We start from the raw sequence: 115343 nt of genomic DNA on the forward strand, positions 1-115343 counted from the left end.
CAGTAAGTTTATTTCGCTACGGTTTGGACTATGTTCAAATGGCTATTCTACGTTTGATTGGTTTTGGAAAAAAAGAAGAATTTAAGAAAGTGCTCGCAATTTTAAGGAAGAAAAAGCCTGATAGGACAAGGGCCCTATGAAATTTGTCGTGTACAAAGCAATCAGGTAAAGAGTTGGGTCGATCCTCAACAAATAAATGCTCAAGATGTTCCAACCCAAAATATTCAAAGCTTATTTGATGATCAAGATATCGAACAGGTTGCTCAACAAGCACAAGCGCCAAAGCAAGAAATTTACAGTGCGATTGCGTCTGTATTACCTCAAGTGATTGATTCTTTGACTCCGCAAGGAAGTAATACCAATCCCCAAGAAGCAAATCAAGATATTCAACAAGTATTGAATTTGGTGAGTGGTTTTTTAAAAAGATAAGCATATAAAAATAAAAGGGCGAAACGCCCTTTTATTTAACACTTGAAATAAACTTCTGATTAGAAGTTATATTCCATACCTAAACCAATAACAGTTTTCTTGTTATTGTCTTTCTGCCAGTCAATTTTTTGTTGAGCAACAACACCGTAAAAACGAGCTTGTTTATTGATATTGTAATCAGCACCTACACCGTATAAATCATTTTTACGATCTTCAAGACTATCAACTTCTGTTTTTGCAGAGATATATTCTGCTTTTAACTTCACTGGTGTAGAAGGAATGATATATGCAGCAGTTACACCGAAAGCGTTTTCTTTTAAGCCTTTGTATCCTACAAGTGTATCATCTGTAGGTTTCGCAGTTTGCCATAAACCGCCGAATACTAAACCTTCAGCACCTACTTGAGATAAATCAAGTGAGCCAGTTACACGTACTGCATCTGTATATACACCAGATAAGCCATAAGCATTATACTTTGATGCAACTGCAAAGTTACCTGCAACAGCTGCATTTAAACCAATATCTTTATTTTCGTAAGTTAGAGACGTTGAAACACCATCACCAAATCCATTACGACTACCTTTTTGACCACTTGCAGAGTTATCTAGAGGTATTGTTTGACCGTTTTTATCCTTAGTAGTTTCATTCTGTTCACCTTGTTGGAACATAATGTTAAATGCTAAACCAGCCAATAATTTTTTATCAGTTTCAAAACCAATAACATTGTTAAGACGATCTTCACCTGCTAATACAGCTGTCATATCAAGATCATTGTGGTCATTGAAAATATCTTGGTTATTACCAGCAGCTGTTTTAAAGTAAGAATCAAATTTACCAATTTTTAATGTTGCAACACCATCAGATTTAAGGCCAATAAAACGATTACGTTGTGTTAATTCCTTACCATCTTTATCTTCACTGTCAGCATTTAATTGCCATTCTGCTAAGTAAACAGCTGAAAGGGTATTCGTTAACTTTTCTTCGCCTTTCACACCAAGACGAGAAGCATTTGAGTTAATTTTTGTTACGCTTTCATCTTTAAAGCCATTCTTGTCGATTTGATCTAAAGTCACATTGAGCTTACCATACAATGTAGGTGCTGCTTGCGCTGCATTCATGGCTAAAGTTGCTACAGTAGCAGCAAGAAGCAATTTTTTCATTGAGATTTCTCCAAACACTTTTTGTAAATGGCTGATGCCTTAGTTACTGTTATAAGCTTGCTTGTGTACATAAAGTTACACAGCTCACTGACTTGTATGCAGTATCGGTAAACTTTGTGACAGATAAGTGAAAGAAAAATGACAGTTTGATGACGATTCATATTTAGTAATAATTATATTTGTTATTGATTTTTATATATTTAATAAATAAAAATGGGGCGAAAAGCCCCATCGTATAGATACTTTTTTACTTACAGCACTGCTTTAATCTTTTCAGCAAAGGTTTTAATCTTTTCCTGATCACCCATTTGTGCTGCATGACGACCAAGTTCATGAACTGAGCTAGGAATCAAATGGAAGTGCACATGTGGAACTGTTTGCCCAGCAGCAACTCCTGAAAGTTGCATTAGTACGATCCCTTTAGCATCTAAAGCGGTTTCAATTGCTTTAGCTATCTTTTGAACAATTTGAATCGTATAGGCTGCTGCATCAGCAGGTAAATCCATCAAAGTAACAGCAGGTGTTTTAGGAATAACTAAAGCATGACCATCTGCTTGAGGCATAATATCCATAAATGCAAGCACCTGATCATCTTCATAGATTTTGATTGCAGGTAGTTCGCCTCTTAAGATTCTTGCAAAAATATTTTGGTCATCGTACGCCATGATTAGTCCTTTAATATAATAAGATGAGAAGTTTTGCTCTTCAGACAAAAATAGAAAATAAACTGCTAAGACTTAAAAATAACGCTTTTATTTGCAATTTAATTCTTTTTGACGCTCTTTAATTTCATCTAAGCGTTGTTGCTCTCTGTCAGAAAATTTAGGCTTTGTTGTATGGCAGTTTTCATTACCATATTTAGCCTTGGCATCTGCATCTTTAAAACAAAATCCTTTAGATGCATAGATGAGATTATAGTCATCTTGCAACTTTTTACATTCTTGTTCTGGTGTAGCTGCTTGAAGGTTAAAACCTGTAAGGCTTACCAATCCAGCAAAAACTGCAACCGCAAACTTATTCATGAGGTATTCCTCTAGTTAAAAGGCATGAACTCAAATAAATTAAGAAAATATGTCTATTTTCACGATTTGACTTAAGTTCAACTACTAATATACGGTTTATCAATGAAATTTCAATGAAACTGTATTATTGGAGTGTAATTTTTATCCATAAATCATTCACACAACGCATAAATAATTTATATATCAATAGCTTATATTAAAAGTCATTAAAACAACTAATTATAGAGATTTTAATCTTACTTTTTCATAAGTCAGAGAAAATACCTATCGTACAAAGAATCAGTGTTTTAAAATAGAATCTAATAACGGCAAAAATCATCCAAAGAATTTCTAAAATGTCATATAAATTTAAATAGACTATTGTATGCTTATTGCAATTGTCGAGAATGATTCTTCTTTTTTGGGGGTGGCTGTGAGATTGAATGAAAAAGTTGCTGCAATTGCTTTTTATGCAATTCTTGTCGTATCCATCATAATATTCGGTTTTGGGATTACATTTAAAGACAACATGATTATTGTAATTGGTATATCATTGTTTATGTGTGCATTTCTAGTGAAATCAGAATTTAAATTAGAAGTGTTATTTTGGAAAAATCGCTAACTAAAATTAGATTAAGATAGGAGAATAGGGCTACTATAATATAACAACCTGTTCTCCCATTCCAATTCACCTATACCTTGAGCTTTTTACTTTAGTATAATTTTTGTCCACTCTTCATACATTTTGACAGCAGAAGAAAAGTCGCTATTGGGTTCGGCAGTTAAACTTGCAGCCTGAATCAAGCTTTGGGTTAAGGCAAGTATAGGCGCTGGAAGCTTTGCATCATGTACTAAGTCTAGGGCAATCCCTGTATCTTTTGCCAATAAGGGCAAGGCAAAGGTGCATGGAAATTCACGACTCAACACACGTTGAGGGAAGATATTTTCCGTCACGAGACTTTTGCCACTGGAAGCATTAATACAATTGAGTGCCGCATCTAGGTTTACACCATGCGCTTTGAGTGTACTAAATCCCTCGGCAACTGACCATAAATTGACTGCCAGTAACATGTTATTAATTGCTTTAACGGCAAATCCTGCACCCGAATCACCTACGTGTTGAATGATCTTTCCGACTGCTGCCATCGCAGGATAAGCACGTTCAAAAGCATTAATGTTGCCACCCACCATAACCGTAAGTGTTGCATTTTCTGCACCAATGGTTTGTCCGCTGACAGGCGCATCGAGAAAATCAATATTTTTTGTTTTCAATCGTTCTGCTAGACGGCGCGCTGCCTCAGGAACACCACTGGTGCAATCAATCCAGATTGCACCTGATTTAACATTCACACCATCAATTAATGTTTCAACGTCATCACTGGTCGGCAAGCAAGAAAAGATAACATCTGCCTGAACCGCTTCAGCAAGTTCAACCGCCAAAGTGCCAAATTCTGTTGCATGTTGCTTAGCTTTATCAAAGTTACGATTCCAAACGTAAACTTTTTCGAAATACTTGGGTAAATGCGCAGCCATGCGATAGCCCATAGCACCTAAACCGATGAATGCAACAGATTGAGTCATAGTTTACCTTTTTATTGGAGTTGAACGTTCTGATAACCAAGTTGTCAGTGTTGGCCAGAACTCAATTGAACTGTTTTGACTAGACATTAAACCTAAGTGTCCGCCAGGTATCAGAGTAAACGTGACATCTTGACTATTTGTCAACTGTGTTAAAGGAAAAGCTGCCTCAGAAGTAACAAGTTGATCACTTTTACCTGCACCAACTAACAATGAACATTCAATGTTTTTAAGCTCAATGGTTTTATTCTTTAATGTGATTGCACCATTTTTTAATGGATTTTGCATCCAAACATTAAACAACATGTCTTGGTTGATCCCCCCAGGGTAATCAATCATATTATTTAAGAAATGGCTGAGTGTGGCGTCTTCTTGTACCAGTTTGAGGTTATCAAGATTTTTGAGCAATTGAATATTGCCATCAATCCAACCCTTAGGATCTAACAATTTAAAACCTAATGAGTTTAAAAAACCAGGTGAATGAATCATCAACTTAGGTAAACGGTTATAGATATAATCTTTGATGGTTGGGTTACGCGTCGTAATATATGCGAGTGTTTTATATAATTTTCCGATATAACCCGATGCATAACTATCAATCGGGCTACCTAAAACAATTAAATTTTTAACCGCATTTGGCTTGTGTCGAGCAGTGTAAAGTGTGACAAAAATTCCAGCCATACTCCAACCATGCAAAGAAATTTTTTCAGATTTAGAATGCTTTTGAATCGCCTCAATACAACGTGGAATAAATTTATCGATAAAAGATAAGAAATTCACTTGGTAGTTTTTGTAAGTCAACTTACCCCAGTCAATTAGATAAACATCAAAACCACTTTCTTGAAAATGTTTAATCAAAGAGCGGTATGGATATAGATCATAAATATCCATGTTGATGGCAAGAGGAGCTGTAAATACCAATGGCTCTTTGTAACGTTTGTTCTCAGAAGCATAAAAACGAACACGAGTTTGTTTAAATTTAGCAATCACTTGATAAGCTGTCGATTGTGACAATACAAGCCTATCTGCATCGAAGACACGCATAGCCAGATGTTTAAAATTTATTTTTTGCTGTTCTACAAGTGATTTCATCTTTGAAAGTCTCATCATGAGTCAAGATTGCACGAAGTCTAAGCGATAATTTCATCTTATGCCTTGACCTTAAATACGTTAGGCGCTCAAAATGTTGGCATATTTAAACACCTGATCATAAGGCATACAAAACGATGAATCCAAGCGATGATTTAGAATACCAACTTGAAACACTGGCTATTCGCACAGGGCATGATCGTACCTTTGAAGGGGAACATAGTGAACCTATCTTTTTAACATCTTCGTTTGTTTGCGAAAGTGCCGCAGATGCTGCTGCAAAATTTTCTGGGCAAATCGCAGGAAATACATACTCACGTTATACCAATCCAACAGTGCAAGCTTTTGAAAAACGTTTAGCAATATTAGATGGTGCAGAGCGTGCAGTTGCGACCAGTTCTGGTATGGCTGCTGTACATGCGATGTGTATGGCATATTTAAAAGCTGGCGATCATGTGATTTGTTCTCGCGCAGTATTTGGTTCAATCATTGCTTTATTTGAAAAATATGTTGCTAAATTTGCTGTAGAAGTGACTTTTGTCGATTTGGATGATCTTGAAGGCTGGAAACAAGCGATTCGTCCAAATACACGTATTCTCTTTATTGAAACACCCTCGAATCCTTTGGCACAGGTTGGTGATATGCAAGCAATTGCAGATATTGCCCATGCCAATGGCGCATTATTTGCTGTAGATAACTGTTTTTGTACACCAGTATTGCAACAACCGATTAAGTTTGGTGCCGATTTGGTTCTTTATTCAGCAACAAAATATATTGATGGTCAGGGACGGGCTTTGGGTGGTGCTGTAGTCGGTAAGAACGATTTGGTTGAAGAAATTAATGGCGTTGTGCGTACCCTTGGTAATTCAATGAGTCCATTCAATGCATGGATTTTCCTCAAGGGCTTGGAAACGCTCAGTATCCGTATGAAAGCGCACTGTGAAAATGCACAAATACTTGCGGAGTGGTTACACCAACATGAAAAGGTTGAAAAAGTGTATTACGCAGGTTTGCCTGACCATCCTGGGCATGAATTAGCCAAAAAACAGCAAAAAGGTTTTGGCGGTGTTGTATCTTTTGTCGTAAGAGGCGAACGTGAAGGTGCGTGGACGGTTATTGATAATACGCGCTTCTTATCGATTACCAGTAATTTAGGCGATATTAAGTCAACAATTACCCATCCAGCAACCACCTCACATGGTAGAATGTCGCCTGAAGCCAAACAGGCTGCAGGAATTGAAGAAGGCTTAATTCGTGTTTCTGTTGGTTTAGAAGATATTAATGATATTATTCGCGACTTATCACGCGGTTTAGATTTAATTTAACGAGAGAAACTTATGAACATTAATATGCTCATGCAGCAAGCTCAGCGCATGCAAAAGGATATGGAATCCAATATTAAAAAAGCCAAAGAAGAGCTTGCAAAAACAGAAGTTCACGCTGAGGCGGGCGGTGGTTTGGTTAAAGTAACTATGACTTGCCGTAATGTCGTTAAGCGTATCGAAATTAGCCCAGACTTATTACAAGATGAAGCTGATATGATTGAAGATCTGATTGCTGCTGCGATGAATGATGCAGCACGTCAAGCCGAAGCTATTTCTGAAGAAAAACTTCAAGGTGCGAATTCAGGTATGGGCTTACCACCAGGTTTATCTGGTTTATTTTAAGCCAAAAGTCTCTAAGTCTTTTGGTGAGGCTTAGAGAACCTTTTTTATAAATAATAGAGTTGATCTGTGTTTAGTGAACGATTTGAACAGCTAGTTCAAGCATTGCGTATTTTACCAAGCGTTGGTCCAAAATCTGCACAACGGATGGCATTACATTTGTTGATGAAAAATCGTGAAGGTGCTTTTGCATTATCTTATGCATTACATGAGGCTTCGAGCCATATTCACGAATGCCATATTTGTCATTCATTAACTGAAAATGAAATTTGTGATATTTGTGCGTCTGCAGAAAGAGATGAGCAATTGCTTTGTGTGGTTGAGTCACCCGCTGATGTCATGGCAATCGAACAAAGTGGAAGCTTTAGAGGAAAATATCATGTACTTGGTGGTCATTTGTCTCCATTGGATGGAATAGGTCCTGAAGAAATTGGTATTCCATATTTGATTCAACGATTAAGCCAAGGACAGATTGAAGAAGTAATTTTAGCAACTAATGCCACCGTGGAAGGTCAAGCGACAGCACATTACTTAGTTGAAGCAACGAAACATTTGCCAATTCACATGACCAGAATCGCACAAGGCGTGCCACAAGGTGGTGAATTAGAATATGTCGATAGTCATACGTTAAGTCAAGCGGTACATAATCGTATGAAGATGAAATAATTTTATATTTATTGTAAATTCATGCTATTAATTTAAACAAACAATTCACTTTTACATTTTGTCTAACATTATTTTAGGTATATTTGCTTTAATTTATGGCAGTATAAGCAAACGAAAAGGATTTTCGTTTTTGATGAATAGAATAGGAGTAATTTCATGTTTTTCATGTGGAATAGTGATTAAATTTTTCTTTGTAGATTTAATTTAGTTTCGTTTCAGCAAAAACTGTATTTTTACAGTCGTATTGCTATTGTTTTTATTATTTTACTTGAGCAAATATGTTTCAGTTCATTCAACAGCAAAAAGACCTTGCTGTTCTCCTCAGTCAAATGGAACAATGTTCTACCTACGCACTTGATACTGAGTTTATTAAGGTTGATACCTTATATCCAAAACTTGGGGTATGCCAGATTAATTGTAATGGTCAAATTGCTTTACTAGATGGAGTAGCACTTGATTTAGAGCAGTTTTGGCAGAAGGTTTTTACTGCACAGCAGAATATCTTTCATGCTTGTGGCGAAGATATTGATTTAATTTATCATTATGCAGATCAAAAACCATTAAAAAATGTATTTGATACGCAGATCGCAATGGCATTTCTTGGTCATGGGCTTCAGGTAAGCTATCAAAATGCATTAAAAACCTGCCTAAATATTGATATTGATAAGAATCAAACTCGCTCAGATTGGTTGGCACGTCCTTTAAGCCAAGAGCAAATTAATTATGCCGCAAATGATGTCTTATATTTGACAAAGCTCGCTGATACATTAAAACATGATTTACAGCGTAAAGGGCTTTATCAATATGTTTTGGAAGATTGTCAGAATTTAACGAAAGAAATTGCGATAGAAACTCCATTGACAGAGCTATATACCGATATTGGTAATTATCGCCATTCACGTCGTGAGTTAATGCAATTACAGCAGCTCAGTATTTGGCGTGAGCAAATTACCAAAGCCATGAATCAACCACGTAGTTTTGTTCTCAAAAATACAACAATGCTAGATTTAGTGGAAAAAAATCCACGTAATAATTTCCAACTTGCCCAAGTTAAAGATATTCGCCCAAACATTGTACGTGAACATGGCAAAACCATATTAGATTTATTAAAGTTTTTACCACCTGAAGATGAATGGCCATTAAGAATGGCAAGACCAGTGAAGAATAATTCTAAAGAAGTTGCGCCTCAAATTGATGCTTTAATCGATGGAGTCGTGTTTGAAACTGGCATTCCTAAAGAAGTTTTACTACGTAAGAAATGGCTGAATGCAATTTATGAATTTGTTGTATTCCATTTAGAAGAGCAAGAATTGCCGAGTTATTTGTTAGGCTGGCGCTACGATATCTTGACCAAGCCATTGGTGGCATTACTGCGACAAGATATTGAATATTTGGCGGCGCAAATGAAGTTAGCTAGGTAAAATAGTTCAGCTGTGAAAGACGACTGTTGCGTTAACATTCGTTAATGTACCTAGTTTTTTTTTCATGTATGCTGTTTAAAGTCTGTTGGAATAAAAATGACCAATAGTCTCTAAGATTGATACGAGTTGTGAGTAAACATGCACTGCGATATTTATAGATCAAGCAAAAAAGACGAAATGTATATGTATATTGCTCGTCCAAATTATTCTGCAGATCAGGAATCAGAAAATCCATTTGAGTCTGTTCCTGAGAGTGTCTTACAAGCTTTTGGAAAAGCTACTTTTGTCATGCATCTGGAGCTGCACAGTGAGCGCAAACTTGCACGTGTAAATGTATTGCATGTCTTAGACTCATTACAGACCAAAGGCTTTTTTATTCAAATGCCGCCAGAAGGACTTATTAATCCAAATGCGGTAGAACCAGAGGGTTTGCGTGGTGCTTGAAACGATAACTGCAATATGGTCTCACATTCTATCTGTACTGGATCAATTCCCTGAAGAGAATGTTGCGATTATTGTGTATGTTACAGGTGCAATGATTGCATTATGGTGTTGGTATCGTTTGATGTCACGTATGCCGAATCCAATAGGCGGAATTCTTTGGATTATTGTTTTTGCAATCCTTGCTACACCAACAATCTCTGAAGGTCCCAATTCAGAATTAGCACCTGCTATTTTTGGTTTGATTTTTGGTGTGCTCACAAAAGAGCATGTCTTAATCTGGTCAAATTTATCTTTGATTCTATTTGTCATTGGTACAGGATTATTGATCGGCTTCTGCTGGTCAAAATACAGTGCAAATAAACTTGCACGTTCGGTTTAGATATTCACATAAAGTTAAAGAAAAATAAGGTTTTCAAATGTCTGCTGATACACAACACTTCACTGGTACAGATCAATATATTGCAACTGACAGCCTGAAACTTGCGGTAAAAGCCGCGCGTGCTTTACAAAAACCATTATTGGTGAAAGGTGAGCCAGGTACAGGTAAAACATTACTTGCAGAACAAGTTGCAGAAAGTTTAGGTCTAAAACTAATTACTTGGCATATCAAATCAACAACCAAAGCTCAGCAAGGTTTGTATGAATATGACGCAGTTTCTCGCTTGCGTGATAGCCAGTTAGGTGATGACCGAGTCTATGACATTAAAAACTATATTAAACCGGGTAAATTGTGGGAAGCATTTACGAGTGAAGAACGTTGTGTATTGTTAATTGATGAAATTGACAAAGCAGATATCGAGTTCCCGAATGACTTATTGCATGAACTCGACAAAATGTCGTTTTATGTTTACGAGACTGGTGAAACGATTACCGCAACACAACGCCCAATTGTGATTATTACTTCGAATAATGAAAAAGAATTACCAGATGCATTCTTGCGTCGCTGCTTCTTTCATTATATTGAATTTCCTGATGAAGCAACGATGCGTGAAATTATTGCAGTGCATTTTCCAAATATTTCGAATACTTTGGTCGGTGAAGCATTGCAAATATTCTTTAAGTTACGTGAAGTCACGAATTTAAAAAAACCACCATCAACGTCAGAGTTAATTGACTGGTTAAGCTTGCTTATGGCAGATGATATGCCTGAAGACGTATTGCGTAATCATGATAAATCTAAAGCAATTCCACCATTGTATGGTGCGCTGATTAAAAATGAACAAGATGTACAATTACTTGAACGTTTAGCTTTTATGTCACGCCGCTAAGAGTGTAATCACATGTTTGTGCGATTGTTTTACACCTTACGTAAATATGGTGTACCTGTTACAACTCGTGAGTTGATTGATCTCAACCAAGCGGTTGCATCAGGTCTGGTATTTGCAGATCAGGAAGAATTCTATCAGTTGGCTAAAACAGTTTTAGTCAAAGATGAACGTTTCTTTGATAAATTCGATCGTGCCATGAAAGATTATTTTGATGGCATTGAAACTTTTGATTTAGATGAACTACTTAAACAAGTTCACAAGTTACCTAAAGACTGGTTTGACCTAGAACTCTTAGAAAAACATCTGACACCAGAGCAACGTGCTGAGCTACAAAAAGCAGGTTCTTTGGAAGAACTGATGAAAATGTTGGAAGAACGTTTACGTGAACAGCATAAAAAACATCAGGGTGGCAATCGTATGATTGGCACTGGCGGAACTTCACCTTTTGGTGCTTTTGGCGATCATTCTGAAGGTGTCCGAATAGGTGGGCCAGGGCGTAAACGTTCAGCGGTAAAAGTATGGGAGCAGCGTAAATACCAAAATCTTGATGATGATCAAGTTTTGGGAACACGTCAGATGCAAATTGCATTACGCCGATTACGTAAGTTTGCCCGTCAGGGTGCAGCTGAAGAACTCGATGTTGACGGTACCATCCGTGAGACTGCAAAGCAGGGTATTCTGGATGTACAGCTCGTGCCTGAGCGCCGTAACCGTATCAAGGTACTGATGCTGTTTGATGTCGGTGGTTCAATGGATGCCTATATCACTGAGTGTGAAAAATTATTTAGTGCGGCGAAGTCTGAGTTCAAAACCTTAGAATATTTCTATTTCCATAATTGTCTCTATGATTATGTTTGGAAAGACAACCATCGCCGTAGTTCAACTCGTATGAATACATGGGATTTGTTCCATACTTACGGTCGCGACTATCGTGTAATTGTTGTCGGTGATGCCAGTATGGCACCATACGAACTCAAGTCGGCAGGTGGTTCAGTTGAATACATGAATGATGAGTCGGGCGAAGTATGGCTTAGACGTTTACGTCAGCATTTTGACAAAACCGCTTGGTTAAACCCTGAAATGGAAGGTTACTGGCATTACACCCAGACCATTAACTGGATCAAAGAAATTTTTGAAAATCATATGTACCCAATGACACTAAAAGGCATTGAAGATATGACGCGTTATTTGTCACGTTAAAAATTCATATGAATACTTTATAATGACCGCTTCTGTATAGAGGCGGTTTTTTTTCTGTTAAATAGATGCTAATCCCGTTAGAATAAAGCGTTTTTGCAATTAGCACTTTTGGAGACGCCTAAGTGGAGCGACCTACAATCAGCCCTGAACATTTACAAGAAGCGGCTGAAAATTTAGTAACCATTCGAGATTTTATTCGTTTTGGTGTAACCGCACTTCGTCAATATGATGCACACTTAGGTCAAGGTACTGAAGATTATTTTGCGGAAAGCTCTGCACTTGTTTTGCAAACACTTTCCCTAGAATGGAAAGCTGATGCAGAAATATTAGATGCAAAATTACTACCAACTGAAAAAGCTGAATTTTTAAGTCTATTAGAACGTCGCATCAATGATCGTATTCCAACCTCATATTTATTAAATTTGGCATATTTCTGTAATAAACCTTATTATGTAGATGAACGTGTACTGATTCCGCGTTCGCCAATTGCTGAATTGATTGAACAACGATTTGCACCATATTGTTTAAATGAAAATGGTCAAATGCTCGAAGCATTGAATAATTTACCAGAAAACACGAATCCGAAAACGCCACAACGTATTTTAGACATGTGTACGGGTTCTGGCTGTATTGCAATCGCTTTAGCTTATGCATTCCCAGATTCTGAAGTCGATGCAACTGATATTTCCAAAGAAGCTTTAGAAGTTGCATCAATTAATGCTGAACACCATGATAAGCAATATCAAGTCGCATTACTTGAGTCTGATTTGTTTGCAAAAATTCCTGCTGAAAATCAATATGATTTAATCGTAAGTAATCCTCCATATGTAGACGCAGAGGATATGGCAGATTTACCAGAAGAATTCTTACACGAGCCTGAGCTTGCACTTGCTGCTGGTCAAGATGGTTTGGATTTGGTTCGTAAAATGTTAGCGCAAGCTGCTGACTATTTGACAGAAGATGGTTTAATCGTCATTGAAGTCGGTAATTCAGAATGGGCGATGCGTCAAAACTTTAATACTGTTGATTTCCATTGGCTTACATTCCAAAAAGGTGGTTCTGGTATTTTTGCATTAACTGCGGAACAATGCCGCCGTTATAAAGATATATTCCAGCAATCTATTCAAAATTAAGGGGATGAAAATGGCAGGAAATAGTATTGGTCAGTTATTCCGTGTGACCACATGTGGTGAGTCACATGGTGCTGGCTTGATGGCAATTGTAGATGGCGTACCACCGGGACTAGAACTTTGCGAAGCAGACTTGCAAAAAGATTTGGATCGACGCAAGCCGGGTACTTCTAAGTTTGCAACGCAACGTAAAGAGCCTGATCAAGTTGAAATTATTTCTGGTGTTTTTGAAGGCAAAACTACGGGTACATCAATTGGTTTATTGATTCGTAATACAGATCAAAAATCAAAAGACTACGGTAATATTGCCCAAACATTCCGTCCTGGTCATGCTGATTATACCTATACTCAAAAATATGGTTTCCGTGATTATCGTGGTGGTGGTCGCTCAAGTGCACGTGAGACAGCAATGCGTGTGGCGGCAGGTGCGATTGCTAAAAAGTATTTGGCAGAAAAATTTGGTATTGATATCCGCGGGCATGTAACACAGATCGGGAATGAAATTGCAGAAAAGTTAGATTGGGCTGAAGTGCCAAATAATCCATTTTTCTGTGGTGATGTTGATGCAGTTCCTCGCTTCGAGCAATTAGTCACAGCATTGCGTGAGCAAGGCACTAGTTGTGGTGCAAAACTCGAAATTATTGCTGAAAAGGTTCCAGTGGGTTGGGGTGAGCCTGTTTTTGATCGTCTGGATGCGGATATTGCTCACGCTATGATGAGTATCAATGCGGTTAAAGGTGTTGAGATAGGGGATGGTTTTGCAGTTGCTGGACAGTTTGGTCACGAAACTCGTGATGAATTAACCACAGATGGTTTCCTTGCAAATCATGCTGGTGGAATTTTAGGTGGTATTTCAAGTGGTCAAACGATTCGTGTCGCGATTGCTTTAAAACCAACCGCAAGTATTACCACTCCTGGTAAAACCATTACAATTGATCGAGAAAACACGGATGTGTTAACCAAGGGTCGTCATGATCCTTGTGTGGGCGTTCGAGCGACTCCAATTGCTGAAGCAATGTTAGCAATTGTTCTAATGGATCATTTTTTAAGACACCGTGCTCAAAATGCTGATGTTGTAGTTCCATTCCAACCAATTGAGCCATAATTTTAATTTTTCACATACTTGCGACACTTTGCGCGCAAGTATGTTGTTTAATAATAAAAAATTAATCTTATAAAGTCTCAGAAATTACATTTTCACTCGTTGCAACATGATATTGATTTCTACCATTATTTTTTGCTACATACAAAGCATGATCTGCTTGAGAGATAAACTCTGATAGGCTGTCATTAAGATGAGGAGTTGTTGTTGCAACACCCACACTGATCGTTACATATTTAGAGACATTACTTCTAGGATGTGCAATCCCTATATTTTGCATTAATCCCATTAAACGTTGAACTTGTATCAGTGCTTGATCTTTATCCGTCATGGAAAATAAAAGTAAGAACTCTTCACCGCCATAACGTGCCGCAAGATCTCCACTTCGCGATGAGATTGAACCCAGCAAAATGGCAATTCGTCTAAGACATTGATCCCCCTGAATATGGCCTAATGTATCATTGTATAGTTTAAAAAAATCGATATCGATCATCATGATTGTGATAGGAACTTCATGACGGATTGAGCGTTTCCACTCATTTTCAAGCACTTCATCGAGGTATCTACGGTTCGCTAAACCAGTTAAAGCATCTTGTTGAGATAAAATTGAAAGTTGTTGCGCCTGACGCATAAGCTCTAATCGATTTAGTTCGATCATACAGTCTTGTAGATAATTCTCTCTATGTTGCCGATCTATTGCATAAGCTAAAGCCATTCCTAGAAAGCTACTAAAAGTATAAGTTCGATTTAAGTAAGTCCAATCAATTGATCCATTAAGCCAAACACTAATGGCAATACCAATTAAACCACCAGACCAACCAGCAAACATCGCTGTATAAAATCGCATACCAACGAAGCCATATATAATGACCACGGCATACATCATGGCAGCATGAAAAAGAACGTTATTCTGGCCATGTTCAAATACATTAATTAACGTGAAAGTAAGAGCGACGGCACCTATAGAGCCTAAGCAAACATAGTAATCAAACCATCTATTCATTGATGGAATGAAAGCAAGTAACCATGCAAAAAGAATTATCATGCCGACCCAACCGTAGTACGCGACCCATGCAGTGCGTAGCTCTGTAGGTAGAACTTGATAAGTACCAAAACTTAAATATAAATAGAAGAATAGAATGATTGGTGCACGGTAACGGAATTCATGTGCAGCTTCATTTTTATACTGATCTTTATAAATGACTTCTAATTCTTTAGGAAACCAAACTAAATTTAGTCCGCGAGAGATTAACAAGTCAATCTGTTCTTGCCCGAGTAAGTTGGATGCTTTTAACTTCATCTTAATTCTCATCGCCCCCAATGTTCTTATAAATGTAAATAGGGATTGTTAACTACGTTACACTGTATTAAATAAAATGTGTATTGGATTATATAAAATTAATCATTTTTTATGATAATCAGATTTTATTGCCAGTATTCTATATTCTTCGGGTGTAATATGAATGTATTAGCAACGAATATAATGATTAAACTTAATAAAATGCTGAACAGATAAAAAATGTTACAAATTAAATAGCAATCATTGTATATTAATTGTATTACGATTAAATCTAGCTATAAAAATAAGCAGCAATCGTGGAAAATAATTGAAATAAGTCATACGAAATAGGATGGATCGAAATGACTGTTATGAAGCAATATGGAACAAAACTAGAAATAACACCTCACTCAGAATGGGCACAACAATTTTGGGATGAACTTGTTCCTGCAAAAGAACGAGTAAGCAAACACCCTTTATTTTTAGATATGGCAAGCGGTAGCCTAAATTTAGAATGCTTTCGGTCAGCATTATTAAATTTTTACCCTTTGGTTGCTCATTTTCCATCATATATGGCAGGTGCTTTGGCTAAAGCGACGGCTTTTTCTTTAGATGGTGTAACTGAGACTAGAGATTGGTTAATTCAAAATATCAAAGTTGAAGAAAGACATTTACATTGGTATCAAGATTGGGCGAAGGGTTTTGGCATAACGACTGAAATGTTGAATGAAGTTAGACCACCAGTAGCAATGAATGCAATCAATCATTTTTTATGGGATGTAAATTTTAGGGGAAGTTTAGCGGAGAGTATTGCTGCAACAAATTTAGCAATAGAGTGGGCGACAGGCGATTGGACCATTCATGTTTATAAAGGAATACAAGCTTATACAGAAACACCAGAAGTAAATATTAATAAAAGATCATTGGCATGGTTAAGAGCTCATGCACACTATGATGATCTACATCCTTATGAGGCGATGGAGCTGATTAAGAGATTATGCGATAAAGATCCAGTTTCTCAGAGAAAAGCTTTTTTAGCAGCGAAAGAAGGCTTGGCTTATTATGAGCTGGCTTTAGATGAGTGTTACAAGTTACAAAATAATAATTAAAAATACCGAATAAACTGCTATTTAGTTGGGGTACTAAGTAGCAGTTTTTATTTAATTTTTTAAACTGGATTCATTTTATCGTAGAAATTCTTTAATTTAGAGAACTCCAGTGGTGCATTAAGTTGTCTAGATTAACTATGTATTCTTCAAAACGAATAAGAATTTTTTCTCGTTCTTCATCTGTGATATATGGGACATGGTAGGCAATAAAAGTTTGGTGCTGATCAATATCATTTAATATTTAATAAAGAACTTCTAAAGCAGAATTACAGCAATTTTTGTCGTTGAACCAAATCGCTAAGCATCTTGGTTTAACTGATAGAACTTTACAACGTCAACTTGCAAATGAAAAAAAACATTTCAAATCTTACTTAGTGAAAGCCGTCAGGCAAAAGCAAAAGCTCTTTTAAAAGAAAATAAATTTATCCATTCAAGAGATTTCAAATCTTTTAGGCTATGCAGATATTTCTCATTTTCACGTGCTTTTAAAAAGTGGACAAATATGACGCCAAGTAACTATAGAATGCCAAAATAAAGAAAATAGACACTTTAAATGGTTTCTAACATAATAATTGCGTATAATGTATATTATGTTAAATAGAATATCTAAGACTGTGGCCTACACAATACTGTTTGTTGTCATAGCTCAGTAATGTGATGATCTAAGATTATACATCACGTTACTGAGCCATTGATCTCATTCTGATGGTTTCATAATCTTTCTCACAATGTGCTCATGAGTTGGTACAAGTCCTGCTTTCAACCCAAGTGGTTTAAAGACCTTATCTAAAACAGATTGAGTAAGTTTTCCTTTGTCTTGCTCAATATCAGTTAATGTCCTGCGACTTATGCCGACTAAATTTGCATATTGTTCCTGAGACATACTCAGAATGTTTTTTCGTAAATACGTCAATAATTGTCCTAATGTTATTTCATTCAATAAGTACTGCATATATAGATCAATAAGAACTTGCTGACGATCTTGAGTCTGATTTTTTATATTCATAATAGTTCCCATCTTTCTAATTTAGCTTCAACATAGTCGAATGAAAGCGCTGGCATACTCGTAAGCTAATTCACTAGCGCTTGCTGAGCCTAGTTTCGGTTCTAATAGCGTAAGTTCAGCAATATCAAACCAACTTTGATCAAGTAACGCCTGTATTGTTAATTTCTTCATTGATATGAATGAGCAATTATTTTCTCAAAAGTACTCTATTTTTTTATATTTGTGAAGATATTTGCGCAAAATTCTTTTTTATGTAAGTTTTTGAGCATAAATTTGCTCATAACGATCTATGGAAAGTATCATTCTCAGTATCTATTTAAAACACTTTATTTCATTGTTATAAGGTATGAAAAGATAAATGTTTGAAAAATACGATTCAACCTATCGTTGTTAACGTGATCGAACTGTGTATCATTAAACATAATTTCTTTTTGATAAACTTCTTTTTATGAAGAATACATTTTCTGACCACAAGCAAATTAGCATGGTTTCTAGTTTCTCCGAACTTATCGGTTCTAATTTTCAAGGAGATAGAAATGCGATTTGTTGGTATAGAAACCTGAATGGAGATTTTCAAGAAATCGTAAAACAGCTTGAACTAAAGGAAAATATCACTGAAGTTTCTATTGATGACCTATTGGGATTGCAACTTTCCGAACAAGGTCATTTAGCAAGAGAAATCATCTTAAAAGATATGCAGCTATTAAGTGATTTCGGAGCTTCACCTACCCTTAATTTAATTCAATATTACGAGCGTGATGATGAGTTAAATTTTATTTCAACTGATGTGTATTCATTTCATGTTGATCGTTCCCCCATCCCAACTGATACTTTTTTATGTACTTATCACGGTGCGGCAAGTGATATTTTGCCAAACGATCAAGTTGAGCAAAAGATTTTAATTCCCGAAATTAGAAAAAAACTTAAGGAATTGCATAACGGGCCAGAATCAGAATTTGAAAGTTTTCTACAAGATTATTTCTTCGATTTACATTACCAACCGCTCCCTGATGCAAGACCTTTAAATTTAGGTTCAGGACATCTTTGGCGTCTAGCAGTTGATCATCCAAAGCAGCAAGTTTTGCCATGTGTTCACAGAGCACCTGTTGAAAAAGATGGTGAGTATCGTCTACTCTTGATTTGCTAACTATTTATATATCAAATAGTTAAAAACTAAATCTACTAAACTCTAATGTATAAAAGCCCATATTTAATGAGCTTTTATCACAGGAATCAACCTAATATATTTCAACGTATTCCTTTAAAAAGGAAAAAACATCCGACAATAAGTAACAATACAGCAAAGCATTTTTTTAACATTTGAGGTGATAAAGCATGTGCCACTTTGGCACCTAGCTTTGCAGTGAAAAAGCTCATCGCACTGATACCCAGAAATGCATAAATATGAACAAAACCAATGCTATTCGGAACATTTATTTGTTCTTTCATACCAAATAACATAAACCCTAGCGCACCTGCGATTGCGATAGGTAAGCCACATGCAGCAGATGTTCCAACTGCTTTTTGCATGACTACACCGTGATGATTTAAATAAGGTACGGTTAGACTACCTCCACCAATACCAAAAATTGCTGATGCTATGCCTATTCCTGTACCTGCGAACACCTGTTTAGTCGTTGATGGAAGGACTTTATTCTGATCTATTACTTTTTTGGCTCCAATAAACATTTGGTATGCAACCCAAATCACAAAAACACCAATAATCAGTTGCAAGTGTTCCCTTGATAGTAATCCTGCAATACCCGCACCAAAAAATGACCCAATGACTAAACCAGGAGTCAGATTTTTGAATACAGTCCAAATGACTGCACCATTTTTATTATGCGCCATTAATGAGCTGATAGACGTCACAATAATCGTGGCTAATGAAGTACCCAAAGCAAGATGCATCACAACTTCAGGATCATAGCCCATTTGTGTAAAGACAACATATAAAAGCGGTACAATGATCAGCCCACCACCTACACCAAAAAGTCCAGCAGCGAATCCCGCTAATGCACCTATAGCTAAAAAAATGATTAATTCCACGACATACTTACTTGATTGAAGGTTAATATTAGATGAATAGCGAATGTTGGTTTAAGCAACTTCAGTCTCACCTACTTGGTGATAAGCACGATTAAAATACACCAGACTATGTTCATGCTGACTTTTTTGAATAGCAACTGTACGGCAAATAAAAATAGTATGTGTTCCTACTTCCTGAATTTGTTCAATCTGACAATCAAAACTAACAAGAGCGTCCTCTAAAACAGGTGCACCTGTTTTTAATTTAGTCCAAGTTCCATGTTTAAACCGCTCTTCAGACGTCAACTTAGAGGAAAACACATTAGAAATATGCTGATGTTGCGCGCCTAGAACATTCACAGTTAAAGTTTCATTTTCAATAAAATGTGCATGTGACCTAGAGGCTGTATTCATACACACCAATAATGTCGGAGGTGTATCCGTAACGCTACATACAGCAGATGCGGTAAATCCATGACGACCAGATGCTCCCGCTGTAGTCACCACATTCACTGCACTTGTCAGTAAAGACATCGCATTTCTAAAGTCATTTGCTTCAATCATCATCTGATTCCTAAATTGAACTGTAGCTTTTCTTTAGATTAAGACCTAAGACACACTTGCGTCACATTTGCACATCTAAATCATTTCAAACCGAATGGGCTGCTAACTAAATTAATAAGTAGCCCATTCGATATTTCCTAATTGCTAAATACTAAACGGCGAGCTCTTTTCGGATAATTTCTGCACCTGCACTTAAGGCATTCAGCTTACCGCGTGCTACTTGACGAGATAAAGGCGCCATTCCACAGTTAGTAGATGGATAAAGTTTGTCAGCATCAACAAATTGCAAAGCTTTTCTTAAGGTATCGGCAACTTCTTCAGGTGTTTCGATATTATTAGTAGCAACATCGATCGCACCTACCATCACTTTTTTACCGCGAATTAGTTCAATTAGATCCATTGGTACGCGAGAGTTTTGGCATTCTAGCGAAACGATATCAATTTTAGATTGTTGAAGCTTAGGAAAGGCTTCTTCATATTGACGCCACTCTGAACCCAACGTCTTTTTCCAATCTGTATTGGCTTTGATGCCATAGCCATAGCAGATATGGACGGCTGTTTCACATTTAAGACCTTCAAGTGCTCTTTCCAAGGTTGCAACACCCCAATCATTCACTTCATCAAAGAATACATTAAATGCAGGTTCATCAAATTGGATAATGTCGACACCCGCAGCTTCTAATTCAAGTGCTTCCTGATTAAGAATCTTGGCAAATTCCCAAGCCAGTTTTTCACGGCTTTTATAATGACCATCATATAACGTATCAATCATAGTCATTGGACCTGGAAGCGCCCATTTGATTGGTTGTGTTGTTTGGCTACGTAAAAACTTGGCATCTTCCACGAAAACTGGCTTTTGGCGAGAGACTGCACCGACTACAGATGGAACACTTGCATCATAACGATTACGGATACGAACTGTTTCACGCTTCTCAAAATCTACACCATCAAGATGCTCGATAAATGTGGTGACAAAATGTTGGCGAGTTTGCTCACCATCGCTCACAATATCAATTCCCGCATGGATCTGTTCTTGTAGAGATAAACGCAGAGCATCTTGCTTCGCTTCGATTAATGCCTCACCCTCTAATTTCCAAGGTGACCAAAGTTTTTCAGGTTCTGCAAGCCATGAAGGTTTCGGTAAGCTGCCAGCCGTTGATGTTGGTAATAAAATTGCCATTTTAAATCTTCTATCTCTATTTCAGGTAAATTAAGCAGCGTTACTTTGTACGGTGTAGTTAGCAGCCCATTGTTCAAGGATGTTTTTATAAGGTTTGATAAAGTTTTCTTCCGTCCATTTACCTTGTTTTACTGCCAATTGACCACGCTCTACACGGTCGTAAACGATTCGTGTTAATGAGTAATCTGGGTACTCTAAACTTGCTTGATACACTTGTGCTGCTGAAGAATTTGCATTGTAAATTTCAGGACGGTAGATCTTTTGGAAAGTTTCCATCGTGCTAATTGCGCTAATCAGTTCAAAATCGGTGTAATCACGTAATAAATCACCCGCAAAATAGAATGCTAAAGGCGCAACACTTCCTTTCGGCATGAAGAAGCGAACCTGTAAGCCCATTTTATGAAAATATTCATCTGTACGTGAATATTGATCTTGCTTATATTCAACACCTAAAACTGAATGCTCATTAACAGTACGCTGATAAGTCCTCGCTGTTGAAACACTTAAACAAATGACAGGTTGTTGATTAAATTCAGCCTTAAACGTATCTGAATTTACTAAATATTGATAAAGCTTACCGTGTAAATCACCGAAACCTTCGGGTGCATACGAAGTTGAGTTCTCTTTATTATGTTCTTTCAGCACCACGCTAAAATCATAATCACGTACATAAGACGAGAAACTATTGCCAATCATGCCTTCAATACGTTGATTGGTATGGTGATCGGTAATGGTGCTTTTCAGCATTTCAATGATTGGAAAAGTTTTACCATTACCTTCAATATCTAAATCTGCAGAAATAATATCGATTTCAAGTGAATAACGGTCACCATTCGGATTATCAGTTTGTGCTAAAGCATTGAAACGATTATTAATCATTCGAAGTGTATTACGAAGATTCTCCTCTCGACTTTCACCGCGTGCTAAGTTGGCAAAATTAGTCGTTAGACGTGTGCTATCCGCTGGTTGATAGTTTTCATCAAAACGAATGCGTTTAATTGAACATGCAAACTCTTTACTCATGATGATTGGTATCCTAATTTTTGCGATAAACCGTAAACTTCTTTATGTTGTAATTTATACTCGAATCATCACATGAATAAAAATGATTTAATCTAACCAAAAGATGAATAAAATTCATTGTTGTGTGTTTTTATGGGTTTCAGTGCTCTAACCTGAACGAGCTTCATCATGAGCTGAAAAACTATCAGGATATTGATTGAATTATTGCTATAAGGGCGTGTTTGTAATTTGGAATTATTCTTTAGATGATGACATACAATGTTTCGTTTCTATTTTTTGTTTACAACGATATAAAAACTTGAATTTTATTAATCCAATAGCAGAATCTCGTAAAAAAGACGATCTAATTTTAAGTCAGATCGTCTTTATTCATATCAGTGAATTGGATTTAAAAATTCACCGTCCAAGAAAATTGTGCAGTGCGTGGAGCGCCTAGGAACAAATAATCATCCCCAAAGAAGCTTCCCGCATCTCTCCAATATTTTTTATTAAATAGATTATCAACATTGAATCTTAACGTGTTTTCATAGCCATAAGCACGGAAGTTATAAGCTGAACCCAGATTAAATACGGTATAGCTAGGCACTTCCACTGTAGCTGATTTATTTGCATATTTACTGCTACTGTATTGTATGCCAGCGAGTAAACGTAATCCTTCAACTTGGGGAACTTGGTATGAGATATAACTCGCCAAACGTACAGTTGGTACATTTTGAGTTTGATGACCATCATATTCAGATGATTGTATGTCTCTTAAGCGTGAACGGGTCAGTGCTAAAGTCGATGTCATATCTAGGTTTTGACCAATACGCCCTTGTAGACCAAGTTCTAAGCCGAGGTTATGTTGTTCACCATCTTTTACGAAATCATTTGAAATATTGGTATGTTGATTATCTTGTTTTAAATCAAATAATGCAGCTGAAAAAAGTAAATCTTGCCACTGCTGCTTAAATCCCAATTCATATTGCGCTGAATGTTTGGGTGCTAATGTCACAGAAGGATTGTTTGCAAACCACGGCGCTTGTCCGCCGTCACTTAATCCTTTGGCATAAGAAGCATAGATATGAGTCTTTTCCCAAGGCTGATACATCACAGCAAATTGAGGTAAAAAGCGATTAAAGTTAGTGTCACGAATATTATTACCAGATGCATTATAAGCATCTTCATTTAAATGCAGTAGTTTTCCGCCTGCTAGAATTGACCATGCTGTATTAAATTCAACTTGATCAAGTAAATTTAATGCTGTTTGCTGACTGTTTAAAGATTTGTAGTGATTGCCCAAAACCGCGCCAGATGGAGCAAAGTCCACAGTATCAGTGTAAATATTCCCTGTACCGACAGCTTGGTTAATCGCATCGTATTGCGCATGTCGTTTATAAGTTTGTGATAATTCTAAACTCAACTTATGTTGCCATGATCCTGTACTAAATTGACCATTTAAGCCTGCTTTAAATTGATTGGTCAGGTAACTGTCATCAGGACTGCGGAAGTCATAAATATCATAGTTACCATTTTGACCAAAGGTATAGGCAAACGCTGAATAATCATCCACCACAACACGACTTTGAGAAGCACTTAGATTTGCTGACCAATCTTTATTGATTTGGTAATTATATTTTAAGCCTGTGTTTAAACTTTGGTTAATGACAGGTTGGCTCCAACTTTGATAGCCAAGTAAACGATCCCACTCTACGCCAGTAGGTACGGTTTTACCATCAAGCAACTGATAACCAGGTACTGAACGCTGACGTTGACGCTGTGATTCGATATCAAGTTCTAATTTTGAACGATCTGATATATTCCAGTCTAACGCTAAAGAACCAAATAAGCGTTTACCATTGGCATGTTCTACATACGGATGGATTTCCTCATGCGCCAAATTTATTCGATAACCCAATTGCTGCTCATCTAAAAATCCGCCAAAGTCCGCTGCGATACGATTACCGCCATGACTATCTGCATCAACGGTCATTGAACGGATGTCTTTAGGGCGTTTGCTTACATAATTAACCACACCCGCAGGTGTTGACATACCACTTTGAATAGCACTTATACCCTTTAAAATCTCGACTTGTTCTTTGTTTTCAAGTGCGACATTTTGCTCACCGCGAAGTAAGTTACCATTGAGCAAGTAGCTTGAACCAAGGTTCAGTGCGAAACCACGCATCATAAAGTTTGAGTAATAGCCAATTGGGGCGTAACCATCACCTACCGCAGCATCATTTTTCACAACATCCGTTAATGTTTTCGCATGTTGATCAGCAATTCGCTCAGCCGTCACTGCATGAATAGATGCAGGAATCTCAGCAATATTTTGTTGAGTAAAACCAGATAAATTCACCTTTGGTTGAAAATATACGCTTTCTGCTGCTTGGGCGTTTACTGTGATTGTTTCTAATTGGGATACTTTATTTTCATCTTCAGCATGTACCAATACTGAGCTTAGCCCTAGGCATGAAAATGAACCAACTGCCAGTAATGCTTTGTGTAAACGAGAAAATGTAAATGGATATGTTTTCACAGTAATTGCCTAACCCCGAAAGATAATCTTATAGTCTAAATTTTCGGGCATGAGTATTCACAATTTTCTATGATTGAACAAGTACGTTTTCCACCATCTATCTAATATTTTTAAATGTTCTGTATACCGTAGGTAGAGACAGAGCATATGATCAAAATGTTTTTAATCGGCATTATTTAAAAAACCCCACATCACGCCGTGCCCACCCGTGTAATAAATTACATCATAGTCTTCCCAACAGTGGACTAACGATATAAAAGTGCATGATCAACATGCACTTTTTAAAGGTTTAACGTTTAGCTTGTATTTATACAGCTACTCCGACAGCCTTTGCACGCGCTTGATGCAATTTCTTATAGCTATCAATCAAACGTAAATGGCGATCAAGCCCTTCAAGTTTCATACTTGTTGGTGTGAGACCATAGAAACGAACATTCCCTTCAACAGATCCGATGACTGCATCCATACGTTCGTTACCAAACATACGACGGAAATTCGTTTCATAGTCTTCTAATTCCATCTCATCATCGAGCAATACTTCAAGTACTACGTTCATGCATTGATAGAATAGTCCACGTTCAACGGTATTGGTATTGTATTGTAAGAAGGTTTCAACCAGTTCTTTGGCTTCTTCAAACTGTTCTAATGCAATATAGATCAATAGTTTGAGCTCAAGAATAGTCAACTGTCCCCACACGGTATTGTCATCAAACTCAATGCCAATCAAGGTCGCGATTTCAGTATAGTCATCTAATTCACATTCTTCTAAACGTTCGACCAAAGCTTCAAGTTGAGTCTGATCCAAACGATGCAGATTTAAAATGTCTTCACGGAATGCCAACGCTTTATTAGTGTTATCCCAAATTAAATCTTCGACCAAATAAATTTCAGAATAATCTGGAACTAAGATACGACATGCTGTTGCACCTAAATGCTCATAGACAGCCATATATACTTCTTTGCCCATTTCTTCCAAAATGCCAAACAATTCAGCCGCTTCTTCTTCATTTGAGTTTTCACCATCATTGGTGAAATCCCACTCGACAAAGTCATAGTCTGATTTTGCACTAAAGAAACGCCATGAAACTAAGCCACTTGAGTCAATAAAGTGTTCAACAAAATTATTTGGTTCAGTGACTGCTTCACTTTGGAAGGTTGGTTGAGGAAGATCATTTAAACCTTCAAAACTACGCCCTTGTAAGAGTTCGGTTAGGCTACGTTCCAACGCAATTTCAAAGCTTGGATGTGCGCCGAATGAGGCAAATACGCCTCCCGTGCGTGGGTTCATCAGTGTCACACACATCACTGGGAAATCACCGCCCAAAGAAGCATCTTTCACTAAAACAGGAAAACCTTGTTCTTCTAAACCTTGGATGCCCGCCACAATACTTGGATATTTTGCTAATACTTCTTGAGGTACATCAGGTAAAGCAATTTCACCTTCTAAAATTTCACGTTTGACAGCACGCTCAAAAATCTCAGATAAACATTGAACTTGTGCTTCGGCTAAAGTATTACCTGCACTCATTCCATTACTTAGGTACAAGTTTTCAATCAGATTCGATGGGAAATACACAATCTCCTGATCTGACTGACGCACAAATGGTAACGAACAAATACCCCGCTCTGTATTTCCTGAGTTGGTATCATATAAATGTGTACCGAGTAATTCATTATCTGGGTTGTAAATTTCAAGGCAATATTCATCCAAAATTTCTTTTGGTAATTTACCTTTCGGACCCGGTTTGAACCACTTTTCGTCTGGATAATGTACAAATTCTGCATTGGCAATTTCTTCACCCCAGAACTGATCATTATAGAAAAAGTTACAGTTCAAACGTTCAATGAACTCACCTAAAGCTGATGCTAAAGCACTTTCTTTGGTAGAGCCTTTACCATTAGTAAAGCACATTGGTGATTGTGCATCACGGATATGTAAAGACCAGACATTTGGAACAATATTACGCCAAGATGCAATTTCGATCTTCATCCCTAGATTCGCCAAAATACTAGACATGTTGGCAATGGTTTCTTCTAGTGGTAAATCTTTCCCTGCGATATAAGTGCTGCTTTCTGAAGTCAGACTTGGCATCAACAGTGCTTGCGCATCCGCATCAATACTTTCGACTTCTTCAATGATAAATTCAGGACCCGTTTGAATTACTTTTTTAACGGTACAACGATCAATTGAACGTAAGATGCCTTGACGGTCTTTTTCAGAAATATCAGCGGGTAATTCAACTTGAATTTTGAAAATTTGTTTATAACGGTTTTCTGGATCCACAATATTGTTTTGTGACAAACGAATATTATCGGTCGGAATATCACGAGCTGCACAATATACTTTAACGAAGTAAGCTGCACATAATGCTGATGATGCTAAAAAGTAGTCAAATGGACCTGGTGCAGAACCATCACCTTTATAACGAATGGGTTGGTCAGCGATAACTGTAAAATCATCGAACTTGGCTTCTTGTCGAAGATTGTCGAGATAATTAACCTTGATTTCCATGCTGGCACCTAAATATTCTTATGTGTCAGCACTGACACATAAAATTTCAAATATTGATCAATAACCCGAATCGCGGATAAGAAATTGATTTAAAAAGAGTAGCTAGAGTCATTCATTCATCTGAACAAAAAACGGACTCTAGTCATAATGGACGCTATTATAGAAGTATTTTATGTAATTGATAACTTTTGTCTGTTTTTCTAGCCTATTTATGAACAATTAAATCCGTCCTACTTCCAAGTATGGAATCAAATTATTGTCAAAATTTACACGAGGGTCCCCAGCAAAACTAATAAAACCATGCATTCCTGTTAGGCGTTCACCTTTATAAAATGAGTTCAGTTGATAGCGTGGGTCTTTATGAGATAAGGTAAAACTTACAACACCTATACCTATTTTTCTTGATAGTTTGTAGGCATCTTCGAGCATACGATGGTGTAAGGCAAGCGATTGTGGGTGACATAATAACGTGTGTAATACATGATATTTCACTGAGTCACCTAATTTTGGTAGAGGCATACTTTTCGTAACAGATGTACAAAAATTATAAATAGGTCGCAGTGCACGAATTACTGGACTGTAATGCAAAATTTTGGTTTGCTTAATTCCATGTTGATCCCATAAACCAAACATACCAACGAGCTTTTTATCTTGAAAATACAAGATAAAATCTGAAAGTTTAATTCCTGAAAAGTATGAATGACCTTGTGCTAATTCTTCGAAGTTATAAGCAGGAATAAAATTATAATGATTCGATATTTCGGCAATAAAGTTATTCATTGCCGAAATGTGTTCTACATGCGCGACACAAGACTGAATGTTTTGATATGCATCTTGATTTTGAGTGATGCGCTTTAAGAAAGCTTTGATTTTTCTTTTGTTTCCTAAATGTGTCAGCGTTAAAGTTTCGATAAAACCTTCATCATAATAATCAGGCATACCTGTTTTCGCAGTTTGCATTGCTGCTCGAGCTGCATGATTATCATTGAAAATAATCATTTGGCTAAAATTAGGTTCATACATACTGATTTTCACATGAGCGCCTAAAACCTTAACCAAAGATTTTCCTCTATAGTTTTGATCGACACGTAGATCGCTGGCATATCTTAGACTCTGTATTTGTCTATTGATATAACACGGTCGATAACCATTGCTATAACATGCAACTTTTCGCTGCTGTTCTTTATCTTCAATAACGACATGTAATTTATGTCTGTATAGATTGTTGCGATGTTGTACTAAATCCATGTTCATTAATTATTGACCTGTTGATGATGTGGTGTTGACACTAAATCATTCAAACTTCCTATTTGATCTAGTAATTGATATACAAATACAACTTCATCTTGTTGGTTGACCGTTTTTTGAGTCTGGACATCCAATAACTTCTGTTCTGTATTGAGTAAATCAAATGTTGTTTTTGTACCCAGTTCAAATTCTTTACGCGTATAAACAAATGCGATTGAAGCTGCGTCAATTGCATTTTGCAGTGCATCTTTATTTTGACGAATGGTTTGAAGTTGTGCGTAAGTCGTCCGTATACGCTGATTCAAATCTAATTCCAGACTTTTGATTTTCTGATTAGCAAGCTCAATATCGACTTGAGCTTTATTAATATTTGCCCGATTGAGTCCATCATCATATAACGGTACATTTAACTGAACACCAACCATATAATTATTACTTTCAGAACCGATATTGGTTGCTTCATGTTGAGCTCCTAATTTGCTGGTGAGCATCATTATCTTCTGCTAAATCTGGGGTTGGGTTGCGATCATCTGTATTTGTTGTCATCTTCAAATTCCTCGTAGGATATGTTTGATTTACATATTGCTTTTCTGGGTGATCATTCTCAAGCTTGATGTATAAATAGGCATGGAATGAATACAATCAGGCAAAATTACGATTTAATTTCGAGTACCACTTTTCCAATATGTTCACTGTTTTCAAGACATTGGTGTGCTGCTGCAACCTCTTTAAATACAAAAGTTTTATAAATAATTGGTTTACATTGATCTGTTTCGATTAGTGGCCAAACAAACTGTTCCAATTCTTGGGTAATTTTTGCTTTTTCATCATTGGTTCGAGCACGCATCGTTGAGCCAGTCACCACAGCGCGTTTTAGCATGAGTTCTTGAATATCAAAACCATCTACTTTTCGACCGCCCATAAATCCGATAATTACCAGTCGCCCACCTCTTTTTAGCAATCTTAGATTTTGATTAAAGTAAGCAGCGCCAATAATATCCAAGATCACATCAACCCCTTGCTGATCTGTACGTGAAAAAATTTCTTGTTCAAAATCTTGCTTCTTATAATTAATAACTGTCGAAATAGAGCTTAATTTTTCAGCTTTATCGTCACTGCCCACCGTGGAAAAAGTTTGGATCCCCATGGCATGACATAAACTCAACGCTGTAGAGCCAATTCCACTCGCTCCTCCGTGAATCAGAACAGTTTCGTTCTTTTTCAACTGCCCGATCTGAAATAGATTTGCCCATACGGTGAAATAAGTTTCTGGAATAGCTGCTGCTTCAACAAAGCTCAGATCTTTTGGAATCGCTAAAGTTTGATTTGCTGGGACAGCACAGTATTCTGCATATCCTCCACCATTGGTCAGCGCGCAGACTTTATCACCGACTTTAAATTTTTCTACTTTTGAACCAATTTGTGAAATGATCCCAGCAACTTCTAATCCTGGAATCTGAGTTACGCCTTTCGGCATTGGATAAAGCCCCTGTCGTTGCAAAATATCAGGGCGATTGATCCCAGTAGCATAGACTTCAATCAATACTTCATCTTCTTTAATCTCAGGTTTCTTACCTTGTACAACTTTTAGAACTTCAGGACCGCCAGCTTCAGTAATTTCGATATATTTCATTTGTTCGCTACTATTTTGATTCATGATTTACTCATTCCTTATCTATATTTACTTCAGTTTGATTAGGAGAAAAACCAAACTGCTTTTTAAACTCTCGACTAAATTGAGATGAGCTTTGATAACCAACAGCATAAGCTGCTTGAGCAACGCTTTGGTTTTCGTTTTGCAACATCTGTTTTGCCTTATGCAACCGTGTAACTTTGAGATACTGCAAAGGTGAATATAATGTGACTTGTTTGAATGCTTTATGAAATGCCGAAATACTCATATTGGCTTGTTCAGCAAGCATTTCCACTGTTAATTTTTCTGTAAAATGATGTTGAATATATTCACAAATCTTATAAATTGGTCGTAAATTGCCTTGAGCGACTAATCCTTTTAAAGCATCTGCACCCGAATGTTGAATCACTCGATACAACAACTCTCGTTTTATTTGTTCACCTAAAATCAAGCTGTCTTGTTCTGAACCTAAAGTTTTTAAAAGTCGTATTAAAACATTCGAAATTGTTTGATCATATTGAATTACACTCATGCCTGTAGTGAGTGGTTTAAATTGCTCATTTTCAAAATATGTTTTTGCTAACAGCTCATTTACCGTATCCGCCTCTAGTTTCATACTGACTGCAATCATAGGCAATTCAGGACTCGCTACCGTATCACAATCAAATGGCATAGACACGGAGACGATTAGGCATTCGCCTTGCTGAAATGCATAGGTTTCAGTTCCGATGTAACCACGTTTACTGCCTTGTAAAACAAAAACTAAGGTCGGTTCTTGCAGTACGGCTAGTGGTGGCGTGTTGTGATCTACACGCATCAAAGTGATGCCATCTATCGCGGTCGAAAAGAAGCCTTCTTTAGCAACAAGTTTGAAAAACAGTGAGCTAAGTATATGATCATTCATCATGTTTAATCTGATGATTTGAAATGTGATCTTTATTATTAAATAGAAAATTCAGGAAAGATGTTAGTTTTATGCAGGATTAGGCATGAAAAATAGAGCATTTTAATAGAATATTAACTTTCTGTTCTAAACATGAGAAATAAAACCTAATACACCTAATTATCTATTACAGAATTTTCAATATTTTCTTTAACTCATAACCGACTTGATCCTCATCATACATATATTTTCCACCATTAGGAGCATAAGAAGCCAACATTAAAATAGTATTATCTACTAGCTCATGCTCCGAATTTAAACTTTCGAGTAAGAATTCTATCTTATTAGCATTTTTTACAGAAATATCCTTTTTTTCAATAAACTTTTGAATACTGTAAATTAATTGATTTTTAACCATTCATAATCCTCAATTTATTAATCAATAAAACTGACTCGAGTCCAACATCTGTAAAGTAATTTTTTTCACTTCATCACGACTTTGCATAATATGCGCTTCAATCGCCTGAATGGCTTCATCTACTTTACGATTAAAAATATAACCCAGTATTTTTTGATGCTCCTGATAAGTCGCTTCAACGCGATAATCTTTTGAGAAGTCTAAACGACGAATAATACGGATTCGCTCGCTCAAATCACGATGAATTCTCGCCATTTCATTATTTCCAGAGGCGCGAACCAATGCGCAATGGAAATCTTCATCTTGTTGTGACAGTTGTTTAATGTCTTTTAGGTATTGATGAGGTTCAATCAACCATAAATCTTTTAAAAGAGATAATTCAACCGAATTTTGATGATCCATCTGACAAAGTTTACGAATCGAATCTTTTTCTAATACGATCCTCACATCATAAAGTTCTTCATAATATCGAAAATTGAGCGGTCGGATTTGCCAACCGCTACGAAAACTCACATCAACATAACCCTCTTGTTGCAAACGATACAGCGCTTGTCGGATTGGGGTACGACTTACATCATAAGCCTTTGCAACTTCAGATTCAGTGAAACGTTCACCCGGCATCAGTTTGAAATCAAAGATATCATTCTTGATGCGTTGGTAAACCAGCTCAGACAAATTGTCTGAGTTTTTTGTTGTTTTTATTTTGGTTTCTTTCATGCAACCTTGCCTTATTCCATATAAACGAGTGGTTCACCACTATGTACGGTTTGCCCTGCTCTACAAATAATAGCTTTTACAATGCCATCTTCTTCTGCATAAACCGGAAGTTCCATTTTCATTGCTTCAATAATAGCAACAGTTTCACCTTTTTTAACCTCTTGACCATGCTCAACAAAAATTTTCCAGATATTACCTGTCATCGATGCATTTAATGATGCTAAATGACTATAATCAGCATGGTTATTTTCTTGAATCTGTTCTTCAGGTTGAGCTGCAAACTCCTCTTTCCAGCGATCCACCTCAGTCGTAAATGCTTGTTGTTGCTTAGCTTTAAACTCGGCAATACTTTCAGCTTCATTCTCTAAGAATTTTACATAATCCGCATAATCGAATTCTGTTTCTTCAATCTTGATCTCAGCACGACCATTTTCAAAGTCAGCACGCCATCGATTGAGTTCTTCTTCTGTAACCTCAAAATATTTAATTTGATCGAAGAATTGTAAGAACCATTGTTTATCACCAAATTGTTTGTTTTTCTTAAACTTATTCCAAATTGGCAGAGTACGCCCAATCAATTGATAGCCGCCCGGTGAATCCATACCGTAGATACACATGTACATACCACCAATCCCAACCGTTCCTTCTGCGGTAAAGGTACGTGCTGGATTATATTTAGAACTGAGTAAACGATGACGTGGATCTATTGGTACAGCACATGGTGCAGTTAAATACACATCACCCAAGCCAAGAATTAAATAGTTTGCATCAAAAATAATATCTTTAACTTCATTCCGATCTGCCAAACCATTAATGCGTTGGATAAAATCAACATTATTTGGTAACCACGGTGCTTTAGAGCAAACACTTTCTTGATAGCGTTCTACAGCTCCTAAAGTCGCACTGTCTTCAAATGCCATCGGCAAATGTACGATACGAGATGGGATTTTTAATTGGCTCAAATCACCCATCTCTTCTTCGAGTTGAAGTAATTGGGCAATCAATTGTGATTGTGGAATGACTAAGCCGTCGTATTTAATCTGTAGTGAACGAACACCCGGTGAAAGTTCTAATACGCCTGCAATTTTTGCATCACGAATCATTTGAATCAGTTGATGCACTCGTAAACGCAAAGCTAAATCTAAAACATTTTCGCCGTATTCTAAGAGAATATAACTATCACCTGCTTGGCGATACACTGTTTTTGGCGACAATTCCGTTGGTTCACGTTGTGCCAAAATCGTACTGACAACCTCTTGAATTGGCTCAATCGTTTCTACAACTTTGCTTGCTTCCGCAAAGTTTTGGATATTTTCAATTTGCTGACGTTCAAGTTCATTGGCTTGTTCAACGCTAATCGGATAAAAACGAATTTTATCATCGGCTTTAAGTTGTCCAACTTTCCAAAGTTCTGCTTTGGCAATCGTCACAGGACAAACGAAACCACCTAAACTTGGACCATCTTTTGCCAGAATCACAGGGAAATCGCCTGTGAAGTTAATTGCGCCAATCGCATATTCACAGTCATGCACATTGGATGGATGTAAACCTGCTTCACCACCATTTTCTCGTGCCCAGCTTGGTGTTGGTCCTGATAAACGAACACCTAGACGATTTGAGTTAAAGTGAACTGTCCACTCTGATGCAAAAAACTCTTCTACATATTCAGGTTTAAAGAAATCTGGTGCGCCGTGCGGACCATATAACACCGCAATTTCCCATTCATTACTATATTCAGGAATCAATTCAGCCGACAATGCTTGAGGTTCATCGTGAGCAAGTGGCAACTCTGTGCTCGCAAATGCTGGATCAACCATTTTAATCATATCGCCGACACGCAAGGTACGACCTGCATGACCACCAAAATTACCAAGCGCAAAGGTAGAACGACTGCCTAAATATACAGGGACATCCAAACCATTTCGAACCGCTAAATATGTACGGCAACCTGATTCTACTTGACCGATTTTTAGAATTTGTCCTGCTTTAACTTCTACAGGCTTCCAAAAATCAATTTCCTGATCATCTAACAAAGCAGTACAGCTTGCACCTCCCAAAGCAATGGTTGCATCTGCATGGAATTTAAGTGTTGGCCCAACAAGGGTAAACTCAAAACCTGCGGCTTTGGCATCATTGCCGACAATACGATTCGACAACTGGAAAGCATAATCATCCATTGGACCTGATGGCGGTACACCTATATCCCAATAGCCCGTACGACCCGGATAATCTTGAATTGAACTCAACGTTCCTGCTTGAATCACTTCAATTACGTTTGGCGTGTAGTTGAAATCATCCAACATTTTTGTCCAGATTTGCATATCATCAAAACGCTGATCGGAAATAATCGCACGGGCATAATCCAGATTGGTGCTAATACCATTCAAGCGTGTTTCCGCCAGAACGGTTTTTAATTTTTCAATGGCACTAGCACGATCATCAGCATGCACAATAATCTTGGCAATCATTGGGTCGAAGTATTGAGAAATCTCTGTGCCTGTTTTAACCCAAGTATCAACACGTGTTCCCTCTGGAAAGGCGACTTCAGTCAACACACCGGGACTTGGTTGGAAATTTTTTATAGGATCTTCGGCATAAACACGAACCTCAATCGCTGCACCTTTCGGCTGAATATTGCTGAGATATGCCCAATCAAGTTCATCACCAGCAGCAACTTTGAGCATGCATTCAATTAAGTCTAGACCCGTAACCATCTCAGTGACTGGATGCTCAACTTGTAAACGTGTATTCACTTCAAGAAAATAAAACTCATCTCGATTGGCATCGTAGATAAACTCAACCGTTCCTGCACTACGATAATTAACGGATTTCCCGAGTTCTATCGCTGCTTGATGTAGTTTTTTACGTGTCGCTTCAGGTAAATTTGCCGCAGGCGTTTCCTCTACCACTTTTTGGTTACGACGTTGCAAAGAACAATCCCGCTCACCAAAGGCAACGACTTGCCCCTTTCCATCACCAAAAATTTGCACTTCAACATGACGAGCTTTATCAATAAAGCATTCAATAAATACGCCAGCGTCTTTAAAGAATTGTTCTCCCAAGCGTTTGACACTTTCATAAGCATCGGTCAAGGCTTGTGGTGTATCACAACGAGTCAAGCCAATCCCACCACCACCTGCGGTACTTTTCAGCATAATTGGATAGCCAATACGATCTGCGGCAGTCAGTGCCTCTTCTAAGCTATCCAACAATCCAGTTCCCGGAGTCATTGGTACATTTGCCGCAGCCGCTAATTCACGGGCACGATGTTTTAAACCAAATTCTAGAATTTGCTCTGCCGTTGGTCCCATGAAAGCAATATTATTTTCTTCGCAAGCACGAGCAAAATCGGCACTTTCAGAGAGAAAGCCATACCCTGGAAAGATTGCTTCAGCGCCAGTTTGTTTTGCTGCCTGAATCAATTTTTCGATACTCAAATAAGTATCGGCTGGTTTTAAACCATCTAATCCAATCGCAATATCAGCATCTTCGACATGTTGAGCATAACGATCACTATCCGAATACACAGCAACACTGGTTACACCTAATTTTTTAAGTGTGCGAATCGCTCGAACAGCAATTTCACCGCGGTTTGCAATAAGTACAGTTTTAAACATGATGATTTCCCCCAATTAATTCGCTGTATTTGCTGCTTGGCTGTTACGATGCTGGATATAAGCTCTCCATCCACCAAAATGACTAATATTCTCTGCATCATCTATGCCATAAGGCTCACAGATAAAACCTTTCACCCAGCGCCCATCTTCTAATTCGACATTGCCCATCCCTAAAGGTGTTGGAATTTCTGCAACAAATTCACCAAATCGAGCAGTTGGAACATCCCAAAGTTCAACGATAATGCTTTGACCATCTTCTTGACGTGCTAAGCCTGGTTTAGGCGGAATCGTGCCGTTTAAGGCATACAGCGCATAATGTTTTGAGGTTTTAGTGGTTTCGATATGTACGGCATCACGTGTGGTGAGCTGAAAATTCAGCGGCATACCTGTTAGATGAGCACCAACGACTGCAACACGAATATGATGTTGCGAAATAGGTGTAGCAGAACTTAAAGGTAGAGCTTTATCCAATGCCCCTAATTTCAGTGCAAGATAGGTTTGCCAAGCTTTGCCAAAATGAACTAATGCTGCATCATGCCAAGCTGGTGCAATTAGAGTGATCCCAAATGGTAAATGGTCAGCCCTAAATCCTGCTGGTAAAGCTAAAGCACTCAAATCTGCCAAGTTGGTAAAGTTAGTGTAGGTTCCTAAATGAGCGTTATATTCAATCGGATTTTTTTCAAGCTGCTCAATGGTATAAATTGTAGATGCGGTTGGAACAATTAAGGCATCAAAGTCAGCCAGTCTTTGTTGGATTTTTCGAGCTAAATCTTGTTTTAAATATTCTGCATTGTAGACATCCACCGCTGAATATTTTTCGCCGTTTTTAATAATTTCTAATACCGTTGGATCAAATGCATCAGGATTGGTTTTCAGTAAATATTCAACGGCTGCGGTACGCTCTGCCACCCATGAACCTTGATATAGTTGCACCGCCAGTTGCTCAAAATCTGCAAAATCAATTCTAGTAATTTCAGCATTTAATGATTCAAGCAATTGAATTGTTTGCTGAAATGCTTTTTCTGATTGCTCATCCCCAAAGAAATTTAGTTTTTCTGGAATGGCAAATTTTAATTTGCTGGAGAAATGCACTGGAACATTCTTTGGATGCTTACGTGAATAACTATCCAATGGATCATAAGATTCTAAAACATTTGCAACCAAGTCTGCATCTGCAACGGTTAAAGCAAAGATCGAAATACAATCTAGACTTTTACATGCAGGCAATAAACCACGATTTGAAAACCGCCCTTTGGTTGGTTTTAGCCCAACAATATTGTTAAATGCCGCTGGTACACGTCCAGAACCTGCGGTATCTGTGCCTAATGCAAATGGGACAAATCCACGAGCAACCACACTTGCTGAACCAGAACTTGAGCCACCACTGACATATTTAGAGTTAAATGTATTTACAACAGCACCAAAAGATGAACGCGTTCCCACCAAGCCTGTCGCAAACTGATCAAGATTAGTTTTACCAATGACAATCGCTCCCGCTTGCTTTAACAAACGTACTGTTTCAGCATCTTCTGCTGCAACAGTAGTTAAAGCTTTACAAGCTGCGGAAGTTACAAACCCTGCAACATCAATATTGTCTTTGACTGCAAATGGAATACCGTAGAGCGGAAATTGCTTGTGTAGTTTCTCTGCATCTTTGGCCATTTCGTTTAACGACTGAATTTGCTGTTCAATCTGTTCTAACGTCGCAATTGAAATCCATGCATTGTCTTGAGGAACAATTGCTGCAACCAAATCTTTTAAAGTATCAAGCTGAATCTCATTTTTCAAATATGCGGTTTGCCACTCTGAAATTGTCCAGCCTAAAGTTTTTATTTCATGCATTTTATGAATCCCATCTTGTATACAAGTTTGAATTTTAAAATGCAGAATCCATGCCAATTTATTTTAAACATATAAATCAGATGTTTATATTATTTTATAGATATACTATTTTTTCTAATTTTCATCTTGGTGCTTAAAAGGCTTTGTTTTAATGCAAATGCTCCATGATTTAGCAAATAGCATTTTTGTTTATCAAAAGTTGCTCAAATTCATATTTAATCAAACCGCTTATTCCTTTGATACATTTACAGAAAGATTGGGTGAAAATCTTAACCAAAATTCCAAAGCCTGTATTCAAGATCAATGATTTTAGATGGATCAAATATCCAAGAATGATGGAAAATCTAATCTAAACGCATTTCAAACAGGCACAGCCCCTCAATTTCTAAAGGCATCTTGATATTTTCAAAAGCTGCTACTTTTAAAGCGTCGATATGCTCCTGTTTGTTCATATAAAGCTGGTCATTTTGCATGGCAAGAGGTGCACATAGATGATCACAAACCAAGTAACAACCTTGAGGTTCTAATAAGGTTGTTACTTTTTTATGAAAATCGGCAGCATATTTTTATGTCGAAGCTCATGCAATGCCTGATGAATGATAATAAAGTCATATTTTTGATTTACAGCATTTTGCCACTCAGGCTCTTTAAAGTTTCCAATGAAATAATTGACTCTTGCCCGTTCAGAGGAGGTTAACTTCTGTTGAGCAAGCTGATGCATAGCCTCAGAAAAATCGAAAGCGGTATATTGAATATTGGGTAATTGCGACAATAAATGTTGCGCTAAAAATCCTGGCCCTGCTCCCAACTCCAGAATATGATCTTGATCAGAAGCATGAGTTCTAATCAAATTGGCATAATAATCAAAGAAATCCTTTCTCCACGGGCGTTTCACATTCGCCGTGTCTTGCCATTCCACAGCATCCTCATAATTGCGTAAGTCGATTGGACTGGCGACATCGTTCATTCATTTCCCCTCCTTTTATAATTAAACCAAACCAATTTGTTGAAAGAACTGTTTGTAAACATCGGCTTTTTTTTCTAGCGCCAATGGATAGGCCCGTGATGATGAAGGCAAGCGATATAAGTTTAGCTCACGATTGTCATAATTCACCTGTACCGATTGACCGATCATGGGCTTGACTGGCTGATCTGGAAAATACTGCATCAGCGTATCTGTGGCCTTGTCTCCCGTTGTCATAATGGTATGGCACATCGGAATTTGCTCAAGCAAAGCTGACAAATCGGTTGGAGTCACAATTTCCAGGAACTTGTCTGAGGCATTGCCCTGCAAGCGTTTAATTTGATAGGCCGTATCAAATATCCCAATTCCAGCTTGAGACAAAAACTCACGGATTTGACTTTCCTTAAAATTTTTATTAGGTAAATCTAAAAAGTGGTTTTTATCACTGAAAAAAATCAGACCAAATATTCTCCACATATCGTTTTGATAGTTTGGATAGTAGAAGTGCATCTTCCACCGATTCTGAGGTGGTGGAAAACTCCCCAGCATCAGCAGTTTTGCATTGCCAGGCAAAAATGGAGTAAGTGGATGTGTTTCTATTTCTATCATCGTGCCGCTAAAAAATACCTGTTCACTAATAATTTAAGCAGCTCAGGATGCAAATTACCACGATAAACATCACCTTTCTATTCTTAGTGTTGATTATCATATCTGTATCAAATTCGCCCCACTTCAAAATAAGAAATTAAATTCTTGTCAAATTGCTTGAGTTGTCACGATTTCCCCACGAACCACTTACCCACACTTTACCATTGTCTAAACATTAAATCCTGTTTTTAAGTTATTGTTTAAGTAGGGATATTTTTATTAGAGAAAATTATGATAACTTTTTCTGGGATGAATTGTTACAGTAGAACGCTTTCTAAAAATTTTGACAAAAACATATCAAAGGAATAAACGGTTATGGATTCTGGATTGATCACACTGTTCTTGCCAATTGCTTTAGCAATTGTTATGGCTGGAATAAAGAAGTTTTGACTAGTTAATTTTCAAATTGAATTTGAAAAACAGCGCATCTATTAATGCGCTGTTTTTATTTCTTTATTGTTAATAAACAAGGTATTGATGTCTAATAATTAATTTAAATTTATGAGATGGTTTTATTCCCTAAATTTTTAAAATTGACTTAGGCTATTTATATAGTTAAGCGAAAAGAATTCTTATTACCAAAAACAAGATTTCCTAAGATAAGTCTAGGATTTGAAATAATTTAGCGGTAATTTAAGATAACGTATTCCATTCGATTCTGGTTCAGGAAAACGTCCTGCATCCATATTGATTTGAATAGACGGTAGAATTAGTTTTGGCATTGTTAATTTTGCATCACGCACCTGACGCATCCGCACAAAATCCTGCTTGGTGGTTGTGGCATTTAAATGAATATTGCCCTGCTTTTGTGCTTGAATACTGGTTTCATACACAAACTCAGTTCTTCCATCAGGCTTATAGTCATGGCAAAGAAAAACGCGAGTCTGTTCAGGTAACTTATAAAGCTGCTGCACAGAGTCATATAAAATTTCCGCACTACCTTTTGGAAAGTCACAACGCGCTGTCCCATAATCAGGCATAAACAATGTATCACCGACAAAAACAGCATCACCAATCACATAACTCAGACAGGCTGGCGTATGGCCTGGAGTTGGAATATTGTAGGCATCCATCTCACCAATCTTAAAATGTTCATGATCCTTAAATAGGTAATCAAAGGTTTGATGGGTATTAAAATATTTAAGATCAATATGATAGATTGCACTAAAAATTTCCTGCACAATTGCAATCTTTTCACTCATGGCAATTTTGCCACCTACCCTGCTTTTTAAATATTGTGAGGCAGTTAGATGATCCGCATGGACATGAGTTTCTAAAATCCACTCCACCTTGAGCTGGTTTTCTTCAATGTATTGAATAATTTCATCTGCACCCTGAGTTGATGTTGAAGCCGATGCCGCATCATAATTCAATACACTGTCAATGATTGCACAAACCTTTGTACCTGGGTCAGTAACCACATAGCTGAATGTATTGGTATCCTGATCAAAGAATGCCTTGACTTGAGGTTGCATAAGTTTGTCTCCTATCGTTCAGCCCAAAAGCGATGGATAAACATTCCCACCAGCATTGCAGCAATAAAATACCAGGCTTGTGAATAACCTAGTCCAATCAATGTAATTGCAGGTGCGGGACAGATTCCGGCAATGCCCCAACCAACTCCAAAAAGACTCGACCCAACTATTAATTTTTTATCAATTTGGGTACTGATTGGTAATGATATTTCTTCACCAAAAATCGTTTTCGGATTTCGAATCGCTTTTTGAAATGGAAGAATCGCCACAATGATTGCACCTATCATCACGAACATCAAACTGATATCCCATTTTCCAAAAATATCAAGAAAACCTAAAACTTTTTCAGGATTAGACATTCCTGAAACCAGCAAGCCTAGCGCAAACAAGCTACCAAATAAAAAAGCAAGTGCATTCTTCATAGCGCAACTCCAAAGATATGACGAATAACATATACAGTTATTATTCCAGCTAACATGAATGTAACTGTAGCAATCATGGAGCGTATAGATAGGCGACTGATCCCGCAGATCCCATGCCCACTTGTACAGCCTGAACCCAAACGAGTACCAAAACCAACCAATAAACCAGCAATAATCAATCCAATTGGAGATGATTTAATAACAATCTCAGGTGTTATAAATATCTGATAAATAAATGGTGTGATCAGTAGCCCCAATAAGAACCACATAGCTGAGCTTCGAACCAATAGCTTGGGTTGTAACACTTGTGCAAGCAGACCACTGATGCCTGTAATACGACCATTCACATATAAATAGCCAACGACTGCAAGCCCTAAAATTCCACCACCGATTAAAGCAGAAATAATGCTAGACATAATTGATCCGCAAAAAAAACATTATATATTTTTATATTATATTATTAAGTATAATAATTAAAGCTCTTTATTGTTACAGAATTTCTATTCAAATTCAGCCAATACCCTCCCAACAAATCAAATAGGAAAATCATTTACAAGATAATTTAACTTGCGTAATTCTGCTTTTTCACCATTTGAAGATTTATATCTGAAATCTGCATTAAAATATGCCTCGATATGCCAGAGTAACAAATAATCTTTAATTTTGCTTTTCCCAGACCATTCGAATTCTAGAGCTAATTTGCCGCATCAAAATATACAATAGCCTGTTTTTCTTGGGTTTTAGGACATGTTGATTTATTTTTTAATGATACCAATTTCAGCTCTCAGTGATTATTCCAATAAAAGATGATTTTTCACAATATCACAGTCGAACACTGGCTTGCTTGAACGCATTGCGGAATGCTTCTACAGCAAGATTAGGAGGATAATCTTCTTCTTACATACTCATTTTCATGATTATAAAAGCTGTCATTTAAGACTCCTCCGCATGGTTCATTCTTATACTTGAGACAAATTTATCTATTTTAGACTCTCATGGACATTAGCGTACTAAATCTTCGATACCAATCAATTTAGGAAGCTTATCAATCAGTTTATTTAATTCTATATTTGCTGGTGAAATACAACCAGTATAGTGACTTAATTTCGTTGTTGTTTCATCTGGTCTAATCCAAACAAAATATGCACTCGGTTGATCAGTTGCCGTTTGCTGACAGCCAATTGTTTTAAAGTTTGCACCTGTTTCTGGACGATAAGTTTTCAACTCCTGTTGTAATTTTTTATATACCGAAGGATCTATTGTTAACGTCTGAGTACCCGTCACTTTAGTATATTGCTTACCATTGAAATTCACTGTTCCAGAAGGTGAGATTTCTACCGAATAAATTGGACAAGCACCAAAACATGGACTAGATGAATAGCGAATGGTTTCCTGCACCGCATCCTGAGCTTGTGGTGGTGTAGACGCACAACCGACTAATGTGAAAGTAAAAAGACTTGCGATTAATAATTTTTTCATTTGTTGATCCGTTATAAAGTATGTTGTTCAAATTTAACAAACAGTGAAATTGTTGTCATTTATATTGATGTTAAAATATTGATATTGCATTAAGCTTACTTAGGCTATTTAAGATTTGCTATCAGCTCAACCATGCATTGAGTTATAGGCCAAAATCAATTAATAAGAGTTTTGTGATTGCAGAATCAGTCGAGCCAATTCCAAATCATCAGGATAAGTAATTTTAATATTGTCTGAACGACCTTGTACTACTTGTACAGGAAAATCAGCGTATTCTAATGCACTTGATTCATCAGTAATCGTCAAGTGATCTATCAATGCTGTTTCAAGCGCATTTTTTAATATTTTTAATTTTGCGATCTGTGGCGTTTGTGCTTGCCACAACAACTCGCGACTTACAGTTTTTTCAATCTGATGTTCAACACGCACTTGTTTTAAAGTATCACGTACTGGAATAGCCAAAATTGCACTTTGATTATGTTTTATTGCAGAATTAACCAATTGCTCTAAATTAGCACGCGTAACACAAGGACGGGCTGCATCATGCACCAATACCCAATCATTTTCATCCGCAATATCAGATAAATAAATCAGTGCGTTTAATACAGAATGAACCCGCTCTGCACCGCCTAAGCAAAAATGTAATTTCTCTTTATGATCAAAAGAAAGTGTTCTAGCAAAATTATCATTCTCACCAATTGCAAGTACACAACCCGCTAAATCCAATGTATTTAATCGATTAACTGTATGCTCAAGTACAGTACGATTTTGAATATATTGATATTGTTTTAATTCAGTTTTTGAAAAACGACTGCCTGAACCTGCGGCTGGAACAACAGCCCACAGCTTAGTCTGGGTTTTCATTGGTTGCTGTATCTATTTTTGCATTTGGATCGATATAAATTGGTTTGTAATGGGTACTGATGGTACTCATTTGCACAAAAGTTTCATTTGGCTTGATTAAACCTAAATCTAAGCGTGCATGTTCTTCAATCGCTTCCGTTCCATTTTTTAAGTCGAAAACTTCGGCTGCTAAAATACGATTGCGCTCTTTAAGCTCCGTATTTACTTCTGCTTGTTGCTTAATCTGTTGAGTCAAGGCTTGATGAGGAAAATACCCTCCCTCACCTAGCCAAAATTGATACTGTAAACTTGCCACCAAAAAGATGACAAGTAACAGAATCAATTTACTCGAGGTCGATCGAAACATCTCTATCATGAAAAATTCCCTACATCCTTCTTACAAGGAAGATCACCTGTAAATTCTATATGATTATGAATTTGCAGAGTTTCTGTCTTTTGTAAAGAAAGATGATCAGAAGTATTCAACATAGATAAATTGACCTTAGTTTAGACCTTTGAATTCAGCTTTACCGCGGTAAGCTGCATTCGTTAATTCTTCGATACGAAGCAATTGGTTATATTTCGCTACGCGGTCAGAACGGCAAAGTGAACCCGTCTTGATTTGACCAGCTGCCGTACCTACTGCCAAGTCAGCAATCGTTGAATCTTCAGTTTCACCTGAACGGTGTGAGATTACCGTGCTATAACCATTTGCTTTCGCAAGATAGATTGCATCTAAAGTCTCAGTCAATGTACCAATCTGGTTATATTTGATCAGAATAGAGTTACCGACTTTCTCATTAATGCCGCGTTGTAAAATCTTAGGATTAGTTACGAATAAATCGTCGCCAACCAATTGGATTTTGTCACCAAGGATTGATGTTAAGTAGCTCCAACCTTCCCAATCAGACTCATCAAGACCATCTTCAATCGAGATGATTGGGTATTGATTTACAAGACCAGCTAAATAATCAGAGAATTGGTTGCTTGTGAATGCTTTATTGCCTTCACCTGCAAGAATATATTGACCATTTTTGTAAAATTCTGAAGATGCACAGTCAAGTGCCAACATAATGTCAGAACCCGCTTTGTAACCCGTTTGACCAATCGCTTCAAGAATAACAGTGATTGCTTCTTCATTTGAACGCAAGTTCGGAGCAAAACCACCTTCATCACCTACAGCAGTGTTTAAACCTTTTTTGTTTAAAACTGATTTTAGAGAATGGAAGATTTCAGCACCTGCACGTAATGCTTCAGAGAATGAAGTGAAACCAACTGGCTCAATCATGAACTCTTGAATATCAACGTTATTGTCGGCATGTGAACCACCATTAATGATGTTCATCATTGGTACAGGCATGCTCAAAGTTGTTTGACCACGCAAGTCTGCGATGTATTGGAAAAGAGGAATTTTCTTTTCAGTAGCAGCAGCGCGAGCAGCAGCCAAAGAAACAGCTAGAGTTGCGTTAGCACCTAGTTTTTCTTTGTTTTCAGTACCATCAAGCTCGATCATCGTGTTATCGATGTCTTTTTGTTCAAATACTGATTTACCCACTAAAGCATCACGGATTAAAGTGTTTACGTTATTAACCGCATTTTTAACACCTTTACCTAAATAGCGTGCTTTGTCACCATCACGAAGTTCTAAAGCTTCACGAGAACCAGTCGAAGCACCAGATGGTGCACATGCACGACCCACAACCCCAGATTCTAAAATAACGTCTGCTTCGATGGTTGGGTTACCACGAGAGTCCAAAATTTCACGTGCGCGGATGTCAACGATTTGGCTCATGAACAATTCCTCTGTTGAATGAAAATAAGATGTAAACAATTACATCAATGGGTATCTAACTTTTTGAATCCTTTAACTAAAGTATCCAATTCTTTTAATTGCGCCAAGAATGGCTCAAGCTGAGATAAACGCAAAGCACACGGTCCATCACATTTTGCGATTTCAGGTTCTGGATGTGCTTCCAAGAACAGACCCGCTAAACCTGTTGCCATACCTGCACGCGCTAAAGTCGTGATTTGAGCACGGCGACCACCCGCAGAATCAGCACGACCACCAGGCGTTTGCAATGCGTGGGTGACATCAAAAAATACAGGTACATTCATTTCTTTCATGATGTCAAAGCCAAGCATATCTACAACCAAGTTGTTATAACCAAATGCTGAACCACGTTCACAAAGAATGAGTTTGTCATTTCCTGCTTCCAAACACTTATGCAAAATATGGCGCATTTCGTGTGGTGCTAAGAATTGTGCTTTTTTGATATTGATAATGGCTTGAGTTTTTGCCATTGCTTCAACAAGATCAGTCTGGCGACTTAAGAAAGCTGGGAGTTGGATAATGTCCGCAACTTCAGCAACAGGCGCTGCTTGGTAAGGTTCATGAACGTCCGTAATAATTGGCACATTAAAATGTTTTTTAATGTCCGCAAGCCATTCAATCCCTTTTTCTAAACCAGGACCGCGAAAAGAATTCAAACTTGAACGGTTTGCTTTATCAAAGCTTGCCTTAAATACATAAGGAATATCTAAGCGTTTGCAAATATCGACATAAGTTTCAGCAATTTCAAATGCTAAATCTTTTGACTCTAGTACGTTCATTCCGCCAAATAATACAAATGGCAAATGATTTGCCATTTGTATATCGCCTAAACGTACAACTTCTTGTGGTTTTAATTGTGACATTCAAACTTTCCCAGTTTATTTAAAACTTAGTACTTACTTTTGATGCTGTTTTTTTGCAGCTTCAATAAAGCTAGCAAATAATGGATGACCATCACGTGGCGAGCTTGTAAATTCTGGGTGGAATTGTACAGCAATAAACCAAGGATGTTCAGGAATTTCTACAGTTTCAACCAAATGTTGTACTGATGAATAACCTGAAATTTTCATTCCTGCTTCTTCAAGCGCTGGAATAAAACGATCATTCATTTCATAGCGATGACGGTGACGCTCTGTAATTTCAGCTTTACCATAGACTGCACGTGTTTTTGTGCCTTCAACTAGTTCAGACTTTTGTGCACCCAAACGCATCGTACCGCCAAGATCCGACTCAAGACTGCGTTGTTGTAATTCACCACGTTCATCTAACCATTCAGTAATTAAACCAATGAGTGGATACTTAGTTGAGCGATTGAATTCAGTTGAACTCGCTTCAGGCATACCTGCAACATTGCGTGCATACTCAATCACAGCCAACTGCATACCTAAACAAATCCCTAGGAATGGAATCTTGTTTTCACGTGCATATTGAATAGCTTTCATCTTGCCTTCAGTACCACGCTCACCGAAACCACCTGGTACTAAAATCGCATCAGCAGTGCTCAAAATACTCATATCTTGCTGTTCAAGGTCTTCCGCATTCACGTAGTCAATCTGAACTTTAACGCGATTTTGAATACCTGCATGTAAAAGTGCTTCATTTACAGATTTATAAGCATCTGGTAATTCAACATATTTACCGACCATCGCAACACGAACCGTGTATTCAGGGTTCAATAATGCTTCTACAACATTATCCCAATCTTCAAGATTTGCTTCTGGAAGGTCGTTGTAACCAAAACGTTCACAAATTAAATCGTCAACATTTTGTTCGTAGAATGTACGTGGAATTTGATAAATTGTTTTTGCATCTTTACAGACGACAACGGCACGCGCTTCAACATTGGTGAACAATGCAATTTTACGTTTAGTATCAACATCAACATCATATTCAGTACGGCAGATTAAGATATCTGGCTGAATACCGATCGAAAGAAGTTCTTTAACTGAATGTTGAGTTGGCTTGGTTTTAAGTTCAGCAGCAGATTTGATATATGGTAATAATGTCAAGTGCATCAACATGGTACGTTTATGACCAAGCTCTACCATCAACTGACGTACTGATTCCATAAAAGGAAGTGATTCGATATCACCAACAGTACCACCAATCTCAACGATTGCAACGTCGTAGCCTTCACCTGCGCGAAGTACACGTTCTTTAATATTATCTGTAATATGTGGAATAACTTGAACCGTACCACCTAAGTAATCACCACGACGTTCTTTATTCAAAACGTCCTGATAGACACGACCACTGGTAAAGTTATTCAGTTTGGTCATTTTCGCACGACGTAAGAAACGTTCGTAATATCCCAAATCTAAGTCAGTTTCAGCACCATCCTCTGTGACGAAAACTTCACCGTGCTGAAATGGGCTCATGGTACCTGGATCGACATTAATGTATGGATCCATTTTTACCATAGTGACTTTCAAGCCACGAGCTTCCAAAAGTGCGGCAACAGAAGCAGCAGAAATACCTTTACCTAGTGATGAAACCACACCACCAGTGACAAAAATAAAATGGGTCATTGAGTTTCTCGTACAATCGAGCCGAAATCGGCCTACAATGTTGGGCAATTTTACTGTACTCTGCCCCTATAAAGCAAAGTCAAACCGCATCAATTCAAAGAACTATAAACAACTGACTATTCTATCAGCATTTTCAATAAAAATTTATGGGGTTTGTGGATATTTCATCCATAAATTACGTTTAATGTTTAAAAACAATTTTAGATCAGAAATAAATTCATTTGAAGATTTTGACCATATTACAATTTCAACAGATACACTGATGCAAGCATTTATAAAATATCAACAAGCTCAATAAATCCTAGGGATTTTTTCATTTAATTTTACTGCTATAATCACTGGCATCTTTCATTCAATATGTAGCTTTAACAATGGCGAATAAAAAACTTTTAATCTGTGCTGCACTTGCAACTGGTCTATTACTTACTGCTTGTGTCAAAAAAGAAGAGCCAAAAAATGAAGAACCATCAGAACAAACTTCTGAAACACAAACGACTCAAGCAGCATCTCAACCACAACAAAACCAAGAATTTCAGCCTTTGGAAAGCGTAGATAAACCAGCAACGCCAGCTCCAGTGATTGAGATGAGTCGAGAAGAAACGCCAAATACAACTACAGAAATTCGTCGTGAAACTCGCCCAGCTCAAACAGCAGAAGAGACAACAACGGCACAAGCTGAACAACCAAAACCTGCGCAAACTGAGCAGAAACCAGCAAAAGTTGAACAACCTAAAGCCGTCAAACCCGCTCCAGCACAAACTGAAGACGATGCGGTTGCTGCAGCGATTGCGGCAGCAACACCTGCATTAAATAATTAATTTATTTAACCTCTCAAAAAAGCCATGAGTCGTTGTAAAGCGACTGGTGGCTTTTTTTATAGCCTAGAAATTAGGAGTAGTGTTTAAAAAAGTCTGCCATCAGTCGTGATGCCCACGATTTCACTTCTAAACTTTCGTAAAAACCACAGTGACTTCCTTTTTTTGTTGTAACTACAGCAATATTTTCCATTTGCTGAATAACTTCTTTATAAGGTTCTAAGTTTTTAATTGAACAAACAGGATCATCTTCTGCATTCAGTACCATCAATGGAATTTTAATATTCTCCAATACATAAATTGGATTAATTGCTTTACAGTAACTTTGATAATCGTCAAAACCTACCATCTCGAAATATTCTTTCTCAAAGGCTTCTAAGTTTGTTGTTGCTAATACCTTTTTCAGCGAAGCAACCTGATTCCATGTATTTTCATAAGGGTAAATAAAGTATTTGAATAATTTTTTAGTCATCATTTTGCTATAAAAAGGATGTACATTTTTAAAGCCAATTTCAGTGTTATAGCCAGGACACATTGCAAAAGCTGCTTTAAATGGTGTGTCTAAGCCTTGCTCACCAAGATAACGTACTAAAAGTCCTGTTCCTGCTGACGAACCTACTGCATACAAATCTGATTTTGGAAAAAGAGTTTGAATATGGTTCAGTTGCTCTCGTAAATCGTCAGTCAAGCCAAAAAGAGAAATGCGAGGTACTGGCATAGGTAAACCTGCATGTCCACGGCGTAAACAAAGTGCAATCCGCCAACCCGTATATGCATGTAAGTCTTTAACAAGTTCACGCATACTTTCTGGCGTACCTGTAATCGTATGCATAATTACGATTGTAGGCGTTTCGGCCGGAAGATTATAGCTATACCATGCAACTGCAGTAACCCCACCATCTTGCATGATGAGTTGGTCAATGCGATCATATTCAAGCTTAATTGTTTTTTTTCTAATGATATCAAAATATAAAAGATGTACATGAGTATTACTAAGCCAAGGTGTTGGACGATACTTTTTCTTTAACTGAGGTAATTTTTCCAAAACGTCTTTTATTTTTCCTTTCGGGTCATAGTACATTTTGGGTTGCTCAGCACCAAGTACAGAATCAAGCAGCTCAGAGCCTAACACTTTAATTTTATCTAAAGCAGATATACCCATATTCAATAAAAACCTCTATCTAACCACGAGTAAATGTTTGTCGCACCAATGTCGCGACCTGTTGCCCCCAAATAGCATAGATTTCTTTACTTGGATGAAAGCCATCACTTGCCATAGATAAATTCATCGCCTGAAAATTTTTAATATCGTATTCAATAAATCTAAATTGTGGCTGTGGGGCTAACCACTGTTTTAATGTTTGATTCATTTGTTCTGCATATTGTCCAAATAACCATGCTAATGGATTGGGTAATGCAGGAAAATGCTGCATTGGCGGGACTCCAGACACAATAATCAATTTTGGCTGAAAATGATTTTGTATTTGAGTAAATAATTGTTTTTGTTGTTTTATCCAAGTTTTAGCAGAAATTAATTTAGTCACATCATTGACACCAACTGAAGTGACGACTACATCATATTTTTTGGGTTCTAATTGTTGGATCGCTTGATAAACTTGTTTTGTTGTATCACCAGTTTTTGCATGCAATTTCCAGTCCAACAAATATTCTCTTTTTAATTCTGAAATAATCGCACCAGATAAAGCATCTTGCTGGGTCTCAACACCAACCCCAGCTGCTGCCGAATCACCTAAAATGAGTAAAGAGAGTGGCTGTCCTTGTCCAATAAGACCATCACGGTCACCACTCGCTTCTAAAAGTCGTGGTGTGTTTTTACGAACCTTCAAACCTTGTATTACAACTACAGGTAATAATGCAAAAGTTGAAAGTTTTAACCACATATTAATGATCTCAATATTGCTTAGGCTATTTTACTGAGATGCGTTTGGCTGATATTGTGCGAAGCGTGCACCCATTTTTTCTGCCAATGCGGCCAAACCACTCATCGGGCGAATCATGACTTCAAAATCAATGATTTTTCCCTGTGCATTAAAACGAACCATATCAATACCTTTAAGCGATTTTCCACTTACATTAGCACTGAACTCCAACACGACATTTTCACAATCTTCAGTGTAGAACTCACGGTGATAAGTAAAGTTTTCAAACACCTGAATCACATTCGTTAAAATGAAGAAAACTACACGTTTTCCCTCATAAGGCTTAAAAGCAACAGGTGAACGAAATACCACATCGTCAGCTAATAACTCATTTAAATTTGAAAGGTCACCTGTTTTGATCATCTGATGCCATTTTTCTAACGCTTGCTTAGTTGTTTCGATTGTCATTGTAATTTCCTTATATTCTAAGCTAATGAAGTTTGAGACATTCTCCTAACACAGAGAATGTCTCATCTTTTATTTATAGAACTGCTGCTAACTCAGCACCTTGACGAATCGCACGTTTAGCATCTAATTCACCCGCTTCCTTCGCACCACCAATCAAGTGAACATTCTTACCATCTGCTTTAAGTTGATCGAACATTGCTGTATATGATTCTTGACCAGCACAAATCACAACATTATCAACCTCTAAAACTGTGGTCTGACCATCTACAGTAATATGTAAACCTTGATCATCCACTTTGTCATAACTCGCACCAGCAATCATTTTGACATCGCGATGTTTTAAGCCTGTACGGTGAATCCAACCAGTCGTTTTACCTAATCCAGCACCAACAGCTGCTGTTTTACGTTGTAATAAGTAAATCTCACGTTCAGATTTCTCTAGCTCAGGTTGCTTTAAACCACCTACATGGGCATAACTCGTATCAATACCCCACTCCGCATAGAATTTTTCAGGGTTCAAACTACCGCTATCACCTTCATGGGTTAAATATTCCGCTGTATCAAAACCAATACCACCAGCACCAATAATCGCAACACGCTTACCGACTGGAACACGCTCTTTTAATACTTGGATGTAGCTCAATACTTTTGGATGATCAATACCTTCAAATTGTAATTGACGCGGTGTTACCCCTGTTGCAACAACAATCTCATCATAATTCGCTTGGCTGAGTTCTTCATAAGTCACTGTATGATTAAGTACTAGCTCAATATTTGGCTGTAACTCAATCTGACGTTTGAAATAGCGTAAAGTTTCGTAAAATTCTTCTTTACCAGGAATGGTTTTCGCAATATTAAACTGACCACCAATCTGATTATTTGAATCAAACACTTTAACTTTATGGCCACGACTCGCTGCATATGTTGCAAAACTTAGACCCGCTGGACCTGCGCCAATTACTGCAATATTTTTTATTGTATTTGTTTCTTTAAAAATCAGCTCAGTTTCATAACATGCACGTGGATTGACTAAGCATGTAGCAATTTTCATCGAGAAAATATGATCTAAGCATGCTTGGTTACAACCAATACAGGTATTGATTTCGTCACTACGACCTTCACTCGCTTTCAATACAAAATCTGGATCAGCCAACATTGGGCGAGCCATCGAAATCATATCTGCATGACCTGAAACCAGTACATGTTCAGCCATTTCAGGTGTGTTGATACGATTCGATGTGATTAACGGAATTGAAACTGAGCCTTTTAGCTTTTCAGTTACCCAGGTAAATGCAGCACGTGGTACTTTCGTTGCAATCGTTGGAATACGTGCTTCGTGCCAACCAATCCCTGTATTGATAATGGTTGCACCTGCTTTTTCAATTTCTTTAGCAAGTTGTACAACTTCTTCTAAACTTGAACCACCTTCGACTAAATCAAGCATCGATAAACGATAAATAATAATAAAGTTTTCACCAACTAAGTCACGAGTACGTTTAACGATTTCAATAGGAAAGCGGATACGATTTTCATAACTACCGCCCCATTCGTCATCACGGTGATTGGTACGAGCAGCAATGAATTCATTGATCAAGTAACCTTCTGAGCCCATGATTTCAACGCCATCATAACCTGCATATTGTGCAAGCTTGGCACAGTTTGCAAAATCATCAATCGTTTGCTGAACTTCTGCTGAACTTAATGCTTTTGGTTTAATCGGATTGATTGGTGCTTGAATCGCTGATGGCGCAACAATATTTGCTTGATAAGAATAGCGCCCTGTATGCAAAATTTGCATTGCGATTTTTCCACCAGCCTCATGTACAGCTTGGGTAATCACTTTATGTTTTTCTGCTTCTTCTATTGAATCTAATTTTGTACCATGCGCAAATACAACACCATCATCATTTGGAGAAACACCGCCAGTTACAATCAGACTTACACCACCTTTGGCACGTTCCGCATAAAATGCAGCCATACGTTCATAGCCTTGAGGCGCTTCCTCTAAACCAATATGCATAGAGCCCATAAGCACACGGTTCTTTAATGTGGTAAAACCCAAGTCAAGTGGTTGTAATAAATGTGGATAAGCTGACATGTTTTCTCCTTTGGCTAGCAATCTGCTTGCTAATGCAACTTGTTGCATAAAGTTATAAACAAGATTTGATTTTTATGCAACATATTGCATAATTCTGATGAGTCATTTTTTATTACGGATCATCATGTCACTTGCCCATGTTTTATTGACGAGCTTATTAGAGAAACCAAGTACAGGTTTTGATTTAGCTCGTCGTTTTGACCGTTCAATGGGCTTCTTTTGGAACGCGACTCATCAGCAAATTTACCGCGAACTTAATGGAATGCTGAAAAAAGGATGGATTTCTACATTAGAAGAACAAGCTGCCAATAGCCGTAAAAAAACTTATCAAGTTGAACAACTAGGCAGAATAGAACTTGCTGCATGGATTCAACAACAAAGCGAGCCTGCTCAACTTCGTGATGACCTCATGGTTAGATTAAGAGCAGAAGCACAGCTTGGCGGCAATAATATTTTGCCTGAACTTGAACGACATCTAGAACTTCATAAAGAAAAACTTAGTCTTTATCAAACAATCCATGACAAAGACTTTAAAAATAATGAACCTACTAATCGTGTCTTATTTATTCATAAAATGATTCTAGAACTCGGTATCATTAAAGAAATCGAATGGATAAGATGGTTAGAACAAATGATTCCTCAGCTTCAAAAGTTCGAACAAACAAACGAAATTGGAGAAAAATAATGCCGTTTTATATCATGCCTGACCAAGAAAAATTATTTGTACGTCGTGTGGGTGAAGGTGAACCTGTACTCGTACTTTCAGGACTAGGTATGCAAAGTTGGCAATGGCTTCCTTTTTTATTTGCAAGTCGCAAAAAATACGAATTTATTATTCCAGATTGGCGTGGTTTTGGTGGTTCAAAAGATTGTGCTATACCAAATACCGATGCCATTTCGAGTCATTGGAATGATATAGATGCACTTATTAAACAATTAAAATTAGACCAATTTATCCTGATCGGTTATTCCATGGGTGCAACCACAGCCATGCATGGTATGAAACATGCTGATTTAGGGTCAAAACTCAAAGCCTATTTACATATCGATCAAACGCCAAAGATTTCGGTCGATGAAACTTGGCAGTATGGGTTATTTGGTCAGAAACATTTGCAATTTAAAAACTTACTCCTTGATATTCAAACTTTATTATTGGAATACAAAGACGCTGTAATACTGGAAGATTTACCCAAAGAAATACGTTTTAAGCTAGTCAGTTTATGGGTTGGATTCATTGAGTTTCAAAGCAGCAACAGTTACAGCCCTAAAATTTTCAAACTCGCATTACATCGCCCATTCTTACAAAAGTATTTACTCCCAATTCAACGCCTAGATTACTTGCTTTGGTATGTAGAGAACTATTTAAATCACGATGAAGATTATCGTGAAGCAATCAGTTATGTTGATTGTCCAACAACCTTCTTTATTGGTCGTGAATCTACGCTTTACCCTGAAACAGGACAAACACTGATTGCGAACTCATTAAGCAATGCAACAGCCGTTTACTTTGAGCGTTCTGGGCATACACCACTAATTACTGAACCTAGAAAATTTAGTCAGGAAATTGGCAATTTTTTACGAGAAACATAATTTTACTTAGGCTATTTTTCACCTAAAAATAGCCAGCTTACTTATAAACTGGCTATTAAACTAATTTAATGACTTCTCATCTGCTCGGCCACATCCAGCAATAATTGTTCAGTTTTATCCCAACCTAAACAGCCATCTGTCACAGACTGGCCATAAGTCATATTGCAAGAAATTTTTTGATTGCCATCAACCAAATGACTCTCAAGCATTACACCACGAACTTTCGATTCTGCTCTTTCCGCAATAATCTGCTTTAAAACATTCGGTTGTTGTAATGGGTCTTTGCCACTATTGCCATGACTACACAATCAATCACCAGTGCCGGTAATTGCTTATGTTTGAAATGCATGGCTTGGATCGAAGCTAAATCATAATTAGTTCCATGATTTGAACCACGTAAAATCAAATGTGGTAAAGGATTTCCATTGCTATGCAAAATTGCAGGTAAACCTTGTTGGGTCATACCTAAGAATTGATGACCATGCAGTGCAGACTGAATCGCATCCAAAGCAATTTGGATTGAACCATCTGTACCATTTTTGAAGCCGATACTGTACGGCATATGGCTAGAAATTTCACGATGAATCTGTGATTCACTGGTGCGTGCACCTATTGCACCCCAAGCCAGTAAATCATCAAAATAACCTGTTGCCATTGGGCTTAAAATTTCGCTGGCAATCGGCAAGCCTTTTTCGATGAGTTGTAAGTAAAGTGCACGAGACTTTTCTAAACCAAGTTGTAAATCTGATGATCCATCTAAATTTGGATCATATAAGAAACCTTTCCAACCCACGGTAGTACGCGGTTTTTCAATATATGCACGCATCACCAAGAATATTTGATCTTTTACTTGTTCTTGTAGTTGTTGGAGGCGATCAGCGTATTCGAGTACCGCGATAGGATCATGAATCGAACAAGGACCCGTAATCACCATTAAGCGATGATCATGTCCAGATAAAATATTCTGAATCGTTTGGCGATGTTTTGAAATTTGCTGCGCTAAAGTTGCAGACAAGGGATACTGTGCTTTGAGTTGTGATGGCAAGCTAAGTATTGATTCTTTTGAATGAGTGTGTGGTTGTGTCAAAGCAGTATTTAAAGCATTCATTTTCAATTCCTTTGGACTGACCTTTTTCGCAGTCCTATCATTTATTTGAGCAAGTGTGATCTAAGTGATGTTGATTTTTTTGCAAAGTAAAACCAAGAAATCTTGCTAAAATATGAATAATTGAATGTATACATGGTATTTCTCCTAAAATCATGATTGTTAAAGCATAAAAAAACCTGATCGGTGTTGCCGATCAGGTATTAACTGGTTGGGCAACCCTTTTTTGCTGCCCGAAATGCATCAGGCAACTACATATATTGCCAAAAATAAAAGTATGTGTTTGTGTTTGTGTTTGTGTTTGTGTTTGTGTTTACAGTATGCTTTAACATGTTTATTTCAAATATCTAAAAAACTGTTCCTAACACTTAAATTACGCACTATTTCAGCATTTGACAAGTGTTTTTCAAAAATATTTTGTAGCATTTAACGAACCAAACCTTGCGGTTGTAAAATGATTAGGCAAGCACCACAAAGAACAACAATCCCACCCAAAATATCCCAATGCGTTAGCATGACTTGATCGACATAACGCAACCACATTAGGGCAGTAAAAATATAAATCCCGCCATAGGCTGCATAAATACGACCTGATACCGCAGGATGCAAAGCAAGTAACCAAACAAAGACGGCTAAGCTTAATGCCGTAGGAACCCATAACCAATGCGACTTTCCTTGATTCAAAATTAAATAAGGAAAATAACAACCTAAGATTTCAGCGATTGCTGTGACCAAAAATAACCCAAATACTTTAAGTACTTGGGTTATAGAGAAAGAGAGTTCAAACATTAAGCAGGTTCAGCACTCGGGTTAATATGATCTTCAAATACTTCCAATTTTAAACCAATGTCTTTGCCATTTTCTGTTTTCACAGAAACCGCAACGTTACCACCATGCTCAGCAAGCTCACCAAATAAAATCATCTCAGCAAGTGGCTTTTTCAAATGCTCTTGAATCAGACGTTGCATTGGACGAGCACCCATCAGACGGTCATAACCATTAGCTGACAACCAATCACGAGCGCTTTGATCAACATCAAGTACCACTTGTTTCTCATCAAGCTGCGCTTGCAACTCAGTCAAGAATTTATCTACAACTGAGTCGATAATCGTAGTCGGAAGTGCTTTAAATTGAATAACACCATCCAAACGGTTACGGAATTCTGGCGAGAATGCACGTTTCATTGCATCCTGATTGTCTGCACTATGATCTTGTTCAGTGAAACCAATACTTGCGCGAACAATACTTTCTGCACCGATGTTAGTCGTAAGAACAATGATCACATTTCTAAAATCAGATTTACGGCCATTGTTATCTGTTAAAGCACCATGATCCATGACTTGTAACAACAAGTTGAATACATCTGGATGTGCTTTTTCAATCTCATCAAGCAAGAGTACACAATGCGGATTTTTATGAATCGCATCTGTCAGCAAACCACCTTGATCATATCCAACATAGCCTGGAGGCGCACCGATCAAGCGAGAAACTGCATGGCGCTCCATATATTCAGACATATCAAAACGGACTAGCTCCACACCCAGTAGTTTTGCTAACTGCTTGGTGACTTCTGTTTTACCCACGCCTGTTGGACCTGCAAAGACAAAACTTCCCACTGGTTTATCTGGTGCTTTCAAGCCTGCACGAGATAATTTGATCGCTGATGCAAGTGCTGTAATCGCTTCATCTTGGCCAAATACAACACGTTTAAGATCACGTTCCAAATTCTCAAGTACAGACTTGTCATCTTTAGATACTGTTTTCGGTGGAATACGCGCAATCTTAGAAACGATGTCTTCGATATTTTCAACCGAGATGGTTGTACCATCGACTTCAGCTTTCAAACGGCGTTGTGCACCAGCCTCATCAATCACATCGATCGCTTTATCTGGTAAAAAACGATCATTGATAAATTTAGCTGACAACTCAACAGCAGCAACAAGAGCTTTATCATCGTATTCAACATGATGGAAATCTTCGAACTTGCTTTTCAAGCCACGTAAAATTTCAATCGTTTCACCAATACTTGGTTCATTCACATCGATCTTTTGGAAACGACGAGACAAGGCATGATCTTTCTCGAATACCTGACGATACTCTTGGAAAGTTGTTGAACCAATACAACGCAAAGTACCATTCGCTAATGCAGGCTTAATTAAATTCGATGCATCCATAGTGCTGCCCATACTCGAGCCTGCACCAATGATCATATGAATTTCGTCAATGAATAAAATCGCATTTGGATTCTTTTTCAAAGCATTCAACAACTGTTTTAAACGTTTTTCAAAGTCACCACGATATTTAGTCCCTGCAACCAAAGCACCAATGTCTAAGCTATAAACTTCAGCATTTGCAAGTGGTTTCGGTGCCTTGCCATTTACAATCAGCCAAGCTAAACCTTCCGCAATTGAGGTTTTACCTACACCCGGATCACCAACAAGCAACGGATTATTTTTACGACGTCGACATAAAATTTGTGCTGCACGCTCAATTTCTTTTTCACGTCCAATTAAAGGATCAGTTTTGCCCTTTTGTGCTTCGATATTTAAGTTAAGCGTATATTGCTCAAGTGGCCCAGCATTTGCTGAAGCTGCACTTTCACCTTCAATATCTTCAACTTCTTCTTCAACTTGAATCTCATCTTTACGAGTGCCATGAGATAGGTATTGAGTCAAAGTTAAACGGTTAATTTGATGACGTTTAAGTAAATAAACTGCGAACGAATCTCGTTCTGAATACATTGCAACTAGAACATCTGCACCTTCAACCGTACGGTCACCACCACTCGATTGAACATGGAAAATTGCACGTTGCAAAATTCGATCAAAGCTCTCAGTTGGATGAGGCGCCTGTTCACTATTATCACCAAGTTTTGGGCTATGTTGCTCTACATATTCCTCTAATTCTTTACGCAATGTAACGATATCAGCACCACATGCTTTTAACGCATTGACTGCTGAATCATTATCAAGTAAAGCAAGCAACAAGTGTTCAACTGTCAGAAACTCATGTCTCTTTTGACGAGCCATGCTAACAGCCAAACGTAACGATACTTCTAATTGACGACTGAGCATGTAACCCCCTTATATTTTGTGCTTCATCTAAAAGGATAATATTAGAATAAGCTGGTATTAACTTGGTTTGTCTGAGGCTTTAAAGCGTTATCTAGTATACGTTTACAATAACACTTTACTTCATAATCTACAGTTAGCATTACTTGAGTATCTTGGTCAAGATTCAAAACAAAGTATTGTTGTAAAATTTCGATTACAAAGAGAATAAGACTTGCCTAGTCGCTCAAAAAGACAGCAAATCTATTCTTTATTTATGAAAGCGTATTCAACCTATGAAAAATTTTAATATGCTATGATCTTAGTTAAAACCTAACAAATCATGTATAGGTTGAATATAAAGATTGTCAGTATATTGATTCATATTTTTAGCACAAAACAATATATGTCTTAATTTACCGATTAAATCACATATCGAAAGATAGCCTTGTTTTCTAAAGACCTATTCGCAAGATATGGTTACTCAAAGTGATATTCAGCAGCTTTTTTACGCTTTCACTCTTAGCTTATGAGCCATATATGAAGCAAGTGCATTGCTTTTTTAACGCTGTTACTCGCAACAAAGTTGCTCGTTTTGCACTCGCAACAAAGCTTCGCTTTTTTTTAACGCTTTCACTCCCAACACAGTTGCTCGTCTTGCGCAGCTAAAAAGCTTCGCTTTTTTTAACGCTGCTCAGGTTCGATCTGACACAATAATGGATGGCCTTGAGATCGTGCAAAGTTATTCACTTGATTCGCTTTTGTTTCTGCAATATCACGTGGATAAATACCTGCTGTTCCTTTGCCTTCATAATGAACTGTCAACATCACCTGACTTGCTTGATCAAGATTCATTCCAAAATAACTTTGTAGTACCTCAATAACAAAATCCATCGGTGTGTAATCATCATTCAGTAAAACAACAGCGTATAGTGGCGGTTTTTTTAATTCAGGTGGTGCTGTCTGAACAATGACTTCGCCATCATGATCCTCTTGCGAGTCACTTAAACGTGGATTTAAGTGCCAATCGACATATCCAGATTGATGAAAGGCATTTTTCACTTCACTTAAATTCATTTGACGTTTATATCTTCGCATATCCAGTTCTTACTAAATTTTATTGGGCATTTGCTTCAGCTTGAGGAATTTCTGATACAAAAGCAGAACTCACATCAACAGGTTGACCACGTTGCCAACTAAAGCGTTTAATCACTGGTGTAGCTGAACCAGATAAGCGAACTTCAATGAACTGAGGCGTGAAACCTTTAGGCATGGTCCAGCGCCCAGTCAACCGTTCAAAATCATCGAAATTAAAATTGGCATCTTCTAATGGCACAACCAAAACTTCAGTATCTTTAATTAATCTTAACTCAACACTACCAACAGCTCGACGTTTATTTGGGCTTACTTGAACCAAGTCCAGTTGATATTCAAAAGCATTCTCGGGCAAAGATTTAATCGCTAAATTTTGTACAGTTAAGCTAACACCACCACGTTGTCTTAAAATTTCACGATAAATGGCGTTCATACTTTCAAACTGAGTTTTATCAGCATTAGCTTGATTAATACCTTTAAATAACTCATCGGCATTACTAACCGCCATATCACGTTCTTGAACAGCAGCATTTAAACTCTTACTAACAGAATCCAAAGTGGTTTTTTGCTTTTGTACAACATCAACAAGTTGTTGAGCATCTGCATCATAACCAACAACAGTCAAACCTTGACGATGCCCAACAGTATATCCCAACATAAAACTACTACCAATCAGTAATGTAGCAGCAATCACTAAGGGCAAATTCGTCTTGAGGAATTTATTTTTTTTAACGGAACTTTCTGGTGAAGTAGTCGGTTCAGCGTTTTCCATCATCATCTCTATCGTTATGATTTACATCAAAGCACACATTTAAATCCAAATTTAAATGTGTGTGAAGTAAAAAAGCGTTTTTTATGGTAATAAACCAATACCTTCTAAACCAGCAGCTTCATCAAAATTGAACATTAAATTCATATTTTGAATCGCTTGACCTGCTGCACCTTTCACTAAATTGTCTTGCGCAACTAATACGATCAATTTATTTGGTTGAGGTTGATATAAAGCAATACGTAGCTCATTTGCACCGCGCACACTACGTGTTTCAGGCGAACTATTTGCTGGCATTACATCAACAAAACGTTCATTTTCATAGAAACGCTCATACAATGCTTGTAGATCTATATTCTGAGCTTGCTCAGTTAAATCGACATAAATTGTACTCAACATACCACGAATCATCGGTACAAGATGGGGAACAAAAATAAGATGATTAAATTGTCCCTTTTCACCCGAAATGTTTTCTAAAGCTTCAACAATTTCTGGATGATGACGATGTCCAGCGACACTATAAGCTTTAAAATTATCAGCATTTTCACTATAAATCATGCCTAAACTAGCTTTGCGACCTGCGCCCGATACACCAGACTTTGCATCGATGATAATACTTTGCGGATTGATCAATTTTTCTGAAGCTTTTAGTAAAGGAGCTAAACCCAACTGTACTGTTGTTGGGTAGCAACCAGGATTACCAATCACTTGAGCTGTTCTAATTTTTTCACGATTTAGTTCAGTTAAACCATACACTGAATCGACTAATACATCTGGACAGCTATGTTGCATGCCGTACCATTTTTCAAATTCAGATAGATTTTGCAATCGAAAATCTGCAGCAAGATCAATTACTTTAACATTAGAAGCTATCAACTCTTCCGCATGTTGCATTGCAACTCCATGTGGCGTTGCAAAAAAAACAACATCACACTGCTTTAATGCATCTAGGTCAAGATCGGAGAACGCTAAATCTGTATGCCCTCTTAAGCTTGGAAACATATCTGCAACACGTTTTCCTGCTTCAGTTCGAGATGTTAAAACACGTACTTGGGCTTGTGGATGCCTTAATAAAAGACGTAATAATTCGACGCCTGTATATCCAGTTCCACCCACGATGCCAACAGAAATCACGTGCTCTACCTCAAACTATAAATAGTGGTTGTAGTATGGCAGTTTGACGCCATTTCCACAATCCATAACCCTATAAGTTATATAGCATTTCTAAGTTACAACTTGAGGAATTGATTTTGTATCTAGCTAAAGTTAGTAAAAATATAAAAATTTCTAAAAACAAAAATCTAAATTTAACAACTTATTTTTCACTTAACTGGTCGCTATAACATTAAAAACAGTGTAAAAGTTCTGTCAAATTGTTTTATATAAATTCAATTTTACCACTGGTCAAGAAATACTATTGAATCATCTAAGTATTCGCATAGAATAAAAACCATGCGGTAATAATAAATTTCATGGATGCTAAATTTTGGAGAGCTGGAATGCCTTCTTTGAGATCAAAACAAAGATTAAACCAATACATCAGTTTAGGCGTAAGCAGTATTTTTTTGCTTAGTCCAGCTTTTCTAGTAGGCTGTGGAAGCGGTGAAAGCGAGGCACAATATGTCCCACCCACTCCAGAAGTTGTGATTCCAAAGCCTAAAAACTTCGATATTAAAGTTCCAGTAGAAATGCGTGATGTTATAGTCAAAGTATATGATAATTTTGATGATTCTTTAATCATAGAACAAAATGTTAGTACTACTTCAAATCTCAGTATTACCTTACCGAAAGTACTTAATACGGATCATTTGTATAGAATTGAAATATCTACTACACCTAACTCATTAATTTATGATTTTCTCAATGGCCAATATAAAAGCTTCTCTTTAACTTTTAATGCTTTAGTAGAAGTTAATACTAGCAATTTAACGCAACCAATCTATATAACCCCAAGCTCTGAAGCAATTTATCAACGTGCTATCGTAAGATCTGGTCAACTCCCTACAGACATCATTAACTCCAAACAAGTTAGTGCATTACAGCTACAATTTGCGACTAATGATGTCAACAGTGCCTTATTAAATGGCTTTTCAAATGTTGATTTACCAAACTTATCATCAAGCACAATACTTACTATATTTAAATCAAATAACCTAACTATTGCCACCATCAATAAATATATTAATACCTATTTAAACTTTGGCTACATTCAACAATGGTCAAGCTCAAACCCTGAAAATGCATTTGTTGAATTTACCAAGAACTTAGCAATCGATTTAAAAGATGGTTATTTAGATGGGAAAAAAATACATGGAGATCCTAGTCCACTTGTTTCATTAATTGACCCAGCCCCTGAAAATACAGATCCAAATAAAAACACTTTAATTAACATTGCAGAAAATCAAAAAAATATTAGAGATCAATATGCTGGATTATTAAAAAGTGCTGTACTAAAACTTGCCACAAAGTATGAGCAACAAACATCTAATCCACTTGGATATTTACAACTTGAACAAAAAATATACTCAGGTACCGATCCAAAAATGCAAGCTACAGATGTTTTCAGAGTAGCGGGGGCTGGTGACTATAGAAGAGCTGTAGGCTTTGCCGTTAATAGTTCAACATCAAAATGTCTAGATTCGAATTATTTATGCCAATCAGGTGTAACTGGAATTAATACTGTCTTTAATCCTAATTTACCTTCTATTGAGTATCTAATTGGCAGTTACGAAGATAAAATTAACGATTGCAAACTAAATATCAGAGCTAACGGTGTTTTAGAACTACAAAAAGGTACTCAAATCTTCACTTCAAAACTTGATGGCGATAGTACTGATAATTTAATGCTCATCAATAATACAGCTCAAGACTACCTACTCAATAGTAGTTCTACTGACATCGACTTTACTTTACAAAAGTATAAGTTTATTCAAATAAAACTAAATGGTAATCAAGTATTAAGTGCTAGTGCGGGCCTAGATACTCGCAAGGCACCTGATCAACTACAAACAACCCAACTTGAATGTAGTTTTATTTGATTTAGTACCACCACGCAGGCAATTGAATACTTTTTAATTGCCTGCGATTTTCGATATAACTTTCATCATACTTCGCCACTTCACCCCAAAATGCTGCACTATGATCAAAATACTTCGTATGTGCTAATTCATGTATACACACTGATCGTACATTATGCATCGGCATTAATACTAATCCCGCGTTAAGCATAATGTCATGTTCTGAACTACAACTTCCCCAACGTGTCTTTGGCTTTCTCACCGTGCATTCGCCATATTGTAAGCCCGTCTGCTCACTTATTAAGTTTAAATATTCTGGTAAAAACTGTTTCGCATATGCTAATACAGCAGCTTTTAAAGCTAATTCAGGGCTTTCATTTCGAATAAATAAAATATGTTGTTCCCAGTTAAATTTAAAAATATGACGTTGCTGTTGCTGAATAATTTGAAATGGTTGCAAATGATAAAATAAAACAAGTTGTTCAGGAAAATTTATAGTCTGATTAAATTGTTCTTGTTGCTTGCTCCATGTCTCTAATAACCATTGTTCAGACTGTTGCAGAAATTGCTGAATCTGCCGCTTTGTACAAAAGATAGGGACTGTTAAACGAATACCTGTAGGTTCAACACGCAAACGCAAATTTCTCGCTCTTGCATGTCGAACTACTTTAATTTCAGGCAATTGTGTTTCAAGCGAAACTGATTGCATTACTGTGCCGTACGTTCTTCAATACCATTATTGGTTGCAACAATCGCAATACTAGCTGCATTCAAAGCAAAAATTCCATTGGTTACCACACCTGGAATATTGTTGATCGTTTTCTCTAAATCAAGTGCGTTCAAAATATTTAAATTAAAAACATCTAAGATAACGTTACCATTATCAGTAACAACACCTTCGCGATAAACAGGATCACCACCTAAAGCTACGATTTTACGTGCAACTGCAGAACGCGCCATTGGAATGACTTCGATAGGAAGTGGAAAATCACGACCTAATTGCTCTACCCACTTTGAGTCATCAACAATACATACAAATTTCTTAGCAATTGAAGCAACGATTTTTTCACGAGTTAATGCAGCACCGCCTCCTTTAATCATATGCATATGACGGTCAATTTCATCTGCACCATCGACATAGGCATCCAAACCACCTACCGAGTTCATATCAACCACTTCGATACCTAATTTTTTAAGACGTTCAGCTGTTGCATTAGAACTTGCTACGGCTGCTTCCAATTGCAACTCTGGTAATAGATCAATTAAAAAATTAACAGTACTTCCAGTTCCTACGCCCAAAATGCCGCCTTTAGGCAAATGTTTCAATGCTGCTTTTGCCGCAGCTTGTTTTTTTTCATCTTGGGTTGCATATAGACTCATGACTTCACTCAACTATTTTGACATTTGCTGCAAGAAAACAGCGCAAATGCACAGGGGTTTGCTACAATGATTGCCTATTTTAAACTGTTATAGGGAAGATGAACATGCTGTCTCGTGTGGTACGACAAATTTTACAAGCAACGGTTTATGACGTTGCGATTGAAACACCGCTTGAAGCAGCTCCACGAATTAGTCAAAAAATTAACAATAACATTCGATTTAAACGTGAAGATTTACAACCTGTATTCTCTTTCAAGCTACGCGGTGCTTACAACAGGATTAGCCAACTTCCTAAAGATCAACTCGATCGAGGTGTGATTTGCGCATCAGCAGGTAACCATGCACAAGGTGTTGCACTGTCTGGAAAAAAATTAGGCATTCCAGCCATTATTGTCATGCCAAGCACGACCCCTGACATCAAAGTACAAGCGGTTAAAAACTTAGGTGGACAGGTTGTTTTACACGGCGATAGTTTTGATGTTGCCAATAAATATGCCAAACAACGTGCAGAAGATGAAGGATTAGTTTTTATCCCACCTTATGACGATGAACTCGTGATTGCTGGTCAAGGAACGATTGCCAATGAATTATTGCGCCAATGGCGTGATGTTGAATATGTTTTCGTTGCTGTCGGTGGTGGCGGGCTCATTGCGGGTGTTGCAGCCTATCTTGGTGAAGTTGCGCCACATGTCAAAGTCATTGGTGTTGAATATGAAGAATCTGCGTGCCTAAAAGCTGCTCTTGAATCCAATGAACGCGTGATTCTGCCACATGTGGGTTTATTTGCGGATGGTACAGCCGTTGCTCAAATTGGTGAATTGCCTTTTGAAATGATCCGCTTATCTAAGTCAGATAATTCTGGTCCAATTGTTGATCCAACAATTGTTACGGTCAATACCGATGAAATCTGTGCCGCAATCAAAGATACCTATGATGAAAATCGCAGTATCGTTGAACCATCAGGGGCGATGGCCTTAGCTGGGATCAAAAAATACGTTACCGAACATCAGCTCACTGGAAAGAACATGGTTTCAATTGTTTGCGGTGCAAACATGAACTTTGATCGTCTCCGTTATATTGCTGAACGTACTGAATTGGGTGAACGTAAAGAAGCAATCTATGCCGTCACAATTCCTGAGCAGAAAGGTGCATTTCTTAATTTCTGCCGTGCTCTACAAGGTCGTAATATTACTGAGTTTAACTATCGTGCCAGTGATGATAGCCAAGCTCAAGTATTTGTTGGGATTAGCTTGAAAGGTGGCGAAGTTGAACGTCACGAAATCCATGAATTACTCAAGCAACAATATGATGTCGATGATTTATCCGATGATGAAGTTGCAAAACTGCATATTCGTTACTTAATTGGTGGTCACGCCAATCTTGAAAATGAACGCTTGTTCCGTGTTGAATTTCCAGAGCGCCCAGGTGCCCTACTGACTTTCTTGGAGCGTCTAGGTCCAACGCATAACATTACGCTATTCCATTATCGTAATCATGGTGCAGCCGAAGGTCGTGTTTTAGTCGGTTTACAAGCAACTGATGCAAAACAAAATCCAGATGGGTTGATCGAAACTTTAGAGAAAATTACTTATCCATATGCTGAAATCAGTGACAATACTGGTTACAAACGTTTCCTTAAATAAATCACCTCATCATTTAAAGCCGACATCATGTCGGCTTTATTTTTACCCAGTGATCTTGATCTTTTATATGTGATCGCAAACAAAATCATTACAAACAGATCAATTAATCCACCTTAAAATGAATAAAAAGACATTTTTATCATTTAGTTAAGGACAGTTATGGCACAGTTTGCAGTCATTGGTTTAGGTAGTTTTGGAGCAACTGTTGCCTTAGAACTGACCAAACTCAATCATGATGTGATTGGGATCGATACCATTAAACGAAATGTAGAGAGCTTAGCTGATCGCATTACCCATGCCGTGATTGCAGATGCAACCGATGAACATGTATTAGAAGAACTGAATATCCAAAATTGTGATGCCGTCGTGGTCGCGATTGGTGAAGATATTGAAGCCAGTATTCTTTGTGTTTTAAATCTAAAAAATTTAGGGGTGGATAAAATCCTCGTTAAAGCCAAAACTAAAGCCCACCACACTATCCTCTCCCATTTAAACGTCAGTAAAATTATTCACCCTGAAGAAGATATGGGTGTGCGGGTTGCTCAAGCGTTAAATTATCCCATGGTTAGCCGTTATATGGCTTTGGATGATGATCGTTATATTGTCAAAGTTCCAGTACAAGCAAAGCTGAATAATGTGAATTTATCGGGCATCTTAAAACAAGAACCCAATATCAAACTTTTATTACTTAAACGTGATCAACAAATTCTATATGAAACCGATGTGAATTTTACTCTACAGGCTGGAGACGTACTTATTTTAGAAGGCTCGCTCAGCCATCTCCGCAAGCTCTCAGGATGTTTTGTATAAAATGACGATAAAAATAAATACTCAAAAAATTTTTAACTTAAGTCCACCCTCCTTATTAGCGATTGGGTTTCTGAGTTTTATTATCATTGGAACACTATTACTCAAACTCCCTATCGCCAATAAAGGCAATTTGAGCTGGATGGATGCCTTATTTACAGCAACATCGGCTGTAACCATTACAGGTTTATCTGTAGTGAATTTAAATGAGTCTTTTAGTCATCTCGGGCAAGTTATTATTCTTTTATTAATCCAAACAGGTGGTTTGGGTTTTATGACTTTTGCTATTTTGGCAGCCTTAAGTCTAGCGCCTAAACTCGGGCTCAAACAACAAATGATGGCACAAGATAGCTTAGGTCAAACCAGCTTATCTAAAGTTACCTTTGTGGCAAAAGGTGTGGTGATTTATACACTTTTTTTTGAACTGATTGGCGTTATTATCTTAAGTACTTCTTTTATACCTATTTATGGCTTTGACCGTGGATTATATTATTCAATTTTCTACAGTATTTCTGCATTCAACAATGCGGGTTTTTCGCTATTCAATAACAGCTTAATAAATTTCCAAGGTCATTATCTTATCTGTTTAACCATTAGTACGCTATATACGTTGGGTGGAATTGGTTTTCTTGTTTTAATTGACGTTAAACAAAATAAACGTTGGAGTAAACTTACACCGAATAGCAAGCTAATCCTCAGTGCAATTGCGACACTAAATATTGTGGCTTTTATTTTGATTTGGCTTTTAGAAGCCAACAATCCACTTACTTTAGGTTCAATGAATATTGGTGAACAAGCCATGAATGCTTGGTTCCAAGCGACAGTACCTCGTTCATCGGGATTCAATACTATTGATACAGGTTCGATGGAACACAGTACAACACTGCTCACGATGCTATTGATGTTTATTGGTGGCGGTTCACTGAGTACCGCAGGTGGTATTAAAGTTGGTACTTTTGTAATATTGCTGTTGTGTGTGATTTCATTTCTACGGCGTAATGAAGAAATTCGTATTTTCAATCATTCAGTTTCGCAGGAAACCACCTATAAAGCGCTTGCCGTGACAGCAATTACAGGTATGTTAGTGTTTATCGGCTGTTTCACAATTTTCTTACTTGAACCTAAACTGGATGTTTTAGATCTTATGTTTGAGGTTGTTTCGGCTGCATGCACTGTTGGTTTATCTCGTGGTGTTACAGGTGAATTGCATGATGGTAGCTTATTTGTTTTGAGCTTACTGATGTACACAGGTCGACTTGGGCCATTAACACTCGCCTACCTGATTGCTACACCAAAGAAAAGTCGTTTGAAACATGCAAATGCCAATATTCAGATCGGATAAAACTCTGAATATTGCTCAACCACAATCACCTGCCGACAAATTCCATCGGCTTGGCGTTGTTGTTCAAACGTACTTTTTGACATCACTTCAAAATGATCACAGAAACTAATCTCTTGTTCATCAATTGAATAAATCAAAGATTGGTTTCCCACACCGTGTAAGGTGTCATAAAACACGATAACAAAGTGACCATTTTCAAATGCCTTCTGAATCTCGGAATAGGTCAAAGCAGCCTGAATTGGAATCTGAAGACCTTGGGCATCCAAATAACTTTGCTTTTCTTTCTCATCAATATTCGGATCAGGGTCAGTATACAATGACACTTCAAAGCCTAATTTTTTCAGTGCCACAGCCAATGCTATGGTAAAAGTTCCCTCTTGTTGGTCATGGCGACATAACTGAATCAGGTCAGCAATATCAATATGGATCTGATATTGCTTTAAGATCAACCAGATCGCGAATACGCCGCAATTTGCTTCAAGCTGCAACAATGACTCAGGAATATTTAAACTCATTTAATACCAATTCATCAAAGAAACGCCTAAACCCGCATAGGTCGCACGATGGTTATAATCGATCAAGCTCTCACCATAACCATCAAAGAGTTGTAGATGTCCACGTAACTTACCTTTGATTGGGAATGCCCAATCAAATTGCACAGCACCATGCGAGCGATCACCACCTTTTAAAGAATGACGTAACATTAGCGAGAAATCGTTGTCATCGTGACGATAAAATGCTGTTAAGTCTCCACGCCCCATATAATCCTTAATATCAGGATTATTATCATCCTTGGCATTTTCTTCGACACGGTACCAAGGACGTACCATCAACGCAAAATTATCTTTTTCAAACCCTAAATTAAAAATTACACGGTTCCAACTACGTGATAATGGATCAGAACGACCATTGGATTGATGATTTAAAGTCACACCTAACAGACGCGCATTTAAACCTAAAATTTCATAGTTGGTTCTGAACATCAAACTTGCTTCAGGTTCGTAATTGGTCTCACGAAATGGACGTGATTCCTCAGAGTTGTAAACCTGCCAACGTGAAGACTGCGTATACCCCAACCAGACATCACCATTATTGCCTAAAATATTTTCTAAGGCTTTCGTTTTTAAAGAGATTTGAAACTTAGCTTCTGTAGAGGTTAAGTTTTGTTGATCTTTAACAGTGTTGTTTGGATTGGGGCTACTAGGAAATTCATTCTTATCACTGGTCCAAAATGCGGGCAGCAAATAAACAGGTTGATAGGCACGAATATTCCACACCCCCAGTTTACTTTCTTCCGACAACTCCCAACGGCGGTCCAGCAAGGAAACATTCGGATCAAACTTGGGCGCAGCACCCAATAAATGCAGGTCACTAACTTTTTGAACCACCTTGTCTTTTAAAGATTCAGGTTTGTCTGGTTCATTCGACTCGACCACAGGCACAGCGGCTGTGACCACAGGTGCGGCATCTGTCTGAACTTGTGTTGGAATAATGGTCGGCGCCTTAAAAAGGCTATCATAACAAGCTAAACGCTCTGCACTAGAAGCCAAGGCAACACAAGCATCAACAGTTGCTGGACTAGCAGGTGTAGTTACCTGCGCATTTACACCAGACGTAGCAAAAGAACCAAGTATAGCGACTACACTTAGTTCAAGATGACCACGTTCAAATGATTTGAACGCCATAAATGTCTCCAACTTTTTATTTTAATTAACTTGCTGAATATTAAATCCAAGTGCTTGCAGCTCATCACGTTTAGCAAATGGCGCAACGACTGCTTTTACTGGTTTTTGTTCCAATAAATATTGTTTTGCAACACGCTGCAAATCTTCCAGACTCACACTTAATAAGCGCTCACGTAAAACTCTACGGAATTTTGGCGTACGTGCGTGCAATAATGCATAACAAGCAGTAATTGCTTCGCCAGCAGGCGAACCAGGCTTGTCCATACCTGCGACCAATCCAAGAATTGCCTCTTCAAGTTGATATGGTTGCTGTTCAACGTTAAATAACCATTGCACACTTGCTTCAAAATCATTAAATGTTTCAACTAAACGTGGATCGCGATAACTATAAAAACGGAATGAACAAGCATTACCATCATAACTTGCTCCACCACCGTAAGCACCGCCTTTTTCACGAATGGCACTATGTAAGAAACCATTACGTAAATACGCAGCCAATACCATCAATGGTGCTGCATCTGCATGTGCAACATCGACGGCTTGATAAGCAGAGCAACAGAATTGAACATTCGTCTGAATGAGCCATGCTTCATCATTTTCTGTATTGATTTGTTCAACTTCGGTTAGGCTTACAGGTGATTTATCGACAGCCAGTTTATCCCAAACGTTTTGAATCTCTTCAACTAAACGATCAGATTGATGTTCTTCACAAACCAATAAGAACTGTTTTGGTGCTTGTAATAACTTGCGATGAATTGCTTGTAATTCAGCGATTAAAGCTTCATAAGCCGTATCATCCTGATCAATCTTATTGACCAAGTGAGTAAGCCAATTCAATGCGCCTAAACCAGTATTATGATAGTCACGTCGAGCTAATGCACTCATTTGACGAGAAGCAATTTGCATTGCATAACTATGTCCAGAACCTGACAAACGTGACTGCCAACGGGTTTTCCGTTGCTGCAATAATTCGATAATGCGATCTTTTTCATCAAAACGAAGCTGCTCAAAGGCAAGTTTCAACAACTGAATAGAATCTAATTTTTGCGTAAGTGATTTTGTCGTCAGTGTTAACCAAGCACTAATTCGATCTTTATCATCCACTTTGCTACGTAAAGACGCTCCCATTCCCAAACCGCCACTTACAGCCGTTTGGATTTGTTGGAATTCTAAATAATCATGCTCACCTGCGCCAACCTCACCCATCAAGATAGAAAGTAAGTTGAAATAAGGCGACTGTACGATTTCGTCTGGAATCTGAATCAAAACTTGTTGATAATAAATACCATTGGTGCCTGCATGATAAAGATTTAATGGTGTATCCAGACCATTACAGATAATCTCACGCAATTGACCTTGAACAATATGCAAATCCGCAGGCACATCTTCCAAACCAACTTTAGGAAGTAACTCAAGATCATCAGCTGTGTCTTGACGTTCTTTTAATGCTTCAGTTTTTTGCTGAATTTCAATTTTTTGATCTTCTGTCAAATTAGCCGTAATTTCAGCCAAACGTGCTTGCTCAGCCTGTTGCTCTTTTACTGATTTGGTCGCATCTGGCACTAAGGTCATTTGTACACGATGCGGATTATCTAACAAATGAGTTTGAATTAAATTAGACAACCACATTGGGTCTTTCAATTCTTCTTTCACTTGCTCAATTGCAGAATCCACATCCCAAACATGGATTGGATCATTATGGTGAATTGCACTACCTAGACCATTCAAAATAAGGCTTAAACCATAAGGCGTACCATCACCGTTGATCTCACGTTGATGCAATTCAATTTGATGTAAAATCGCATCAACCAAATCACGGTCAATTGGTTTTGAAGCAGCCTCTTTCAAAATATCTAAAACACCATTTTTAAATGTTTCAGCATGTTCTTCATTCGAGCCTTGTACGCCACAATAGAACGTCATTTCGAAGTTACTATCATCAACTCCCATCAATGGACCCGTTGACTGTGCATAACCACAAGTTTCTAAATAATGACGCAACGGCGACGCTGAATTTTCTAATAAAATCCCTTCTACTAAACGCATACCTAAACGTAATTTAATGTCACTGGTTTCAGGGAGTAACCATGACATCACATGATAAGTTTTATCTTTTAAGTCTTCGCTATCAACTGCATAGCTTTCAGTCACTTCTATTGGTGCTAATAAACGTTTTTCAGGTTTTGAATATAATGTTGTACCCTGAGAAAACTTATTTAATGCTAATTTTTCAAACTGCTCCTGTAAATCATAGGCAGTTTGATTACCAAAAGTCATAAAGACTGCATTACTTGGGTGATAATGTGTTTTATAAAAATCAACAAGCTGTTCGTAGGTTAAATCAGGAATGTCTTTTGGATCACCACCTGAATTATAGTGATAGGTCGTTTCAGGGAATAAATGATGTGCCAATTGGTGATAGAGCTGATCTGTAGGTGAACTCATCGCTCCTTTCATTTCATTGAACACCACACCTTTATAAACGGCTTGATCATTCTCTAATTCAATTCGAATCCCTTCTTGAGCAAAATCTAAAGGATTCAAATTTGCAGCGAATGCAGCATCTAAATACACTGACAATAAATTCTGAAAATCTTTTTTATTCTGTGTCGCAAATGGATAAGCTGTCCAATCTGCTGCTGTGAATGCATTCATAAAGGTATTTAATGAACGGCGAATCATTAAAAAGAATGGGTCGCGTACAGGAAATTTTTCAGAACCACATAAAGCGGTATGCTCTAAAATATGAGCTGTTCCTTTAGAATCCATCGGTTGAGTTCTAAATGCCACCAAAAATACATTTTCATCGTGATTTGTGGCCAAATGGTAGTGAACAGCACCAGTTACTTTATGCTTATATTCTGAAACTTGAATATCGAGTGCTTCTACATGGTGTTGACGTAATAGCTGAAACGCGGGATGAATGGTTTGAGTAATGCTTTCAGTAACATCTACAGTCATGTGATCTCCAATTTATCTATTTAAATAACACTAATTTAATATAGAGAGTCTACCGAAGAATACACATGGATATCCATGTAAATTGGTATGTTTTTGTAGAAAAATGCGCCAACCAAAATTCAACGCATTTTTTCTCTGTGATTTCATCGAATATAAAAATATTTACGTTGGATTTAAGCGAGTGTGCTTGTGTTTCGACCAATATACACACCCAAGGATAACCACCAAAAATAAAAGTGCTAATCAAATAACCTAGATTAAGTGACATGGAAACAGCATCTCCAGCCGTTTCTCCAAATGTTGTGGCAAAAATTTTAGTCAACCAGAATAAAGCTGTGACTTGTGGAACTTTTGACAAAAGTTCATGTGAACTAGAAGTAGTCGCCTGAAGTATTGCCATAGAATTTCGGCGCTTTGTTCATTAAATATTTTTATTCTTGATTGGTCCGCTTAAATAAAAATTGAAACAGAAAAACGCAACAATTAACTATTTAGAACTACGCTAAATTTTCCAACAAACTACTGTAATCCAGAGCATTAGTGTAAACTTTGCTTTTTGATTTTTTAATGTGATGACAAACATGACAACTGTTGATCTTTTTGCAATTGGTAATGCGCTGATTGACCAAGAATTTAAAGTCTCAAATGAGTTTTTAACACAGCAAGCTTTGCAAAAAGGCACAATGCAGTTGACCGATGGTGAAACTCAGGCTGCTTTATATCAACAATTACAAGACACCCAAAACTATAAAGGTCAAGCAAGTGGTGGGTCGGCTGCAAACACAACTGTTGCATTCAGTGCTCTAGGTGGTACAGCTTTTTATGGATGCCGTGTAGGTAATGATGACCTCGGTTCAATCTACTTGAATGGTTTAAATGAAGCAGGCATTAAAACCGCTGCACAATCAATTAGTGAGGGTGTAACAGGCACATGTATGGTTCTGATCAGTCCTGATTCAGAACGTACTATGCACACATATTTAGGCATTACCGCTGAATTAACTGCTGAACAAATCGATTTTGAACCGTTAAAAGCTGCAAAATGGCTCTATATCGAAGGATACTTATCGACAAGTGATACTGCTCGTGTTGCGGTTAAACAAGCACGTGAACTTGCCAAAGCACATGGCGTTAAAATCGCCCTCTCACTGTCTGATCCTGCAATGGTGCAATATGCACGTCAAGGGCTAGAAGAACTCTTAGATGACGGCGTTGACTTGTTATTCTGTAACGAACAAGAAGCGCTAATGTTCAGTAATACTGAAACACTTGATGCAGCTATTGAAGTTTTAAAATCAAAGAATCAACATATTGTCATCACTCAAGGCGCAAATGGCGCAGTCATCATTGACCCTGAACAACAATTCCACGTTGCTGGTCGTGAAGTTCATGCCGTTGATACTAACGGTGCTGGCGATGCTTTTGCTGGTGCATTCTTATATGCCATTAACGCTGGTTTAACTTTAAAAGCTGCGGCTCAACTGGCTATTTTAATTTCTAGTGAAGTTGTTGCACAATTTGGTCCACGCTTAGCCGTTGAAAACTATGCCAAATTATTTGAACAATTTAAAAATTCTCAACAGGAATATGCTTAAAATGGAAAAGATTTGCATGACTGAAGAAGTTCCAGATCGTGAGTCTCGTGCATATGACACCATGAAAGGAACAACAATCTTTATTACTCAGAAAGATGGTAGCTTTTACGCTTATCAAAATGTTTGCCCACATTTGCAAACTGAACTTGAGTATTTAGAAAATCAATTTTTAGATCAGGATCGTGAGTATATCCAATGCTCAACTCATGGAGCATTATTCTCAGTAGAAACTGGTGAATGTATTTCAGGACCATGTCTAGGTGAATTCCTTGAAAAATTAAATTTGGAAGTACACTCTGATGGTGGTATTTATATTGACTAATACCTAAATCATGAATTCTGCGATGACTGAGTTTTTTTTAAATTACTACCTTATGCCATTTCACATGAGCGTAGTGGCTTTGATTTTGCTCAGCATTGCAGAAACAATTGGTATTTTTATTGGGTTACGTCCAAGTCATCTCGTAAAGAAAATGACACCAGAGTGGTTATTAAATTCACCGCTATTAGATGTAAAATTTTCTAAATACTTAATATTTGTATTTTTACTCATCAATTTTAGTTTTGCAGGTTATTTTCTAGAGCTTTCATTTTTTGCTTTACAACACTACTTTATCTCGCCTTACTATCTTTTTGTTCCTGCTTTGATTATCGACATCTTTTTTACAGTGTTTATGATTAATTGTCTTGACCAAGTGATTAAACCTAAAGTCACACATACTCACATTAACTTAGTGGGTCGTTTAGCAACAATCTCAACGGGAAATGCACGTCCAGGCTTCTCTGCACAGGCACGTGTTCGCAATGAATTTGGTCAACTGTATTATGTACAAGTAGAGCCAGAATATGGTGAATTAGAGTTACAATCTCAAGTGTTGTTGATCAGTCAGAAATCCAATTCATACTATATTGCTAAAAAAATCTCTATTTCAAATAAACTATTTACCGCAGACTGAACCCAAAATCCGTTGAAATCTAATTGAAGCGATTAGAATTTTTTTCATTCATCATTAAAATTACAATTTGTTACATAAAGAAAAAGTAAAAAACGTTTAATCACCTCTTCCATTTTCATCAATCTATTGATCTAACTTTCAAACCAAAATGAAGGATGATATTTCACACATTTTTTAAAGCAAACTCTACCAATACACTAGGTTTTGTGCAGAATCCATTATAAAAATTACTTAATTATGTAATCAATTCCTTAAATGATTGTAAATATTATATTTTTTATATCCATACTATTTTAGTTGGTTTAATTTTTCTTAAATTAATTATAAACCAAACCTTTTTAATCAGATTTAAAAATATAAATACAACTGTTTTAATCAGTTTTTCAAATTAATTCATATTATTTTAGTTGGGTAATAATAATATTTTCAAAATTTGATCAAAATCCATATAATTAATTGATTTTTATAAAAATATTAAATTAATTCATTTTAAAGCCCTTAAAGGTTTATTTTTAATGGATTTTATTTAATAATGTTTTACATGTTTTTAAATATGAGGCGAAGTTCTATGAACATGAGTTCTCAAGATCCAAATCGAAGATTAATCAGAGAGATCACAATCATTCTTATTATTAAAGTTGTGCTTCTCATGGTGGTTAAACATATCTGGTTTGATGCCCCAACGATTCCAAAAGATTTTAACAATGAAGTTGCCGAGCGTATTGCTGGCGATATGTCCAAAACTCAGGAGACACGTTGATGATTTCTGAAAGCGTGGTCGATCTTTCGCGGTTCCAATTCGCAATGACCGCAATGTATCACTTTCTTTTCGTCCCTCTAACTTTAGGTCTAGCTTTTATTCTTGCCATCATGGAAACCACTTATGTGATTTCTGGTAAAGAAATTTACAAAGACATGACCAAATTTTGGGGGAAACTCTTCGGGATTAACTTTGCCTTAGGTGTAACTACTGGTTTAACGATGGAATTCCAGTTTGGTACCAATTGGGCTTATTATTCTCACTATGTAGGCGACATCTTTGGTGCACCGCTTGCAATTGAAGGCCTAATGGCTTTCTTCCTAGAATCGACTTTTATTGGTCTATTCTTCTTTGGCTGGGATCGTCTTTCTAAAGTTCAACACTTAGGTGTAACTTGGCTAGTGGCGATTGGCTCTAACATGTCAGCCTTGTGGATTCTCATCGCAAATGGTTGGATGCAAAACCCTGTTGGTGCCGCATTTAACTATGAAACCATGCGTATGGAACTTGTAGACTTCGGAGCGTTGATTTTCAACCCAGTCGCTCAAGTAAAATTCGTACATACCGTTTCTGCCGGTTATGTCACAGGTGCAGTTTTTGTACTCGCCATCTCAAGCTATTATATGCTAAAGAAACGTGATATGCCCTTTGCTCGTCGCTCTTTCGCGATTGCTGCAATTTTTGGTTTAGCTTCAACTTTCTGCGTCATTTTACTTGGTGATGAATCAGGTTATGAATTGGGTGATGTGCAAAGAACTAAACTCGCTGCAATTGAAGCTGAATGGCACACTGAACCCGCACCTGCCGCATTTACTTTATTTGGTATTCCTAACCAAAAAGAAATGCGTACCGATTATGCAATTAAAATTCCATATGTTATGGGAATCATTGCAACTCGCTCGACAGACAAAGAAGTTACTGGCTTACATGACTTGATGAAAGAGCATGAAATCCGTATTCGTAATGGTATGGTGGCGTATAGCGAATTAACAAAACTCCGTGCAGGCGATCAGTCCCCAGAGTTACTTGCATCATTTCAAAAAAATCAAAAAGACTTAGGCTATGGTCTGCTATTAAAGAAATATACACCGAATGTTGTTGACGCAACTGAAGAACATATCAAAGCAGCAACTAAAGATACCATTCCAAATGTCGCTGCATTGTTTTTCTCGTTCCGTGCGATGGTGGCTTCTGGTGCATTAATGTTATTACTTTTCCTACTGGCTGCGTGGTCAGTCGCTAAACGTAATGCCGAAACAAAACCGTGGTTACTTAAATTTGCTCTATTTGCTCTTCCACTACCATGGATTGCAATTCAAACAGGTTGGTATGTAGCTGAAGGTGGTCGTCAACCATGGTCTATTGGTGAAGTTTTACCAACACATCTATCTGCATCTTCTTTAAGCACAGGTGATGTATGGGGATCAATTATTGCACTTGCTGCGTTCTATACGGTACTGCTCATTATTGAAATGTACTTAATGATCAAATTTGCTCGTTTAGGTCCAAGTTCGTTGCACACTGGTAAATATCATTTTGAAAAACTAGCTGCAAAAACTGGGGAGGCTCAATCATGATCGAATATGAACTCCTAAAAATTATTTGGTGGGTATTGGTTGGTGTATTACTGATTGGCTTTGCCCTCACCGATGGTTTTGATATGGGCTCAATGGCACTGATGCCATTTGTAGGTAAAACTGATTCTGAAAGACGTGCTGCAATCAATACGATTGCACCACACTGGGATGGTAACCAAGTCTGGTTTATTACCGCTGGTGGTGCACTTTTTGCTGCATGGCCAATGGTTTATGCTGTCGCTTTCTCTGGCATGTACTGGGCATTACTACTCGTTCTATTTGCGCTATTCCTCAGACCCGTTGGATTTGACTATCGTTCTAAATTAGAAAATACCCAATGGCGTACTTCTTGGGATTGGGGTCTATGCATTGGTGGTGCTGTACCAGCACTAGTATTCGGTGTTGCATTTGGTAACTTATTTTTGGGCGTACCATTTAGCTTAGACGACACCTTACGTTCTGAATACACAGGCAGCTTCTTTGCATTATTGAATCCATTTGCACTTGTCTGTGGTATCGTGAGTTTGTCAATGTTATCTGCTCATGGCGGCGCATGGTTAATGCTTCGTACTGATGGTGATTTACATAACCGTTCGGCTAAAGCAACTCAAATTATGGCAATCGCATTCCTTGTATGTTTCTTAGCGGCTGGCGCTTGGTTATTGTTTGGAAATATCTCAGGCTATAGTTATGCTACTGCTGTTAATACTAATGCTGCATTAAACCCACTTGCAAAAGAAGTGGTAACAAATGCAAACCATGGTTGGTTGAATAACTACTCAACTTACCCAATTACTATGGCTGCACCAATTGTTGCAATCCTAGGTGCATTATTGGTTATTCTTAGTGCTGGAAAACGTAAGGCAGCTGCAAGCTTTACAGGTACGAGTCTGATGATTGTGGGTGCGATCTTAACTGCTGGTTTTGCATTATTCCCATTCTTATTGCCATCAAGTATCAACCCAACATCAAGTTTAACGATGTGGGATGCTGTTTCAAGTCACAAAACTCTTGGTGTAATGACTGTTGCTGCTTGTATTTTTGTTCCTCTCATTTTGATCTATACCTCTTGGTCTTATTACAAAATGTGGGGTGTCATCACTAACAAACACATTGAAGAAAATTCACATAGTTTGTACTAATGAGGAGATGTGAAATGTGGTATTTTGCATGGATTCTAGGCATTTTGATGGCATGCTTCGCAGGTGTACTCAGTGCACTCTATATCGAACACCATCAAGATTTAGATGAGGAATAATAAAATGGCTGAAGCAATGACAACACCGAAGAATAGTAAAGCTCAAGTGCTTGCAATGACCGTTTCGTTTTTGTTGGCATTGCCACTTGCTGCTATTTTATTGGTACACCCATCATTAATGTTAGATGCCAATGGTCACTACAACCACAGTATACTGATGTTCGTCATGGTCGGTATTTCTGGCGGTTTTATTCATGGTGTTGGGTTTATACCAAGATTTTGGTTATGGAAATGGTTATTTAGTCCTTATATTGCATGGCCTCTGATGATTTTAGGCTATTATATTTGGATTGGTAATTAATCTTTAACAAATCAAATAAAAAGAGGAAGCATGGCTTCCTCTTTTTTGTGTCGTTTGAATGATCATTTAATAACATACAAAGTAATTACAATGTAATTTAAAATATTGAGTAATAAAATTTTTAATTTATAATCAATAGACTATATGATCGTCTTTTTCATTTCAATTAACTGAATTGGTACCAACGGCTGACCTACATTTGCATTTACAGGATAAGGCTCTGTATGACCTGTAATTTGATAACCACGACGCTGATAATATGCGATTAACTCAGAGCGAACATCCAAGACATACATAATTAAATCACGAACTTCCGAACAACTCTGTGCAACATATGCTTCAACATAATTGAGCATTTGTTTGCCATATCCTAAGTTTTGAACCGATGAATCAATCGCAAAAGTTCCAATTTCAACAGAATTATGATCAAGACTGAGTCCAATACAAGCAACTAACAAACCTTGTTCATTCTCGCCAACAAACAGTTTAAAATTGGATCGGCTCAAGTCTCCATTCAATTGCTCATTAGTAATGCGTGTTCCATCTACAAATGCTTTTTCGGTGGTCCAACTTCGCTCAGATTGAGCCCGATAAGCCAAATTGATTAATTCAACCAATTGCGCTACATCATCATTTTTTGCAGTTCTAATGTTTAAAGACATTTCTATTTTATACGCTCAATAAAAAACCGATGATAACATCGGTTCTTTTACAGTGGAGCAATTAGTTCGTTTGCCCTGCTAACCACGCCATAAATTTTTGACGCTCAGCTTTTGATGCTTTTTGCCACAAGTCTACGAGTTGCTGATCTGTGGTTTTTATATTGCCCGATACTGCCGTTGTTGCTGTTACAGCAACAGGTGCTACACTTGTTGTCGAAGCTGCATATACGGGTGCAGGTTGATTCACGACATTATTTTTGTTTTTTTGGGTTAAATCTAAAGTACGACCTAGTAAACTATTACCTGAAAACCACGGTTGAGCTTCATTATTTGCACCTGTTTGCTGTACTACAAGTTTTTTGCTTTGATCATATAAAGCAACCGTAGGCTGTTCAGCAAATTTTTTTGCTTCACTAAAGTCTTTTGGAGCATTTACCAGTGCCAACGTATAAGACCTATTATCTTGTAGGTCAGATGCCTGAATAGTGACAACACCTGACTTGACAATGTCATGCTCACCATTTAAATGTTCAAAATATTCACGGTAACGTACATTCAGTGTCAAATTACCAGCATCAACCTGATAGTTGTTTTTCTTTGAAGGAATTAACCCATTATTTACTTCTTGACCATTTACCGCAAGAATCACGATTTCTTCAGGTGCAGTGATTGTGACTGCCGAAAAAACTGAACTACTCAATAATAACCCGAAAGCAGCAACACCAACTCTTAAAGACATTAGACTCTTCTCGATATAAACAATTTATGAAATCGTAAGCACTATGCTCTGCGATTATGACCATTTTATGACATAAAATAAAACTGTCTATTCCAACAATTTGGCTTTTTAAGATATATACATCAATTCTAATGCTAAGCGCCATAGTTCTTTTGGCGAATACAAACCCTTAAATAAAAAAAGAGCACATTGAGTGCTCTTTTTAATGAGACGTATATTTACTTAGTTAAAAGTTTTGAAACGTGCAGCATCATCCATATAGGTTTTTTCACCAGCAGCCGCTTCAATAGAACCGAATACTAACTGTGCACGTAGTTTCCAGTTTGATGGAATATCAAAAGTTTCAGCCACTTCAGCATCCACGATTGGATTATAGTGCTGTAATGATGCACCAACACCAATTTCAGATAATGCAGTCCATGTTGCGAACTGTGCAATTGCACTTGAATGTTCAGACCAAACTGGGAAGTTATCCGCATACAATGCGAATTGCTCTTGTAAACCTTTTACAACATCTTGATCTTCATAAAATAACACCGTACCAAAACCTGCTGAGAAACTATCAATTTTCGCGCTAGTATTTGCAAATGCTTCTGCTGGAACCATTTTACGTAAAGTTTCGCGAACAATTTCCCAAAATTTATGGTGTGATTCACCATATAAAGTTACAACACGTGAAGTTTGAGAGTTGAATGATGATGGGCTTTGTTTTACTGCTTCGCGAATTGTTTCTTCAATCGTTGCTTGGTCAACTGTAAGATTTTTACCAATTGCATAAATGGTACGACGTGATTTAATGCTATTTAGAAAGTTACTCATGTTGTTATTCCTACTATACCTTTAAGGCGTTATCTTGGATTGAATGTAGTGTATAACGATACATTTTTTAGGAATAGTCTAAAAAATACGACATATCGTTTTATTTTTGAAACAATACTATTTTTGAAATATAAAAAACTCCACATTGAGTGGAGTTTTTTTAACGTAAACTAATTACTTATCAGTTTCAAACAACGCAGCAACGAAAGACTTAGCTGAGAATGGGCGTAAATCATCAATCTTTTCACCGACACCGATATAACGAATTGGCACATGGGTACGGCTTGCGATATTAAATAACACACCACCTTTCGCTGTACCATCAAGTTTAGTAATCGTAATACCCGTTAAGCCAACCGCCTCATCAAACAGTTGTACTTGGTTAATTGCATTTTGGCCTGTTCCCGCATCTACAATTAACATAATTTCATGCGGTGCCGTTGCATCAATCTTCTGCATCACACGTTTAACTTTTTTCAACTCTTCCATAAGATTTGATTTATTTTGCAAACGACCTGCTGTGTCAGCGATTAGAACATCAATACCTTTCGCACGCGCGCTTTCAAAAGCATCAAAGATAACCGACGCACTATCAGCACCATGCCCCTGAGCGACAACTGGAATATCGTTACGTTCACCCCAAATTTGTAGTTGCTCAGTCGCTGCAGCACGGAAAGTATCACCCGCCGCTAGCATGACTTTTTTACCTTCACCTTGTAAACGTTTAGCCAGTTTACCAATCGTCGTCGTTTTACCTACGCCATTTACACCCACCATTAAAATCACATAAGGCGATTTATTTGGATCGATATGTAATGGTTTTACACGTGGCGCCAGTAATGCAACCAACTCTTCTTGTAATGCTTTGTAGAGCGCATGCGAATAAATTAAATCTCCACGCGCAGTTCTTTCAGTAAGATTGGCGATAATAGTTTTGGTCGCATCGACACCAATGTCGGCGATGAGTAGCTGTTCTTCAACTTCTTCTAATAACTCATCATCAATTTCTTTGCCACCAATTAAGATATTGACCACACCATCCGTAAAACTACGACGCGTTTTAGCCAAACCATCCTTCATACGACCAAAGAAACCCGTTGACTTGGCTTCTTCTGTAATAGCAGGAACAGATGTTTCTTCCACAACTACAGGTGATGGCGTTTCAACACTATTTTTAGCTACTGGCTCAATAATGGGAACATCGACAGCAGGTAAACTTGGTAATGTGACATCGTCATCTCCGATATCGGCATTTATCAAGAATTTATTTTGCATATTCGATTGCTGTTGCATGTCGATTCCTTGAGAAAAAAAGCAGCTTTTTTAAAGATGGTCAGTCTAGCACAAATTGATTTCTTTTTCCTGACTAAGGCAAACTGTTCATTTATAAATAGAAATGAGTCGATTAAAACTTATTCATCTTCTTGTGCCATCGCTGGGTACTCTTTGATTCGACTAGATTCAAATTGATAAGCGTTCAAAAGCTTTAAATAATCTTCACGGCGAATCTGAGAATTTTCCAGTATATGTACTGCCATTTGTTGTGTTTTAGGATGAGTGGCTTGCTGTGAAAACTGAAGTACTTGTTGATATTGCAAAGGATTGACAGGAAGTTTCAATGCATAAAATGCAAGGATAAAAATAGACAAAATAATGATACTGACCAAAGCATTATAAAATTGGTCAATTTTCAACCCCAATTTGGATTGTAAAAATTTATGTTTAGAAATTATAGACAGCATAATCTACCTCGAATTAGATGTAGTGTATGTGTCTAGCTCGCTTAGGACAAGTGTAGCGTTCAATAATTCACCGGTAGTAAGTTTATTGAACGCTCATATGATATTAATCAACTCATCAGCGAACGGACAAAGGCGAAATATAAAATAAATGCAATAATCACAAGTGCCAAAAATATAGCAAACATCCCTACACCACTTTCAGCATCAGCTGGATGTAAATCATCATCATCAGCAATACGTTTCAACTCGCCATTGTAAATATCATAAAACCGATCTTTTTGTTCAGGGCTTAAATGACTTGCGAAATCGTAAACTCTTTTACGCTGTGCTAAACAATAGTCACCTAAGTGAATCTCCTGATGAAAGATTGCCTCATCGAGTAATTTACGGTGATGGTGAGCTAAAGCAATAATTTGGCTTTCTGCTGGCGGTACATCAAAGCTGAAGCCATCAATTACATTTGACATATTATTCTCCTTATCGATTTCTATTATTTTCACTTTGATTTTACTTAAAAATATTTGCGAGAAGTGTTTAATCGTGTAAGCTTACAAATTAAATAAAGACACGCAATATACTTGACAATTCAAGTAATGTTGTCATAATTATTTCATAATTCAGAGTTATAGTGACTTAAGTTCAAAGTAAAGTATCTTTGAATAGAATCTGAAGTAATCATAATTAAAATAAGGAGTTATATATGATTCAGCATTTTACACAACATGAACTAGAGCATGTGTATGCCAATGCAGTAAATACAATTCAATCGCAAAAAAACTTTCTAGATGCTGTGAAAGAGCTTGAACAAGTAGCTCAAGCAGGTCACGGTAAAGCAGCATTATTTTTAGCGGAACTGTATTATCAAGGTTTTCGAGTAGAACGTGATTCTTTGAAAGCTCAATATTGGCAAAAGTTAGCAACAATGCAAGCATAAGAAAACGTCACTCAGGTGGCGTTTTTTAATACCTCCTTAAAACGTACAACCTCACTCCCTCCCACGGTCTAACTTGCGCTGCATCAAAGCTTTGATTTGCTCAGGTAGCGTTAACTTTAATAAAAAAATATTTCTAGAGTCTTTCTGAATTGCTTTTATCTGATGCAAAGATTGAATAATCAAGATGATATTTTGACCCAAAAGAATATTTGCTTACGATTTAGATCAATTGTTTAAACATAAATGCCATATAAATTTCTTATAATTAAACATGAGTTTAAATAAAATTAGTTTACGAACATGTATCGTTTTAATAATTTCCAACCAGTATCACGCGAGTTGATGATTAAAATTTCAATTCTAAAAACAATGATGTATTGTGGCGTACTTTGGGGTTTATATCATCAAGGTTGGGCAATCAAGTCCGATCACGATGGTCATGTATTCCCGTTTTGGTTGAATGGCGTACAAGCACACCGTTATGCAAAATCAAATTGGAAAAATTATAAACCACGTAAAATTACACCTAAAGATTTTCATGAATCACTATTACCAACCTTAACGCGTTTACAAGTAGAGCCTGCTTTATTTAATTCTTCGCATCGCAAATTCAAACTTTCGACACAACAAATGCAGCATTTCTTTTTTATGCAAGAACCAGTTATGGCGTAATAAATTTGCCCACCAATCATGATGACTTTTTAGACATTCACAAGAGAAAGTTATCATTGTTGTGCATTTAGGACTTTGCAATTAAAAAAAATACCGTTAAGTTAAATGAAAATGACAATACAACAGAGGTAGATAAACAATGACAAGCGTTGCCCAAGTCATCAAAAATAAAGCTGTACAATCAATTTTTACAATTTCGCCAAATGCGACTGTACTTGAAGCAATTAAAATTATGGCGGACAAAGGTGTAGGTGCACTGGTGGTTGCAGAAGATGAAAAAGTGGTTGGAATTTTCTCTGAACGTGACTATACCCGTAAGATCGCCTTGATGGAACGCACCTCAGAAAGCACACTTGTCTCGGACATTATGACATCCAAGGTCATTTCAGTCGGCTTGAACCATACGGTAGAAGAATGTCTACAGCTCATGACCGATCGTCATTTACGTCATTTACCTGTATTGGATCAAGAAAAGTTGGTGGGTTTTATCTCAATTGGTGACTTGGTGAAAGCAGCAATGGAAGATCAACGTATCCTGATTGAACAGCTTCAACAATATATCTCTGGTTAATTCTATAAAAATAAAAAAACAGGGCAATTCACTACCCTGTTTTTTATTTTAAAAACCCAGAACTATGCCTTTAGAAAGTTCTGGATTGCAGGCACAAGACGTTGCAACAGCTCATCTGCCTGAGCTTGAGTCATGTTGAGTGTGGGTAACAAACGAACCACAGAACCCGCAGTGACATTAATAATCAATTTATATTGATCACGGGCAATCGCAACAAGTTCAGCACAGTCTTTTGGTAGCTGAATACCAATCATCATACCAAAACCACGCACCTGTACATTGTAACCAGCCAATTGCGCTTTGAGTTGATTCACGATATAGGCACCGACAGTGGCAGCATTTGCGACCACATTCTCTTTTTCAAGTGTATCCAGTACCGTATAGACCACACGCGAGCCCAACACTGTGCCACCATAGGTTGAACCGTGGCTGCCTGCACCCAGTAAACCGATCGCTTTACCCTGAGTCATCACCGCCCCAATTGGAAAACCATTACCCAAACCTTTGGCTGTGGTCATCACATCAGGAACGATACTGGTGTGCTGATAGGCAAAATATTTACCTGTACGCCCATTTCCAGTCTGGATTTCATCCAGCATCATCAACCAGTTATGCTGATTACATAACGCACGGACTTCTTCCAGATAGCTAAAGCCTTGCGGTGCGGTGTTCACTCCACCTTCCCCCTGAATCGGTTCAATCAGGATTGCAACAATATCAGGATGATGGATTGCCGCTTCCTGAATCGCTTCGACATCCCCAAACGGTACACGGATGAAGCCCTGAACCAACGGCGCAAAACCCTCCTGAACCTTTTTATTTCCTGTCGCAGACAAGGTGGCCAGTGTACGGCCGTGGAAAGACTGTTCAGCAACCAAAATCTTTGGATTGACAATCCCTTGCTGGGAACCAAACTTACGGGCAATTTTAATCGCACCTTCATTTGACTCAGCACCACTATTGGAGAAAAAGATCTCTTCCATTCCAGAAACTTCAGCAAGTTTCTGGGCAGCGGCAGTTTGCCAAGGAATTTCAAATAAGTTACTGGTATGAATCAAGGTTGCAGCCTGTTCAGCAATCGCTTCCGCTATCACAGGATGAGCATGACCCAATCCACACACGGCAATCCCCGTCAAGGCATCTAAATATTCTGTCCCATCTGCCGTATATAGATACGCCCCTCGTCCTCGTACAAAGCTGATCGCTTGGCGACCATAAGTTGCCATAAGATGTGATGGTTGATCAGGTTGCACAGGAGCAAGAGTGATATTAGTCATAACAAACTCAATCTATCATTAGTTGTGGTGAAAAAAGTTATATAAGCAAAAACTTGAGTAGATTGAAAGCTCAAACTCACATTTATATAAGAAAAATCTTTAGCAATAGCCGCAAAACTGTTTTTCAGTATATAATTTACGAAGATTAGTTGAGGATCTATCTATGACGGAACAAGCGCGTGATACAGTAGCGTTAATTCGTGATCAAATTGCGAAACACCCTGTTTTACTTTACATGAAAGGCACTCCACAATTTCCGCAATGTGGTTTTTCTGCGCGTGCAGTTGAAGCACTTAGCCAAATTGGTCGCCCATTTGCCTATGTAAATATCTTGGAAAATCAAGATATTCGTACAACATTACCTCAAATTGCTAACTGGCCTACTTTCCCACAATTATGGGTAAACGGCGAGCTCATTGGTGGTAGCGATATCATGCTTGAAATGTTCCAAAATGGTGAGTTAAAGCCATTAGTTGAACAGTATAGCCCTGCTCCTGAAGCATAAGCTAAAAAATGAAAGCCAATCAAATGATTGGCTTTTTTATTACAATGAGTTTTAGTTTAAGCTAAAACCAACATACCGAAACATACCTTCCACCCCTAAATCGGCTTTGTAAATTTGTAGATTTGGATAGTTCGCCTGAGTAATGGTCTTATAAATATTCATACTTGGATCTTCATGAATTTCATCAACCGACTGTGGTAGAACTTCTTCAAAACGATCAGCAATAAATTCAAAACCTAAATCCATAGCCATGAATAAAGTATGCTCACACGGCTGAACATACTGTTCTTGTTCCCAATCTAAAACAGCTTGATGACAATATGGACATGCAATGTTTTGAGTCGCATCGATCACGTTTATAAGTTGGTATGTCATAATTTTAAAGCATAGAAAATTTGGATTTAGTTTAAAAGAATACGATTTGTGAATCTATCTGAATAACAGGGATTTAAATTATGGCAACACTTGAACAAGCGATTTCACTAGCTGCAAAACAACATGAAGGGCAAGTAGATAAAGCAAATGCCCCTTATATATTGCATCCATTAAGAGTCATGTTAAATGTTCCTACAATTCAACATAAAATTGTGGCCGTTTTACATGATATTTTAGAAGATACAGAAACAACGATTGAAGATTTATACCAATTCGGTTTTCAAGAGCATCTCATTGACGCAATCGTCGCACTCACTAAAAAACAAGGAGAAACTCGTCTAGAAGCAGCTCAACGAGCGCGACAAAATCCAATCGCACGTGTTGTTAAATTAGCAGATATCAATGACAATATGGACTTATCTCGCATTCAATCACCAACAGTCAAAGATTTTGAGCGTTTGAAAGAATACCAACAGGTTCGAGATTTATTATTACTCCAAAATGTTTAATAATCTCTTTTATAATGATTCACCCTAATCACAAAAGCTGGAGTTTATAGCGTAATGCTAACGGATTTAGATGATTTTTATTGCTTTGCCCTTGTTGTCGAACATGGTGGTTTTAGTGCGGCTGAAAGAGCAACTGATATTCCTAAATCCAAATTAAGTCGCAGAGTTTATAATCTCGAAGAACAGCTGGGTGTACGCTTAATTCAACGTAGTTCACGACACTTTGCCGTTACCGATATTGGTATGGATGTTTATCGTCATGCTCAAGTGATGATGAATGCAGCCCAAGCTGCACATGATGTTGTCAATCACTTAAGTAGCGAACCACGCGGTGTAATTAAAGTCAGTGTTCCAGTTGATATTGCACAAAATCAAATGGCGAAAATATTACCGAGCTTTTTAAAGAAGTACCCTGAAGTTCGGGTTCAAATGATGGTAAGCAATCGCAGAATTGATGTAATTAACGAAGGCGTTGATCTCGCCTTACGTGTTCGCTCTAAGCTAGACGATGACCCTAATTTAGTTTTGCGTCAGTTTACAGCAATTGAGCAACGTCTATTTGCTAGTCAAGCTTATTTAAATGAATTCGGTCATTTAACAACGCCAGAACAATTATCTGAGCATCGTATTATCAGTATGTCCGAAGAACATCTAGATCAACACTTTTTATTATTTGGACCTGAAAATCAACAAAAGAAAATTAAAGTAAATCCTGTCATTATGGGTTCGAATTTGTTGATGCTTGCGGAATTGGCAAGTCAAAATTGTGGAATTGCTTTATTACCAGATAGTATTGCACAAGATTTCACAAAATCAGGGCAATTGGTCAAAGTTTTACCTGAATGGACTGCCCCACATGGTATTTTCCATGCCGTTTATCCGTCACGTAGAGGTCTATTACCCGCTGTACGAGTCTTTATCGATTATTTAGTAGAACAATTAACAGAGTCACCGAATAAAAAAAGAGCTTAAATCATTCAAGCTCTTTTTTAAATACATTACACCGTTGGATAGTGTCCTGTTCCATTTGGCCAAGGTGTTAACAACTCAAAACCATCATCAGTAACAACAATCATATGTTCCCATTGTGCTGATAAGGACTTATCTTGTGTCACCACAGTCCATCCGTCATTCAGTTCTTTCACATGTCGTTTACCAGCATTCACCATCGGTTCAATCGTAAATACCATACCCTTTTTCAAGGTCATGCCCTGTCCTTTTTGACCATAATGCAAAATATTCGGCTGTTCATGATAGATACGACCAATACCATGACCACAATATTCTCGGACAATACTATAACCTTCACGTTGCGCAACGGATTGAATTGCATAACCAATATCACCGAGTGTCGCACCTGGTTTTACCGTATGAATCCCTGCAAGCATTGCTTCATAAGTTGTTTCCACCAGTTTCTTGGCTTCTGGGCTCGGCTCGCCCACAAAATACATACGGCTGGTATCCCCAAAATAACCATCTTTGATTACAGCAACATCGATATTTAATATATCGCCTTCTTGCAAAATTTTCTTTGCGGAAGGAATTGCATGGCACACTTCTTCATTAACTGAAATACATGTCGTCTTGGTAAAACCGTGATATCCCACATTGGCTGGAATCACCTGCAAAGTATTTACGATATAGTCGTTACAAATATCGTCTAAATATTCAGTTGAAACGCCGGGCTTAATATAATCACCAATCATTTCTAATACTTGTGCCGCTAAACGTCCTGAGATACGTAATTTCTCAATATCTTGCTCAGATTTAATCGTCACAGTAGAAGCTCTCATTCGAGATTTTCCTTATTTAAATATAGGTTAATGCAACATGCAGATTCATTTTTGTACTGCATCTCGTATTTCAACAGTTGTACGCTGTCGTACAAAAATCTTCAATCGTTTTAAGATTGAACGGTTGTTATTATTTTACATTTAATTTCAATCGGCATCATAGTAAAAAAGTATAAAGGGCTATATTTTTTACTTTTAAAATCTTTTCAATAAATTAAGTTTACCAATGCTAATTATATGATTTTAATCAGTTCTTATTAGACAAAAATAAACCAAATTTCACATAAAATTAGTTTCAAATGACTACAAATTTGTTCTAGAATCCGCACTTTTATTTTATACCTCCCTTTTATGAACCATCTTCGTACAGGAGATATTATTGCTCTCGGTTTCATGACCTTTGCACTCTTCATTGGTGCTGGCAATATTATTTTCCCCCCTATCGTTGCGCAACAAGCAGGTGAGCATGTTTGGCTCGCTGCTTTTGGATTCTTAATTACCGCAGTCGGTCTACCTGTAATTACCATTATGGCTTTGTCTCGTATGCAAGGCTCTATTGAAATTATCAGCTCGCCACTTGGACGTTTTTTTAGCTTACTCCTCACGATTGTCTGTTATTTGTCTGTTGGACCATTATTTGCCACACCACGTACTGCAACTGTTTCTTATGAAATAGGATTTGCTCCATATTTTGGTACATCAAATAGCAGTCTACTAATTTATAGTGTTATTTATTTTACACTTGTCACTGTGATCTCGCTTTACCCGAATAAATTATTAGATACAGTAGGTCATGTCTTAGCTCCTTTAAAAATTGCTGCTCTAGCGGTTCTTGGTATTGCAGCAATCCTTATCCCTACTGGCTATATTTCTCCACCAATCCATAAATATGTGACTAGTCCTGTTTCTGAAGGCTTCGTAAACGGCTATTTAACGATGGATACTTTGGGCGCCTTAGTATTCGGTATTGTGATTATTCAAGCGATTCAGTCTCGTGGAGTGACAGATTCAAAGCTGATCACCAAATATGCGATTATCGCGAGTTTAATTGCTGGTGTAGGTTTAACCCTAGTATATATCAGCCTATTTAAACTTGGATTAGGTAGCCATGAAGTTGCGGCGAATGCAGCGAATGGTGCAGTAATTCTGCATGCTTATGTACAACACGCCTTTGGTGATCTAGGTTCGTTGTTTTTAGCTGGTTTGATTTTTCTTGCCTGTATGGTAACTGCAATTGGCCTTACCTGTGCATGTGCAGAATATTTCACTGAATTAACAGGCTTACCGTATAAATTATTAGTTTTTATCTTAATTGGATTTTCATTATTAATTTCTAATTTAGGCTTAACAAAACTAATTGCGTTCTCTGTTCCAGTGTTGAGTGCAATTTATCCACCAGCGATTGTTGTGATTATGATGAGTTTCTTCTGGAAATATTGGAATAAACCTTCAACTGTCGTGAGCTCTGTTACTGCTGTTGCTTTTCTTTTTGGCATTATTGAAGCACTCAAAGCGGCTGGATTCTCTGAACAACTCCCTCAATTCATTAATAATTTGCCGTTGAATGAACAGAACCTTGCTTGGTTATTGCCTTCATTGGTCGTACTCGTTATCGCAATTGCTGTAGATCGATTCTCTAGCAATACTACTTCTCAAAATTAAAATGATTTGTCGTTAAAATGATGTTTTACCCAAACATAATTTTAGCTATACAAAAAATGTTCTTTTATCCAACTTACATTTTTTGTTTACGACAAATTATTTTTATCTTATTTGTATCTACCTCTACCTGTATTATTCACACTGTATTTAATCTGAATAACAAAAACATCTTTTCAGCAACTTTTTCAAATTGTAAAAAACCCACATCACTATTCATAATAAAAATAACCTTAATACACTCAAAAAATGCTCAATCTATATAGAAATCAATACATTCTTAAATTTATTTAAAAAATAGTGAAATTAGCTATTGAAATATTGAAAAAATAAAAGTACAACTTTAATCTTAATTCTGACAAAAACGATTAGGTTTTGTCATCACTACTCAAGGAGGGATGGAGATGTTCTCATTACATTTCAACAAGCAAGTCTTCATTGACACTCTAAAGACCAATGATTCCATCGTATATGCAATTACGACATTTGCCTTAATGGCGACGCTGTTATTGCAAGGCACTATTAAGGGTAATTTAAAACCTGAATACTTTGCATACGCTTTAATCGTCTCTTTAGCCTTTTGTACGTGGGGGATTATTGATCGAAAGTTTCGACAGATAAGTGCTGAGCGCCAAAAGAATTTTTAATATAAGAAATGGATGAGTAATCATCCATTTTTCTAACTGGTAAATTTTAAGATTGTTCCTAATAGTAATACTGCTGTAGCACCTAATTCGACCATTATTAAACTCAACATTAAAAATGTCATACACCATCTTGGAATCGACCACTGCCCTAACGTATGCGGTTGCTTAAACTGATTCGTTGTATCTTTTAACATTCCATGAATGATATAGACCAAAATTGACATTGAGAAAAAGAATAAATTCGCCACAACGCAAAATAGACTCAAACTATCCGATAAACTTGTAAAATAACTTAATGCAGCCAAGATTAAACTCGCAGCGGCATAAAGCAAACTACTGCGATGTGCAATATCGACATAATAATGTGCACGTGCAAGCTCTGTATTTCTAATTTGATAATACTTCCAAACACCAGTTAGCATCCCTATCCAAAGAAATATTCCACTAAAAATGATCGCCAATTTGGTTGCACTGGTTAAAATTAACATTCCCTTTTCCCCAAATTGTTTTTCCAAAAATAGCTATATTACATAAAATTTGACTTTTAAGTCATTTTTTAAACGAGTTTCTTTTTGGAACTTGTATAAACTGAAAATATGTCCAGACAAGAGTATTTCTCAAATGACTACATTTGAATCATTTTGGATCAGTTGTAAAGATGGTTACCAACTTGCAGCACAGTATTATCCAGCAAGTGATGCCACTAAACCATTTCCGATTCTAATTTGTCCAGCAACAGGTATTACCAAAGGTTTTTATCACTCATTTGCTGAATGGTTAAATCAACAAGGCTACAAGGTCTTAAGTTTTGACTTTAGAGGAATAGGTCAATCTTTACATGGGGCACTGAAAAATTCGAATGCCAGTATCAATGATTGGGGTTTATTAGATATTCCCGCAGCCATCGAAACACTCTTGAATCGTGCTCAAGCTAAACAAGTGATTATTTTGGGACATAGTGCCGGTGGTCAATTACTTGGAATCAACCCTAACCATCAAAAAGTTGCTAAAGTTGTCGCAATCGCTGGTTCAACGGGTCATGTAAAAGGCTTAAAAGGAAAAACTAAACTTCTTGCTCCATTAATGTTTAATGTCATTTTTCCAATATCCAGTGCTATTAAAGGATACGGTGCAACACAATTTATTGGTATGGGTGAAAATTTACCTAAAAATGTAGCAAAACAATGGGCTGAATTTTGTAGTCAACCTGGTTATGTCATGAATGCAATTGGTAAAAGTATTTTTGCTGATTATCACCAAGAGATTGTCTGTCCGATTACATCAATTTGGGCAAGTGATGATGAAATCGCAACACAGGCAAATGTTAAAGATTTACTCAGACTTTATCCTAATGCCCAAACCAATTTGATTGAATTGAAACCACAACAATATGGTTACAAACAAATTGGACATATGCTGATGTTCAAAAAATCACATCAGAAATTATGGCCCGTATTAGAAAAAGAACTGAGAATGTAATCCCTAAACTCACAGCTTTACCCTTTTGCGTATCTAAATTTGTAATCCTATTTAGATGCGCCTTTTTAGTTTACAATTATTTACATAAACTATAAATGACATAACTAAGTAGAATTTTTTTACAATGAATTATTTTTTAACAATATAAAATTAAATAATAAAGCTACATTTGTATTCTTTTTAAGCAAATTAATTAACTAATAGTGATTAAATGTGATAAAGAATGTATTTATTCAACTTTTTTAGCAGCACTATGGATTTTAATTTTTAACCAAATGTTAAATTCAAATATATGTATTTAATTTGTTTTTTAGATTATTTTATTTTACAAATGTAATAATTTTAAAGCTATATGACATTTTAGACAGAATCTTTTATAAAAAAGTCACGTCATAATTTGTATTTATTTTCTACAATACATTTGTTCTACAAATAAGCTACAATGCAACACTGTAGAAATACAATTGGGGCAAGATGGATAGGTAAGACCATCATTAATAACAGTTTTATGTAGTTTACATGATGATACCCCTATCCTAAGCAAAGATGGTTATACAACCATTTTTAGGAAGATTTGTTATAAATGGAATGTTAGAAAAATTAGATTTTATCATTTTTCTAGCGTATAAATTGTAGACATTTCATGGAATTTAGGAGTTGCATCTAACAACTCTGTGTAACAAGCATAGGAAATAACTTAATGCCTAAAAAATATGCGCGTTTTTTACCTACATCAGAAACATTTAACTTAGAAGACTTTCCTTATTTCTGGATTTCTCAAGTAAATGCACAGTACGTTCAAAATATCGATAATGTACTTAAGAAGTATGGTTTAGACAACTCTCGCCGTCGTATTTTAATTGCATTGAATGTTAAACCACATGCAAGCGTGTCTGAACTTTCAGACATGGTGATTTCTAAAATGTCTACAACCACAAAAATCGTATATCGCCTTAAAGATGAGGGATATATTGAAACTTATTCATGTAAAGAAGATGGTCGTATTACCCGCGTTTATCTTACTGATAAGGGTACAGAAATGATTACTAAAATTAATGATCTAACCTCTGTAATATTAGAACAATCATTTGATGGATTAACGCCGTTGCAAATTGAAAAGACGATGGAAATTTTAAAACATATGTTTAAAAATCTTGCTCGTTGATTGATAAAATATAAAAAAAGGTTTCTTATTAGAAACCTTTTTTATTTAGAAAAGATCAAACATATTTAACTGAGGTGTTTGTTTTGCTATTTTTGCCTTAGGTACATGTGAACATTCAAACTCTTCGACTGGAAACCCTTGCATAAATTGAATCATTTGATGTGGTTGTTTTAAACTCAACCAATCATCAAGACGATCATGTGGAATGATGACAACTGATCTTTTTATATCGCCAGGTTCATGAAATTCTTTCATCATCGGATGATCGACTGCGTCCATTGTAAGCATCGCTGCTGAACGAATAATTTGATTATTGATTTTACAAATTTCATAAAGTGCAGCAATAAAAAAGGCTCTGCCATCTTTACGCCTTATACCCCATCGTTGAGGTTTATTTCCAATATATTTACTTTCATAAAACTCAGTGACTGGAATTATACCGAACTTGCATTTATAAGCTGCCTCCTGAAAGCTTGGTTTCTCAAAAATGGTCTCATGTCTAGCATTATAAGCACGTTTAGAGCTGTTAAGATCCTCTGCCCATTTCGGCACTAAACCAAATAATACTTCTCGCCACTCCAGTCCATGTTCAGATTTAAATAATAATGGTGTTTTATAACTTGGATAAATCTCATCAAGATAGTTAAAAGGAACAAGTGGTAGTTCAAGTTGTTGTAATTGCTCAAGTGTTACTGGTTTGTAGTTAGCACACATAAAATCACAAGCACCTTACTTAATAAAAAAAGCCTCCGAGGAGGCTTTTTATTTTAGATGAAATTAATCACCTGTATAACCTTTAAGTTTTAAACGTGCAGCGTGTAACAATGGCTCTGTATAACCAGAAGGTTGCTCAGCACCTTTGAAGATCAAATCAGCGGCAGCTTGGAATGCAATACCATCAAAATTTGGTGCCATTGGCGTATAAAGCGGATCATTGGCATTTTGCTGATCAACAATCACAGCCATACGTTTAAGCACTTCTTCAACTTGTTCTTTCGTTACGATACCGTGACGCAACCAGTTTGCAACATGCTGAGAAGAAATACGTAAAGTTGCACGGTCTTCCATTAAACCAACGTTGTTGATGTCTGGCACTTTAGAACAACCTACTCCTAGATCAACCCAACGTACAACATAACCCAAGATACCTTGACAATTATTTTCAAGTTCGTTATTCAACTCTTCAGCACTCCAGTTTGTTTCTGGTGCAAAAGGAGGCGTTAACAAATCATCTAAAGTCAACATATCTTCAGCAGCCAATTCGTCTTGACGTGCTTTTACATTAATTTGATGATAATGCATTGCGTGAAGTACAGCACCTGTAGGTGATGGAACCCATGCACAAGAAGCACCCGCATTTGGATGAGCTGTCTTAGTCGCCAACATATCTTTCATGCTATCTGGTTTTGGCCACATGCCTTTACCAATTTGTGCTTTACCTTGTAAACCACAAGCCAAACCAATTGCAACGTTACGATTTTCGTAAGCAGCAATCCATTTCTGAGATTTAACAGCTTCTTTACGTACCATTGGCGCTGCTTCCATAGACGTATGGATTTCATCACCCGTACGATCCATAAAACCAGTGTTAATGAAAATCGTACGGTCTTTTGCAGCAGCAATACAGTTTTTCAAATTAACTGAAGTACGACGTTCTTCATCCATGATACCGATTTTGAGAGTTTTTGCAGGTAAACCGAGTGCTTGTTCTGCACGCTCAAATAATTCAACTGCAAATGCAACTTCTTCTGGACCATGCATTTTTGGTTTAACGATATACATAGAACCTTTACGAGAGTTCTTATTTTCGTTTTCGCCACGAATATCTGTAATTGTAAGTAATGGAGTAACTAATGCATCCATAATACCTTCAAATACTTCTTGGCCATCTACAAGGATCGCAGGGTTAGTCATTAAATGACCAACGTTACGAAGAAGCATTAATGAACGACCATGTAGCGTTGTAGTACCGCCAATTAAGTTCTGAACTGTACGGTCTTTGTTTAATGCACGAGTAATGGTTTTACCATTTTTCTCGATTGACTCTTGCAAGTCACCCTTCATTAAACCTAACCAGTTACGATAGCCTTCAACTTTCTCTTCTGCATCAACAGCTGCAACTGAGTCTTCTAAATCTTGGATCGTTGTAATAGCAGCTTCTAGAGTTAAATCTTTAACGCCAGCCGCATCAGTTTTACCGATTGGGCTATTTGCATCGATATCAATAATAACGTGCAAGCCATTATTTAATAAAACGATTTCAGTTGGGTTTGCAGCATCGCCATTAAAGCCAACAAATTGTACTTCATGAGCCAAAGAGGTTGTTGAACCATCTTTTAAAGTTACAACTAAACGATTGTGATCAACTGCATATTTAGTTGCATCGGCATGAGAGCCTTGAGCAAGTGGGAATGTTTGATTAAGAAAATCTTTAGCGAAAGCAATTACTTTATCGCCACGGACTGGGTTGTATCCCTTACCTTTCTCTGCACCATTTTCTTCAGAAATTACATCAGTACCGTAAAGTGCATCATATAATGAACCCCAACGTGCATTCGCAGCATTTAAGCAATAGCGTGCGTTACGTACTGGCACAACAAGCTGAGGACCAGCTAATAATGCAATTTCTTCATCTACATTTTCAGTCGTTACTTGGAAATCAGCAACTTCTGGTACTAAGTAACCAATCTCAGTTAAAAATGCTTTATACGCATTTAACTCAAATTCATTATTACGATGCCATTCATCAATCTTAGCTTGAATTTCATCACGCTTAGCTAATAGTGCTTTATTCTTTGGGCTAAGATCGACAACGACTTGCTCGAAATTTTTCCAGTAAGTTTCACTGTCTAAACCAGAGCCTGGTAAAGCTTCATTTTCGATGAAATCGTAAAGTTCTTTAGCAATCGCTAGCTTGCCTTGTTGAATACGTACAGTCATTGTCTTTCCTGATGATGCTAACTTTTTATAACAAGAAACCTAGTATACCGATTTATACTAGCCTGAATAGTAATATCACATTGCTAAATAGTAAGCATTTTCTTAGTCTAAGTATTGACAAATATAATTTTTATAAACACCAAAACCAAGTTTTGATCTAGCTACTTCTATTCTGCGACATACTCACTTTTTAAAACTCATTTAGTTATAATAAAATTCAATTAAGAATAAAGCTTTCTCTATATGAATTTATAAAAAAGACATTCCTGAGAATGCCTTTATAATTTATGAAGTTTTTGAAACCTGAATTTGACGATGCTCTGAATGCAGATAATCATCGGATTGCATTTCTAATAAACGTGAACGTGTTCGTTCAATTTCAAATGCTAATTTCTCACCTTCATAAAGATCAATAATTGAATCTTCTGAAGTTAAAAGTAATTTCACGCCACGATCATAAAACTCATCAACTAAATAAATAAAGCGACGGGTTCCTTCTGAGAGAAAATCAGTTAAATGCGGCACGTTACTTACCAGTACCGTATTGTAAATATTAGCAATTTCAATGAAGTCAGCTGGACTACGTGGTTTAAAACATAACTCAGAGAATTCACACCACAATACATCTTCTGTATGCCCAAGCGTTTCTACAATACGATTGTTAATCATGATGGGTGTATTAGAAAGTGTTTGGGTGTGTGTCAGCGCTTGAAAACGTTCATACATCCATGCTTGAGCATCATTACTCAATGGATGCTTGAATAATTGAGCCTGCTTCAAAACACGCAAACGATAATCTACACCAGCATCTACATTCAGAACTGTACAGTTTTTCTGAACCAATTCAATTGTTGGCATAAAACGGTCACGATGAATACCATTTTTATAGAGACCTTCTGGTGCAATGTTAGAGGTCGCAATAAGGGTAATTCCGCGTTCAAATAGTTTTTGGAACAAATCACTTAAAATCATTGCATCAGTGACATTCGATACAAAGAATTCATCAAAACAAATAACAACCGCATTTTTATAAATTTGATCCGCAACAGAATCCAAAGGATTACGTTGACCAGAAAGCTTATTCAACTCTTTATGGACATGTTGCATAAAATGATGAAAATGCATGCGTGTTTTGCGGCGAAATGGAACTGATTCATAAAATTGATCCATCAACCATGTTTTCCCACGCCCTACGCCACCCCACATATATACCCCTTTTGGATAGGTTTGACGACGGAAACGTCTAAACGCTTTCTTTGAGGCTTTATAACGAGTAAGCAACTCTTTCCATACTCGATCTAACTCTTGCACTGCCTGAGCTTGAGCTTCATCTGGCATGAATTGACCTGATTCGATTGCTTGAGCATAACGCTCCGCAGGTGAGATCGGCATAAATGAAGTGCTATGTGAGTCTGGTTTAGAATTTAACATAAGGTGTTATTACAATTTTAATTGGTGAAAATTATATCGAACATTAAGTCCAAAGGCATTAGATTTTAGGCTTAATTATCATGGAGTTTAAACATCATAATGTACCATTTTTTAATCATTTTAATGATTACGATTATATTGTCTTGGACTTTGACCAAACCATCGTTTAAACGCATGATTAAATGCAGCAGGTTCAGAATAACCTAACATTTCCGCAACTTGCCCAATTGAATATGCACTGTTTTCAATAAACTTTAATGCTTTCTGCTTAATGAGCCTTTCGCGTATTTCCTTATAAGTTGTTTGCATTTGCTGCAATTTATGTCTTAGAGTCCTCTCAGGAATCTTTAATGCACATGCTGTTTCAGACATTGTAGGTATTACACCATTTTGCATTTCAAGATATTCCTCGACATATTCTAAAATGGTCAACTTTACACGGCTACTTCGTTCTAATTTATTCAGATCTTGTAGGCATTTTTCTTCATAGACACGGTAAGTAAGAACATCAGCAGATGGTATTTTTATATTTAAAATGTCAGTATTTTCTAGAATAAAAGAGGCATGCTGACATTCAAATTTTACATCCTGACCATAATAGTCTTGATAAGCCACTATTAATTCTAATTCTTTAGGTGCTTTAAAAGGTAATTCAATACGAATATTAGGGATTTCAAGCCCCATCATTTTAAAAATATCTTGTAAGAACTTATAAGTACCTGAGATTTCACATTGAGCACGAAATAATCCTAAATGTGTATTTAAATCAATTGGTTGATAATGAAAATGGATGTAATCTTTTTTAATATTTAGTTGTAATGAACCAAACAGATGTGTCAATTGCTGAAATCGCACACCATTTAACAGAGCTTTATGTAAAGTATCGCTTGTAACAAGCAGCATCAAGAATGGGCCATACCCTGCAAGCGCATAATGTTGACCAATGATTAAGCCTTGTTCAGGAGAAATATCTTGACTAATATACTGTAAAATATCCCATTCAATTTCATCTGGAATAATTGAACTCGGATCTAAAGCTTCGGCTTGTATTCCCATGTCTGCTAAACGAGCATCAACATCAATACCCACATGACGCATGCCTTGAATTAAATACATCAATCCGAGGATAGATCTCTTCATAATTCCGAATGTAATTCCCAAGACTTTAACGTTGTACTATAAAAATACGAATAAATGAATTGCCGAAATGATCAGGTTTTGCGTCTATACAATCATATTTAATCTCTACAAAACCTTTAAACTTGCATAAAATTTAGATGTGTAGGGCGTGGACTATGCGTGATGTACCCCAAAATGCTATTCAAAAAACTAAAGTTGCAATTATTGGTGCAGGTTTTGGTGGTTTAGCAATGTCTATTCGACTATTACAAAGTCAAATGAATGATTTTGTAATTTTAGAAAAAACCAATGACGTTGGTGGCACATGGCGTGAAAATCAATACCCGGGTGCTGCCTGTGACGTTCAATCACACATGTATTCACTTTCGTTTGCTCCCAAAACAGATTGGTCAAAACGTTACGCTGAAGCTGATGAAATTTTTGAATATATCCAAGATATTACTCAGCAATATAAATTAAAAGATTATTGCAAATTCAATCATGAAGTTACTCATGCTGAGTTTGATGAAAATCGTAATGTTTGGTCATTAGATTTTAAAGATCAACCATCCATTGAAGCTCAATTTGTTATTTTTGCTTCTGGTCCCCTACACGTTCCACAAATTCCTCACTTAAAAGGAATTGAAAAATTTAAAGGTAAAGTCTTCCATTCTTCACAATGGGATCATCAATACAGCTTAGAAGGTAAATCTGTTGCTTCTATTGGTACTGGTGGTAGTGCAATTCAATATATCCCCGAGATTGCACAAAAAGTGAAACAGCTTTATGTATTCCAACGTACTGCCGCATGGGTCATTCCACGTGATGAACGTAAATATTCACAATTAAGCAAATCTTTATTTAAAGCTTCAAATATTTATCGTCAAATTCATCGTACTCGTTTGTATTGGAGCAACGAATCACGTGTCGTACCTATCGTACAACCACAGATCATGAAATATGGTCAAAAGCTTGCAGAAGCATTTATCCGCTTTCAAGTCAAAGACAAAGAGCTCGCTAAAAAACTTACACCAGACTTCGTGATGGGTTGTAAGCGTATTTTGATTTCAAATAAGTACTTCCCAACGTTCAACCGTAAAAATGTTGAATTAATTACTGATGGCGTTCAGGAAATTACAGCTAACGGCATTATTACCAAAGATGGTAAAGAACGCCAAATTGACTGTTTGATTTATGGTACGGGATTCATTACTGACCCACGTATTTACTTAAAGCATTTCGATTGTGTTGGTCGTAATGGAATCGAACTTAAGCAAGCTTGGAAAGATGGTGCAGAAAGCTACTATGGTGTTAGTACGAAAAACTTCCCTAACCTATTCCAACTCTTAGGTCCAAATACGATTTTAGGTCATAACTCTATTATTTTTATGATTGAATCTCAAGTGAATTATATTTTGCAATTGATTCAAACCGTAGATAAAACAGGTTCTCAAGCTGTTGAGATTAAACAACAGGTACAAGATCAATTTAATGAGCGTGTGCAGGAACAACTCAAAGGAACAGTTTGGCAAGCAGGTGGATGCAGTAGTTGGTATCAAGCAGCCGATGGTAAAAACTTCTCATTATGGCCAACATATACTTGGAAATATTGGTTAGAAACACGTAAAGTAAATGTCGCTGACTATAATTTTATTCATACAGCAACAAATGCAAAAAACAATGCAGCCTAATCAATAATTCTTCATAATAAGCAGGTTATTCGTAACCTGCTTTTTTTTATGCAATCTTTTGTTCTTATCTTCCAAATTTTTATCGCAATAAGCTTAGGCTATTTTCTCGCCCCAAAACTATCACAGCGAATTAAACAATTTGTATTTAAAATTTTACCCTATTTTTCTTATTTATTATTAATGAGTGTTGCCTTTGAACTGACTCAAGCTTTGAATCATATCTCAGATTCAGCAGCAATATTACCACCTGCATTATTAATTGCATTTACTACATCAGTTGGTTCTTTCTTTATCTGTCTGATTACTTACAAACTGATTGATCGTCAAAGCATACAAGGAAAAATTTCATTACACCTCTTTATCAATGCACTCAAAAATATCGCTAAAGCATTTCTAGCATTAGGTTTAGGGATTTTACTTGGAATACTAGTCACTCAATCTAATCTACAAATTGCATTTAATAGTTGGTATTTATTACTCATATTTATCTTTTTGATTGGCATTGAGCTTGCTTTTACGCAATTTGATCGTAGTTGGTTAAGTTGGAAAGTACTATTGGTTCCCGCTGCAGCCTTTGTTGGTTCATGCTTAGCAGCAATCGTGAATTATTTAATTTTATCTAATCACTTTAACTTAAATGAAATAATGGCTTTAGCTCAGGGATATGGATGGTACTCAATGTCTGGCATTCTATTCACTGAATTACATTCAGCACGACTTGGTGGCATTGCCTTATTAACCGACCTCTTCAGAGAAATTTTCGCCATTCTTCTTATGTATTGTCTAGGCTGGCGTTTTCCACGTTCAGCGATTTCGAGTGCTGGAGCAACCTCAATGGATGTTACTCTGGCAATGGTGAAGCAATCATGTGGCACACATTATGTACCACATGCCATGATGAGTGGCTTAATTCTTTCGCTACTCGCACCGCTATTGATTAGTTTATTTTTAAATTTGAAGTTTTAAATGGTATTGCGACGCGAATGAGAGGTAACCATACGTTGCCCCCCATTTTATGATATCTTGATCTTAGAAATTAATATCAATATTGCTTAAAACATCACCCAAAAAATCCAAAATATCTGCCACAATTTCAATCACATCCACGCCCGATGTCCAATCTGTACTCTGACTTTGCTGTGCCTGTTGTTGTTCGGTTTCTTCTAACTGTTGTACAATTTTTTCGGCTTGTTGTTGTAAATCTTCCGTATTTAATTCAGGGGACATGAAAAAATCCTCAATTAAAAAAATCTCATAAAATCACACTATATTCAAAATGAAAAGCCTTTCTTAAAAAAGGCTTTTCGCACTCATGTGACAAAGTAAAAGTACAACAATTATAACGTCGCTAAAATATCTTTTAAAGTCTGATTTGGATTAGCAGCTTGTGTAATAGGACGACCAATAACCAAATGTGTTGAACCGTTCAGCATTGCCTGTTTAGGTGTCACAATACGTTTTTGGTCATCGGCATTTGAACCTTCAGGACGAATACCTGGTGTTACCAATGCAAAATCTGCCCCTAACATTTCACGAAGAATTTTTGCTTCCTGTGCCGAACATACCACACCATCCAGGCCACTCTCTTGAGTGAGCTTAGCCAAGCGTTTTACTTGATCTATGGGTTCAATATCCAGGCCAATATCACGCAAATCTTCACGTCCCATTGAAGTTAACACCGTGACTGCGATCAATTGTGTTTGATAATTCCCTGCTTTTAACCGATCTACACAGGTTTCCATCATTTTTCGACCGCCAGACGCATGAACATTGACCATCCACACACCTAGATCTGCCGCAGCACAAACAGCTTGAGCAGTTGTATTCGGAATATCATGAAATTTTAAATCAAGGAAAACTTCAAAGCCTTTATCTTGTAAAGTTTTAACAACACTTGGACCTTCATGAGTAAAAAGTTCCTTGCCCACTTTGACACGACATAAAGCAGGATCAAGCTGATCCACAATCGTTAAAGCGTCATATTCGCTTTTTGCATCTAGTGCAACAATGATACTCAAGAGCGTTTCTTCCCAGTTGATTCAAAGTCGCTATTATAAATAGGTTTTAATTTAAGTGTAAAATTTCATTCAACACATTTTTACTTCTTACATTTAAGTTGCAACAACAAAACTAAAACATACCAAATAGTAAAATTTGATTAAATTTTAATCATAAAATAAATTAAAAACGATTAAAACTGCAATAGGCATAAAAAGGCATCAATTTAGTCACCATCATTTTTTAAGATTCTGAAAGATCAAGAAATACCCATACAACAACGCTTAAAATTCTTGCCCAATCTTGCTCATTTTATAATGAGCTTTGCGGATTTAAATAAATATGTACAACCCTTTAATTTTCCACAGAATGAATATGAAGAAGCAATCAATGTTCACTGTAAAGAGGATGCTAATCATTGGCCTTGGTATTTGCATGATCTAAAAACACTCGAGCTCAACAATAAACAAGAACTTACCAACACCCTTAGATTTATTTGGTGTGATGACATATCACCTAGCCGTAAACTATCTTACGAATTAATAGGCTTGGTCTCGAATCAAACGTTTTTGAAAACATGCCTATAACGCGAGAAATGAATGAAATTGCATTAATCGTAGTAGAAAAAAGTTTTAATGCTTTTAATCAATTTATGGATCAGCTTGAATTGAACTTGAAAAATGAAATTAAAATTAATTAAGTGTTTTTTAATCAAAAACTAAAAGGGCTACTTCAATTGTGAAATAGCCATTTTCAATACTAAATAGCAATTCAACTATTAGATCTTATCATTCGGATAAACATCTAAAACAGTTTTTTCATGTCTTACGCTTGCAGCAGCTTCTGCGGCTGCTTGCTGAGCAAGTTGGATCTGCTCTTTTCTGAGGTGGTCAATATCTTTACGTAATCGTTTAATTTCCCAATTCGTTTGGAAAACACGAAATACTTGAACACCTAGAAGCAAACCGACCACGACACCTAATGCCAAAGTCAATAAAAGCAATAAACCTAAACGCATTGCAGGAACTTGAGTAAACAATAGGTTTACTTCTAATTCTGCTGGATTTTGTAAAACTAGAGCAAGTGAATAACCAAAAATAGCGATGAGTAATGCTATAAGAATATAACGCATGAACACCTCAATTTTTTATTAATCAAAAGTCTCGTTTACTGCATCACGAAGTGCTTTACCTGGTTTGAAATGCGGTACAGCTTTTGCTGCAACATCAACTGATTTACCAGTTTTAGGATTACGCCCTAAACGTGGCTCACGATGATGTAATGCAAAACTGCCAAAACCACGAATCTCAATACGATCGCCACTCGAAAGTGCTTCAATCATTTGATCAATCATAATTTTAACTGCATCTTCGACCAACGGTTCTGCCAAATGAGGGTTTTTAAGGGCAATCCGTTCAATCAAATCAGATTTGTTAAGTGCGTCAGTAGTCATCGTTGACCTCTTTAATTATTGCTACTTTTCAATATTTTAATAATAACCTGTTTAAATACAAAACGGTAGCGCAGTACATCGATACTACGCTACCGTTTGCAGTATTTTTGTATAAAAAGGTACATCTCTGTTACAAGAAATGTACCTTTTAACAAATTACTTCATTTGAGCTTTAATCAAATCACCAATAGTCTTAGGACCATTAGCTTCTGAAACTTGAGCTGCTGCTGCTTGACGAGCATTGTTCACAGCTTCTTTCTCTTCAGCTTCGTCTTTCGCTTTGATAGACAAGTTGATAGAGCGAGATTTACGATCAACGTTGATGATCTTCGCTTCAACTTCTTGACCAACTTCTAAGAATTTAGTTGCATCTTCAACGCGGTCACGGTTGATTTCAGAAGCTTTAAGCGTTGCTTCGATGTCATCAGCTAATTTAACTGTAGCACCTTTAGCATCAACAGCAGTTACAGTACCTTTAACTAAAGCACCGCGCTCGTTCGCAGCTAAGAAATCATTGAATGGATCGCTGTTTAATTGCTTGATACCAAGGCTGATACGGTTACCTTCAGCGTCTACAGATAAGATAACTGCTTCAACTGTGTCACCTTTCTTGTAACGACGGATAGCTTCTTCGCCTTGTTCGTTCCAAGAAATGTCAGATAAATGTACTAAACCGTCGATACCACCAGATAAACCGATGAAGATACCGAAATCAGTGATTGACTTGATCGTACCAGAAACTTTTTCGCCTTTTTCATTTGCTTTAGCAAACTCTTCCCATGGGTTAGCACGAGTTTGTTTGATACCCAATGAAATACGACGACGTTCTTCGTCAACTTCAAGAACCATAACATCAACTTCGTCACCGATCTGAACAACTTTAGATGGGTGGATGTTTTTGTTTGTGTGGTCCATTTCTGAAACGTGTACTAAGCCTTCAACGCCTTCAGCGATTTCTGCAAAGCAACCGTAGTCAGTTAAGTTAGTTACACGTGCTTTAACGATAGAACCTTTAGGGTAACGGCTCATGATCGCTAACCATGGATCTTCGCCTAATTGCTTAAGACCTAAAGATACGCGGTTACGCTCGCGGTCAAATTTAAGTACTTTAACAGTAACTTCTTGACCAACTTCAACAACTTCTGAAGGGTGCTTGATGCGCTTCCAAGCCATATCTGTGATATGTAGAAGACCATCGATACCGCCAAGGTCAACGAACGCGCCGTAATCAGTAAGGTTCTTGATAGTACCTGTAACTGTTTGACCTTCTTCAAGTTGAGCAAGTAATGCTTCACGGTCAGCTGAAGATTCAGCTTCCATAACTGCACGACGAGAAACTACAACGTTGTTACGCTTAGCATCAAGTTTGATTACTTTGAACTCTAACTCTTTACCTTCAAGGTGAGTTGTGTCACGGATAGGACGAGTGTCAACTAAAGAACCTGGTAAGAATGCACGTACAGGACCGATGTCAACAGTGAAACCACCTTTAACCTTACCAGAGATAACACCAGTAACGATTTCGCCGTCTTCAAAGATTTTCTCAAGTTTAGTCCAAGTTTCAGCACGTTTCGCTTTTTCACGTGATAAAACTGTTTGACCCATACCGTTGTCAAGCGCTTCAACAACTACGTCAACAGTATCGCCAACTTGAACTTCAAGTTCACGTTGTTCATTTAAAAATTCAGCACGGTCAACTACGCCTTCAGATTTAAGGCCAGTGTCAACAGTAACCCAGTCAGAATCGATACTAACAACAGTACCTTGGATGACTGCACCCTTTTCAACGTTGAGGTTTAATTCACTTTCTTCAAAGAGGGCTGCAAAAGATTCGGTCATGATATACCTGATAAAGTCCGCGGTCTTGGATCAGACAAGGCCGGTTTAGTTAAGTTGTTACATTGTCCAAAAAATCTGATCAAGCAATGCTTCAACTGAAAATAAAATGGTCTATCTATTGAATACAGCTATCGATATAGTTCACCATTAACTGAAATACTTCATTGATGTCTATTGTAGAACTATCAATGATATACGCGTCTTCAGCTGGCTTGAGCGGAGCAACAGCTCGCTCCATATCTCTTTTATCTCTAGCCTGTATGTTAGATAAAATGTCGTTTATTTTAGCATCAAGACCCATACCCTGCAACTGTTTTACTCTACGCTCTGCTCGAGATTCAGCCGATGCTGTTAAGTATATTTTAGCTTGAGCCTCTGGAAAAATTGATGTCGCCATATCTCGTCCATCAGCTACCAAACCAGGGGCTTGAATAAATGCACGTTGGCGCGCAAATAATGCTTTTCTTAATTCAGGAACAGTTGCAACTTTAGAGGCATATTCTCCGACCTGTTCAGTACGAATGGTATTTGTGACATCTACACCTTCTAGTAAAACAAGGGTCGCAGCCTCAGTCGTTTTAAATTCAATATCTAAATTCGTTGCGTATTCAACGCATTGACCTAAATTATAGTCGATTTGATCAAGTAAGCCATGTTGAAATAATGACAGCCCGAGTAAACGATATAAAGCACCAGAGTCTAATAGATTAAAACCATAATAAGCAGCTATTTTGGCTGCCAAGGTCCCTTTACCAGAACCACTAGGACCATCAATCGTAATAATATGAACTGTCATTCCCGTCTCTTATGAAGCAACTGACTTCGCTAATTTTGAAAAACCTAGTGTAATCGCTGCTTTGAGTTGTGCAAGAACTAATTTACTTACAAAAGGCGCTTTTGCTGTAAATTCAATCTTGTAAGTCACTAAAGTAATAAACGGTGTGATTTCTTTAAAATCAATTTGCCCGAGATGGTGTTTAACCAAAGGATTATTAATCAATTTATATTCAATACGCTTATTCTCTTCTAGTAATGTGATTTCTTCTTGAAGAGGCTTGATTGGTCCAAAGCCCATACGGCGAATTGAACCGATTCCATCTGGACGCTGAGGATCAGCAGAATCTTTTACACGTACAACTTGTAAAGGAGCAAATGCTTTACTATAAGTTGCGTGCTTTGACAATAAGTCAAAAACTTCAGAAATTGGTGCGTTGAATTCTTTTTGTATGGTGATTGCGTTACGCATAACTTTGCCTTTTTGATTTAGATAAAATCTTCGGAGGCATAGTTTGCCACAACTAATGAGACATTTTTAATCATTTAAGGACGTTTTTAATAGCCGAGTTTTCTTTTTTTCTTCTCGTCTTTGTTTAAAAAATTCACTTAATTGCAATGAACATTCAGCTTGCATACAACCTTGTTCAAATACGAATTTATGATTGTAATAGCCATTTTCTAATAATTGTCGAGCACTGACCAACGAACCAGCCTTAGGCTCTGTCGTAGCAAACACTACTTTTTTGACACGAGCATGAATGAGTGCGCCAACACACATCGTACAAGGTTCAAGCGTCACATATAATATGGCATCATCTGGTAAACGATAGTTATTCAATGATTGACAGGCTGCACGTAAAGCTTGAATTTCAGCATGAGCGGTAGGATCAGATTGTTTAATTGGTGCATTATAACCAGCACCAATAACTTTCTCTTGACTCACTATCACCGCTCCAACAGGAATTTCACCCTGCGAAGCAGCTAGTGCAGCTTGCTCATAAGCAAGCTGCATCCAATATTCATCATTAAAGTTTTCTGAAGTTGTGACGTCTATACTCATCGATTTTAAGCAATAACACCATATTGTCTTAATAAAGCATTCCAACTATCAATTGTAGTTACTGGAGCACAATCAGATAAAATATCTTTCAATGTAATCTTTTCCGCTGCTTTCCATTCTGGTGATAAGTCTTTATCAACTAAACGTGCACGGACACCCTCAACAAAATCTGGATGGCGGATTTTCCAATCAGAGATTTGTGATTCTAGTGCAAAAACTTCATCCCAAGCATGTCCTTGCTTACCCCATTGCCATAGCAACCATGTAATCGCAGCAGTACTTGGAGAACCTTTTTGCAGATTCTCACTTGCCTGACGTAACCAATCACTACTTGCATCACTCAAACCAATAATCGCTTGATAGTCATACTCAAAACTTTGACCACGACATACGCTATGAATCACATCGATTGAATTTTGTAACGGACCTGATGATACAGGGCGATGTAGACTATTTAAAGTATCATCGATTGCACGGAAAGCACCCGCAGGATAATGATTCCAATCCACATTCAAAACTTTTTGAAGAACATTATCTCGCTGTGCCTCACAAATATGAGTTGCCCAACCAATGCTAAAAGCACCAGCTGAAGTCATGATTGAACCCGTTAAACCTGTAAACAGCCCAATTTGACCACGATCTGCAAGGAAACGACTTCCTCCTACATCAGGATAGAGACCAATATTGATTTCAGGCATTGCAAGACGTGAATAAGGTGTAACTAGACGGAATGGCGCAGCCATGAATAGGCCTAAACCACCACCCATGACATAACCTTCACCCCAAACTACAATTGGCTTAGCATAGTTATGAAGCAATAAATCAAGCGCATATTCTTGTTCAAAAAACTTATTTGCCGTATCTACTTCATTATTAATGACGAGTTGACGGAGTTTACGAACATCACCACCTGCGCAAAATGCTTTCGGTGTGGTTGAATCAAACCAAATTGCTTTAACACTGTCATCTTCATGAAAATATTCAAATACTTTCAATAAAGCGCTCACAATTGACTCATCAAGTGCATGTAAAGATTTTGGTCGGTTTAAACGAACAATACGCCAACCATTTTTAGCGTTTTCGATGATTAAATCTGGGTGATAACTATTTAAATCGGGAGAAGTCATTATGCGTCCAGTTGCCAGTCTATTGGCTCAATGCCATGTTGTTTCAAATAATGATTTGTTTTAGAAAATACTTTACAGCCAAAAAAACCACCTCGGTTTGCAGCAAGCGGTGATGGATGAGCTGCTGTTAACACTAGATGTTTATTTCGATCAATGCGCTGTCCTTTACGTTGTGCATAAGCACCCCATAAGATAAACACAACATGCTCACGCTGTTCATTTAACACATCAATTACAGCATCAGTAAATTCTTCCCAGCCTTGTTTTTGATGAGAAGTTGGCTGTCCTGCTTCAACAGTGAGTACACTGTTTAATAGCAATACCCCTTGAGCAGCCCATTTACTTAAATCCCCATGACGTGAAATCGGCACTGTGAGATCAGTATGCAATTCATGAAAAATATTACGCAAAGATGGTGGTAATGCAACCCCTCTTTGTACAGAAAAGCTTAGACCATTGGCTTGATTAGGGCCATGATATGGATCTTGACCCAATATCACGACTTTTACATCCTGTAACGGGGTTGTATTCAATGCATTGAAAATTTGCTTGCTAGGTGGATAAATCGTTTTCTGAGCAAGGATTTGTTGCTGTAGAAACTCTCTTAAATGATCCATTTTCTGACTGAGTAGAAATTCTGACAAAGAGATTTTCCATGACTCATCCAACTGAACTTTATTAAGTTTTTCCTGCTGCTGTTCAGTAAATTGCATCAACATTCCTTGAAATAACGACTCCAACATTTAAATCTTGCTGACCTAAATGTTAACTTGTAACTCTACATTTGGATTTTGGAATTTAATTCCATTTTTCAGATTTTCGTACATTTGAGGATCACTCCACTCAACTTGTACTTGCTCTGAAAAAATAATTTGGTCTAGGCTAAGTAAACCCATTTGCTCATTTTCAATATCTTCTAAAAAACTTTGGGCGTAACCTGTATCAGTTTCATGCACGATCACAGAATAAACTTCGACATCACCTTCACCATTCTGTGTTGTGGTTGAAGCGAGCACCTGTTGCGCTAGATAAAAGAAAATCCTTGAAAACTGTTCAGCTGATGGTGAAACTGGCAAGGCAACCCAACGTGCACTAAAAGTTTTACACGCTTGAATATATTCAGGATCATCTTTTTGCCAATAACAAATTGCGTGATCAAAACTGTCAAAAAGCTCTTTAATCACACCTTTTAATAAACCAAAATCATAGACCATTTGCCCATGATCTAATCTTGAGGCTTTTAACAGTAATTCAACTTTATAACTATGCCCGTGAATCGAACGCTTACAGCGATCTGATGTACAATTACGTACAATATGAGCATTTTCAAACTTAAATAATTTACGAATTAACATGCACCAAGCTGATCTATATCTGCAAACAGATTTTATTATAAAGCAAAAAAATCATCGGTGGGATTGATTTTAAGCCTTGTGACTATTCAATAATCCAATCTATACAAAGACTAGAATGGTGCAAGACTTCTTGAATACACAATCACTTGTTTATCTTTTCTCATCATTAAGCTGTTAAATTGGCGCTTACGCTCACTTAGCATCACTTCAATTTGAGCCGTAAAATAATTTGATTTACTATCTAATAAAGACGCAGCATCGGTTTTACTCTGCTCATCAATCCCAGAAAAAGCACTTAATTTCCATAAATCATCTACATTATTAAAATGCGTTAACTCAGTTTCCTTGATTTTTAATTGTTGTTCGATAGCTTTGACATCTACTTTAGGATCAATACTGGCTAATAGTAATGCAGGTGCTGTATTCATATTCACCTTCGTCTGTTCAGGTAATGCCGTGACATAAGGTTTGATCAAATCGTAGTTTTTGCCTTCAAAACCTCGTACAAGTTTTAATTCTTCTATACTATGAAACTTGGTATTCGGCGTTAAATATGCAGGATCTAGTCCTTGGTAATAGCTACTCTCCGCACCCATTGCGCCAGTCACTTCATCATTTGTGTCTTGCCAATCAATCACAGCTTGACTGAGTTCAGCAGGCAGACCTACACGTTGCAATAACTTTTCAAACCAACGTCGAGCAGAATCATCAACTTGATTGCCATCAGCCTTAACCAAATTATTTAGATTAAACTTTCCTGACTCATCTAGTAGTTTTCCTGAGACTGATCCATCTTCTACGGGAAATGATGGCATCGGTTTTGCCCAGTTTTCCTGTAAATGATCAATACTACTACCATTATCGCTATCTTGAATGAGTAACTCTGAAAAAAAAGCTTCTGCACTTTTTGCATACAATAACGATTGATCCTGACGCATCAAATAGCCCGTATTTTCAGCGGTATTGGTTTGTCGTTTTGCAATTGTTGCAGCCAAAATCGTTGCTAAAGCAACCATGACTAAAATCGTTAATAAAGCTACGCCACGCTGAGATGAATAGTTTTTCATGGTGGTGAGTTATTTCCCAACAATTGATTTGCATTCAGTAGACTATAGATCCACTCGTAATCCGTACCTGCAACACTAAGCTGTATTTTTATGCCTAATGGTAATTTTTTTAACTCATTAATATTATTAGGATCACCAATATTTTCAGGCCATTGTGTCAGTTCCTGTGGATTCATGACGACTACTTTAAATTGATCTACATTTTCTAATAAGGTACTGGAGATGGGTTGTACTCGATTTGGAATATTTAGATTTGAATATTTGAGTCGATAAACTTTTTTCTGTGTTGAATCGTAGCGATATTCAATACGTTCATAAGGTGACAAACCTTGTTTCAACGGATCGGACACCCCTGCTTTACTAAACATAAAACCACGATCATTTAGCACCAAAGCGGCTTGTAATTGTCGACCATCATTTGCCGTTAATGGAATAATTTGCAGACTATCTCTTAGAATCTGCTGATAGGCATCTTGTAACGCAAATAAATGTGTTTCATGCTCTGCATTACGATCTTTGACTTTTAATAAATAATCAAAAACTTTCCAACCAAGCATTGAAAGTACGGCAAAAATAGCAATTGCAACCAGCAATTCAACAAGGGTAAAACCCTTTTTAATTTTCATCATGTTTTAGCTTTTGCTGGATAATTAAAAAACACCATATTGGTGATGCCCGCTTCAACTTTACCTTGCTCAGTATTAAATAAACTTACTTGTAATTCGATACGTTGTATTTTGGGGCTAATTGTAGCCTGTGCTTTTTTATCAATCTGCCAAGTCTCGCCTTGAGAAGTCACCTGTTTCGATTGCGTTCCATCCAACCATTCTTGATTCATTTCCATCATTGCAACCTCATTCATTGCAACGAACTGTGCTTTTGTTCGCAAAATCGCACTCGATGTAGATTGTGTATATTGCATGGCAATTTTTGTTAATGCAATTGCAGCAACTGCAAATATCGCTAACGCAACCATTACTTCCAACAGGGTAAATGCTTTAATCTTCTTCATTTATTTTACCCAAATGATCTATTTCAAACTCATGTCCAATTGGCTGTTGCTCATAATAAAATTGAATACGGACAGGCTTAACTTCACCATTGCCAAACCATATGAGTTGCGGTGCTTTACCACCTAATAAGTCCTCATTTCTCGCTTTTCGATATTCTTCAGCATTTAAAGTTTGAATACTAAAAGATACGCTAGTCGGTAGCTCTCGAAGTTTAAACTCTTTATACGGCTGCCACGTCCGATCAGCTTGCTGAATTTGCTCATGGCTCTGATCATGATACTCAAACAAATTATAGCGAAATGGTGCAACGTCAGTCGCATTTTGAGTATTTAAGGCAAAAACTTTAGCTTGATCCGTTGATTCTTTATTAATCTTTTTTAAATCAAGTATAAACATTTCTCTGGCTTGCATCGCTCGACGTTGATCTACACCACCAATATTCAGAACAACCAAAGATGTCATAATCGTCATGATTACAATCACCACCATGATCTCAATGAGGGTAAAACCTTGTTGTAATCTATGTGGTGATTTCATTTTATTTATCAGCCATTCGCTAAATATTCAATTTGTTTTGGCAAACCTAAAGCTTGATCAATATAAGCCACACGTAAACTATCACGTGAACCTAAATAACGCTGATAAAAGCTCGAATTCAGAATAACTGCTGCACCATAAGTCAGAGACCAGATCGAAGCCAAATAATCACGCGTTGTCATCGTGCTATTTATATCTAATAAATAACTTTCTGTCATACGAATGATAATACGTAAACGTTGACGACGAACTTTATACAATTCACTAAATAATAACTGAATACCTTGACCCGTCGTAGAGAGGCGTTCTTCAAT

113 protein-coding genes and 11 pseudogenes (1 of these 124 running past the window's edge) are annotated in these 115343 nt (G+C 37.2%); 43 read left to right on the forward strand and 81 right to left on the reverse strand.

Translation table 11 applies throughout. From position 1 onward, the window contains the following. Positions 1–140, forward strand: a pseudogene (locus CDG56_RS02755) (IS4 family transposase); the annotation flags it as partial. A gap of 16 nt (positions 141–156) precedes the next feature. Next, positions 157–429: pseudogene (locus tag CDG56_RS02760) on the forward strand (YidB family protein); the annotation flags it as partial. Positions 430–488: 59 nt separating this feature from the next. Here CDG56_RS02760 and CDG56_RS02765 read toward each other — a convergent pair. The 3 genes from CDG56_RS02765 to CDG56_RS02775 all read right to left on the reverse strand — a co-directional run bounded on the left by CDG56_RS02765 (position 489) and on the right by CDG56_RS02775 (position 2611). Then, on the reverse strand, positions 489–1589 hold the full coding sequence (locus CDG56_RS02765) for a porin (protein ID WP_087546871.1): 1101 nt from the start codon (positions 1587–1589) through the stop codon (positions 489–491). A gap of 251 nt (positions 1590–1840) precedes the next feature. After that, a complete protein-coding gene (locus CDG56_RS02770; RefSeq protein ID WP_087546872.1) occupies positions 1841–2254 on the reverse strand; it encodes an HIT family protein in 414 nt (137 codons plus the stop codon). 87 nt (positions 2255–2341) lie between these two features. Beyond that, positions 2342–2611 carry a YARHG domain-containing protein gene (locus tag CDG56_RS02775; RefSeq protein WP_004662096.1) on the reverse strand — a complete coding sequence of 90 codons (270 nt, stop codon included), beginning with the start codon at positions 2609–2611 and terminating at the stop codon, positions 2342–2344. 364 nt (positions 2612–2975) lie between these two features. On the opposite strand from CDG56_RS02775, the gene CDG56_RS02780 reads away from it, so the two are divergent. Beyond that, positions 2976–3212, forward strand: coding sequence for a hypothetical protein (locus tag CDG56_RS02780; RefSeq protein ID WP_087546873.1), 237 nt, complete (start codon positions 2976–2978; stop codon positions 3210–3212). Between the two features lie 86 nt (positions 3213–3298). Here CDG56_RS02780 and CDG56_RS02785 read toward each other — a convergent pair whose 3' ends face one another. Both CDG56_RS02785 and CDG56_RS02790 read right to left on the reverse strand, forming a co-directional pair. Further along, positions 3299–4171 (reverse strand): NAD(P)-dependent oxidoreductase, encoded by an 873-nt coding sequence (locus CDG56_RS02785; protein ID WP_087546874.1) that lies wholly within the window; start codon positions 4169–4171, stop codon positions 3299–3301. 3 nt (positions 4172–4174) lie between these two features. Further along, positions 4175–5260: an alpha/beta fold hydrolase gene (locus tag CDG56_RS02790; protein WP_087546875.1), complete on the reverse strand. Its 1086-nt coding sequence runs from the start codon at positions 5258–5260 to the stop codon at positions 4175–4177. A 134-nt stretch (positions 5261–5394) separates the two neighbouring features. Between CDG56_RS02790 and CDG56_RS02795 the strand changes: the two genes are divergently transcribed. The 10 genes from CDG56_RS02795 (at position 5395) to aroC (ending at position 14155) form a co-directional block, all read left to right on the forward strand. Then, positions 5395–6582 (forward strand): O-succinylhomoserine sulfhydrylase, encoded by a 1188-nt coding sequence (locus tag CDG56_RS02795; protein ID WP_087546876.1) that lies wholly within the window; start codon positions 5395–5397, stop codon positions 6580–6582. A 12-nt stretch (positions 6583–6594) separates the two neighbouring features. Then, positions 6595–6924, forward strand: coding sequence for a YbaB/EbfC family nucleoid-associated protein (locus CDG56_RS02800; protein WP_087537101.1), 330 nt, complete (start codon positions 6595–6597; stop codon positions 6922–6924). A 66-nt stretch (positions 6925–6990) separates the two neighbouring features. Continuing rightward, complete coding sequence (gene recR, locus CDG56_RS02805; RefSeq protein WP_087537102.1) at positions 6991–7587, forward strand: recombination mediator RecR; 597 nt, start codon at positions 6991–6993, stop codon at positions 7585–7587. A gap of 278 nt (positions 7588–7865) precedes the next feature. After that, positions 7866–9008 (forward strand): ribonuclease D, encoded by a 1143-nt coding sequence (locus CDG56_RS02810; RefSeq protein WP_087546877.1) that lies wholly within the window; start codon positions 7866–7868, stop codon positions 9006–9008. Between the two features lie 138 nt (positions 9009–9146). Next, positions 9147–9452, forward strand: coding sequence for a YcgL domain-containing protein (locus CDG56_RS02815; protein ID WP_046738558.1), 306 nt, complete (start codon positions 9147–9149; stop codon positions 9450–9452). Further along, on the forward strand, positions 9445–9831 hold the full coding sequence (locus tag CDG56_RS02820; protein WP_087544996.1) for a hypothetical protein: 387 nt from the start codon (positions 9445–9447) through the stop codon (positions 9829–9831). The genes CDG56_RS02815 and CDG56_RS02820 overlap by 8 nt, the downstream gene beginning before the upstream one ends. Before the next feature lie 37 nt (positions 9832–9868). Next, a complete protein-coding gene (locus CDG56_RS02825; RefSeq protein ID WP_005160188.1) occupies positions 9869–10720 on the forward strand; it encodes an AAA family ATPase in 852 nt (283 codons plus the stop codon). Positions 10721–10732: 12 nt separating this feature from the next. After that, positions 10733–11920 carry a vWA domain-containing protein gene (locus CDG56_RS02830; protein ID WP_087546878.1) on the forward strand — a complete coding sequence of 396 codons (1188 nt, stop codon included), beginning with the start codon at positions 10733–10735 and terminating at the stop codon, positions 11918–11920. A gap of 122 nt (positions 11921–12042) precedes the next feature. Beyond that, a complete protein-coding gene (gene prmB / locus CDG56_RS02835) occupies positions 12043–13053 on the forward strand; it encodes a 50S ribosomal protein L3 N(5)-glutamine methyltransferase (RefSeq protein ID WP_087537106.1) in 1011 nt (336 codons plus the stop codon). Between the two features lie 10 nt (positions 13054–13063). After that, positions 13064–14155 carry a chorismate synthase gene (gene aroC, locus CDG56_RS02840; protein ID WP_005160180.1) on the forward strand — a complete coding sequence of 364 codons (1092 nt, stop codon included), beginning with the start codon at positions 13064–13066 and terminating at the stop codon, positions 14153–14155. A 67-nt stretch (positions 14156–14222) separates the two neighbouring features. Here aroC and CDG56_RS02845 read toward each other — a convergent pair whose 3' ends face one another. Further along, positions 14223–15452, reverse strand: coding sequence for a GGDEF domain-containing protein (locus tag CDG56_RS02845; RefSeq protein WP_087546879.1), 1230 nt, complete (start codon positions 15450–15452; stop codon positions 14223–14225). 341 nt (positions 15453–15793) lie between these two features. On the opposite strand from CDG56_RS02845, the gene CDG56_RS02850 reads away from it, so the two are divergent. Further along, a complete protein-coding gene (locus CDG56_RS02850) occupies positions 15794–16540 on the forward strand; it encodes a TenA family transcriptional regulator (protein ID WP_005160172.1) in 747 nt (248 codons plus the stop codon). Positions 16541–16599: 59 nt separating this feature from the next. Here the strand turns inward: CDG56_RS02850 and CDG56_RS17220 are convergent. Beyond that, positions 16600–16751 (reverse strand): annotated as a pseudogene (locus CDG56_RS17220) (flavodoxin family protein); the annotation flags it as partial. A gap of 64 nt (positions 16752–16815) precedes the next feature. Here CDG56_RS17220 and CDG56_RS17550 point away from each other — a divergent pair. Beyond that, positions 16816–17075 (forward strand): annotated as a pseudogene (locus tag CDG56_RS17550) (helix-turn-helix transcriptional regulator); the annotation flags it as partial. Between the two features lie 162 nt (positions 17076–17237). Here the strand turns inward: CDG56_RS17550 and CDG56_RS02865 are convergent. Next, on the reverse strand, positions 17238–17546 hold the full coding sequence (locus tag CDG56_RS02865; protein WP_087535780.1) for a helix-turn-helix domain-containing protein: 309 nt from the start codon (positions 17544–17546) through the stop codon (positions 17238–17240). 448 nt (positions 17547–17994) lie between these two features. Between CDG56_RS02865 and CDG56_RS02870 the strand changes: the two genes are divergently transcribed. Then, positions 17995–18693 (forward strand): DUF1826 domain-containing protein, encoded by a 699-nt coding sequence (locus CDG56_RS02870; RefSeq protein WP_087546880.1) that lies wholly within the window; start codon positions 17995–17997, stop codon positions 18691–18693. Between the two features lie 101 nt (positions 18694–18794). Here CDG56_RS02870 and CDG56_RS02875 read toward each other — a convergent pair whose 3' ends face one another. The 26 genes and pseudogenes from CDG56_RS02875 to CDG56_RS03000 form a co-directional block, all read right to left on the reverse strand. Then, positions 18795–19595 (reverse strand): sulfite exporter TauE/SafE family protein, encoded by an 801-nt coding sequence (locus tag CDG56_RS02875; RefSeq protein ID WP_087546881.1) that lies wholly within the window; start codon positions 19593–19595, stop codon positions 18795–18797. A gap of 51 nt (positions 19596–19646) precedes the next feature. Then, positions 19647–20138: a flavin reductase gene (locus CDG56_RS02880; protein ID WP_005160147.1), complete on the reverse strand. Its 492-nt coding sequence runs from the start codon at positions 20136–20138 to the stop codon at positions 19647–19649. A 151-nt stretch (positions 20139–20289) separates the two neighbouring features. Beyond that, on the reverse strand, positions 20290–21318 hold the full coding sequence (locus tag CDG56_RS02885; protein WP_087535783.1) for a methionine synthase: 1029 nt from the start codon (positions 21316–21318) through the stop codon (positions 20290–20292). A gap of 30 nt (positions 21319–21348) precedes the next feature. Further along, positions 21349–22341, reverse strand: coding sequence for a DUF1852 domain-containing protein (locus CDG56_RS02890; protein WP_087546882.1), 993 nt, complete (start codon positions 22339–22341; stop codon positions 21349–21351). A gap of 388 nt (positions 22342–22729) precedes the next feature. Continuing rightward, a complete protein-coding gene (locus CDG56_RS02895; RefSeq protein WP_087546883.1) occupies positions 22730–24862 on the reverse strand; it encodes a TonB-dependent siderophore receptor in 2133 nt (710 codons plus the stop codon). Between the two features lie 165 nt (positions 24863–25027). After that, positions 25028–25099: pseudogene (locus tag CDG56_RS17225) on the reverse strand (type 1 glutamine amidotransferase domain-containing protein); the annotation flags it as partial. Positions 25100–25169: 70 nt separating this feature from the next. Continuing rightward, positions 25170–27374, reverse strand: coding sequence for an OsmC domain/YcaO domain-containing protein (locus CDG56_RS02905; RefSeq protein ID WP_087546884.1), 2205 nt, complete (start codon positions 27372–27374; stop codon positions 25170–25172). Positions 27375–27593: 219 nt separating this feature from the next. Further along, positions 27594–28595: pseudogene (locus CDG56_RS02910) on the reverse strand (hypothetical protein); the annotation flags it as partial. Positions 28596–28627: 32 nt separating this feature from the next. Further along, positions 28628–29116: pseudogene (locus CDG56_RS02915) on the reverse strand (TolC family protein); the annotation flags it as partial. Between the two features lie 158 nt (positions 29117–29274). Further along, positions 29275–30279 (reverse strand): NAD(P)H-quinone oxidoreductase, encoded by a 1005-nt coding sequence (locus CDG56_RS02920; RefSeq protein WP_087546886.1) that lies wholly within the window; start codon positions 30277–30279, stop codon positions 29275–29277. A 7-nt stretch (positions 30280–30286) separates the two neighbouring features. Then, positions 30287–31162 (reverse strand): AraC family transcriptional regulator, encoded by an 876-nt coding sequence (locus CDG56_RS02925; RefSeq protein WP_087546887.1) that lies wholly within the window; start codon positions 31160–31162, stop codon positions 30287–30289. A gap of 163 nt (positions 31163–31325) precedes the next feature. Then, on the reverse strand, positions 31326–31556 hold the full coding sequence (locus CDG56_RS02930; protein ID WP_087546888.1) for a hypothetical protein: 231 nt from the start codon (positions 31554–31556) through the stop codon (positions 31326–31328). 21 nt (positions 31557–31577) lie between these two features. Beyond that, positions 31578–32273 carry a GntR family transcriptional regulator gene (locus CDG56_RS02935; protein WP_087546889.1) on the reverse strand — a complete coding sequence of 232 codons (696 nt, stop codon included), beginning with the start codon at positions 32271–32273 and terminating at the stop codon, positions 31578–31580. An 11-nt stretch (positions 32274–32284) separates the two neighbouring features. Beyond that, entirely contained in the window at positions 32285–35890 is a 3606-nt protein-coding gene (uca, locus tag CDG56_RS02940) for an urea carboxylase (protein ID WP_087546890.1), read from the reverse strand. Between the two features lie 15 nt (positions 35891–35905). Then, positions 35906–37732: an allophanate hydrolase gene (atzF, locus tag CDG56_RS02945; protein ID WP_087546891.1), complete on the reverse strand. Its 1827-nt coding sequence runs from the start codon at positions 37730–37732 to the stop codon at positions 35906–35908. A 344-nt stretch (positions 37733–38076) separates the two neighbouring features. Continuing rightward, positions 38077–38699: pseudogene (locus CDG56_RS02950) on the reverse strand (class I SAM-dependent methyltransferase). A gap of 21 nt (positions 38700–38720) precedes the next feature. Then, positions 38721–39305, reverse strand: a complete 585-nt coding sequence (locus CDG56_RS02955) for a uracil-DNA glycosylase family protein (protein WP_087546892.1) — start codon at positions 39303–39305, stop codon at positions 38721–38723. Positions 39306–39949: 644 nt separating this feature from the next. Then, on the reverse strand, positions 39950–40819 hold the full coding sequence (locus CDG56_RS02960; RefSeq protein WP_087546893.1) for an MBL fold metallo-hydrolase: 870 nt from the start codon (positions 40817–40819) through the stop codon (positions 39950–39952). A gap of 11 nt (positions 40820–40830) precedes the next feature. Continuing rightward, on the reverse strand, positions 40831–41241 hold the full coding sequence (locus CDG56_RS02965; protein ID WP_087546894.1) for a DUF6691 family protein: 411 nt from the start codon (positions 41239–41241) through the stop codon (positions 40831–40833). After that, the gene (locus CDG56_RS02970) at positions 41238–41657 is read right to left on the reverse strand and encodes a YeeE/YedE family protein (protein WP_087546895.1); all 420 of its coding nucleotides are present in this window, start codon (positions 41655–41657) and stop codon (positions 41238–41240) included. Before CDG56_RS02970 ends, CDG56_RS02965 begins: the two co-directional genes overlap by 4 nt. Before the next feature lie 586 nt (positions 41658–42243). Continuing rightward, positions 42244–42720, reverse strand: coding sequence for a DUF6438 domain-containing protein (locus CDG56_RS02975; protein ID WP_087546896.1), 477 nt, complete (start codon positions 42718–42720; stop codon positions 42244–42246). A 159-nt stretch (positions 42721–42879) separates the two neighbouring features. Then, positions 42880–43584: a 2-C-methyl-D-erythritol 4-phosphate cytidylyltransferase gene (ispD, locus tag CDG56_RS02980; protein WP_087546897.1), complete on the reverse strand. Its 705-nt coding sequence runs from the start codon at positions 43582–43584 to the stop codon at positions 42880–42882. Beyond that, complete coding sequence (gene ftsB, locus CDG56_RS02985; protein ID WP_087535795.1) at positions 43568–43939, reverse strand: cell division protein FtsB; 372 nt, start codon at positions 43937–43939, stop codon at positions 43568–43570. Before ftsB ends, ispD begins: the two co-directional genes overlap by 17 nt. Positions 43940–44065: 126 nt before the next feature. Continuing rightward, on the reverse strand, positions 44066–45355 hold the full coding sequence (gene eno, locus CDG56_RS02990) for a phosphopyruvate hydratase (RefSeq protein ID WP_005160092.1): 1290 nt from the start codon (positions 45353–45355) through the stop codon (positions 44066–44068). A 44-nt stretch (positions 45356–45399) separates the two neighbouring features. Further along, positions 45400–46257 carry a 3-deoxy-8-phosphooctulonate synthase gene (gene kdsA / locus CDG56_RS02995; RefSeq protein WP_087535796.1) on the reverse strand — a complete coding sequence of 286 codons (858 nt, stop codon included), beginning with the start codon at positions 46255–46257 and terminating at the stop codon, positions 45400–45402. 33 nt (positions 46258–46290) lie between these two features. Next, the gene (locus CDG56_RS03000; protein ID WP_087535797.1) at positions 46291–47922 is read right to left on the reverse strand and encodes a CTP synthase; all 1632 of its coding nucleotides are present in this window, start codon (positions 47920–47922) and stop codon (positions 46291–46293) included. Positions 47923–48293: 371 nt separating this feature from the next. On the opposite strand from CDG56_RS03000, the gene CDG56_RS03010 reads away from it, so the two are divergent. Next, a complete protein-coding gene (locus CDG56_RS03010) occupies positions 48294–48740 on the forward strand; it encodes a hypothetical protein (RefSeq protein WP_005160086.1) in 447 nt (148 codons plus the stop codon). Between the two features lie 70 nt (positions 48741–48810). On the opposite strand, the gene CDG56_RS03015 is transcribed toward CDG56_RS03010, so the two are convergent. The 4 genes from CDG56_RS03015 to CDG56_RS03030 all read right to left on the reverse strand — a co-directional run bounded on the left by CDG56_RS03015 (position 48811) and on the right by CDG56_RS03030 (position 53183). Continuing rightward, positions 48811–49899: a YheT family hydrolase gene (locus CDG56_RS03015; protein WP_087546899.1), complete on the reverse strand. Its 1089-nt coding sequence runs from the start codon at positions 49897–49899 to the stop codon at positions 48811–48813. Positions 49900–49918: 19 nt separating this feature from the next. Beyond that, the gene (locus tag CDG56_RS03020; protein WP_087546900.1) at positions 49919–50638 is read right to left on the reverse strand and encodes an SGNH/GDSL hydrolase family protein; all 720 of its coding nucleotides are present in this window, start codon (positions 50636–50638) and stop codon (positions 49919–49921) included. A gap of 30 nt (positions 50639–50668) precedes the next feature. Further along, positions 50669–51085, reverse strand: a complete 417-nt coding sequence (locus CDG56_RS03025) for a nuclear transport factor 2 family protein (RefSeq protein ID WP_087546901.1) — start codon at positions 51083–51085, stop codon at positions 50669–50671. A gap of 73 nt (positions 51086–51158) precedes the next feature. Beyond that, the gene (locus CDG56_RS03030) at positions 51159–53183 is read right to left on the reverse strand and encodes an NADPH-dependent 2,4-dienoyl-CoA reductase (RefSeq protein ID WP_205666490.1); all 2025 of its coding nucleotides are present in this window, start codon (positions 53181–53183) and stop codon (positions 51159–51161) included. Between the two features lie 124 nt (positions 53184–53307). Here CDG56_RS03030 and CDG56_RS03035 point away from each other — a divergent pair, with 124 nt between their 5' ends. Continuing rightward, a complete protein-coding gene (locus CDG56_RS03035) occupies positions 53308–53868 on the forward strand; it encodes a PadR family transcriptional regulator (RefSeq protein ID WP_087535801.1) in 561 nt (186 codons plus the stop codon). Further along, entirely contained in the window at positions 53868–54773 is a 906-nt protein-coding gene (locus CDG56_RS03040; protein ID WP_087546903.1) for an alpha/beta fold hydrolase, read from the forward strand. Before CDG56_RS03035 ends, CDG56_RS03040 begins: the two co-directional genes overlap by 1 nt. Positions 54774–54838: 65 nt before the next feature. Here CDG56_RS03040 and CDG56_RS03045 read toward each other — a convergent pair. The 7 genes and pseudogenes from CDG56_RS03045 to argC form a co-directional block, all read right to left on the reverse strand. Further along, positions 54839–55881 (reverse strand): annotated as a pseudogene (locus CDG56_RS03045) (3-deoxy-7-phosphoheptulonate synthase). 423 nt (positions 55882–56304) lie between these two features. After that, entirely contained in the window at positions 56305–56667 is a 363-nt protein-coding gene (locus tag CDG56_RS03050; RefSeq protein ID WP_087546904.1) for a YnfA family protein, read from the reverse strand. Then, the gene (gene clpA / locus CDG56_RS03055) at positions 56667–58952 is read right to left on the reverse strand and encodes an ATP-dependent Clp protease ATP-binding subunit ClpA (RefSeq protein ID WP_005160063.1); all 2286 of its coding nucleotides are present in this window, start codon (positions 58950–58952) and stop codon (positions 56667–56669) included. The genes CDG56_RS03050 and clpA overlap by 1 nt, the downstream gene beginning before the upstream one ends. 41 nt (positions 58953–58993) lie before the next feature. Next, positions 58994–59152, reverse strand: a pseudogene (locus tag CDG56_RS17555) (ATP-dependent Clp protease adaptor ClpS); the annotation flags it as partial. Positions 59153–59612: 460 nt separating this feature from the next. Continuing rightward, positions 59613–60026, reverse strand: a complete 414-nt coding sequence (gene clpS / locus CDG56_RS03065) for an ATP-dependent Clp protease adapter ClpS (RefSeq protein WP_005160061.1) — start codon at positions 60024–60026, stop codon at positions 59613–59615. A gap of 19 nt (positions 60027–60045) precedes the next feature. Then, complete coding sequence (locus tag CDG56_RS03070; RefSeq protein WP_087546905.1) at positions 60046–60795, reverse strand: DUF6776 family protein; 750 nt, start codon at positions 60793–60795, stop codon at positions 60046–60048. Between the two features lie 81 nt (positions 60796–60876). Continuing rightward, entirely contained in the window at positions 60877–61926 is a 1050-nt protein-coding gene (gene argC / locus CDG56_RS03075; protein WP_087546906.1) for an N-acetyl-gamma-glutamyl-phosphate reductase, read from the reverse strand. Positions 61927–62291: 365 nt separating this feature from the next. Between argC and CDG56_RS03080 the strand changes: the two genes are divergently transcribed. Further along, a complete protein-coding gene (locus CDG56_RS03080; RefSeq protein WP_087546907.1) occupies positions 62292–63830 on the forward strand; it encodes a hypothetical protein in 1539 nt (512 codons plus the stop codon). A 1-nt stretch (position 63831) separates the two neighbouring features. Here the strand turns inward: CDG56_RS03080 and CDG56_RS03085 are convergent, their stop codons facing one another. Together CDG56_RS03085 and rpiA are read right to left on the reverse strand one after the other, a co-directional pair. After that, a complete protein-coding gene (locus tag CDG56_RS03085) occupies positions 63832–64518 on the reverse strand; it encodes a M48 family metallopeptidase (protein ID WP_087545466.1) in 687 nt (228 codons plus the stop codon). Further along, positions 64518–65189 carry a ribose-5-phosphate isomerase RpiA gene (gene rpiA / locus CDG56_RS03090; RefSeq protein WP_087535810.1) on the reverse strand — a complete coding sequence of 224 codons (672 nt, stop codon included), beginning with the start codon at positions 65187–65189 and terminating at the stop codon, positions 64518–64520. The genes CDG56_RS03085 and rpiA overlap by 1 nt, the downstream gene beginning before the upstream one ends. A 98-nt stretch (positions 65190–65287) precedes the next feature. Here rpiA and ilvA point away from each other — a divergent pair, with 98 nt between their 5' ends. The 3 genes from ilvA (at position 65288) to CDG56_RS03105 (ending at position 68981) form a co-directional block, all read left to right on the forward strand. Next, positions 65288–66832 carry a threonine ammonia-lyase, biosynthetic gene (gene ilvA / locus CDG56_RS03095; RefSeq protein WP_171063558.1) on the forward strand — a complete coding sequence of 515 codons (1545 nt, stop codon included), beginning with the start codon at positions 65288–65290 and terminating at the stop codon, positions 66830–66832. Between the two features lie 159 nt (positions 66833–66991). Further along, a complete protein-coding gene (locus tag CDG56_RS03100; protein WP_087546908.1) occupies positions 66992–67642 on the forward strand; it encodes a potassium channel family protein in 651 nt (216 codons plus the stop codon). Between the two features lies 1 nt (position 67643). Next, positions 67644–68981: a TrkH family potassium uptake protein gene (locus CDG56_RS03105; RefSeq protein WP_087546909.1), complete on the forward strand. Its 1338-nt coding sequence runs from the start codon at positions 67644–67646 to the stop codon at positions 68979–68981. Here the strand turns inward: CDG56_RS03105 and CDG56_RS03110 are convergent. The 4 genes and pseudogenes from CDG56_RS03110 to CDG56_RS03125 all read right to left on the reverse strand — a co-directional run. Then, positions 68969–69496, reverse strand: coding sequence for a cysteine peptidase family C39 domain-containing protein (locus CDG56_RS03110; RefSeq protein WP_087546910.1), 528 nt, complete (start codon positions 69494–69496; stop codon positions 68969–68971). The two genes, CDG56_RS03105 and CDG56_RS03110, sit on opposite strands and share 13 nt — an antisense overlap. After that, positions 69497–70666: a phospholipase A gene (locus tag CDG56_RS03115; protein WP_087546911.1), complete on the reverse strand. Its 1170-nt coding sequence runs from the start codon at positions 70664–70666 to the stop codon at positions 69497–69499. A 21-nt stretch (positions 70667–70687) separates the two neighbouring features. Further along, on the reverse strand, positions 70688–73627 hold the full coding sequence (locus CDG56_RS03120; RefSeq protein WP_087546912.1) for an insulinase family protein: 2940 nt from the start codon (positions 73625–73627) through the stop codon (positions 70688–70690). 226 nt (positions 73628–73853) lie between these two features. Further along, positions 73854–74027 (reverse strand): annotated as a pseudogene (locus CDG56_RS03125) (hypothetical protein); the annotation flags it as partial. Between the two features lie 181 nt (positions 74028–74208). On the opposite strand from CDG56_RS03125, the gene CDG56_RS03130 reads away from it, so the two are divergent. From CDG56_RS03130 to CDG56_RS03165, 8 genes are all read left to right on the forward strand, one after another. Beyond that, entirely contained in the window at positions 74209–75222 is a 1014-nt protein-coding gene (locus CDG56_RS03130; RefSeq protein ID WP_087545454.1) for an adenosine kinase, read from the forward strand. A 16-nt stretch (positions 75223–75238) separates the two neighbouring features. Then, the gene (locus CDG56_RS03135; protein WP_087546959.1) at positions 75239–75544 is read left to right on the forward strand and encodes a Rieske (2Fe-2S) protein; all 306 of its coding nucleotides are present in this window, start codon (positions 75239–75241) and stop codon (positions 75542–75544) included. A gap of 22 nt (positions 75545–75566) precedes the next feature. Further along, on the forward strand, positions 75567–76178 hold the full coding sequence (locus tag CDG56_RS03140) for an OB-fold-containig protein (RefSeq protein WP_171062101.1): 612 nt from the start codon (positions 75567–75569) through the stop codon (positions 76176–76178). 568 nt (positions 76179–76746) lie between these two features. Continuing rightward, positions 76747–76938, forward strand: a complete 192-nt coding sequence (gene cydP, locus CDG56_RS03145; protein WP_004677296.1) for a cytochrome oxidase putative small subunit CydP — start codon at positions 76747–76749, stop codon at positions 76936–76938. Continuing rightward, positions 76938–78515, forward strand: coding sequence for a cytochrome ubiquinol oxidase subunit I (locus CDG56_RS03150; protein WP_005160020.1), 1578 nt, complete (start codon positions 76938–76940; stop codon positions 78513–78515). The genes cydP and CDG56_RS03150 overlap by 1 nt, the downstream gene beginning before the upstream one ends. Beyond that, entirely contained in the window at positions 78512–79657 is a 1146-nt protein-coding gene (gene cydB / locus CDG56_RS03155; RefSeq protein ID WP_087546913.1) for a cytochrome d ubiquinol oxidase subunit II, read from the forward strand. Before CDG56_RS03150 ends, cydB begins: the two co-directional genes overlap by 4 nt. Before the next feature lie 14 nt (positions 79658–79671). Further along, entirely contained in the window at positions 79672–79773 is a 102-nt protein-coding gene (gene cydX / locus CDG56_RS03160; RefSeq protein ID WP_002120988.1) for a cytochrome bd-I oxidase subunit CydX, read from the forward strand. Between the two features lie 4 nt (positions 79774–79777). Beyond that, a complete protein-coding gene (locus tag CDG56_RS03165) occupies positions 79778–80074 on the forward strand; it encodes a cyd operon YbgE family protein (protein ID WP_087546914.1) in 297 nt (98 codons plus the stop codon). A gap of 140 nt (positions 80075–80214) precedes the next feature. Here the strand turns inward: CDG56_RS03165 and CDG56_RS03170 are convergent, their stop codons facing one another. The 6 genes from CDG56_RS03170 to CDG56_RS03195 form a co-directional block, all read right to left on the reverse strand. Then, complete coding sequence (locus CDG56_RS03170) at positions 80215–80736, reverse strand: GNAT family N-acetyltransferase (RefSeq protein WP_171295089.1); 522 nt, start codon at positions 80734–80736, stop codon at positions 80215–80217. A 61-nt stretch (positions 80737–80797) separates the two neighbouring features. Continuing rightward, on the reverse strand, positions 80798–81475 hold the full coding sequence (locus CDG56_RS03175; RefSeq protein WP_005160013.1) for a DUF2057 domain-containing protein: 678 nt from the start codon (positions 81473–81475) through the stop codon (positions 80798–80800). A 222-nt stretch (positions 81476–81697) separates the two neighbouring features. Further along, entirely contained in the window at positions 81698–82294 is a 597-nt protein-coding gene (locus CDG56_RS03180) for a nitroreductase family protein (RefSeq protein ID WP_087546915.1), read from the reverse strand. A gap of 174 nt (positions 82295–82468) precedes the next feature. Continuing rightward, the gene (gene ftsY / locus CDG56_RS03185) at positions 82469–83587 is read right to left on the reverse strand and encodes a signal recognition particle-docking protein FtsY (protein WP_087546916.1); all 1119 of its coding nucleotides are present in this window, start codon (positions 83585–83587) and stop codon (positions 82469–82471) included. Between the two features lie 119 nt (positions 83588–83706). After that, a complete protein-coding gene (locus CDG56_RS03190) occupies positions 83707–84036 on the reverse strand; it encodes a hypothetical protein (RefSeq protein ID WP_087546917.1) in 330 nt (109 codons plus the stop codon). 107 nt (positions 84037–84143) lie between these two features. Next, positions 84144–84503: a hypothetical protein gene (locus CDG56_RS03195; protein ID WP_005160009.1), complete on the reverse strand. Its 360-nt coding sequence runs from the start codon at positions 84501–84503 to the stop codon at positions 84144–84146. A gap of 233 nt (positions 84504–84736) precedes the next feature. On the opposite strand from CDG56_RS03195, the gene CDG56_RS03200 reads away from it, so the two are divergent. From CDG56_RS03200 to CDG56_RS03210, 3 genes are all read left to right on the forward strand, one after another. Next, positions 84737–84970 carry a hypothetical protein gene (locus tag CDG56_RS03200; RefSeq protein ID WP_004662320.1) on the forward strand — a complete coding sequence of 78 codons (234 nt, stop codon included), beginning with the start codon at positions 84737–84739 and terminating at the stop codon, positions 84968–84970. 300 nt (positions 84971–85270) lie between these two features. Beyond that, positions 85271–85642 (forward strand): DUF2750 domain-containing protein, encoded by a 372-nt coding sequence (locus CDG56_RS03205; RefSeq protein WP_005160000.1) that lies wholly within the window; start codon positions 85271–85273, stop codon positions 85640–85642. 139 nt (positions 85643–85781) lie between these two features. Next, a complete protein-coding gene (locus CDG56_RS03210) occupies positions 85782–86213 on the forward strand; it encodes a CBS domain-containing protein (protein WP_005159997.1) in 432 nt (143 codons plus the stop codon). A gap of 62 nt (positions 86214–86275) precedes the next feature. Here the strand turns inward: CDG56_RS03210 and CDG56_RS03215 are convergent, their stop codons facing one another. After that, on the reverse strand, positions 86276–87490 hold the full coding sequence (locus CDG56_RS03215) for an aspartate aminotransferase family protein (RefSeq protein ID WP_087546918.1): 1215 nt from the start codon (positions 87488–87490) through the stop codon (positions 86276–86278). Positions 87491–87653: 163 nt separating this feature from the next. Here CDG56_RS03215 and grxD point away from each other — a divergent pair, with 163 nt between their 5' ends. Next, complete coding sequence (gene grxD, locus CDG56_RS03220) at positions 87654–87995, forward strand: Grx4 family monothiol glutaredoxin (RefSeq protein WP_004662328.1); 342 nt, start codon at positions 87654–87656, stop codon at positions 87993–87995. Positions 87996–88046: 51 nt separating this feature from the next. On the opposite strand, the gene CDG56_RS03225 is transcribed toward grxD, so the two are convergent. Beyond that, positions 88047–88370, reverse strand: coding sequence for a hypothetical protein (locus tag CDG56_RS03225; RefSeq protein ID WP_087546919.1), 324 nt, complete (start codon positions 88368–88370; stop codon positions 88047–88049). A gap of 80 nt (positions 88371–88450) precedes the next feature. On the opposite strand from CDG56_RS03225, the gene CDG56_RS03230 reads away from it, so the two are divergent. Together CDG56_RS03230 and CDG56_RS03235 are read left to right on the forward strand one after the other, a co-directional pair. Beyond that, on the forward strand, positions 88451–88879 hold the full coding sequence (locus tag CDG56_RS03230) for a guanosine-3',5'-bis(diphosphate) 3'-pyrophosphohydrolase (protein ID WP_087546920.1): 429 nt from the start codon (positions 88451–88453) through the stop codon (positions 88877–88879). A gap of 54 nt (positions 88880–88933) precedes the next feature. Further along, positions 88934–89851, forward strand: a complete 918-nt coding sequence (locus CDG56_RS03235; protein ID WP_005216426.1) for a LysR family transcriptional regulator — start codon at positions 88934–88936, stop codon at positions 89849–89851. 26 nt (positions 89852–89877) lie between these two features. Here the strand turns inward: CDG56_RS03235 and map are convergent, their stop codons facing one another. After that, the gene (gene map / locus CDG56_RS03240) at positions 89878–90672 is read right to left on the reverse strand and encodes a type I methionyl aminopeptidase (RefSeq protein WP_087546921.1); all 795 of its coding nucleotides are present in this window, start codon (positions 90670–90672) and stop codon (positions 89878–89880) included. A 351-nt stretch (positions 90673–91023) separates the two neighbouring features. On the opposite strand from map, the gene brnQ reads away from it, so the two are divergent. Together brnQ and CDG56_RS03250 are read left to right on the forward strand one after the other, a co-directional pair. Beyond that, the gene (brnQ, locus tag CDG56_RS03245; protein WP_087546922.1) at positions 91024–92334 is read left to right on the forward strand and encodes a branched-chain amino acid transport system II carrier protein; all 1311 of its coding nucleotides are present in this window, start codon (positions 91024–91026) and stop codon (positions 92332–92334) included. Between the two features lie 401 nt (positions 92335–92735). After that, positions 92736–92978, forward strand: coding sequence for a hypothetical protein (locus CDG56_RS03250; protein WP_005159983.1), 243 nt, complete (start codon positions 92736–92738; stop codon positions 92976–92978). A gap of 32 nt (positions 92979–93010) precedes the next feature. Here CDG56_RS03250 and CDG56_RS03255 read toward each other — a convergent pair whose 3' ends face one another. Then, the gene (locus CDG56_RS03255) at positions 93011–93466 is read right to left on the reverse strand and encodes a hypothetical protein (protein WP_087546923.1); all 456 of its coding nucleotides are present in this window, start codon (positions 93464–93466) and stop codon (positions 93011–93013) included. Between the two features lie 133 nt (positions 93467–93599). On the opposite strand from CDG56_RS03255, the gene CDG56_RS03260 reads away from it, so the two are divergent. Beyond that, entirely contained in the window at positions 93600–94457 is an 858-nt protein-coding gene (locus tag CDG56_RS03260) for an alpha/beta fold hydrolase (protein WP_087545430.1), read from the forward strand. Between the two features lie 700 nt (positions 94458–95157). Beyond that, positions 95158–95622 carry a MarR family winged helix-turn-helix transcriptional regulator gene (locus CDG56_RS03265; RefSeq protein WP_004662340.1) on the forward strand — a complete coding sequence of 155 codons (465 nt, stop codon included), beginning with the start codon at positions 95158–95160 and terminating at the stop codon, positions 95620–95622. Between the two features lie 45 nt (positions 95623–95667). On the opposite strand, the gene CDG56_RS03270 is transcribed toward CDG56_RS03265, so the two are convergent. The 4 genes from CDG56_RS03270 to CDG56_RS03285 all read right to left on the reverse strand — a co-directional run bounded on the left by CDG56_RS03270 (position 95668) and on the right by CDG56_RS03285 (position 101133). Then, positions 95668–96336 carry an SOS response-associated peptidase gene (locus CDG56_RS03270; protein WP_087546924.1) on the reverse strand — a complete coding sequence of 223 codons (669 nt, stop codon included), beginning with the start codon at positions 96334–96336 and terminating at the stop codon, positions 95668–95670. Positions 96337–96399: 63 nt separating this feature from the next. Next, positions 96400–98562, reverse strand: a complete 2163-nt coding sequence (locus tag CDG56_RS03275) for a malate synthase G (RefSeq protein WP_087546925.1) — start codon at positions 98560–98562, stop codon at positions 96400–96402. Between the two features lie 285 nt (positions 98563–98847). After that, complete coding sequence (gene zapE / locus CDG56_RS03280; protein WP_004662344.1) at positions 98848–99993, reverse strand: cell division protein ZapE; 1146 nt, start codon at positions 99991–99993, stop codon at positions 98848–98850. Positions 99994–100113: 120 nt separating this feature from the next. Further along, positions 100114–101133, reverse strand: coding sequence for a helix-turn-helix transcriptional regulator (locus CDG56_RS03285; RefSeq protein WP_087546926.1), 1020 nt, complete (start codon positions 101131–101133; stop codon positions 100114–100116). Between the two features lie 155 nt (positions 101134–101288). Here CDG56_RS03285 and CDG56_RS03290 point away from each other — a divergent pair, with 155 nt between their 5' ends. Beyond that, a complete protein-coding gene (locus CDG56_RS03290; protein WP_087546927.1) occupies positions 101289–102803 on the forward strand; it encodes a flavin-containing monooxygenase in 1515 nt (504 codons plus the stop codon). A gap of 48 nt (positions 102804–102851) precedes the next feature. Beyond that, positions 102852–103769: a lysine exporter LysO family protein gene (locus CDG56_RS03295; RefSeq protein WP_087546928.1), complete on the forward strand. Its 918-nt coding sequence runs from the start codon at positions 102852–102854 to the stop codon at positions 103767–103769. Positions 103770–103832: 63 nt separating this feature from the next. On the opposite strand, the gene CDG56_RS03300 is transcribed toward CDG56_RS03295, so the two are convergent. From CDG56_RS03300 to CDG56_RS03380, 16 genes are all read right to left on the reverse strand, one after another. Beyond that, positions 103833–104030, reverse strand: a complete 198-nt coding sequence (locus CDG56_RS03300; RefSeq protein WP_087545419.1) for a hypothetical protein — start codon at positions 104028–104030, stop codon at positions 103833–103835. A gap of 110 nt (positions 104031–104140) precedes the next feature. Then, positions 104141–104821, reverse strand: coding sequence for an orotidine-5'-phosphate decarboxylase (gene pyrF / locus CDG56_RS03305; protein ID WP_087546929.1), 681 nt, complete (start codon positions 104819–104821; stop codon positions 104141–104143). Between the two features lie 758 nt (positions 104822–105579). Further along, on the reverse strand, positions 105580–105933 hold the full coding sequence (locus CDG56_RS03315; protein WP_005159942.1) for a lipopolysaccharide assembly protein LapA domain-containing protein: 354 nt from the start codon (positions 105931–105933) through the stop codon (positions 105580–105582). An 18-nt stretch (positions 105934–105951) separates the two neighbouring features. After that, positions 105952–106254 (reverse strand): integration host factor subunit beta, encoded by a 303-nt coding sequence (locus tag CDG56_RS03320; protein ID WP_005159938.1) that lies wholly within the window; start codon positions 106252–106254, stop codon positions 105952–105954. A 156-nt stretch (positions 106255–106410) separates the two neighbouring features. Then, entirely contained in the window at positions 106411–108093 is a 1683-nt protein-coding gene (rpsA, locus tag CDG56_RS03325) for a 30S ribosomal protein S1 (RefSeq protein ID WP_005159935.1), read from the reverse strand. A gap of 115 nt (positions 108094–108208) precedes the next feature. Continuing rightward, positions 108209–108889 carry a (d)CMP kinase gene (gene cmk, locus CDG56_RS03330; protein WP_087546930.1) on the reverse strand — a complete coding sequence of 227 codons (681 nt, stop codon included), beginning with the start codon at positions 108887–108889 and terminating at the stop codon, positions 108209–108211. 9 nt (positions 108890–108898) lie between these two features. Then, the gene (locus CDG56_RS03335) at positions 108899–109339 is read right to left on the reverse strand and encodes an SRPBCC family protein (RefSeq protein ID WP_005159930.1); all 441 of its coding nucleotides are present in this window, start codon (positions 109337–109339) and stop codon (positions 108899–108901) included. 66 nt (positions 109340–109405) lie between these two features. After that, positions 109406–109930 (reverse strand): tRNA adenosine(34) deaminase TadA, encoded by a 525-nt coding sequence (gene tadA, locus CDG56_RS03340; protein WP_005159927.1) that lies wholly within the window; start codon positions 109928–109930, stop codon positions 109406–109408. A 5-nt stretch (positions 109931–109935) separates the two neighbouring features. Further along, positions 109936–111060, reverse strand: coding sequence for an enoyl-CoA hydratase/isomerase family protein (locus CDG56_RS03345; protein WP_171295091.1), 1125 nt, complete (start codon positions 111058–111060; stop codon positions 109936–109938). Then, positions 111057–111770, reverse strand: coding sequence for a uracil-DNA glycosylase (gene ung / locus CDG56_RS03350; protein ID WP_050040245.1), 714 nt, complete (start codon positions 111768–111770; stop codon positions 111057–111059). Before ung ends, CDG56_RS03345 begins: the two co-directional genes overlap by 4 nt. 45 nt (positions 111771–111815) lie before the next feature. Beyond that, positions 111816–112412, reverse strand: coding sequence for a 6-pyruvoyl trahydropterin synthase family protein (locus CDG56_RS03355; RefSeq protein WP_004662372.1), 597 nt, complete (start codon positions 112410–112412; stop codon positions 111816–111818). A 110-nt stretch (positions 112413–112522) separates the two neighbouring features. Continuing rightward, positions 112523–113479 (reverse strand): type II secretion system minor pseudopilin GspK, encoded by a 957-nt coding sequence (gspK, locus tag CDG56_RS03360; protein WP_087546932.1) that lies wholly within the window; start codon positions 113477–113479, stop codon positions 112523–112525. Continuing rightward, positions 113476–114105, reverse strand: a complete 630-nt coding sequence (gene gspJ, locus CDG56_RS03365) for a type II secretion system minor pseudopilin GspJ (protein WP_087545369.1) — start codon at positions 114103–114105, stop codon at positions 113476–113478. Before gspJ ends, gspK begins: the two co-directional genes overlap by 4 nt. Then, positions 114105–114491: a type II secretion system minor pseudopilin GspI gene (gene gspI / locus CDG56_RS03370; RefSeq protein WP_004662377.1), complete on the reverse strand. Its 387-nt coding sequence runs from the start codon at positions 114489–114491 to the stop codon at positions 114105–114107. The genes gspJ and gspI overlap by 1 nt, the downstream gene beginning before the upstream one ends. Continuing rightward, positions 114478–115029, reverse strand: coding sequence for a prepilin-type N-terminal cleavage/methylation domain-containing protein (locus tag CDG56_RS03375; RefSeq protein WP_005159908.1), 552 nt, complete (start codon positions 115027–115029; stop codon positions 114478–114480). The genes gspI and CDG56_RS03375 overlap by 14 nt, the downstream gene beginning before the upstream one ends. A gap of 8 nt (positions 115030–115037) precedes the next feature. Continuing rightward, a protein-coding gene (locus CDG56_RS03380) for a TetR/AcrR family transcriptional regulator (RefSeq protein ID WP_034601445.1) crosses the window boundary here: on the reverse strand, positions 115038–115343 show its end. It continues 306 nt past the right edge of the window; 306 of the gene's 612 nt are visible here — the last part of the coding sequence; its start codon lies off the right edge, out of view — the gene reads right to left on this strand; it ends in the stop codon at positions 115038–115040.

Source organism: Acinetobacter sp. WCHA39, from assembly GCF_002165385.1.
Lineage (GTDB): Bacteria > Pseudomonadota > Gammaproteobacteria > Pseudomonadales > Moraxellaceae > Acinetobacter.

What these genes read in the sequence shown, in the direction of transcription:
- zapE (WP_004662344.1), bottom strand. Translation starts at nt 99,993, where the DNA reads ATGTTAAATTCTAAACCAGACTCACATAGCACTTCATTTATGCCGATC.
- CDG56_RS03290 (WP_087546927.1), top strand. Translation starts at nt 101,289, where the DNA reads ATGCGTGATGTACCCCAAAATGCTATTCAAAAAACTAAAGTTGCAATT.
- CDG56_RS03025 (WP_087546901.1), bottom strand. Translation starts at nt 51,085, where the DNA reads ATGACAATCGAAACAACTAAGCAAGCGTTAGAAAAATGGCATCAGATG.
- CDG56_RS03170 (WP_171295089.1), bottom strand. Translation starts at nt 80,736, where the DNA reads ATGTCTTTAAACATTAGAACTGCAAAAAATGATGATGTAGCGCAATTG.
- CDG56_RS02775 (WP_004662096.1), bottom strand. Translation starts at nt 2,611, where the DNA reads ATGAATAAGTTTGCGGTTGCAGTTTTTGCTGGATTGGTAAGCCTTACA.
- ilvA (WP_171063558.1), top strand. Translation starts at nt 65,288, where the DNA reads ATGAACATGCTGTCTCGTGTGGTACGACAAATTTTACAAGCAACGGTT.
- CDG56_RS03320 (WP_005159938.1), bottom strand. Translation starts at nt 106,254, where the DNA reads ATGACTACTGACGCACTTAACAAATCTGATTTGATTGAACGGATTGCC.
- ispD (WP_087546897.1), bottom strand. Translation starts at nt 43,584, where the DNA reads ATGAAAACCCAGACTAAGCTGTGGGCTGTTGTTCCAGCCGCAGGTTCA.
- CDG56_RS03035 (WP_087535801.1), top strand. Translation starts at nt 53,308, where the DNA reads ATGTCACTTGCCCATGTTTTATTGACGAGCTTATTAGAGAAACCAAGT.
- CDG56_RS03105 (WP_087546909.1), top strand. Translation starts at nt 67,644, where the DNA reads ATGACGATAAAAATAAATACTCAAAAAATTTTTAACTTAAGTCCACCC.
- gspI (WP_004662377.1), bottom strand. Translation starts at nt 114,491, where the DNA reads ATGAAGAAGATTAAAGCATTTACCCTGTTGGAAGTAATGGTTGCGTTA.
- cydX (WP_002120988.1), top strand. Translation starts at nt 79,672, where the DNA reads ATGTGGTATTTTGCATGGATTCTAGGCATTTTGATGGCATGCTTCGCA.
- CDG56_RS03070 (WP_087546905.1), bottom strand. Translation starts at nt 60,795, where the DNA reads ATGGAAAACGCTGAACCGACTACTTCACCAGAAAGTTCCGTTAAAAAA.
- CDG56_RS03275 (WP_087546925.1), bottom strand. Translation starts at nt 98,562, where the DNA reads ATGACTGTACGTATTCAACAAGGCAAGCTAGCGATTGCTAAAGAACTT.
- clpS (WP_005160061.1), bottom strand. Translation starts at nt 60,026, where the DNA reads ATGCGAAGATATAAACGTCAAATGAATTTAAGTGAAGTGAAAAATGCC.
- CDG56_RS03115 (WP_087546911.1), bottom strand. Translation starts at nt 70,666, where the DNA reads ATGGCGTTCAAATCATTTGAACGTGGTCATCTTGAACTAAGTGTAGTC.
- CDG56_RS03165 (WP_087546914.1), top strand. Translation starts at nt 79,778, where the DNA reads ATGGCTGAAGCAATGACAACACCGAAGAATAGTAAAGCTCAAGTGCTT.
- CDG56_RS03050 (WP_087546904.1), bottom strand. Translation starts at nt 56,667, where the DNA reads ATGTTTGAACTCTCTTTCTCTATAACCCAAGTACTTAAAGTATTTGGG.
- ftsY (WP_087546916.1), bottom strand. Translation starts at nt 83,587, where the DNA reads ATGCAACAGCAATCGAATATGCAAAATAAATTCTTGATAAATGCCGAT.
- CDG56_RS03190 (WP_087546917.1), bottom strand. Translation starts at nt 84,036, where the DNA reads ATGCTGTCTATAATTTCTAAACATAAATTTTTACAATCCAAATTGGGG.
- CDG56_RS03285 (WP_087546926.1), bottom strand. Translation starts at nt 101,133, where the DNA reads ATGAAGAGATCTATCCTCGGATTGATGTATTTAATTCAAGGCATGCGT.
- CDG56_RS02810 (WP_087546877.1), top strand. Translation starts at nt 7,866, where the DNA reads ATGTTTCAGTTCATTCAACAGCAAAAAGACCTTGCTGTTCTCCTCAGT.
- ftsB (WP_087535795.1), bottom strand. Translation starts at nt 43,939, where the DNA reads ATGATAGAGATGTTTCGATCGACCTCGAGTAAATTGATTCTGTTACTT.
- aroC (WP_005160180.1), top strand. Translation starts at nt 13,064, where the DNA reads ATGGCAGGAAATAGTATTGGTCAGTTATTCCGTGTGACCACATGTGGT.
- CDG56_RS03235 (WP_005216426.1), top strand. Translation starts at nt 88,934, where the DNA reads ATGCTAACGGATTTAGATGATTTTTATTGCTTTGCCCTTGTTGTCGAA.
- atzF (WP_087546891.1), bottom strand. Translation starts at nt 37,732, where the DNA reads ATGCATGAAATAAAAACTTTAGGCTGGACAATTTCAGAGTGGCAAACC.
- CDG56_RS02930 (WP_087546888.1), bottom strand. Translation starts at nt 31,556, where the DNA reads ATGGTTAAAAATCAATTAATTTACAGTATTCAAAAGTTTATTGAAAAA.
- CDG56_RS03195 (WP_005160009.1), bottom strand. Translation starts at nt 84,503, where the DNA reads ATGTCAAATGTAATTGATGGCTTCAGCTTTGATGTACCGCCAGCAGAA.
- CDG56_RS02885 (WP_087535783.1), bottom strand. Translation starts at nt 21,318, where the DNA reads ATGGCAATTTTATTACCAACATCAACGGCTGGCAGCTTACCGAAACCT.
- CDG56_RS02905 (WP_087546884.1), bottom strand. Translation starts at nt 27,374, where the DNA reads ATGGAAATCAAGGTTAATTATCTCGACAATCTTCGACAAGAAGCCAAG.
- CDG56_RS02870 (WP_087546880.1), top strand. Translation starts at nt 17,995, where the DNA reads ATGAAGAATACATTTTCTGACCACAAGCAAATTAGCATGGTTTCTAGT.
- rpiA (WP_087535810.1), bottom strand. Translation starts at nt 65,189, where the DNA reads ATGAGTCTATATGCAACCCAAGATGAAAAAAAACAAGCTGCGGCAAAA.
- CDG56_RS03030 (WP_205666490.1), bottom strand. Translation starts at nt 53,183, where the DNA reads ATGTCAGCTTATCCACATTTATTACAACCACTTGACTTGGGTTTTACC.
- cydB (WP_087546913.1), top strand. Translation starts at nt 78,512, where the DNA reads ATGATCGAATATGAACTCCTAAAAATTATTTGGTGGGTATTGGTTGGT.
- CDG56_RS02770 (WP_087546872.1), bottom strand. Translation starts at nt 2,254, where the DNA reads ATGGCGTACGATGACCAAAATATTTTTGCAAGAATCTTAAGAGGCGAA.
- CDG56_RS03270 (WP_087546924.1), bottom strand. Translation starts at nt 96,336, where the DNA reads ATGTGTGCTAACTACAAACCAGTAACACTTGAGCAATTACAACAACTT.
- cydP (WP_004677296.1), top strand. Translation starts at nt 76,747, where the DNA reads ATGAACATGAGTTCTCAAGATCCAAATCGAAGATTAATCAGAGAGATC.
- gspK (WP_087546932.1), bottom strand. Translation starts at nt 113,479, where the DNA reads ATGAAAAACTATTCATCTCAGCGTGGCGTAGCTTTATTAACGATTTTA.
- clpA (WP_005160063.1), bottom strand. Translation starts at nt 58,952, where the DNA reads ATGCTCAGTCGTCAATTAGAAGTATCGTTACGTTTGGCTGTTAGCATG.
- CDG56_RS03315 (WP_005159942.1), bottom strand. Translation starts at nt 105,933, where the DNA reads ATGCGTTATATTCTTATAGCATTACTCATCGCTATTTTTGGTTATTCA.
- CDG56_RS02965 (WP_087546894.1), bottom strand. Translation starts at nt 41,241, where the DNA reads ATGAAGAATGCACTTGCTTTTTTATTTGGTAGCTTGTTTGCGCTAGGC.
- CDG56_RS03230 (WP_087546920.1), top strand. Translation starts at nt 88,451, where the DNA reads ATGGCAACACTTGAACAAGCGATTTCACTAGCTGCAAAACAACATGAA.
- CDG56_RS02780 (WP_087546873.1), top strand. Translation starts at nt 2,976, where the DNA reads ATGCTTATTGCAATTGTCGAGAATGATTCTTCTTTTTTGGGGGTGGCT.
- CDG56_RS02845 (WP_087546879.1), bottom strand. Translation starts at nt 15,452, where the DNA reads ATGAAGTTAAAAGCATCCAACTTACTCGGGCAAGAACAGATTGACTTG.
- eno (WP_005160092.1), bottom strand. Translation starts at nt 45,355, where the DNA reads ATGAGCCAAATCGTTGACATCCGCGCACGTGAAATTTTGGACTCTCGT.
- CDG56_RS03260 (WP_087545430.1), top strand. Translation starts at nt 93,600, where the DNA reads ATGACTACATTTGAATCATTTTGGATCAGTTGTAAAGATGGTTACCAA.
- CDG56_RS03100 (WP_087546908.1), top strand. Translation starts at nt 66,992, where the DNA reads ATGGCACAGTTTGCAGTCATTGGTTTAGGTAGTTTTGGAGCAACTGTT.
- CDG56_RS02890 (WP_087546882.1), bottom strand. Translation starts at nt 22,341, where the DNA reads ATGAGTAAAGAGTTTGCATGTTCAATTAAACGCATTCGTTTTGATGAA.
- CDG56_RS02785 (WP_087546874.1), bottom strand. Translation starts at nt 4,171, where the DNA reads ATGACTCAATCTGTTGCATTCATCGGTTTAGGTGCTATGGGCTATCGC.
- CDG56_RS03265 (WP_004662340.1), top strand. Translation starts at nt 95,158, where the DNA reads ATGCCTAAAAAATATGCGCGTTTTTTACCTACATCAGAAACATTTAAC.
- CDG56_RS03375 (WP_005159908.1), bottom strand. Translation starts at nt 115,029, where the DNA reads ATGAAATCACCACATAGATTACAACAAGGTTTTACCCTCATTGAGATC.
- CDG56_RS03080 (WP_087546907.1), top strand. Translation starts at nt 62,292, where the DNA reads ATGCCTTCTTTGAGATCAAAACAAAGATTAAACCAATACATCAGTTTA.
- CDG56_RS03135 (WP_087546959.1), top strand. Translation starts at nt 75,239, where the DNA reads ATGACTGAAGAAGTTCCAGATCGTGAGTCTCGTGCATATGACACCATG.
- CDG56_RS02865 (WP_087535780.1), bottom strand. Translation starts at nt 17,546, where the DNA reads ATGAATATAAAAAATCAGACTCAAGATCGTCAGCAAGTTCTTATTGAT.
- uca (WP_087546890.1), bottom strand. Translation starts at nt 35,890, where the DNA reads ATGTTTAAAACTGTACTTATTGCAAACCGCGGTGAAATTGCTGTTCGA.
- CDG56_RS02825 (WP_005160188.1), top strand. Translation starts at nt 9,869, where the DNA reads ATGTCTGCTGATACACAACACTTCACTGGTACAGATCAATATATTGCA.
- CDG56_RS03255 (WP_087546923.1), bottom strand. Translation starts at nt 93,466, where the DNA reads ATGTTAATTTTAACCAGTGCAACCAAATTGGCGATCATTTTTAGTGGA.
- CDG56_RS02880 (WP_005160147.1), bottom strand. Translation starts at nt 20,138, where the DNA reads ATGATTGAAGCAAATGACTTTAGAAATGCGATGTCTTTACTGACAAGT.
- ung (WP_050040245.1), bottom strand. Translation starts at nt 111,770, where the DNA reads ATGCAATTTACTGAACAGCAGCAGGAAAAACTTAATAAAGTTCAGTTG.
- CDG56_RS03020 (WP_087546900.1), bottom strand. Translation starts at nt 50,638, where the DNA reads ATGTGGTTAAAACTTTCAACTTTTGCATTATTACCTGTAGTTGTAATA.
- map (WP_087546921.1), bottom strand. Translation starts at nt 90,672, where the DNA reads ATGAGAGCTTCTACTGTGACGATTAAATCTGAGCAAGATATTGAGAAA.
- CDG56_RS03180 (WP_087546915.1), bottom strand. Translation starts at nt 82,294, where the DNA reads ATGAGTAACTTTCTAAATAGCATTAAATCACGTCGTACCATTTATGCA.
- CDG56_RS02920 (WP_087546886.1), bottom strand. Translation starts at nt 30,279, where the DNA reads ATGAATCAAAATAGTAGCGAACAAATGAAATATATCGAAATTACTGAA.
- CDG56_RS03015 (WP_087546899.1), bottom strand. Translation starts at nt 49,899, where the DNA reads ATGGGTATATCTGCTTTAGATAAAATTAAAGTGTTAGGCTCTGAGCTG.
- CDG56_RS03140 (WP_171062101.1), top strand. Translation starts at nt 75,567, where the DNA reads ATGACTGAGTTTTTTTTAAATTACTACCTTATGCCATTTCACATGAGC.
- CDG56_RS02765 (WP_087546871.1), bottom strand. Translation starts at nt 1,589, where the DNA reads ATGAAAAAATTGCTTCTTGCTGCTACTGTAGCAACTTTAGCCATGAAT.
- CDG56_RS03250 (WP_005159983.1), top strand. Translation starts at nt 92,736, where the DNA reads ATGTTCTCATTACATTTCAACAAGCAAGTCTTCATTGACACTCTAAAG.
- kdsA (WP_087535796.1), bottom strand. Translation starts at nt 46,257, where the DNA reads ATGTCACAATTAAAACCACAAGAAGTTGTACGTTTAGGCGATATACAA.
- CDG56_RS03300 (WP_087545419.1), bottom strand. Translation starts at nt 104,030, where the DNA reads ATGTCCCCTGAATTAAATACGGAAGATTTACAACAACAAGCCGAAAAA.
- CDG56_RS03110 (WP_087546910.1), bottom strand. Translation starts at nt 69,496, where the DNA reads ATGAGTTTAAATATTCCTGAGTCATTGTTGCAGCTTGAAGCAAATTGC.
- CDG56_RS02800 (WP_087537101.1), top strand. Translation starts at nt 6,595, where the DNA reads ATGAACATTAATATGCTCATGCAGCAAGCTCAGCGCATGCAAAAGGAT.
- CDG56_RS03010 (WP_005160086.1), top strand. Translation starts at nt 48,294, where the DNA reads ATGGCGAATAAAAAACTTTTAATCTGTGCTGCACTTGCAACTGGTCTA.
- CDG56_RS03000 (WP_087535797.1), bottom strand. Translation starts at nt 47,922, where the DNA reads ATGACCCATTTTATTTTTGTCACTGGTGGTGTGGTTTCATCACTAGGT.
- CDG56_RS03210 (WP_005159997.1), top strand. Translation starts at nt 85,782, where the DNA reads ATGACAAGCGTTGCCCAAGTCATCAAAAATAAAGCTGTACAATCAATT.
- CDG56_RS02925 (WP_087546887.1), bottom strand. Translation starts at nt 31,162, where the DNA reads ATGATGAATGATCATATACTTAGCTCACTGTTTTTCAAACTTGTTGCT.
- CDG56_RS02975 (WP_087546896.1), bottom strand. Translation starts at nt 42,720, where the DNA reads ATGAAAAAATTATTAATCGCAAGTCTTTTTACTTTCACATTAGTCGGT.
- tadA (WP_005159927.1), bottom strand. Translation starts at nt 109,930, where the DNA reads ATGAGTATAGACGTCACAACTTCAGAAAACTTTAATGATGAATATTGG.
- CDG56_RS03205 (WP_005160000.1), top strand. Translation starts at nt 85,271, where the DNA reads ATGTATCGTTTTAATAATTTCCAACCAGTATCACGCGAGTTGATGATT.
- brnQ (WP_087546922.1), top strand. Translation starts at nt 91,024, where the DNA reads ATGAACCATCTTCGTACAGGAGATATTATTGCTCTCGGTTTCATGACC.
- CDG56_RS02935 (WP_087546889.1), bottom strand. Translation starts at nt 32,273, where the DNA reads ATGAAAGAAACCAAAATAAAAACAACAAAAAACTCAGACAATTTGTCT.
- gspJ (WP_087545369.1), bottom strand. Translation starts at nt 114,105, where the DNA reads ATGAAAATTAAAAAGGGTTTTACCCTTGTTGAATTGCTGGTTGCAATT.
- cmk (WP_087546930.1), bottom strand. Translation starts at nt 108,889, where the DNA reads ATGACAGTTCATATTATTACGATTGATGGTCCTAGTGGTTCTGGTAAA.
- CDG56_RS03120 (WP_087546912.1), bottom strand. Translation starts at nt 73,627, where the DNA reads ATGACTGTAGATGTTACTGAAAGCATTACTCAAACCATTCATCCCGCG.
- CDG56_RS02970 (WP_087546895.1), bottom strand. Translation starts at nt 41,657, where the DNA reads ATGTCTAGCATTATTTCTGCTTTAATCGGTGGTGGAATTTTAGGGCTT.
- CDG56_RS03355 (WP_004662372.1), bottom strand. Translation starts at nt 112,412, where the DNA reads ATGTTAATTCGTAAATTATTTAAGTTTGAAAATGCTCATATTGTACGT.
- CDG56_RS03215 (WP_087546918.1), bottom strand. Translation starts at nt 87,490, where the DNA reads ATGACTAATATCACTCTTGCTCCTGTGCAACCTGATCAACCATCACAT.
- grxD (WP_004662328.1), top strand. Translation starts at nt 87,654, where the DNA reads ATGACGGAACAAGCGCGTGATACAGTAGCGTTAATTCGTGATCAAATT.
- CDG56_RS03130 (WP_087545454.1), top strand. Translation starts at nt 74,209, where the DNA reads ATGACAACTGTTGATCTTTTTGCAATTGGTAATGCGCTGATTGACCAA.
- CDG56_RS02955 (WP_087546892.1), bottom strand. Translation starts at nt 39,305, where the DNA reads ATGATAGAAATAGAAACACATCCACTTACTCCATTTTTGCCTGGCAAT.
- CDG56_RS02815 (WP_046738558.1), top strand. Translation starts at nt 9,147, where the DNA reads ATGCACTGCGATATTTATAGATCAAGCAAAAAAGACGAAATGTATATG.
- CDG56_RS02850 (WP_005160172.1), top strand. Translation starts at nt 15,794, where the DNA reads ATGACTGTTATGAAGCAATATGGAACAAAACTAGAAATAACACCTCAC.
- CDG56_RS02960 (WP_087546893.1), bottom strand. Translation starts at nt 40,819, where the DNA reads ATGCAACCTCAAGTCAAGGCATTCTTTGATCAGGATACCAATACATTC.
- CDG56_RS03040 (WP_087546903.1), top strand. Translation starts at nt 53,868, where the DNA reads ATGCCGTTTTATATCATGCCTGACCAAGAAAAATTATTTGTACGTCGT.
- CDG56_RS02795 (WP_087546876.1), top strand. Translation starts at nt 5,395, where the DNA reads ATGAATCCAAGCGATGATTTAGAATACCAACTTGAAACACTGGCTATT.
- CDG56_RS03175 (WP_005160013.1), bottom strand. Translation starts at nt 81,475, where the DNA reads ATGTCTTTAAGAGTTGGTGTTGCTGCTTTCGGGTTATTATTGAGTAGT.
- CDG56_RS03295 (WP_087546928.1), top strand. Translation starts at nt 102,852, where the DNA reads ATGCAATCTTTTGTTCTTATCTTCCAAATTTTTATCGCAATAAGCTTA.
- CDG56_RS03150 (WP_005160020.1), top strand. Translation starts at nt 76,938, where the DNA reads ATGATTTCTGAAAGCGTGGTCGATCTTTCGCGGTTCCAATTCGCAATG.
- CDG56_RS03200 (WP_004662320.1), top strand. Translation starts at nt 84,737, where the DNA reads ATGATTCAGCATTTTACACAACATGAACTAGAGCATGTGTATGCCAAT.
- CDG56_RS02790 (WP_087546875.1), bottom strand. Translation starts at nt 5,260, where the DNA reads ATGAAATCACTTGTAGAACAGCAAAAAATAAATTTTAAACATCTGGCT.
- CDG56_RS02830 (WP_087546878.1), top strand. Translation starts at nt 10,733, where the DNA reads ATGTTTGTGCGATTGTTTTACACCTTACGTAAATATGGTGTACCTGTT.
- CDG56_RS03335 (WP_005159930.1), bottom strand. Translation starts at nt 109,339, where the DNA reads ATGCGTAACGCAATCACCATACAAAAAGAATTCAACGCACCAATTTCT.
- CDG56_RS03085 (WP_087545466.1), bottom strand. Translation starts at nt 64,518, where the DNA reads ATGCAATCAGTTTCGCTTGAAACACAATTGCCTGAAATTAAAGTAGTT.
- rpsA (WP_005159935.1), bottom strand. Translation starts at nt 108,093, where the DNA reads ATGACCGAATCTTTTGCAGCCCTCTTTGAAGAAAGTGAATTAAACCTC.
- CDG56_RS03225 (WP_087546919.1), bottom strand. Translation starts at nt 88,370, where the DNA reads ATGACATACCAACTTATAAACGTGATCGATGCGACTCAAAACATTGCA.